The 115,343-nt window shown below is 41.0% G+C and carries 79 protein-coding genes, 1 tRNA gene and 1 riboswitch (1 of these 81 running past the window's edge); of the genes, 37 read left to right on the top strand and 43 right to left on the bottom strand.

All coding sequences use genetic code 11. From position 1 onward, the window contains the following. Nucleotides 1–145: 145 nt before the first annotated feature. Entirely contained in the window at nucleotides 146–2,734 is a 2,589-nt protein-coding gene (gene clpB, locus AC4PG5_RS13420) for an ATP-dependent chaperone ClpB (protein WP_492029364.1), read from the top strand. Nucleotides 2,735–2,804: 70 nt separating this feature from the next. Here clpB and AC4PG5_RS13415 read toward each other — a convergent pair whose 3' ends face one another. From AC4PG5_RS13415 to nusB, 5 genes are read right to left on the bottom strand one after another with little or no spacing between them, the layout of a single operon-like run. After that, nucleotides 2,805–3,224 (bottom strand): DUF5606 family protein, encoded by a 420-nt coding sequence (locus AC4PG5_RS13415; RefSeq protein ID WP_492029363.1) that lies wholly within the window; start codon nucleotides 3,222–3,224, stop codon nucleotides 2,805–2,807. A 23-nt stretch (nucleotides 3,225–3,247) separates the two neighbouring features. Next, nucleotides 3,248–3,868 (bottom strand): dephospho-CoA kinase, encoded by a 621-nt coding sequence (gene coaE / locus AC4PG5_RS13410; protein WP_492029362.1) that lies wholly within the window; start codon nucleotides 3,866–3,868, stop codon nucleotides 3,248–3,250. 2 nt (nucleotides 3,869–3,870) lie between these two features. Then, on the bottom strand, nucleotides 3,871–4,875 hold the full coding sequence (locus AC4PG5_RS13405; protein ID WP_492029361.1) for a CdaR family protein: 1,005 nt from the start codon (nucleotides 4,873–4,875) through the stop codon (nucleotides 3,871–3,873). 20 nt (nucleotides 4,876–4,895) lie between these two features. Beyond that, nucleotides 4,896–5,216, bottom strand: a complete 321-nt coding sequence (yajC, locus tag AC4PG5_RS13400; RefSeq protein ID WP_492029360.1) for a preprotein translocase subunit YajC — start codon at nucleotides 5,214–5,216, stop codon at nucleotides 4,896–4,898. A 46-nt stretch (nucleotides 5,217–5,262) separates the two neighbouring features. Continuing rightward, a complete protein-coding gene (gene nusB / locus AC4PG5_RS13395) occupies nucleotides 5,263–6,189 on the bottom strand; it encodes a transcription antitermination factor NusB (RefSeq protein WP_492029359.1) in 927 nt (308 codons plus the stop codon). 170 nt (nucleotides 6,190–6,359) lie between these two features. Between nusB and AC4PG5_RS13390 the strand changes: the two genes are divergently transcribed. The 4 genes from AC4PG5_RS13390 to AC4PG5_RS13375 all read left to right on the top strand — a co-directional run bounded on the left by AC4PG5_RS13390 (nucleotide 6,360) and on the right by AC4PG5_RS13375 (nucleotide 8,591). Continuing rightward, a complete protein-coding gene (locus AC4PG5_RS13390) occupies nucleotides 6,360–6,731 on the top strand; it encodes a PUR family DNA/RNA-binding protein (protein ID WP_492029358.1) in 372 nt (123 codons plus the stop codon). Nucleotides 6,732–6,873: 142 nt separating this feature from the next. Continuing rightward, complete coding sequence (locus tag AC4PG5_RS13385) at nucleotides 6,874–7,464, top strand: 50S ribosomal protein L25/general stress protein Ctc (protein WP_492029357.1); 591 nt, start codon at nucleotides 6,874–6,876, stop codon at nucleotides 7,462–7,464. A 107-nt stretch (nucleotides 7,465–7,571) separates the two neighbouring features. Beyond that, on the top strand, nucleotides 7,572–8,141 hold the full coding sequence (pth, locus tag AC4PG5_RS13380) for an aminoacyl-tRNA hydrolase (RefSeq protein ID WP_492029356.1): 570 nt from the start codon (nucleotides 7,572–7,574) through the stop codon (nucleotides 8,139–8,141). Nucleotides 8,142–8,168: 27 nt separating this feature from the next. Further along, nucleotides 8,169–8,591, top strand: coding sequence for an RNA-binding S4 domain-containing protein (locus tag AC4PG5_RS13375; RefSeq protein WP_492029355.1), 423 nt, complete (start codon nucleotides 8,169–8,171; stop codon nucleotides 8,589–8,591). A 17-nt stretch (nucleotides 8,592–8,608) separates the two neighbouring features. On the opposite strand, the gene AC4PG5_RS13370 is transcribed toward AC4PG5_RS13375, so the two are convergent. The 8 genes from AC4PG5_RS13370 to AC4PG5_RS13335 form a co-directional block, all read right to left on the bottom strand. Next, nucleotides 8,609–10,885 carry a monovalent cation:proton antiporter family protein gene (locus AC4PG5_RS13370; protein ID WP_492029354.1) on the bottom strand — a complete coding sequence of 759 codons (2,277 nt, stop codon included), beginning with the start codon at nucleotides 10,883–10,885 and terminating at the stop codon, nucleotides 8,609–8,611. 119 nt (nucleotides 10,886–11,004) lie between these two features. Then, the gene (gcvT, locus tag AC4PG5_RS13365; protein ID WP_492029353.1) at nucleotides 11,005–12,090 is read right to left on the bottom strand and encodes a glycine cleavage system aminomethyltransferase GcvT; all 1,086 of its coding nucleotides are present in this window, start codon (nucleotides 12,088–12,090) and stop codon (nucleotides 11,005–11,007) included. 30 nt (nucleotides 12,091–12,120) lie between these two features. Then, a complete protein-coding gene (gene pepT / locus AC4PG5_RS13360; RefSeq protein WP_492029352.1) occupies nucleotides 12,121–13,344 on the bottom strand; it encodes a peptidase T in 1,224 nt (407 codons plus the stop codon). A gap of 220 nt (nucleotides 13,345–13,564) precedes the next feature. Next, entirely contained in the window at nucleotides 13,565–14,965 is a 1,401-nt protein-coding gene (locus tag AC4PG5_RS13355) for an alpha-L-fucosidase (RefSeq protein WP_492029351.1), read from the bottom strand. Between the two features lie 695 nt (nucleotides 14,966–15,660). Continuing rightward, on the bottom strand, nucleotides 15,661–17,235 hold the full coding sequence (locus AC4PG5_RS13350) for a peptide chain release factor 3 (protein WP_492029350.1): 1,575 nt from the start codon (nucleotides 17,233–17,235) through the stop codon (nucleotides 15,661–15,663). 140 nt (nucleotides 17,236–17,375) lie between these two features. Beyond that, a complete protein-coding gene (rfbD, locus tag AC4PG5_RS13345; protein WP_492029349.1) occupies nucleotides 17,376–18,233 on the bottom strand; it encodes a dTDP-4-dehydrorhamnose reductase in 858 nt (285 codons plus the stop codon). Further along, nucleotides 18,233–18,778: a DUF4924 family protein gene (locus AC4PG5_RS13340; protein ID WP_492029348.1), complete on the bottom strand. Its 546-nt coding sequence runs from the start codon at nucleotides 18,776–18,778 to the stop codon at nucleotides 18,233–18,235. The genes rfbD and AC4PG5_RS13340 overlap by 1 nt, the downstream gene beginning before the upstream one ends. 4 nt (nucleotides 18,779–18,782) lie before the next feature. Next, nucleotides 18,783–19,436, bottom strand: coding sequence for a LysE family translocator (locus AC4PG5_RS13335; RefSeq protein ID WP_492029347.1), 654 nt, complete (start codon nucleotides 19,434–19,436; stop codon nucleotides 18,783–18,785). Nucleotides 19,437–19,785: 349 nt separating this feature from the next. Here AC4PG5_RS13335 and purL point away from each other — a divergent pair, with 349 nt between their 5' ends. From purL to AC4PG5_RS13315, 4 genes are all read left to right on the top strand, one after another. Next, nucleotides 19,786–23,490, top strand: coding sequence for a phosphoribosylformylglycinamidine synthase (purL, locus tag AC4PG5_RS13330; protein ID WP_492029346.1), 3,705 nt, complete (start codon nucleotides 19,786–19,788; stop codon nucleotides 23,488–23,490). Between the two features lie 231 nt (nucleotides 23,491–23,721). Continuing rightward, entirely contained in the window at nucleotides 23,722–27,759 is a 4,038-nt protein-coding gene (locus AC4PG5_RS13325) for a hybrid sensor histidine kinase/response regulator transcription factor (RefSeq protein WP_492029345.1), read from the top strand. A gap of 8 nt (nucleotides 27,760–27,767) precedes the next feature. Then, a complete protein-coding gene (locus tag AC4PG5_RS13320) occupies nucleotides 27,768–28,337 on the top strand; it encodes a chromate transporter (RefSeq protein WP_492029344.1) in 570 nt (189 codons plus the stop codon). After that, on the top strand, nucleotides 28,334–28,885 hold the full coding sequence (locus AC4PG5_RS13315) for a chromate transporter (RefSeq protein WP_492029343.1): 552 nt from the start codon (nucleotides 28,334–28,336) through the stop codon (nucleotides 28,883–28,885). The genes AC4PG5_RS13320 and AC4PG5_RS13315 overlap by 4 nt, the downstream gene beginning before the upstream one ends. A gap of 123 nt (nucleotides 28,886–29,008) precedes the next feature. On the opposite strand, the gene AC4PG5_RS13310 is transcribed toward AC4PG5_RS13315, so the two are convergent. Continuing rightward, nucleotides 29,009–30,511: a glycoside hydrolase family 10-like protein gene (locus tag AC4PG5_RS13310; RefSeq protein ID WP_492029342.1), complete on the bottom strand. Its 1,503-nt coding sequence runs from the start codon at nucleotides 30,509–30,511 to the stop codon at nucleotides 29,009–29,011. A 219-nt stretch (nucleotides 30,512–30,730) separates the two neighbouring features. Between AC4PG5_RS13310 and uvrA the strand changes: the two genes are divergently transcribed. Continuing rightward, the gene (gene uvrA / locus AC4PG5_RS13305) at nucleotides 30,731–33,505 is read left to right on the top strand and encodes an excinuclease ABC subunit UvrA (RefSeq protein ID WP_492029341.1); all 2,775 of its coding nucleotides are present in this window, start codon (nucleotides 30,731–30,733) and stop codon (nucleotides 33,503–33,505) included. A gap of 197 nt (nucleotides 33,506–33,702) precedes the next feature. Next, complete coding sequence (locus AC4PG5_RS13300) at nucleotides 33,703–36,783, top strand: DUF6250 domain-containing protein (RefSeq protein WP_492029340.1); 3,081 nt, start codon at nucleotides 33,703–33,705, stop codon at nucleotides 36,781–36,783. 206 nt (nucleotides 36,784–36,989) lie between these two features. On the opposite strand, the gene AC4PG5_RS13295 is transcribed toward AC4PG5_RS13300, so the two are convergent. The 5 genes from AC4PG5_RS13295 to ilvD form a co-directional block, all read right to left on the bottom strand. Further along, nucleotides 36,990–37,919 (bottom strand): DMT family transporter, encoded by a 930-nt coding sequence (locus tag AC4PG5_RS13295; RefSeq protein WP_492029339.1) that lies wholly within the window; start codon nucleotides 37,917–37,919, stop codon nucleotides 36,990–36,992. 719 nt (nucleotides 37,920–38,638) lie between these two features. Continuing rightward, nucleotides 38,639–39,685, bottom strand: a complete 1,047-nt coding sequence (gene ilvC, locus AC4PG5_RS13290) for a ketol-acid reductoisomerase (protein WP_492029338.1) — start codon at nucleotides 39,683–39,685, stop codon at nucleotides 38,639–38,641. 76 nt (nucleotides 39,686–39,761) lie between these two features. Continuing rightward, nucleotides 39,762–40,322, bottom strand: coding sequence for an acetolactate synthase small subunit (gene ilvN, locus AC4PG5_RS13285; protein WP_492029337.1), 561 nt, complete (start codon nucleotides 40,320–40,322; stop codon nucleotides 39,762–39,764). A gap of 33 nt (nucleotides 40,323–40,355) precedes the next feature. Further along, nucleotides 40,356–42,053: a biosynthetic-type acetolactate synthase large subunit gene (gene ilvB, locus AC4PG5_RS13280; protein ID WP_492029336.1), complete on the bottom strand. Its 1,698-nt coding sequence runs from the start codon at nucleotides 42,051–42,053 to the stop codon at nucleotides 40,356–40,358. A gap of 48 nt (nucleotides 42,054–42,101) precedes the next feature. Continuing rightward, nucleotides 42,102–43,904, bottom strand: coding sequence for a dihydroxy-acid dehydratase (gene ilvD / locus AC4PG5_RS13275; RefSeq protein ID WP_492029335.1), 1,803 nt, complete (start codon nucleotides 43,902–43,904; stop codon nucleotides 42,102–42,104). A 457-nt stretch (nucleotides 43,905–44,361) separates the two neighbouring features. Between ilvD and AC4PG5_RS13270 the strand changes: the two genes are divergently transcribed. Next, a complete protein-coding gene (locus tag AC4PG5_RS13270; RefSeq protein WP_492029334.1) occupies nucleotides 44,362–44,964 on the top strand; it encodes an FKBP-type peptidyl-prolyl cis-trans isomerase in 603 nt (200 codons plus the stop codon). A gap of 71 nt (nucleotides 44,965–45,035) precedes the next feature. Here AC4PG5_RS13270 and AC4PG5_RS13265 read toward each other — a convergent pair whose 3' ends face one another. Continuing rightward, a complete protein-coding gene (locus AC4PG5_RS13265) occupies nucleotides 45,036–46,322 on the bottom strand; it encodes an L-cysteine desulfidase family protein (RefSeq protein ID WP_492029333.1) in 1,287 nt (428 codons plus the stop codon). A gap of 227 nt (nucleotides 46,323–46,549) precedes the next feature. Here AC4PG5_RS13265 and AC4PG5_RS13260 point away from each other — a divergent pair, with 227 nt between their 5' ends. Together AC4PG5_RS13260 and AC4PG5_RS13255 are read left to right on the top strand one after the other, a co-directional pair. Further along, nucleotides 46,550–47,668, top strand: a complete 1,119-nt coding sequence (locus AC4PG5_RS13260; protein ID WP_492029332.1) for a PCMD domain-containing protein — start codon at nucleotides 46,550–46,552, stop codon at nucleotides 47,666–47,668. Nucleotides 47,669–47,680: 12 nt separating this feature from the next. Further along, nucleotides 47,681–48,466 carry a porin family protein gene (locus tag AC4PG5_RS13255; protein ID WP_492029331.1) on the top strand — a complete coding sequence of 262 codons (786 nt, stop codon included), beginning with the start codon at nucleotides 47,681–47,683 and terminating at the stop codon, nucleotides 48,464–48,466. 101 nt (nucleotides 48,467–48,567) lie between these two features. On the opposite strand, the gene AC4PG5_RS13250 is transcribed toward AC4PG5_RS13255, so the two are convergent. Further along, nucleotides 48,568–50,061 (bottom strand): PCMD domain-containing protein, encoded by a 1,494-nt coding sequence (locus tag AC4PG5_RS13250; protein WP_492029330.1) that lies wholly within the window; start codon nucleotides 50,059–50,061, stop codon nucleotides 48,568–48,570. A gap of 353 nt (nucleotides 50,062–50,414) precedes the next feature. On the opposite strand from AC4PG5_RS13250, the gene aroC reads away from it, so the two are divergent. Both aroC and AC4PG5_RS13240 read left to right on the top strand, forming a co-directional pair. Next, nucleotides 50,415–51,494, top strand: a complete 1,080-nt coding sequence (gene aroC, locus AC4PG5_RS13245) for a chorismate synthase (protein WP_492029329.1) — start codon at nucleotides 50,415–50,417, stop codon at nucleotides 51,492–51,494. Nucleotides 51,495–51,563: 69 nt separating this feature from the next. Beyond that, nucleotides 51,564–52,925: a dipeptidase gene (locus AC4PG5_RS13240; protein ID WP_492029328.1), complete on the top strand. Its 1,362-nt coding sequence runs from the start codon at nucleotides 51,564–51,566 to the stop codon at nucleotides 52,923–52,925. Between the two features lie 104 nt (nucleotides 52,926–53,029). Here AC4PG5_RS13240 and AC4PG5_RS13235 read toward each other — a convergent pair whose 3' ends face one another. The 11 genes from AC4PG5_RS13235 to AC4PG5_RS13185 form a co-directional block, all read right to left on the bottom strand. Then, nucleotides 53,030–55,291, bottom strand: coding sequence for a DNA topoisomerase 3 (locus AC4PG5_RS13235; RefSeq protein ID WP_492029327.1), 2,262 nt, complete (start codon nucleotides 55,289–55,291; stop codon nucleotides 53,030–53,032). Between the two features lie 250 nt (nucleotides 55,292–55,541). Beyond that, the gene (gene scpA / locus AC4PG5_RS13230) at nucleotides 55,542–57,689 is read right to left on the bottom strand and encodes a methylmalonyl-CoA mutase (protein WP_492029326.1); all 2,148 of its coding nucleotides are present in this window, start codon (nucleotides 57,687–57,689) and stop codon (nucleotides 55,542–55,544) included. Between the two features lie 41 nt (nucleotides 57,690–57,730). Further along, nucleotides 57,731–59,620, bottom strand: a complete 1,890-nt coding sequence (mutA, locus tag AC4PG5_RS13225) for a methylmalonyl-CoA mutase small subunit (RefSeq protein WP_492029325.1) — start codon at nucleotides 59,618–59,620, stop codon at nucleotides 57,731–57,733. A gap of 262 nt (nucleotides 59,621–59,882) precedes the next feature. Continuing rightward, entirely contained in the window at nucleotides 59,883–60,515 is a 633-nt protein-coding gene (locus tag AC4PG5_RS13220) for a cytidylate kinase-like family protein (protein WP_492029324.1), read from the bottom strand. Nucleotides 60,516–60,701: 186 nt separating this feature from the next. Next, nucleotides 60,702–62,051 carry a DUF5074 domain-containing protein gene (locus AC4PG5_RS13215; RefSeq protein WP_492029323.1) on the bottom strand — a complete coding sequence of 450 codons (1,350 nt, stop codon included), beginning with the start codon at nucleotides 62,049–62,051 and terminating at the stop codon, nucleotides 60,702–60,704. 26 nt (nucleotides 62,052–62,077) lie between these two features. Further along, nucleotides 62,078–63,337 (bottom strand): hypothetical protein, encoded by a 1,260-nt coding sequence (locus AC4PG5_RS13210; RefSeq protein ID WP_492029322.1) that lies wholly within the window; start codon nucleotides 63,335–63,337, stop codon nucleotides 62,078–62,080. 8 nt (nucleotides 63,338–63,345) lie between these two features. Further along, nucleotides 63,346–64,500, bottom strand: coding sequence for a YncE family protein (locus AC4PG5_RS13205; protein WP_492029321.1), 1,155 nt, complete (start codon nucleotides 64,498–64,500; stop codon nucleotides 63,346–63,348). Continuing rightward, entirely contained in the window at nucleotides 64,500–66,476 is a 1,977-nt protein-coding gene (locus tag AC4PG5_RS13200; protein WP_492030768.1) for a TonB-dependent receptor, read from the bottom strand. Before AC4PG5_RS13200 ends, AC4PG5_RS13205 begins: the two co-directional genes overlap by 1 nt. Nucleotides 66,477–66,531: 55 nt before the next feature. Continuing rightward, a complete protein-coding gene (locus AC4PG5_RS13195) occupies nucleotides 66,532–66,696 on the bottom strand; it encodes a hypothetical protein (RefSeq protein WP_492029320.1) in 165 nt (54 codons plus the stop codon). A gap of 52 nt (nucleotides 66,697–66,748) precedes the next feature. Next, a riboswitch (cobalamin riboswitch) is annotated at nucleotides 66,749–66,956 on the bottom strand. A gap of 232 nt (nucleotides 66,957–67,188) precedes the next feature. Further along, nucleotides 67,189–67,407 carry a hypothetical protein gene (locus tag AC4PG5_RS13190; protein ID WP_492029319.1) on the bottom strand — a complete coding sequence of 73 codons (219 nt, stop codon included), beginning with the start codon at nucleotides 67,405–67,407 and terminating at the stop codon, nucleotides 67,189–67,191. A 202-nt stretch (nucleotides 67,408–67,609) separates the two neighbouring features. Further along, nucleotides 67,610–68,296, bottom strand: coding sequence for a hypothetical protein (locus AC4PG5_RS13185; protein ID WP_492029318.1), 687 nt, complete (start codon nucleotides 68,294–68,296; stop codon nucleotides 67,610–67,612). Nucleotides 68,297–68,478: 182 nt separating this feature from the next. On the opposite strand from AC4PG5_RS13185, the gene lysS reads away from it, so the two are divergent. The 7 genes from lysS (at nucleotide 68,479) to AC4PG5_RS13150 (ending at nucleotide 80,316) form a co-directional block, all read left to right on the top strand. After that, nucleotides 68,479–70,206, top strand: coding sequence for a lysine--tRNA ligase (lysS, locus tag AC4PG5_RS13180; RefSeq protein ID WP_492029317.1), 1,728 nt, complete (start codon nucleotides 68,479–68,481; stop codon nucleotides 70,204–70,206). A 64-nt stretch (nucleotides 70,207–70,270) separates the two neighbouring features. Then, nucleotides 70,271–71,266, top strand: coding sequence for an NAD(P)H-dependent glycerol-3-phosphate dehydrogenase (locus AC4PG5_RS13175; protein ID WP_492029316.1), 996 nt, complete (start codon nucleotides 70,271–70,273; stop codon nucleotides 71,264–71,266). A 22-nt stretch (nucleotides 71,267–71,288) separates the two neighbouring features. Continuing rightward, nucleotides 71,289–72,626 (top strand): glucose-6-phosphate isomerase, encoded by a 1,338-nt coding sequence (locus tag AC4PG5_RS13170; RefSeq protein WP_492029315.1) that lies wholly within the window; start codon nucleotides 71,289–71,291, stop codon nucleotides 72,624–72,626. Between the two features lie 478 nt (nucleotides 72,627–73,104). Beyond that, complete coding sequence (locus AC4PG5_RS13165) at nucleotides 73,105–76,416, top strand: SusC/RagA family TonB-linked outer membrane protein (RefSeq protein WP_492029314.1); 3,312 nt, start codon at nucleotides 73,105–73,107, stop codon at nucleotides 76,414–76,416. A gap of 13 nt (nucleotides 76,417–76,429) precedes the next feature. Further along, the gene (locus AC4PG5_RS13160) at nucleotides 76,430–78,001 is read left to right on the top strand and encodes a RagB/SusD family nutrient uptake outer membrane protein (RefSeq protein ID WP_492029313.1); all 1,572 of its coding nucleotides are present in this window, start codon (nucleotides 76,430–76,432) and stop codon (nucleotides 77,999–78,001) included. A gap of 8 nt (nucleotides 78,002–78,009) precedes the next feature. Then, nucleotides 78,010–79,002, top strand: a complete 993-nt coding sequence (locus AC4PG5_RS13155; RefSeq protein ID WP_492029312.1) for a zinc-binding metallopeptidase — start codon at nucleotides 78,010–78,012, stop codon at nucleotides 79,000–79,002. 9 nt (nucleotides 79,003–79,011) lie between these two features. Further along, nucleotides 79,012–80,316 (top strand): DUF4302 domain-containing protein, encoded by a 1,305-nt coding sequence (locus tag AC4PG5_RS13150; RefSeq protein WP_492029311.1) that lies wholly within the window; start codon nucleotides 79,012–79,014, stop codon nucleotides 80,314–80,316. Between the two features lie 414 nt (nucleotides 80,317–80,730). Here the strand turns inward: AC4PG5_RS13150 and AC4PG5_RS13145 are convergent. Further along, nucleotides 80,731–80,803: transfer RNA gene (locus tag AC4PG5_RS13145), tRNA-Arg, on the bottom strand. A gap of 256 nt (nucleotides 80,804–81,059) precedes the next feature. Between AC4PG5_RS13145 and asnA the strand changes: the two genes are divergently transcribed. Together asnA and ung are read left to right on the top strand one after the other, a co-directional pair. Beyond that, the gene (gene asnA, locus AC4PG5_RS13140; protein ID WP_492029310.1) at nucleotides 81,060–82,097 is read left to right on the top strand and encodes an aspartate--ammonia ligase; all 1,038 of its coding nucleotides are present in this window, start codon (nucleotides 81,060–81,062) and stop codon (nucleotides 82,095–82,097) included. Nucleotides 82,098–82,102: 5 nt separating this feature from the next. Then, nucleotides 82,103–82,765 carry a uracil-DNA glycosylase gene (ung, locus tag AC4PG5_RS13135; protein ID WP_492029309.1) on the top strand — a complete coding sequence of 221 codons (663 nt, stop codon included), beginning with the start codon at nucleotides 82,103–82,105 and terminating at the stop codon, nucleotides 82,763–82,765. A gap of 181 nt (nucleotides 82,766–82,946) precedes the next feature. On the opposite strand, the gene AC4PG5_RS13130 is transcribed toward ung, so the two are convergent. The 4 genes from AC4PG5_RS13130 to AC4PG5_RS13115 form a co-directional block, all read right to left on the bottom strand. Next, nucleotides 82,947–85,646, bottom strand: a complete 2,700-nt coding sequence (locus tag AC4PG5_RS13130; RefSeq protein WP_492029308.1) for a putative LPS assembly protein LptD — start codon at nucleotides 85,644–85,646, stop codon at nucleotides 82,947–82,949. An 88-nt stretch (nucleotides 85,647–85,734) separates the two neighbouring features. Continuing rightward, nucleotides 85,735–86,271 (bottom strand): HD domain-containing protein, encoded by a 537-nt coding sequence (locus AC4PG5_RS13125; protein WP_492030767.1) that lies wholly within the window; start codon nucleotides 86,269–86,271, stop codon nucleotides 85,735–85,737. Nucleotides 86,272–86,302: 31 nt separating this feature from the next. Then, a complete protein-coding gene (locus AC4PG5_RS13120) occupies nucleotides 86,303–87,658 on the bottom strand; it encodes a purple acid phosphatase family protein (RefSeq protein WP_492029307.1) in 1,356 nt (451 codons plus the stop codon). 81 nt (nucleotides 87,659–87,739) lie between these two features. Next, nucleotides 87,740–88,645: a transporter gene (locus AC4PG5_RS13115; protein WP_492029306.1), complete on the bottom strand. Its 906-nt coding sequence runs from the start codon at nucleotides 88,643–88,645 to the stop codon at nucleotides 87,740–87,742. Nucleotides 88,646–88,858: 213 nt separating this feature from the next. Between AC4PG5_RS13115 and AC4PG5_RS13110 the strand changes: the two genes are divergently transcribed. The 3 genes from AC4PG5_RS13110 (at nucleotide 88,859) to dnaA (ending at nucleotide 92,773) form a co-directional block, all read left to right on the top strand. Further along, nucleotides 88,859–90,106, top strand: a complete 1,248-nt coding sequence (locus tag AC4PG5_RS13110) for an N-acetylmuramoyl-L-alanine amidase family protein (protein ID WP_492029305.1) — start codon at nucleotides 88,859–88,861, stop codon at nucleotides 90,104–90,106. Between the two features lie 8 nt (nucleotides 90,107–90,114). Then, nucleotides 90,115–91,011: an MlaD family protein gene (locus AC4PG5_RS13105; protein ID WP_492029304.1), complete on the top strand. Its 897-nt coding sequence runs from the start codon at nucleotides 90,115–90,117 to the stop codon at nucleotides 91,009–91,011. Nucleotides 91,012–91,360: 349 nt separating this feature from the next. Next, nucleotides 91,361–92,773 (top strand): chromosomal replication initiator protein DnaA, encoded by a 1,413-nt coding sequence (dnaA, locus tag AC4PG5_RS13100; protein ID WP_492029303.1) that lies wholly within the window; start codon nucleotides 91,361–91,363, stop codon nucleotides 92,771–92,773. Nucleotides 92,774–92,850: 77 nt separating this feature from the next. On the opposite strand, the gene AC4PG5_RS13095 is transcribed toward dnaA, so the two are convergent. Continuing rightward, entirely contained in the window at nucleotides 92,851–93,591 is a 741-nt protein-coding gene (locus tag AC4PG5_RS13095; RefSeq protein WP_492029302.1) for an NADPH-dependent oxidoreductase, read from the bottom strand. Nucleotides 93,592–93,874: 283 nt separating this feature from the next. Between AC4PG5_RS13095 and AC4PG5_RS13090 the strand changes: the two genes are divergently transcribed. The 3 genes from AC4PG5_RS13090 (at nucleotide 93,875) to folB (ending at nucleotide 99,813) form a co-directional block, all read left to right on the top strand. Further along, the gene (locus AC4PG5_RS13090; protein WP_492029301.1) at nucleotides 93,875–96,418 is read left to right on the top strand and encodes an adenosylcobalamin-dependent ribonucleoside-diphosphate reductase; all 2,544 of its coding nucleotides are present in this window, start codon (nucleotides 93,875–93,877) and stop codon (nucleotides 96,416–96,418) included. Between the two features lie 188 nt (nucleotides 96,419–96,606). Then, nucleotides 96,607–99,312 (top strand): 4-alpha-glucanotransferase, encoded by a 2,706-nt coding sequence (locus tag AC4PG5_RS13085; protein ID WP_492029300.1) that lies wholly within the window; start codon nucleotides 96,607–96,609, stop codon nucleotides 99,310–99,312. Nucleotides 99,313–99,441: 129 nt separating this feature from the next. Further along, nucleotides 99,442–99,813 (top strand): dihydroneopterin aldolase, encoded by a 372-nt coding sequence (folB, locus tag AC4PG5_RS13080; RefSeq protein ID WP_492029299.1) that lies wholly within the window; start codon nucleotides 99,442–99,444, stop codon nucleotides 99,811–99,813. Nucleotides 99,814–99,932: 119 nt separating this feature from the next. Here folB and AC4PG5_RS13075 read toward each other — a convergent pair whose 3' ends face one another. The 3 genes from AC4PG5_RS13075 to AC4PG5_RS13065 are packed head-to-tail and all read right to left on the bottom strand — an operon-like array spanning nucleotide 99,933 to nucleotide 102,072. After that, complete coding sequence (locus AC4PG5_RS13075) at nucleotides 99,933–100,418, bottom strand: putative outer membrane beta-barrel protein (RefSeq protein WP_492029298.1); 486 nt, start codon at nucleotides 100,416–100,418, stop codon at nucleotides 99,933–99,935. A gap of 12 nt (nucleotides 100,419–100,430) precedes the next feature. After that, a complete protein-coding gene (locus AC4PG5_RS13070; RefSeq protein ID WP_492029297.1) occupies nucleotides 100,431–100,655 on the bottom strand; it encodes an LPXTG cell wall anchor domain-containing protein in 225 nt (74 codons plus the stop codon). Between the two features lies 1 nt (nucleotide 100,656). Beyond that, the gene (locus AC4PG5_RS13065) at nucleotides 100,657–102,072 is read right to left on the bottom strand and encodes a carbon starvation CstA family protein (protein WP_492029296.1); all 1,416 of its coding nucleotides are present in this window, start codon (nucleotides 102,070–102,072) and stop codon (nucleotides 100,657–100,659) included. A gap of 106 nt (nucleotides 102,073–102,178) precedes the next feature. Between AC4PG5_RS13065 and AC4PG5_RS13060 the strand changes: the two genes are divergently transcribed. Beyond that, nucleotides 102,179–103,687: a glycoside hydrolase family 10-like protein gene (locus AC4PG5_RS13060; protein WP_492029295.1), complete on the top strand. Its 1,509-nt coding sequence runs from the start codon at nucleotides 102,179–102,181 to the stop codon at nucleotides 103,685–103,687. On the opposite strand, the gene AC4PG5_RS13055 is transcribed toward AC4PG5_RS13060, so the two are convergent. Beyond that, nucleotides 103,638–104,816, bottom strand: coding sequence for a hypothetical protein (locus AC4PG5_RS13055; protein WP_492029294.1), 1,179 nt, complete (start codon nucleotides 104,814–104,816; stop codon nucleotides 103,638–103,640). The genes AC4PG5_RS13060 and AC4PG5_RS13055 overlap by 50 nt on opposite strands. Before the next feature lie 694 nt (nucleotides 104,817–105,510). Between AC4PG5_RS13055 and AC4PG5_RS13050 the strand changes: the two genes are divergently transcribed. From AC4PG5_RS13050 to AC4PG5_RS13035, 4 genes are all read left to right on the top strand, one after another. Then, nucleotides 105,511–106,689, top strand: a complete 1,179-nt coding sequence (locus tag AC4PG5_RS13050; protein WP_492029293.1) for an ATP-binding protein — start codon at nucleotides 105,511–105,513, stop codon at nucleotides 106,687–106,689. A 59-nt stretch (nucleotides 106,690–106,748) separates the two neighbouring features. Next, the gene (gene nifJ / locus AC4PG5_RS13045; protein WP_492029292.1) at nucleotides 106,749–110,303 is read left to right on the top strand and encodes a pyruvate:ferredoxin (flavodoxin) oxidoreductase; all 3,555 of its coding nucleotides are present in this window, start codon (nucleotides 106,749–106,751) and stop codon (nucleotides 110,301–110,303) included. 66 nt (nucleotides 110,304–110,369) lie between these two features. Further along, a complete protein-coding gene (locus AC4PG5_RS13040; RefSeq protein WP_492029291.1) occupies nucleotides 110,370–110,558 on the top strand; it encodes a hypothetical protein in 189 nt (62 codons plus the stop codon). Nucleotides 110,559–110,714: 156 nt separating this feature from the next. Next, nucleotides 110,715–111,227 (top strand): ferritin-like domain-containing protein, encoded by a 513-nt coding sequence (locus tag AC4PG5_RS13035; RefSeq protein WP_492029290.1) that lies wholly within the window; start codon nucleotides 110,715–110,717, stop codon nucleotides 111,225–111,227. 93 nt (nucleotides 111,228–111,320) lie between these two features. Here AC4PG5_RS13035 and AC4PG5_RS13030 read toward each other — a convergent pair whose 3' ends face one another. After that, the gene (locus tag AC4PG5_RS13030) at nucleotides 111,321–114,290 is read right to left on the bottom strand and encodes a PEP/pyruvate-binding domain-containing protein (protein WP_492029289.1); all 2,970 of its coding nucleotides are present in this window, start codon (nucleotides 114,288–114,290) and stop codon (nucleotides 111,321–111,323) included. A gap of 339 nt (nucleotides 114,291–114,629) precedes the next feature. Here AC4PG5_RS13030 and gdhA point away from each other — a divergent pair, with 339 nt between their 5' ends. Further along, nucleotides 114,630–115,343: the 5' portion of an NADP-specific glutamate dehydrogenase gene (gene gdhA, locus AC4PG5_RS13025; RefSeq protein ID WP_492029288.1), read on the top strand. The gene runs 624 nt beyond the window's last position; the window shows 714 of its 1,338 coding nt (coding positions 1–714); the start codon lies at nucleotides 114,630–114,632; its stop codon lies beyond the right edge, outside the window.

Raw genomic sequence — 115,343 nt, 5'->3', positions numbered from 1 at the left:
CAGTACCAGAAAGATTAGACCGGACAAAATGTCACATAACAATCTGATTAGCAAGACAAAATGTCTAAATTTCAAGATTGGCAAACACTTTGAGCACTCCTTTTTGTTTTATATAAGAAGAAATAAATAAAAAGGAGAATACTATATGAACTTCAACAATCTCACAATTAAATCGCAAGAAGCGATACAGGAAGCTGTAAACTTAGCACAAAACCGAGGGCAGCAGGCCATTGACCCCATACACCTTCTATCGGGTGCCATGAAAGTTGGCGAGAATGTAACCAACTTTATTTTTCAAAAGTTAGGAGTCAATGGACAACAGATTTCATTAATCATCGAAAAGCAGTTGGATTTTCTACCTAAAGTATCTGGTGGCGAGTCCTATTTAAACAGAGAGACCAATGAAATCCTACAGAAAGCCACTCAATATTCAAAAGAGATGACGGATGAATTTGTATCTCTTGAGCACTTGATATTGGCTCTATTAACAGTAAAAAGCACTGCATCTACAATTCTAAAGGATGCAGGAGTCACAGAAAAAGACCTACGAAGTGCTATTCAAGAACTCCGTAAAGGTGAAAAAGTGACTTCACAGTCGAGTGAAGACACTTATCAGTCTCTCGAGAAATACGCCATCAATTTAAATGAAGCCGCCCGAATAGGAAAACTTGATCCGGTGATTGGCCGTGACGAGGAGATCCGACGTGTTCTTCAAATTTTAAGTCGCCGAACAAAGAATAATCCAATCTTAATAGGCGAACCAGGTACTGGGAAAACAGCTATTGTAGAAGGACTTGCTCACCGTATCTTGCGCGGCGACGTTCCCGAGAATCTAAAGAACAGACAAGTCTATTCTCTAGATATGGGAGCATTGGTAGCCGGAGCCAAATATAAAGGCGAATTTGAGGAACGGTTAAAATCGGTCATTAACGAAGTTAAAAAATCTAATGGCGATATCATCTTATTTATCGACGAAATTCATACCCTTGTCGGAGCAGGAAAAGGCGAAGGTGCTATGGATGCAGCAAACATACTAAAACCAGCTTTGGCCCGTGGAGAACTTCGTTCAATCGGTGCAACCACTTTAGATGAGTATCAAAAATATTTTGAAAAAGATAAAGCTTTGGAGCGCCGTTTCCAAACGGTACAGGTCGACGAACCAGATACTTTAAGTACCATATCAATTCTACGTGGCTTAAAGGAACGTTACGAGAATCACCATCATGTACGCATTAAAGACGATGCAATTATTGCAGCAGTTGAACTCAGCAATCGGTATATCACGGATCGCTTTTTACCCGATAAAGCAATCGACCTGATGGATGAAGCAGCAGCTAAATTACGTATGGAGGTCGACTCGGTTCCTGAAGAATTGGACGAGATATCTCGTCGAATCAAACAATTAGAAATTGAGCGCGAAGCAATCAAACGTGAAAATGATGAAATCAAACTACAAGCTATAGCAAAAGATTTGGCCGAACTTAAAGAGCAAGAGAAATCTTACAAAGCCAAATGGCAGAGTGAAAAAACACTCATGGATAAGATTCAGCAAAACAAAGTTGAGATCGAGAGCCTAAAATTTGAGGCTGAAAAAGCAGAGCGAGAAGGAGATTATGGAAAAGTAGCAGAGATTCGATATGGAAAACTTCAGACCCTTAACACAGAAATCGAAGATATCCAAAAAGAACTTCATATGATGCAAGGAGATTCGGCCATGATCAAAGAAGAAGTCGACGCAGAAGACATTGCTGATGTTGTATCTAGATGGACAGGAATTCCTGTCAACAAAATGCTACAAAGCGAAAAAGACAAACTTCTCAATCTAGAAGGCGAACTACACAAACGAGTTATAGGCCAAGAAGAAGCAATCGAAGCTGTATCCGATGCTGTACGCAGAAGCCGTGCCGGTTTACAAGATCCCAAACGTCCAATAGGTTCATTCATCTTCCTTGGTACAACAGGAGTTGGAAAAACCGAACTAGCAAAAGCGTTGGCAGAATTCCTCTTTGATGATGAAACAATGATGACCCGTATCGACATGAGTGAATATCAGGAAAAGCACAGCGTATCTCGTCTGGTCGGAGCGCCTCCGGGATATATTGGTTATGATGAAGGTGGTCAATTAACAGAAGCTATCCGAAGAAAGCCATATTCAGTTGTACTGTTTGATGAAATAGAAAAAGCTCATCCAGACGTCTTTAATATCCTTTTGCAAGTATTAGATGATGGACGTTTGACCGACAATAAAGGACGGGTTGTCAACTTCAAGAACACGATCATTATCATGACCTCCAACATGGGAAGCTCATTCATACAAAGTCAGATGGAAAAGCTAAACACGTCTAATCATGAGCAAATCGTAGAAGAAACGAAAAAAGAGGTAATGAATATGCTAAAGAAAACGATACGTCCCGAATTTCTAAATCGTATCGATGAAACGATCATGTTCTTGCCATTGACAGAGACCGAAATTAAAGAGATTGTTCTCCTACAAGTTAAAGGCATTCAACAGATGCTTGAAGAAAACGGAGTACAGCTTCAGTTAACCGAGCAAGCATTGAGCTTCCTATCAGAAGTTGGCTACGACCCTGAGTTTGGGGCACGACCGGTAAAACGAGCAATACAACGCTATTTATTAAATAACTTGTCAAAGAAACTTCTTTCACAAGAAATTGATAAAAGCAAGCCTATCCTCGTCGATGCGAATACTGACCAATTAGTTTTCAAGAACTAAAGGGTAGAAAAAAAATGTGGTAATCAAACATTCAATGATTACCACATTTTTTTATAAAAAAGAATTAAACTTATTCTTCAGTCACGGCTTCTTCTGCATTCTTAAAGTCAGTGATCCCATTATTAATAAGAATATTATACCAAGATATAAGTTTCTTAATATCAGCAGGATATACTCTTTCGCGATCAAAATCGGGCAATATCTCTGCAAAATACGAACGAAGTTCCTCTGTTGTTGCTTTCTTAGGATTCAAAGAAGCTACGGCTCCGTTTTCTTTAGCCTTCATTGAGCCTAAAACGTCTCCTAATGGAACTTCTGAGTCACTTGTATACATTGCAATATCTGCCAAAGAAATAATTTTTTCATTACCATAAGCAGGTATACGTTTCTTATCAGCATTGATTGATTCAACAATCAGCATATTCTTTCCTTGTGAAATAAGTTTATACAATCCTGGTTTACCGGAGATAGACAAAATAGTCTTTAACATAGTATATTACTTTTGTTTATTAATTATTTTTTTGCGGAGCAAAGGTAATCATATTTTTTAGAAAGAAAAGAGATCAGCTCCAAAACCTGCGGAATCAAAGCTCTTTCATTATCGTTATAAATAACATAATCAGATCGATCTTTCTTCAATTCATCACTCATCTGAGCATTTATCCGATCCATTATTAAATTACGCGAAACACCGTCACGTTCCATTGCTCGCTTCAATCGCAATTCTAACGGAGCATACACCATAACGCAAATATCAACCTCCCCATCAAACCCCGCTTCAAATAAAATAGCCGATTCCAACCCAATTATTGGCTGAGAGAGAACTGATTGTTGACTTGCCCAGAACTGAAAATCTTTTTTCACCTGAGGATGTATGATTGCATTTACTTGATCAGCTTGTTGTGGACTTGCAAACAAATAAGTCGCTAACAACTCCTTATTTAAGGCTCCATTAGGTTCATAAACCTCTTCCCCTAGCAATTTAACCAAATTTCGACGTATAATCGAATCTGAAATAGTCAGCCTTTTAGCTTCAATATCAGAAATATAAACCGGGATATTAAGCATACTTAATAATTTCGAGACCACACTTTTCCCGCTACCAATTCCACCTGTTATACCAATTTTCAGCATGACTAAGGATTTATTTGTTCAATTAGAAAATCAACCTGGTCAGGGACAATTCTAATTATTCGAACCCCCTGAGGTTTTGATTTTATCTTCACCTTATACTTTTCTGCCTGCAGATCCACCAACTCTTCATAAGGTACTTCTATGCTGAAGTCCGATGCATTAATCTTACGAAAGCGACTTACCCCAATTTGAAAAGTGACTTGCACACTTGATGGAAAAGCTCGTAACTCTTTGTTAGCCTGGAAGTTAACTCCTTTCAAAGGAACCCTCACCGTTTTCTCAGCATAAATATCTGTTGGAAAAGTCATCAAAATTTGATTCGGAACATACTTAACTCCCTTCACAGAGCGTAAAGAGATCTTTTGCCGAATCGTATCGGAAATATTATCCAACCTTACATATTCAGTATATGCTACAGTTATCGTATCTAAAATCTTAGAAGGCGCATAAATCAATACTGAATCGGGCGAATAGATTGTATCAGAAATATAATATTGATTCATTGTAGACACCTTTCCGCAAAAAGCAACCGGAACCCGTTTAGATTTTCCTTCAGTAAAGATATAATCTAACGTATCAGGATTTACAGACAAAATTTTAGTTGATAAGTTCAATTGGTTTGAAACCAACTTAAGAATTTCTCCAGGATAAACCATCACATGATTGCTTTTCTTCTTATATTCAGAAAAATCAAGAGCAATAGGATAGAATCCCCTTCCAAGGATATAATTTAGTAGAACCGTACCGCGATCCTTTACCCTTACGCCAACTTCAGAACCAGGCTCATAGGTAAAAACAACATTGTTCGGGACATTCTTTATTTTAATAGGAATATTGATTTCTGTTTCATAATCCTTATTAAGCGTTTGAATCAACCAGAACCCCGAAGCTATGACAAAAAAAAACAAAAAGATTAAAAGTTCTCTATACTTATCGCTAAGTAGAAAACCTTTAATCTTTCTAGAATATTTTAAATAAGTATATTTATTCTTTTTACGAACAAACATCGGCTTTTTATTTTTTGCCCTTATTTAGGTTGATTATTCATTGCAGTTGCGTCAGCAAAAATTGAATTCTTGTCAATCTTGATTTTCACATTAGAAGCAATCTCAAGTACAACATGATCATCGTTTATTTCTTTAATTGTACCATGGATGCCACCAGCAGTTATCACTTGTTGATTGACCTGCAATGACTTACGGAAGTTTGCAATTTCTTTTTGCTTTTTGTTTTGCGGACGAATCATGAAGAAATACATGATCACAAACATTGCTATCAGCATAATCCACATCATACTTCCTCCACCAGCAGGAGCAGGAGCTTGCATAAATACAGTCAATAAGTTCATAAAACAATTAATTTAAGTTTTCAAATATCATTTTCAGACAAAGGTATTAGTTTTTAGTTAACTTACCTTCTTTTTTCAATTGATTAACAATCCCGTCTAATGTACCATTGATAAAGCCACCACTTTTAGCAGTACTATACAATTTTGCAATATCAACATATTCATTTAATGATACACTTACCGGAATATTAGGAAACGACAAAATCTCTGCAAGAGCAGTTTGCATAATGATCACATCCATAAATGCAATTCGGTCCAAATCCCAATTTTTAGTATTGTCACTAACCAGATGACGATAGTAATCGGAATTCAAGATTGTACGACGAAACAAACGGCGTGCAAATTCTTGATCTTCCTCGTCTTTAAATTCAGGCAACAATTCTTGAGTTGCCCCATTCTTTTCTTCAAAACGTTTGATCGTTTTCAAAACGAAAGTATCCACAATTTCCTTGTCGTCATTCCAATAAAGACTTTGATCCTCAAGAACCTCATCCAAATCATCATTATTAAAGATGAATGTTTTATAAATTTTTCTCCATAATTCACGATCAGCATCGTAACTATGATCAGAAGACTCCATATACTCCTTATAAATATCAGATGTGATAATCTTCTCAAAAAGACTTTTAATAAAATCTTGATCGTTATCCCAAGTTCTTTTCTGATTAGCAATAAATTGATTCAATTGCTCATTAACTTCCAACTGAGCTACAAATTTATTCTCAACAAACTTCATATTAGGATATAATTCCTCTTTAGTTGGTGAAAATTTAGCTTTAGCTGTATCAATACGTTTTTGTGCATACTCTGTTAATGCTACCATAAGCATTAGCAAATAATTGTAAAGGTCGTAAGCCTTTGAGAGGCTGAAGAATAACTCTTTCTCCGCTGAGTCTAGATTTTTACTTCCGTTTTGGTAATAGGCAAATACGATTTGTATAATCTTAAGACGAATAAGAACTCTGTTGATCATAATTCAAATTAATACTGTTATTATCGAACTGCAAAAGTAGATATTTTTAATGAGTTTTCGCATACAAATCACATTTTTTAATTCGCAAAATCATTCTGTGGCTTTTTTCTTTTGACAGTTTAAAAAAAATCTCCAATTTTGAGGCCAATATAAAAAACGAATCTATTGATATGGAAGAATTAAAAAAGAGAACAAGCGTAGAAACGAGTGATAAGGAGATTGTTTTCTCAAGAGCAATTAAAGCGGGGAAACGCATTTATTATCTTGACGTAAAAAAGAATCGTAAAGAAGAGATGTTTCTTACTATTACAGAAAGTAAAAAAGTAATTGTAGGAGAAGGTGATGACTCGCAAGTTAACTTCGAAAAACACAAAATCTTCCTGTACAAAGAAGATTTCGAAAAATTCATGCACGGACTCAATCAAACCATTCAATTTATTAATAACAATGAGGAAAATGGTCATACAGTAGAAATCGAACAACCTAACACCTCCTCTTCTAGTGCATTAGATGAAGAAATAAAGATCGACATCGACTTTTAAGACCCTCAAAAATTGCATATTTCAAATAAATAAGCTAATTTTGCACCGCTTTTTTACAGCCTCGAGTGGATTAACCACATCGTGTAATGGTGAATTAAGCATAAGAATCACTTAATTTAGAGTAACACAAAAAAAAATTAAAATGAGATCAATTGACGTAAAAGGTACTGCAAGAACAATTGCAGAACGTTCTTCAGATCAAGCAAGAGCTTTGAAAGAAATTCGTAAGAACAGTGGTGTACCATGTGTACTTTACGGAGGAAGCGAAGTTAAACACTTCACAGTAAGCACAGAAGGTTTGCGTAACCTTGTTTACACTCCACACATCTACGTGGTTAACTTGGATATCGATGGCAAAACAGTAAAAGCAATCATGAAAGATATTCAATTCCACCCAGTAAAGGATTCTATCCTACACGTAGACTTCTTCCAAATTGACGAAGTTAAACCAATCGTAATGGAAGTTCCTGTACAACTTGAAGGTTTGGCAGAAGGTGTTAAAGCCGGTGGTAAATTGGCATTGCAAATGCGTAAATTGAAAGTTAAAGCTCTTTATAACACTATCCCTGAGAAACTTACAGTAAACGTATCTCACTTAGGTTTAGGTAAAACAGTTCAGGTTGGTGAGCTTAGCTACGAAGGTCTTGAAATATTGAGCGCTAAAGAAGCTGTTGTATGTGCAGTTAAATTGACTCGTGCAGCAAGAGGTGCAGCTGCAGCAGCAGGCAAATAATCAGCATTCTTTGCTAAAACATAACAACGCAGATTAATGCAGGTTAAGCGGATTTCAATCTGCAAGATCTGTATTAATCTGCGTTTTTCATTCAAACTCCTAAGAAAATGACAAAGTATCTCATCGTCGGGCTTGGTAATATCGGTCCGGAATATCACGAAACACGCCATAACATTGGCTTTATGACCGTTGATGCCTTAGCTAAATCGAACAACGCCTATCCATTTAAAGATGGCAGATATGGATTTACAACCAGTTTCTCAGTCAAAGGCCGACAACTTATTCTACTCAAGCCCTCTACCTTCATGAATCTTAGTGGTTTGGCTTTGCGTTATTGGATGCAAAAAGAAAATATACCTTTAGAGAATGTACTCGTCATTGTAGATGATCTGGCTCTACCATTCGGCACCCTACGTTTAAAAGGCAAAGGAAGCGATGCCGGGCATAATGGTTTAAAACACATTGCAGCCACCTTAGGAACAGAAAATTATGCCCGCCTCCGTTTTGGTATTGGAAGTGATTTTCCCCGTGGCGGACAAGTCGATTACGTCCTAGGTCACTTCACCGATGAAGATTGGAAAACCATGGACGAACGCCTAGAGACTGCCGGTGAAATCATTAAGAGTTTTTGTTTGGCAGGCATCAACATCACGATGAATCAATTTAATAAAAAGTAAACCGAACCCTTATTCAAAAGAAAAAAAATGCCTGAAGCAAGAATAGACAAATGGATGTGGGCCGTACGTATTTTCAAGACACGTACCATTGCCGCTGAAGCCTGCAAGAAAGGACGAGTAACCATCAATGGATCACAAGTCAAAGCTGCTCGAATGATTAAGCCCGGTGATGTGATTCAAGTCAAAAAGCCCCCCATTACCTACTCCTTCAAAGTCATTCAAACCATTGAAAAAAGAGTTGGTGCCAAACTCGTAGCCGATGTCATGGAAAACGTGACCACTCCAGATCAATATGAATTGCTTGAACTGAGTAAGATCAACGGATTTGTTGACCGGGCAAGAGGCACCGGACGTCCAACCAAAAAAGATCGCCGCAATCTCGAAGAATTCTTTATACCAGAATCGGGCGACAACTTCGATTTTGAATTCGATTTCGATTCAGAAGAATAAAAACAGTCGGTACCGATCTAGCGGCACACTTCGTTGAGTGTCGCTTTCAAGTCAGCCAAACGAAGCACATCGACCGATTCACCAACCACCCATACCACATCCCCCTTCTGAAAGATGGTATTCGCATTATAGACCAATAAGAAATCATCACCACGCTCTATTCCGGCAATGAGGCAACGATATTTATCACGAATGCCGGAATCCTTAAGCGTCTTCCCTAAGAAAATCGAATCCGGATCAATCAAGAATTGCCTCAAGATGATCTCCTTTTTTTCATAAACATCAAAATCAAGCACAACCCCACTCTGCATCTCTTGCGCAAACAAGTTAAGCTGATCATCCGTACCAATCACCTGAATCTTATCCATCGGAAAGAGCCGTGCATTTCCATCCGGAATATTAATTCGCCGTTTCCCCCGAAGAATAGAAACCACATGCACGCCAAATCTTTTTCCCAGATCTAACTCCTTCAACATCTTTCCTCCCCAGAACGACTCCCCCGGAATTTGATAATCCGCCAAATGCAAATCCATAGTCAACAAACAACCGGCATATTTCGGTCGCACCTCTCCCATATATTCCGCATGCATCTCACGAGAACGCAAATTTTGGAAAAACTTACGCTCAATAAGTATCGACTGTTTCTTCAACTTCTTTGAGAAAACCATCAACAGTATGACAAACAATGCAATACCGGCCACTAATCCGCTAGAGAGTTCAAACAACTTAATGATCACAAACATCACAAAGAAAATGGCAATCACAGCGCGCAGCACAATCGTAGAAGCCAATGGCCCCCAGTTCGCTCGACTCTCCTTCCACAGTTCGGTAAACTCAACCGAATGATTCTTCTTCACCATAATTGCTCTTAAGAAAGGAGAAATACAAACAATGATAAATATTGCCGAAATCAAAGAAGCCCAGAAATCAGGCAAAAGATGTTTAAAGAAGGGAACGACCCATCTGAACGAAAGAAGAATGATAGCCAAACTCACCACAGAGTAAACCACCGTTATACGTGTTAGAGCAATCAACAATTTATGCCACAAATTACTATGGTTAACCACCGTTTGTGAATTGGTAGAATAACGCATCAATACATTGTGCCACGACTCCGGCAGGCGACGATCCACATAACGGTAAGCCGGTTCAGACAGTCGAATCATATAAGGAGTCAAGAACGTCGTGATGACAGAAACCGACACTACGATAGGATATAGAAAATCACTCGTCACCCCTAGCGCAATTCCCATAGAAGCAATGATAAAAGCAAACTCCCCAATCTGAGTCAAGCTAAAGCCGCACTGCATTGCTGTTTTCAAAGGTTTCCCCGACAAGAGGACGCCTAAGGTACCAAAAATCGATTGTCCCAGAATAACAGCAAAAGTAATCACTACAATAGGAACAGCATATTGAGCAATCATTACCGGATCGACCATCATGCCGACCGAAACAAAAAAGATGGCCCCAAACAGATCCTTCACCGGACTAACAATCCGAATAATCGATTCCACCTCGATCGTTTCGGCAAGAATTGTTCCCATGATAAAAGCACCAAATGCCGGCGAAAAACCAAAGTGAGCAGCCAACACTACCATTCCTAAACAAAGAGCCAAAGAAACGATCAATAAGGTCTCATCGCTCATCAATTTTCGGACCCGCTTCAAGATACCCGGAATCAAGAAAATGCCAACCGTAAACCATAAAATAATAAAGAAAAACAGTTTGGCAATACTTTCGAACATCTCGGCCCCTTCGAAATTATTCTTCACCGCCACAGTCGACAACATCACCATTAAAACAATAGCCAAGACATCCTCCAGAATCAGAATACTAAGTACCAATCCTGCAAACTGCTTCTTACGAACCCCTAGATCATCAAACGCTTTATAAATAATCGTTGTCGACGACATCGCAATCATTCCACCAAGAAATAGTGCATCCATCCGGTGCCACCCAAACGACACCCCGATGCCTATCCCAAGCAGAATCATACAAACCATAATCGTCGAGGCCGCAATAATAGCCGTTCCTCCTACTTTAAGTATCTTCTTAAAACTAAATTCCAACCCTAAAGCAAAAAGTAAAAAGATCACCCCGATATCGGCCCATGTCTTGATATTTGCGGTATCAATCACAGAGGGTGTACACGATAGATGGGGACTAGCCAAGAATCCTGCAACGATATATCCTAAAACTAAAGGCTGTTTTAATTTCTTAAAGATTAAGGTCATCACTCCGGCGCAGATCAAAATCAGTGCCAGATCGGCTATTAAAGTAGGAAAATGCGACATACAATCTGTTTTATGATAAAAATAAATGAAATATCCTTTATAAACAACAAAGTAAAACAAAAAAATCCTTGCATCTCGATACAAGATGCAAGGATTTATACATTTAGACTCTCAATACTCTATTTTCTAAACGGTGGGCGTACCATGACCGCCTTCAGTTTTCGTCCTCTCATATCAATAAAGATTTCCGAACCCATTTTGACATACTCCGATTGTACATATCCCATTCCGATACCGATCTTCCGGATAGGCGACATCGTACCCGAAGTGACCTCACCAATCGGGTCGCCATTCTCGTTAACCAACGTATAGCCATGACGAGGAATACCGCGATCGATCATCTCAAAGCCAACCAACTTACGAGTCGTGCCTTCTGCCTTTTGTTTTTCCAAAGCCGGACGATTAATAAACGGTTTATTATCGGCAAACTTCGTGATCCAACCCAATCCGGCTTCAATAGGAGAAGTCGCATCATTCAATTCATTACCGTAAAGACAAAAACCAACCTCCAGACGCAACGTATCGCGAGATCCTAATCCGGCAGGCTTGATACCAAATTCCTGACCAGCTTCAAATATCGCCTTCCAAATCCGATCCGATTCATTCGGATAGAAATACAATTCAAAGCCTCCGGCTCCGGTATATCCGGTACAAGAGATGATCACATTCTTTACGCCTGCAATCTCACCCACTTTGAAGGTATAATACGGAATATCCGAAAGATCAAGGTCCGTCAACTTTTGCAACGTATCAATGGCCTTAGGTCCTTGAATAGCCAACTGAGCGATCTGATCAGAAGAATTCTCTAAAATAGCACCTTCTGTATTATTCTTCACGCACCAATCCCAATCTTTCTCAATATTAGCGGCATTAACCACCAACATATATTTTTCTTCGTCATACTGATAAACCAATAAGTCGTCTACGATTCCCCCTTTATCGTTCGGGAAACAGCTATATTGCACCTTTCCGGGCTCCAATGCAGCCACATTGTTAGACGTCATTTTCTGCAAGTATGCCAATGCATTCGGTCCTTTAACCCAGAATTCGCCCATATGCGAAACGTCAAAGACTCCTACAGCATTGCAAACTGTGAGGTGTTCATCAATAATACCCGAATATTCAATCGGCATATTATAACCCGCAAATTCGCACATTTTAGCACCAAGTGCGATGTGCTTGTCGGTAAATGGAGTGGTTTTCATGATTTAAGTATTAAAATTAAGTTTGATTTATTATTTAGCAGCCACCAGCTCGGCAATCTTCACCACCACCTGCATGGCTTTTTCCATATTCTGAATAGGAGCAAACTCATAACGTCCGTGGAAATTCAATCCACCTGCAAAAATATTGGGACAAGGCAATCCCTTATAAGAAAGTTGTGCCCCATCCGTTCCACCACGAATAGGCTTAACATTAGGCTTCACGCCAACAGCTTCCATAGCCTTAAAAGCCGTATCGATGATATGCATGACCGGCTCTATCTTTTCACGCATATTATAATATTGGTCGCGCATCTCTAATACGGCTGTACCTGCACCATATTCGGCGTTGATCCGTTCGACTTGTTGTTGCACAAACACCTTGCGGTTTTCGAACTTTTCACGATCATGATCTCGGATGATATAGCTCACTAGGCTCTGTTCAACCTCGCCTTGAATACCAATCAGGTGATAGAAACCCTCATAACCTTGAGTTTTCTCGGGACTTTCACTCTCAGGGATCATCGTTACAAAACGATTGGCAATGCGAAGAGAGTTAATCATCTTATCTTTGGCATATCCCGGATGAACATTACGTCCTTTGAAGGTCACTTTAGCTGAAGCTGCATTGAAATTTTCGAATTCCAATTCGCCGATCTCACCACCGTCCATGGTATAAGCCCAGTCACAACCAAACTTCTCAACATCGAACTTATGCGCACCGGCTCCAATCTCCTCATCCGGGTTAAATCCGATACGGATCTTTCCATGCTTAATTTCAGGATGCTGTTGCAAATAGACCATCGCTGAAATGATTTCGGCAATACCGGCCTTATCATCAGCTCCCAAAAGCGTCCGACCATCAGTCACGATCAAATCCTCGCCCACATGACTCAACAATTCAGGAAATTGAGCAGGCGAAAGGATCACATTCTCCTCGGCACAAAGCACAATATCTTTCCCATCATAGTTGGCTACAATCCGTGGCGATACATTTTTCCCACTCATATCGGGACTCGTATCCAAATGGGCTATAAATCCGATCACCGGCACCGGTTTATCGGTATTAGCAGGGAGAGTAGCAAAAAGGTAACCATTCTCATCTAATGAGATTTCCTCCAATCCAAGGGTTTCCAACTCTTCTTTCAAGTAACGAGCAAAGATCATTTGTCCGGGAGTACTAGGAGTCAGTCCGGTCAGTTCGTCCGACTGTGTGTCGAAACTGACATACTTTAAAAAGCGATCTACTAAGGTCATCTGATTTATTGTTTATTGATTTATACTTTACATTTTGACACTTTATACTCGGTAAAGTTATAAAAAGCCGTGTGAATTCCCAAGCATTCCACGGCTTTTATTGTTAAAAGAATATAGATTTGTTCGGCAGCAGATTTAAGGAAGATCAACAGATCTTCCTCTGTGCTAACTTCTTCTATTTCATCCTACAATAGTTAAAATAAATAGACCTCAAACTCGCCTAGAGACTGATTTCAAGAGCGACCGGCATTGTGCGATCGACCTCTTTAGGTAGATAGACTTTTATTTTGTCATCTGTAAGCGTCCAACGTAGTGACTTTCCGTTGCTCACCAATCTTACTTTTTGTCCTTTTTGAAGTCTTTTTTCGGTCCACTCTAAGATATTAGGGATTTCTTCCCCCTCTTTAACGGTGCATATGGCGTACATTTTCTGATGATCCTTGCTTACGGTAAACCACATATTACCGTCATTATAATAAGGAGTCGTTCGTGTATGATAAATCGCACGACCGTTTTTATCCATCCATTTTCCGACCTTATTAAGAACTTCAATCACCCCCGGTTCAATTAACCCCTCAGGAGTTGGGCCAACCCCTAAAACCATACTACCACCTTTAGCCACAACCTCAATTAACGACGAAAGCACGTTCTGAGCCGGTTGAAAATGAGCATTCGGAACCCATCCCCACATGCCGGTTAAAGGCAAACAACTCTCCCAAGGATGATTGAGTTGTGTCTCCGGGATAGACCGTTCAGGCGTTTGATAGTTCTCATATTTTCCACCAATGGTTCGATCAACCACCAATAAGCCAGGTTGATGACTTCTTCCCATCTTGGCTATTTTAGGCATATCAATATCCTGATTATTCTGAGGACAAACTTGCCCTCCATCCAACCATAAAATATCCACACTACCGTAACCCGTCATAAGCTCTTCGATCTGATTATAGACGAAACTTTTGAAATGATCCCATCTCTGTGGGTAACGCTTGATATCGTAATTCACATTGCGATCTTTGGTTGCTCTATAATCCCACCAATAATATTGAGAATGCCAGTCCGGTTTTGAGAAATAAGCCCCAATCATAAAGTTCTTGTCGCGGAAGGCTTGAAACACATATTTTGCCACATCCTTCTGGGGATGATTGCGAAAAGGACCATCTTTAGCGATTGAATAGGTGGTTTGTTTCGTATCAAATAAGCAAAAACCATCATGGTGTTTAGTGGTGAAAATCATATATTTCATCCCCGCCTTTGCCATCACATCTGCCCATTGATTAGGATTGAATTTTATCGGATTAAAGACTTTACTTAATCCCCAATACCATTTCTTGTAGTCTTGATAAGTCACCGTTGTATCTCTATTGATCCAATCTTCATTACAAAGGGGCCATGACTCACAAATGCCCGGAACCGCATAAACACCCCAATGAAATAAAACTCCGAATTTCAAATCCTGCCAAGCCTCCAATTTATTTAAGACTTCTTTGTCGGTAGGCCATTCATATCCATCGGCTTGCTCCATGACATCCGATTCTTGCGCCATGACGGGGTGACTCAAAAAAGCTGTAATACCTAACGTTAGTAATGCCGTTCGTTTAAGAAAGTTTGTGATTCTCATAGTTATACCTTGTTTTAAAATATTAATCTCCTCCGGACGCATTTGATTTCTAAAAAGATTGCCTCCCTTTCGAAATCCAATTTACGATGAGTCCATGACTCTTATTCCGAGTTATAGCTCCATTATAGTGAATTAAATAATCCGCCAAACAGAGGCTTGTAAAATCGCCACAATGTTAGTCATTCTTTTTTGTTTAAACAAAAAAAGGAAGAATCCTTTCTCCCTCAAATCATCACCTTTGCAATTGAATAACTGCACTTCATTCGCACAACGCCACACTGTCTTTTATCGGAAGCCCCTATTCAATTAGTTCCCGGATTGGCTCCACTAGTCGTTTATCCAGTTTCATTAGTCGTTTTTGAGACTCCGTTTGTTGAGCCCTCGAAGGTGGGCTCTTCAGCCCTCGTTCGAGGGCTCATGGGTTTTCGTCCGAGGGCCGAAGAGCCTTCGAACGAAGGCTCAACAAATAAAAAGCTCTCAACACTTTAAATCCACTTTAATAAAAATTAAAATCAGTACAAGAGCATTAAATTTCAATAAGCGAAAAAAATACGACGACGTACCACCGCCATCCAAGATCGCATAAAAAAATGATGCCCGCAGATCGTTTGTTTTCTGCGAGCATCATTTATTTCCCTTTCCTTCAATAGCTTTTGAAGCAACAAGAAAGAGATCAGATCAGATTCCTTGGGCGATTAAAACTCACTCGTAAAGTGGAACTTAATATGTTTAAAGTCGATTTGGGCCATTTGAAGAACATAAGAAGAATCGGCTAAGAAGACATCACGACCTTCGCGGTCCTTGGCCATATACTGATACTTCCGTTTCTTAAACGCTTCTAACTCTTCTGCATCATCACTCTCTACCCAGCATGCTTTATATAAGCTAACCGGCTCCCAACGACATGAAGCATTGTACTCATTCAATAGGCGATATTGGATAACCTCAAACTGAAGTTGTCCGACCGTTCCAATAATCTTACGGCCATTGAATTGGTTGACAAACAACTGCGCCACACCTTCGTCCATCAATTGATCGATTCCCTTGGCCAACTGTTTCTGCTTCATCGGATCGGCATTCTCAATGTATTTAAACATTTCCGGTGAGAAACTCGGCAATCCGCGGAAATGCAACAATTCACCTTCAGTCAGCGTATCTCCAATCTTGAACGTTCCATTGTCTGGCAAACCGATGATATCACCGGCATAGGCCTCATCAACAGTCGTTTTACGTTGCGCCATAAATTGGGTGGGCGATGAAAAACGCATCGTTTTGCCGTGACGAACGTGGTAATAGGGAGCATTACGAACAAACTTACCCGAGCAAACCTTGCAGAAGGCCACACACGAGCGGTGATTCGGGTCGATATTTGCCGTAATCTTAAAGATGAATCCCGTAAACTTAGGTTCGTCAGGTTTTACCTCACGCTCTTCCGATTCAATAGGACGGGGACTCGGTGCGATCTCAACAAAGCAGTTCAACAATTCTTGAACACCGAAATTATTCAAAGCCGATCCGAAGAAGACCGGAGCACATTCTCCTTCAAGATAAGTCTCGATATCCAGTTCCGGATAAACGCCTTCGATCAATTCGAGGTCGCCACGTAGCTTATCGGCCAAAGTCTGACCAATCTGCTTGTCCAACTCTTCCGAATGAATATCGACAGCCACCTTTTCAGTTACGACTTGTTTCGAAGGCTGATAAAGGTCGAGTTTTTCTTCATACACATTGTATACGCCTTTAAAACGAGCCCCTTGTTCGATAGGCCATGACAACGGACGGACCTTGATCATCAGTTCTTCTTCTAGCTCATCGAGCAAATCGAACGGATCCTTACCTTCACGGTCCATTTTGTTAACGAAGATGATAACCGGCGTTTTACGCATACGGCACACTTCCATCAACTTACGCGTCTGTGTTTCCACACCCTTTGCACCGTCGACTACAATGATTACACTATCTACGGCAGTCAGCGTACGGTAAGTATCTTCGGCAAAGTCCTGGTGACCGGGAGTATCGAGAATATTGATCTTATAATCACGATAGTCGAACTCCATCACCGAAGTCGTGACCGAGATTCCACGTTGCTTCTCGATTTCCATCCAGTCAGATGTTGCCGTTTTCTTAATCTTATTGCTCTTTACCGCACCGGCAACCTGAATCTGTCCACCAAAAAGCAACAACTTCTCGGTCAATGAGGTCTTACCTGCATCCGGATGCGCAATAATGGCGAATGTACGCCGTCTTTTTATTTCTGATAAATCTGCCATATATAATGTTATTCTTTCACGTTATCCGTCGACTCCATCACACTCTTTTCAGAAGAAAGGTGACCGGAATCGACGCTTCTGCCACCTTAATATATATACATATCTTATTCGTTAGATCTATATGATGCGTTAGATCTATGTTATTCGTTTATCAACCGCTGCACACAACCTTCAAGACTAGCCAACCAATGAGGGATGCTCAAGTTGAACGTTGTTTTTATCTTTGTCTTATCGAGCACCGAATAATAAGGACGAACAGCTTTGGTCGGATACTCTTCGGTATGCAACGGACGAACCCGACACGACGTGATCGCTGCCAACCGGTGAATAGCCAGTGTGAAGTCGTACCATGAACAAACACCTTCGTTGCTATAATGATAAGTTCCACGAATCACCCCCCGATCAATCATCGTCAGAAGCGCTTCCGCCAAATCACCGGCATAGGTCGGCGTACCAATCTGATCGGACACCACACCCAGATCTTCACGCTCGCGCCCCAAACGCAACATGGTTTTCACAAAGTTATTTCCATACTCCGAATACAACCAAGCCGTACGCACGATCATCGCTTGTTGACAATGAGCCGTCACCAACTGTTCACCATCAAGTTTCGTTCGCCCATAAACCGAAATAGGCGAAGTTTCTCTCTCCTCCGTGTAAGGTCTAAAGGTCTTTCCGTCGAAGACATAATCGGTTGATATTTGTATCATAGCGGCTCCATGCTTCTCGGCAATCTTCGCCAGATACCCCGGTGCAGTCGTATTCAACAATCGACAACGTTCCGGCTCATCCTCGGCTCGGTCGACTGCCGTATAAGCGGCACAATTCACCACGCATTCTATATCGTGGCGACCGAAAAAGTCGTCTACCTGTCCTTCATCACAAATATCCAAGTCGTTTACATCTGTGAAAAAATAAGTATGTTGGGGATGGTTGACGGAAACGGCTTGCAACGAACGGCCCAACTGTCCGCAAGAGCCTGTGACCAATATGCGCATTACTCTTCTAGTTTTAGTTCACCTTTGCAGTCTTTATCATAATAGTTGGCCAACATCGAAAGTAGGTTACTGATCTGTTGAAGGGCTTCTTGAGTACCGACACTCACCGATTTCTGTTGTAAACGCAATAACAATACCCCGTAAAGGGCTTCAAAGCAAGTCTCTAATTCCGGTTCATCTTTTTGTCCATTCTTACTTCGCAGTTCAACGATGTAAGGCAAAGCTTTGAAATAAGCTGCACTATAGAACGGAAATTTCGGTGAGGCAAGTAGAGCTTGGTGTAAATCGGTCAGTTTGATAATAATATTCTTATTAATCTGTAAATGACCGCTTTCAACCACACCTTCTTCCGACATCATGGTGATCAAATTACCATACCACTCTCTTAATTCCACGCGTTGTTCTTCCGGATATTTGGTTAAAACACGCTCTTCAATCTGCTCCATGCGACATTCATTGGCACGGATCAGGTCCTCTTCTTGCCACATATATATAAGATATTCGGCAATGTTTCTTTCTTTAAGTTGTTGTGCTATCTGATTCATCTTCCTAATAGAACGATTCTCCCAATAATGTATAAACAAGTCCGATCACCGAAGCAATCATCACAATACTGCCAATGACACGGTTTAAGATCCAAATGCCACGCAAATTAAATTTTGCCCGAACTTTATTGACAAAAAAGGTAATGCCGAACCACCAAGCTAAAGCGCCTAAAGCAATGGCCAGATAACCGGTGATTTGTTCAAACACTAGCACCCCGGGTTCGACGAAAGCAAACCGAGCAAACAAACCGATGAAGAGAAAGATGATCAGCGGATTTGAAAGCGTAACAAAGAAAGCGGTTATAAAATTGTGGAAATAGGACCCTTTGCTAGAAGCTACCGGGCGAATGGATTGCACCGGATTGCTCCGGAATGTATAGATACCAAAAGCCAAAAGCATAATACTTCCCAGCAATTGGAGATAAAACATATTCTTATTGATATAATCGAAAATAAAACTCATACCATATCCGGTGAGTAAAGCGTATGCTATATCACTGATTGAGGCTCCGAGTCCGGTCACAAACCCATACCAACGTCCTTTGTTTAATGTACGCTGAATGCAAAGTACACCTACCGGTCCCAATGGTGCCGAGACGACAACACCTATAATAAAGCCTTTTATTAATATATTAAAAAAAGTTTCTACTTGAATCATGTCGCAAATATCGCATTTTTTTATGAGATCAAAAGACCTTATTAACGTTTTTTCGGTTACTTGGAAGTAAAAAAGTGGCAAAATAGGACAAAAAAAGTACTCTTACCCTTTACAGACTAGAGGTTTCTACCATTCTATATACATGATCTATATTTTACATTTTGTCAGCACACACAGCAGTCCTCAAATAGAGAGTCTACGCTAACCCCATATCCCTAAATATTTTATTCGTTTTCTTTCTCTCCCCCAACGATTTTGATTATCTTTGCACGCACAGATTCAGAAAGGGTTACCCACGAGAGGAGCCTAATCTAAAAACGGAAACTCGTAACACTGTAAATATACACACATGATTCTTTTTTTCAGAACCCCTTCCAAAAGTGTGATTGCCGTAGAGAGCATTCACCAACTTACCTCGGATGAAAGTGAAAAACTGTGCTGGCTCTTCGGAGAAGCGACACTGGAAAGTGAAAAGAACTTAAATGGCTGTTTTGTTGGCCCTCGTCGTGAGATGATCACGCCTTGGAGTACGAATGCGGTGGAAATCACTCAAAACATGGGACTTGAAGGTCTTTCGCGTATTGAGGAGTATTTCCCGGTGAAAGATGAAACGGCTGACTATGACCCCATGCTTCAGCGCATGTATACCGGACTTAACCAAGAAATCTTCACGACTAACAGACAACCGGAACCGATCATTTATATCGAAAACCTTGAGGAATACAATGAAAAAGAGGGTCTAGCACTCTCTACCGATGAGATGGATTACCTCAAACAAGTCGAAAAAGATCTCGGACGAAGATTAACAGACTCGGAAGTTTTCGGATTCGCACAAATCAATTCGGAACATTGCCGACACAAAATCTTTGGTGGAACCTTTATCATTGACGGAGTAGAGCAAGAATCATCGCTCTTCCAAATGATTAAAAAGACCACTCAGGAAAATCCTAACAAAATCATCTCGGCCTATAAAGATAACGTGGCATTCGCCGAAGGTCCTATGATTGAGCAATTCGCTCCGGCCGATCATTCTAAACCCGATTTCTTCCAAGTCAAAGATATTAAAAGTGTGATTTCTATAAAAGCTGAAACACACAACTTCCCAACAACTGTGGAACCATTTAATGGGGCTTCTACAGGTACCGGCGGAGAGATTCGTGACCGTATGGGTGGTGGTAAAGGTTCATGGCCTATCGCAGGAACAGCCGTATACATGACCTCATACCCTCGCACCGAAGAAGGACGTGAATGGGAAGAGGTATTACCCGTTCGCAAATGGTTGTACCAAACTCCTGAACAGATCTTGATCAAGGCTTCTAATGGGGCATCCGATTTCGGAAACAAGTTCGGACAACCTCTAATCTGTGGCTCTGTCTTGACTTTCGAGCACACAGAGAATAACGAAACCTACGGATACGATAAAGTGATCATGCTTGCCGGTGGTGTAGGATATGGCACACAACGCGACTGCCTCAAAGGTAAACCGGAAGCCGGTAACAAAGTCGTGGTTATCGGTGGCGATAACTATCGCATCGGTCTTGGTGGCGGATCGGTTTCTTCTGTCGACACCGGACGTTACAGCAGTGGTATCGAGTTGAATGCCGTTCAACGTGCCAATGCAGAGATGCAAAAACGTGCAAATAACGTGGTACGTGCGCTTTGCGAAGAAGATGAAAATCCAGTGGTATCGATTCATGACCACGGTTCGGCAGGACACGTTAACTGTCTGTCGGAATTGGTTGAAGAATGCGGTGGTGTGATCGACATGAGTAAATTACCGATTGGTGATAAAACACTATCGGCCAAAGAGATCATTGCCAATGAATCACAAGAACGCATGGGCCTATTGATCAAAGAAGAAGCGATCGATCATGTTCGCCAAATCGCCGAACGCGAACGCGCTCCAATGTATGTGGTTGGTGAAACAACCGGCGATCAACGTTTTGCCTTCCAACAAGCCGATGGCGTGCGTCCATTCGACTTGGCAGTCGATCAGATGTTTGGTTCTTCTCCGAAGACTTACATGATAGACAAAACAGTCGAACGTCATTACGAAATGCCTCAATATGAGGAATCAAAACTTCATGAATATTTGGCCAACGTTTTACAACTAGAAGCTGTAGCTTGTAAGGATTGGTTAACCAATAAAGTAGACCGTTCGGTAACCGGCAAAGTAGCGCGCCAACAAACGCAAGGTGAGATCCAATTGCCTTTAAGCGACTGTGGGGTCGTCGCTCTCGATTATCGTGGAGAAAAAGGTATTGCAACCTCTATTGGTCATGCCCCTCAAGCAGCATTGGCTGACCCTGCTGCAGGATCCGTCTTGGCTGTATCGGAAGCTTTAACCAACTTAGTATGGGCACCATTGGCTGAAGGACTCGACAGTGTGTCGCTTTCGGCTAACTGGATGTGGCCTTGTCGTTCACAAGAGGGTGAGGATACCCGTTTGTACACGGCAGTCAAAGCACTAAGCGATTTCTGCTGTGCGCTTCAGATCAACGTGCCAACCGGTAAGGATTCCTTGTCGATGACCCAAAAATATCCTGATGGCGAAAAAGTCGTTTCTCCGGGTACAGTTATTGTCTCTGCCGGTGGAGAAGTATCGGATGTAAAGAAAGTCGTATCACCGGTTCTTGTTAACGATGAAAAAACAACTCTTTATCACATCGACTTAAGTTTTGATGAACTTAAGCTGGGAGGTTCGGCTTTCGCACAAACTTTAGGCAAAGTAGGCGACGATGTGCCTAGCGTACAAGATGCTGAATATTTCCGTGATGCATTCTTGACTCTACAAGAACTCGTTAATAAAGGATTGATCTTAGCCGGACATGATATCTCTGCCGGAGGTTTGATCACCACTTTACTTGAAATGTGCTTCGCTAACGCAGAAGGCGGATTAGAAATCAGTTTAAATAAGATTAAAGAACAAGATTTGGTCAAAATCTTATTTGCAGAAAATCCTGGTGTGGTGATCCAAGTGAGCGACAAACATAAAGAGGAAGTGAAACGTATCCTTGAAGAGGCTGGTGTAGGCTTTATCAAATTAGGTCAACCGGTAGACGAACGCCATATCTTGGTTGATCATAACGACGCAACGTACCAATTTGGTATTGACTATATGCGCGATGTTTGGTATTCAACATCTTATCTGCTCGATCGTAAACAATCGATGAATGGTTGTGCTAAGCAACGTTTTGAAAACTACAAAATGCAACCGATTGAGTTTGCCTTCATGAACCAATTCAAAGGTAAGTTCTCACAATACGGTATTGATCCTAATCGCCGCACACCAACAGGCATTCGCGCCGCCATTATCCGCGAAAAAGGAACAAATGGTGAACGCGAAATGGCTTATTCACTCTATTTGGCAGGATTCGACGTGAAGGACGTCACCATGACCGACTTGATTACCGGACGTGAAACTCTAGAAGAGGTCAACTTGATTGTTTACTGTGGTGGATTCTCCAACTCCGATGTTCTAGGTTCAGCTAAAGGTTGGGCAGGTGGATTCTTGTTCAACGAGAAAGCCAAAGCTGCACTCGACGCCTTCTATGCCCGTGAAGACACTCTGTCATTGGGTATCTGTAACGGTTGCCAGTTAATGATGGAACTTGGACTGATCTATCCGGAACACGAGAAGAAAGGTAAAATGCTACACAATGATTCTCACAAATTTGAGTCTTCATTTGTCGGCGTAACCATTCCAACCAACCGTAGTGTGATGTTTGGCTCATTAAGTGGTAGCAAGCTAGGTATTTGGGTGGCTCACGGTGAAGGTAAGTTCTCTTTGCCATATGCAGAAGACCAATACAACATTGTAGCTAAATATAGTTACGACGAATATCCGGCTAATCCAAACGGATCAGACTATTCGGTTGCAGCTCTAGCTAGTGCCAATGGCCGTCACTTAGCGATGATGCCTCACTTAGAACGTGCTATCTTCCCATGGCAAAATGCTTATTATCCGGAAAACAGAAAAGGTAGTGATCAAATCACTCCGTGGATCGAAGCTTTTGTAAATGCTAAGAAATGGATTGAAGAAAAAAAAGATTAATATAAATGATCTATAACAAATAAGGGCTGCTCAATTGAGCAGCCCTTATTTGTTATAACTAATCCTTACTCACGCCGATTTACCACCGAACCATCAGATTAATTGATATTTACGCCAAACCATAGAGTGTAAAAAAAATGCATATTTCTTTGTTTTTATATTTTTTTTTATAAATTTGTAAATCCCCTTTTGTTTAACCTTTTGATAATCATTCTAAACAGTATCTATCGTATGAATAGGCACGTTTTTATTGGAGATTTTCTCCAACAGCAATTATTATATCAGTTTAAAAGGGGAACTCAAGTTTGGCTAATCTATATCTGCCTCACCTTACTTTCATCCACAGCCCAAGCTCAAACTTATCGTTATATCGGCGTCGAAGACGGATTAAGCAATCGTCGCGTATTTTACATTCAAAAAGATAGAACCGGCTATATGTGGTTTCTAACCCATGAAGGCATAGACCGATTCGACGGCAAAAATTTTCGGTTTTACAAATTGATGGATGGAGAACATCAACAAAACTCACTGCTCAACCTCAATTGGCTATACTTAGACAGCCAAGGAGGGCTCTGGGAAATTGGGAAAAGAGGAAAAATATTCCACTACAACCGAAATCACGATCGATTCGATTTAGTTTATAAGCCCGAGCAAGAAACGAATGATCAACCCGAAATCATCAATCATAGCTATATCGATCGCAGCGACAATATTTGGTTATGTAATGCCAATCACATTTACCTATACCACATCAAAAGCTCAAAAATCACAGAGATCGCGAATCCCCTCCATCTTCCTATTACTTCTATACAACAAGCCGACAATAATCTTTTCTATATTGGTACCACCAACGGATTATATCAGGTGACATTAAAAAACAATCGTCTGGATAAACTTCCATGCAAAGCCTTAGATCATTTAAAATCTGTAGACATAGAAGAACTTTATTATGATCAGAATTATCAAAAAGTATTTATCGGAACTTTTAAACAAGGAATTTTTGTCTTCGATTGTAAAAAAGGAGTGATTATAATCCCGGAGCATGGTCTGACAGACGTTAGTATTTCCAGAATCAAGCCATTAAATTCCGATGAATTATTATTTGCAACCGATGGTGCAGGAATTTTGAAGATGAATATGCAAACCTGTCACATCGAACCTTACATCACAGTCGACTATGAATCCTATCATAAGATGAATGGAAGTAGTATCGCAGATATGTACATTGATGACGAGAAATGCATCTGGATGGCTAATTTTCCCATAGGAATCACTATACAAGATAACAAATACGATAGCTATAATTGGATCAAGCACACCATCGGAAATGAACAATCCTTATCGAATGATCAAATAAACGATATCATCGAGGATAGAGATCAAGATCTTTGGTTTGCAACCAATAACGGGATCAGCCTATATCAAACCAAAACTAAAAAATGGAAAACATTTTTCAAGTATTCCATCAACGAATCGGCCAACTACAATCATATCTTCATGACATTATGTGAAGTCTCACCCGGCATCATCTGGGCAGGCGGATATTCCTCCGGAATTTATCAAATCAATAAAATGACGGGACAAGTAAGCAGCCTTGCTCCATCTAGTTACTCAAAGACTACTATACCACGAGATAAATATATCAGAGATATCCAAAAAGATCAACAAGGGAATATATGGATTGGCGGGTACTATAATCTAAAATGTATAAATCCCAAAAACAGAACGCTAAACCTATATAAGGGAATTAACTCCGTCACCTCTATTTTAGAACGGAACCCCGAACAGATGTGGGTCAGTACAGCTGCCGGACTCTATTTAGTCGAAAAAGGGAGCGTCAACTATACCCACATCGAGTTTCCTATGAAGTCATTCTATATCTATAGCCTCTATCAAAATCCGGAAGGATTATTATATATCGGAACAAGTGGCCTAGGATTAATCATTTATAATCCAGACAATAAAACAATCGTAAACCTTAACACCCAAAACAGTGCATTAATCTCAGACAACATATACAGCATACTATCAGGTAAAAAAGAGGAAATCATTCTGGCCACAGAAAATGGATTAAGTTGCTATTACCCTCACAAAAAGACCTTTCAGAATTGGACAAAGGAGCAAGGATTGATGTCTACCCATTTCAATGCACACTCGGGTATTTTACGTCACAATAAATATTTCATTTTAGGAAGTTCAAATGGAGCGATAGAGTTTCACCAAGATGTAAACAAGAACATACAGTATCGTTCCAAGATGGTATTCAGTGATTTTAAATTATTCTATCAAACGATATACCCCGAAGATTCGGGTTCCCCCTTACAAAAAGAGATCAATGAAACCACAGAGCTTAAACTCAAATATAGCCAGAATATATTCTCCATAAAAGTCAGTTCGATAAACTACGATTGTCCGTCCGATGTTTTATATTCCTGGAAACTTGAAGGTTTCTTTGATCAATGGACCGATCCGAGTCCTGAAAGCGTCATTCAATTTACGAATCTCAATCCCGGGAAATATAAACTTAGGGTTAGAGCCATCTCCAATGAAGATAACCGTGTCATTCTTGAAGAACGAAGTATAGACGTACACATTGCCTATCCTTTCTGGTTATCAATCTGGAGCATGCTTTTTTATATTTCCATTCTATCTCTAATCGGTTACTTCACCATACGAATCATTTATCTTAAAAAGCAACATAAAATTTCGGATGATAAAATTCAGTTTTTTATTAATACGGCTCATGACATTAGAACTCCGTTGACATTGATCAAAGCTCCACTCGAAGCTTTAAATGAGCAAAACAAAGATAAGTTGATTTCTGAAGAAGTCAATAATATAGCCATTGCCTTACGTAATGTAGAGGCCTTATTACACATCACGGACAATCTACTAAACTTTGAGCAGATGAGTAAGTATACTCCAATACTCAATTTATCGGAACATGAACTATATTCTTTTGTTAAAGAAATCTCAGAGACTTATCAGTCCTATGTCAAAGTTCGAAATATAACCCTGACCTTTACAAGTAATGTCGACTATCTGAATGTCTGGTTCGACAAAGACAAAATGGAATCTATTATTAAGAATCTTTTGTCCAATGCTTTAAAATACACTCCAGAGCAGGGACTAGTCACCATCTCGATCCACAATGGGCGTAAACATTGGGGTATCCAAATCAAAGATACAGGTATTGGCATTCCCAAGAAAGAGATGAAAAAGATCTTCAATCTGCATTTTAGAGGGAGCAACGTCATTAATTCTAAAATAACCGGAAGTGGCATTGGGCTAGTACTTGTTCAGAAGTTCGTACACATGCACCATGGGAAGATAAAAGTCGACAGTTTTGAAAATCAAGGCACCGATATTAAAGTCATCTTTCCTAAAAAACTAAGCCACCCCCAATCATCTTCCAAAAAAAGATTACCTTCCATCTTCTTTAAAGAGTTAAGCTCGAAGATAACTCATAATAATCTCCCGATCATCCATTCGCAAGGTAACGGCATTCCTTATATTCTTATAGTGGAAGATCATAACGACCTTAACAACTATTTAAACCAGATTTTATCCGAGAACTACCTCGTCAAAGGATGTAATAACGGTAAAGAAGCTCTAGAAATCATTAAAGAAGGTTCTCCGAACCTTATCATTTCAGATATCATGATGCCAGAAATGGATGGATATGAGCTATGCCGAATTATTAAAAATAATATAGAAACATCACACATCCCAATTATTCTACTAACGGTACTAAACCAAGATCAAGATATTTTAGCGGGATTAGAGACTGGGGCAGATGAATATATCATTAAGCCATTCAAGACTAGCTTACTCAAAGCAAAAATCATAAATATATTAAATAACAGAACTCTTCTTAAAAATAAATATGCTAACTTAGACCTCGAAAACAAGGAACAATCTACAGAAAAGACCAATTTTGCTGAGGAGATGGACTTAAAGTTCATCACTTCAATAAAGGACCTAGTTGAGGAGCATATGGAGAATTCTGATTTTACCATTGACGAATTGTGCAATCAGATCGGAATGAGCCGAACTGCTTTTTACACCAAGTTAAAAGCTCTAACCGGACAATCTCCTAGCGATTATATTCGATTGATCAAATTAAAAAAAGCAGCTGAACTTTTAGCCGAAGGACGATATAATGTAACAGAAGTTGCCGATATGACGGGATTTAGCGATATCAAACATTTCCGTGAAATATTTAAGAAACAATTCAAAGTCACACCAAGTAAGTATAATAAAGAATAATCGAGATCATGAACCTATATTTAAAATCCTTCTTTATTTTTTTCAAGATTGGGGCTTTTACAATAGGCGGTGGTTATGCCATGATTCCATTAATAGAAAACGAGATCGTCATCAAACGAAATTGGATCACACGAGAAGAGTTTATGGATCTGTTAGCCCTTGCTCAATCAGCACCCGGAGTATTGGCAGTCAACATTGCGATCTTTATTGGTTATAAATTACGTAAAGTACGTGGCAGCATAGTCACCACCTTAGGTGCAGTGCTCCCCTCTTTCATCATCATTTTGTGTATCGCCCTTTTTTTCTCCGGATTTAAGGAACACCCCATCGTAGAACGACTCTTTAAAGGAATACGCCCGGCAGTCGTCGCTTTAATAGCCGCACCAACTTTCACCATGGCCCGTTCAGCTCAAATCAGCAAATACAATATTTGGATTCCAGTCCTGTCCGCGTTGCTCATTTGGTTATTAGGGACCTCACCCGTTTGGATCATTCTCGGGGCAGGTATTGGAGGATACCTCTTTTATCTATTTGAACGGAAAAACAAAAAATTTTTCCATAAAAAGAAGTCATCATGATTTATTTACAACTTTTCTATACCTTTTTTAAGATAGGCCTTTTCGGGTTTGGAGGAGGATATGCCATGCTTTCAATGATACAGAATGAAGTTGTCACCCACCACCACTGGATTGGGAAGTCAGAATTCACGGATATCATTGCCATCAGTCAGAGCACACCGGGCCCAATAGGAATTAATGCAGCCACCTATGTCGGGTACACTTCTACGGATAGTATCTGGGGATCAGTCGTTGCAACATTTGCAGTGGTTCTCCCTTCATTTATTTTGATGCTTACCATCAGCCGTTTTTTCCTCAAACACCATAAAAATCCCATAGTAGAAGCTGTATTTAGGGGACTTCGTCCAGCTATCGTGGGACTACTTGCAGCAGCAGCACTTGTTTTGATGACGCCCGATAATTTTAGTTCGCCCACCAACGATCCCTATTCATTTACAATTAGCTGCATTATCTTCATCGGCACTTTTATTGCCACCCGATATTATAAATTAAATCCAATCAAATTGCTGATCATTTCAGGCGTCGCAGGATTCCTACTCTATTCATAGCTCTTTAACATCCCCAAAAACAAAGAAAAGAACCAATAAAAAAGTCACTCCGTTTTGAAATTCAAACAGAATGACTTTAAAAAATAAATCCTTCAGATCTTAAGATCCTATTCGATAGCCAACTTATAGCTTAATTTTCTTACTGACCGACTTCGATTCGTTATGCAAGCGATCGAGTGCAGTCACCACATAACGATATTTCACCTTACCATCATTATAAGGTAACACATAATAGCAATCCCGTGTAATCGCAACAATATGCGAAGGGTCATTCAAATTCACTTTCTCTTTCGATTCAAAGCGATACACAACATATTGAACCGGTCGATCCATCTCTGTTTTAAATTTCGATGCCGTCCAAAACAAGATATATCCATCGGATGTCCATACCCCCTTCATCTTACGCACTTTATCCGGTGCTTTATGATCTATAAAATCGAATACCGGAACCAGAGCCGGATATTTATGATATTCTTGTTCAAGAGCACTTCTGTAATTCCCCATATTGTCAACCAAAGCAGTAGAATACCATTGGCAACTTCCTCCAATCGTCTGATAAGCCCGTTGATAAGCCATCTTACGAGGTAGTTGATTCATCTCCGGATTTATCGGATCAGCATTCTGAACCGAGTTAGGAATAGACTGTCCAACAAATAGCGGACGATTCTCAGTATGTTGAGCCCACCATTTGACTAAAGTTTCATAATCTGCTGCAGGATGTCCGATCTGCCAATAAATCTGAGGAATATTATAATCGATCCATCCTTCACGGGCCCACAACAACACATCGGCATACAAGTCATCATAGTTCTGCAAACCATTCGTAGCACTGCCTAAAGGATCACTCTTCTGATTACGATAAATACCAAATGGACTAATACCAAATTTAACCCAAGGTTTCAGCCCCCGAATCGTTTCATGAAGTTGACGAATCAACACGTTCACATTACTTCTACGCCAATCGGCCTTATTGGTAAATCCACCGCCATAACGAGCAAAGCTTGCTTCATCAGGGAAATCCTTCCCTTTGATCGGATACGGATAAAAGTAATCGTCCATATGAATCGCGTCCACATCATAACGAGAGACAATATCAGTCACCACCTTACGAATATGATCACGACTTTGAGGTAATGCCGGATCAAAATAGAGTTGATCACCATACGTCACAAACCATTCAGGATGTTCATGATACACATGCGTCGAAGCCAACTGATTCTTCAGTGACGTTTTAACTCGATATGGATTAATCCACGCATGAAACTCCATATTTCGCTTATGACACTCCTCAATCATGAACTGCATCGGGTCCCACATTGGAGAAGGTATCCGCCCTTGTTCACCCGTAAGGAAGCGGCTCCATGGCTCATACTGCGAAGCATAAAGTGCATCCGCTTCCGGTCGCACCTGGAAAATAACCGCATTAATCCCAGCACGCTGCATCACGTCCAACTGATGTATTAATGTTTGTTGTAGTTTTTCGGTAGTCAAACCACGGAACTGACTATTGACCGTTTGCATCCATGCCCCACGAAATTCGCGTTTCGGATACCGTTCGGGTGTTTGTGCGCTGACTCTAAAGCAAAAGAGAAGAGCCGCTAAAAGCATGAGGTTCTGTAATTTCATATCAAGATAGGTGTTATTATGGACACAAAGATAATACAAGCCTCCACCAACTCCAACAATCCGCAAATCATTCTGTTAAAATAAGACAGAATTGTCCACCTTCAGTCGCCCACACAACAAGAGGAATTGCACTCTTATCTCAATTTTATCCTTTGAATATCTGTGCACTCGGAAGAAAATCGCTAACTTTGCCCTTTATCGTTTCAAAATGCTATTTCTATGTCAGAAAACAACTATATCTCAATCAAAGGTGCAAGAGTCAACAACCTCAAAAATATAGATGTAGAGATTCCTCGAAACAAATTAGTGGTCATCACCGGTTTGTCGGGATCGGGCAAATCCTCTTTGGCCTTCGATACGCTTTACGCCGAAGGACAACGTCGCTATGTAGAAAGCTTAAGCAGTTATGCGCGACAGTTCCTAGGCCGTATGAGCAAACCCGAATGTGATTTCATCAAAGGTATTCCACCGGCTATCGCCATTGAACAAAAAGTAAATAGTCGTAACCCACGCTCCACTGTAGGTACATCGACCGAAATATATGAGTATCTCCGTCTCCTCTATGCCCGTGTTGGCAAGACTTTCAGCCCAGTCAGCGGTACAGAGGTGAAGAAACACTCCATTGAAGACATAGTCAACTGTATGTTATCCTATCCACTAGGAACGCGCTATACCGTACTTACACCTATCCTTTTACGAGAAGGGCGCACACTAGCCGAACAGTTAGACATCGATCTCAAACAAGGATTCAACCGTATTGAAGTCAACGGAGAAATGACGCGTATCGACGAATACACCATCCAGCCCTCAGACAACGTATACTTGATGGTCGACCGTATGGCCACCGATAAATCGAAAGACTCCATCAGTCGCCTCAACGACTCTGCCGAAACCGCCATGTATGAAGGTGACGGCACCTGCATGTTACGATTCTATCTTCCAGATGGAACCACCAAGCTACATACTTTCAGTACAAAATTTGAAGCTGATGGGATGGTGTTTGAAGAACCCAACGATCAGATGTTCTCTTTCAACTCACCGATTGGTGCTTGTCCCGAATGCGAAGGATTTGGTAAGGTAATTGGCATCGACGAACACCTTGTTGTGCCCGACCGTTCGCTATCGATCTACGATGGTGCAGTGGTCTGTTGGCGTGGCGAAAAGATGGGAGAGTGGAAAGATCAACTGATCAAACATGCCGGAACCTTCAACTTCCCCATCTTTACCCCTTACTATGAGCTAAGTGACGAACAACGGCAACTCTTGTGGGAAGGGAACGACTCTTTTCATGGCATTAACGACTTCTTCAAGATGCTTGAAGAAAACCAATATAAGATTCAATACCGAGTGATGTTAGCGCGCTATCGCGGAAAGACCGTTTGCCCAAAATGTAAAGGTACCCGCCTCAAACCGGAAGCCTCGTATGTAAAAGTTCACGGAAAAAGCATCTCCGAGCTAGTCGATCTCCCGATCATAGAACTTAAAACCTTCTTCGATCATCTGAATCTGAGCGAGCACGACACCAATGTCGCTCGTCGTATCCTTATTGAAATAAACAGTCGCATTCGTTTCTTGATCGACGTCGGATTGGGTTATCTTACCCTCAATCGATTAAGCAACTCCCTTTCCGGAGGAGAAAGCCAACGTATCAACCTAGCCACTTCCCTAGGAAGCAGCTTGGTCGGTAGCTTGTACATCCTCGACGAACCAAGTATCGGACTCCATAGTCGCGATACCGACAAACTCATTCACGTCCTCCGTCAGCTCCAAGAGCTAGGTAACACGGTGGTCGTCGTAGAGCATGATGAAGAAATCATTCGTGCCGCCGATTACATCATTGATATCGGTCCTAATGCCGGTCGTCTAGGTGGTGAAGTCGTCTATTGTGGTGATATGAACGATCTGCAAAAAGGTACCACTAGTCACACCGTACGTTATCTCCTCCATGAAGAGGAAATTCCAGTCCCCAACTATCGACGACAATGGAACAATTATATCGAGATCAAAGGCGCTCGACAAAACAATCTTAAAGGCGTCGACGTTCGTTTTCCGCTCAATGTCATAACCGTCGTGACCGGGGTTTCCGGATCAGGGAAAAGTACATTAGTACGCGACATCTTCTATCGCGCCTTAAAACGGGAGCTGGATGAGTGCACCGAACGTCCGGGAGAATTTTCGTCAATAGGTGGTTGTTTGCGCGACTTACGTAACGTGGAGTTCGTCGACCAAAACCCTATTGGAAAATCCTCACGTTCCAATCCGGTGACCTACCTCAAAGCCTACGATGAGATTAGAAAGCTGTGGGCCGAACAGACCTTGGCCAAACAAATGGGATATACCGCCGGATACTTCAGCTTCAACAATGAAGGCGGACGCTGCGAAGAGTGTAAAGGCGAAGGGCGCATTACCGTCGAGATGCAATTCATGGCCGACCTGGTTCTAGAGTGCGAATCGTGTCACGGCAAACGATTTAAAGCCGACACTCTAGAAGTCAAATATCAAGATAAAAATATCTATGATATTTTAGAAATGACAGTTGACCAAGCCGTTGAGTTTTTCGCTGAACAAGGTCAAAAGAAAATCATTAAGAAGCTTCTTCCATTGCAAGAAGTGGGACTCGGATACATCAAACTTGGCCAGCCCTCTTCTACCCTCTCAGGGGGAGAGAGTCAACGCGTCAAACTCGCCTTCTATCTCAGTCAGGAGAAAGCCGATCCGACCCTTTTCATCTTTGATGAACCGACCACCGGATTACATTTCCACGATATTCGCAAACTACTGGACGCTTTTGAAGCCTTGATCCGTCGCGGACATACCATCTTAATTATCGAGCACAATATGGACGTCATTAAATGCGCCGATTACGTGATCGACCTCGGTCCGGAAGGGGGCGACAAGGGTGGGCACTTAGTTGTGGCCGGTACTCCTGAAGAAGTGGCCGACTGTGCAGCCAGCTACACCGGACAATTTTTGAAAGAGAAGCTAAACGCCTAAAACGTGGGATCTCATTCCACGTTTTATCTTTCATTGAGTGAACCATTCATCACTAAATGGCTCGCTCAATGAACCTTTGCATCATTCTGGAATAAAGGTAATTGATAAGGGATGGACAATTCTATCACTTTTTCTGTATAATAACAACCCTCAATTGCCTGTCCAAAATGTATTTTTGTCCTAAAAACCAAATCAACATGAACCACTTAAGAATTCTACTCATTGGAATACTTCTCGCCTATCTACCTGAAGCGAAAGCCGCTCAAGGTACAAAAGGGCTCAACTCGTGGCGATCGGAAGACTCTTCCGGTAAAGCCAGAATCACCTCAAATGGTCGACTGACAGATATCGTTTCACCAGACGGATTAACATTATGGTACGATACCCTGCTGACCGGCGACTATGAGATTAGCTATCGTATGAAGGTCGTTATGGAAAATGGCAAATACGATCGTCTAAGCGACATGAACTGTTTTTGGGGAGCTAAAGATCCCAAAAATCCCAACAATCTTTTCGCTCGCAGTCAATGGCGTAAAGGCATTTTTGCAAATTACAATCCTCTCAATCTTTTTTATGTCGGCTACGGAGGCAATGAAAATAAAACGACCCGTTTCCGGCAATACCATGGCGAGTACTACGGAATAGACGATAGTAAAATTAAGCCAATACTCAAAGAATATACCGACCCATCACATTTGCTCAAACCGAACAAATGGTATGAGATCGTGATTAATGTCGGTCATGGGATGACCACGTTCCGTTGTGACGGAGAAGTCATGTTCAGCCTACCAATAGAAAAAGGAGAAGCCGACGGCTATTTTGCCATCCGACTTTGGAAGAATCATGTGCAACTCACCGATCTAAAAATTAGAACTAACGAGCCACAATTCGCTTTTCAGAACTATCGTCGTTATGACCAAACCTCTAATATCGGTCAGCCGAACGAAAAGACGGAAGCCATCAAAACATTGCGAACTTATTTCCATGAACACCCTTATCGGGCAACCAGAGACAAAGATCCTCAAGCAGCTTCTACCTTCCTAAATGCACTAACTCCCGACGGACGATTTACCGATCTGAATGAAACCGAAGCACGTTTCGAACGTGAAAATGCTTATCAAAAAGGATTCCAGAATACTGTCAACGATCAAGTCGGCATCTTTATTGGTGATGCTCTCAATCGCATCTACTGTATTGGAGAAGCTTATCGCAAAGGTCAACTGAATAAAGAACAAGCTTTGGACGACAAGGTACTTAAAGCCATCGTACATTATGGACAGTTAGAAATTTCACGTCCCAATGACAAACCACGCTTTCACGCCTCCTGCTTTGCCATTCCAACCATTGCCTCAAACATCTATTTTGCTCTTCTAGATCAGATGGATGAAGCCGAAAAGACAAACAGCCCATCGACACTTAAGGACGCGTGTGAAATGCTCAAAGTATTAGGATTGCAAGCCTATACACAACCTTTACGTAACGATGAGACCGACCAGAATATTGTCTCACTCGAACGTTTCCGCAACCACGTTTGGTGGGTAGGTGGCAATGCCCTAGCTTATCGCTCATTACTTCCAGTAGCCGCCATGTACCACTCCGTACCAATGGTCGATCTCCTTGCCGAGGTTTGTCAACGAGGTATCAGCATGACTTCACAAACCACTTATAACGATTCTTTCTGGACTGAAGGGTTCACCGCCGACGGAGCAGGTTGGGGACACGGCATGCAGTGCTTAATCTGGGGATATCCAATCGATGGGACTTTCAATGCCTTGAACATCCTTGGCATGCTCAAAGGGACTCCATGGGCTAAAAAACTAAACCGCACTAATGTAGAAGCGCTCATGAACTTCTTCCACGGTGGTAATTGGTACTACTACAAAGGCTACCGTCTCATCGGGCTAGACCGTAACTCTTACGTTTACAATCCAGACGAAAAGCCTATTTCTTATCTAAAAATGCTCAATAACGTCTTGAAAGATTGGTCTTCTTCATTCACCTCCGAAGAACTGAAAGAATTAAAACAGTTGAAGAAGGAAGCCGGGAAGAACCGCATCCAAATGGCCAATACTCCAGAAGGGATCTATCACGGCACTCGTTGGTTCTACAACAACGACGACTTGATGAAGAAAACCCCCGACTATCAGTTCTGCATCAACATGGCCTCTTTCCGAGTAGATGGACTAGAGAGCGCTGCTTTTGCCGACAATTACAACTTTTACCCAACCGATGGTATGACGCTCTTTCAACGCGATGGAGATGAATACTTCCGTGTCATGGGCGGCTGGGACGTTACCGCTTCACCGGGGGTCACTGCTCGTGAAGGCATGGACAAGCTCATCCCAGTGACCAACTGGAGAGGCTATTGCAGCCAACATAATTTTGCTGTGGGAACCACAGATGGTGGAGAGAATGCTGTAGGAGGCTACCTCTTTGAAAAAATGCACGGAGCTAGTAAGAAAGGCGTCAATGATCAAGGCGATAGTCAAGTCGACAATTCCCTACTTTACGGATTCAAAGCCTATAAAGGCTATTTCATCCTAGGCGATTATTTCATCGCTTTGGGAGCAGGCATCACTAACAACCGTCCAGAGATGGAAGGCACCATACGAACCACTATCGACCAAACCGCTTGGGTTGGACCAATCTACATCGATGGTCAGAAAAAAGAGTCGTTCAAGGAAGAAGTCAAAGCCATCAAGATCAACCTTAAGAAAACCAATTGGATCACCCAAGAAGGCAAATTCTCATACGCCGTCCTTCCTCAATACACCAAGAACCTTCAAGTTGCTTGTGAAACGCGCCCAGCCTCATGGGAAAAATTCAATCCATCGAATGCCAAGTTGAAAGGGTTACCCACCGAACTACCAACCCTACGTCTTTGGATTGATCACGGTCAGCAAGCTGTCAACGACACTTACGGTTATGTGGTCTATGCCGGTCAAGTACAACCCGCTTCAAAACTTCCTTTCGAAGTACTACGCAACGACACCTTAGTACAAGCCATTCGTTCTAAAGACAAAAAGGTCGTTGAGGCCGTCTTCTATAGCACATCATCACGCTTAGAGGCTAAAAAACTGACGTTGGAAGTTTCTTCTCCTTGCGCAGTCTTGTTGCAAGAGAAGAAAGACGGTTTAACCCTCTCAGTAACCGATGCCACCATGAATGCGAAACTAAAAAGCATTACGGTAACCCTCAACGGAAAACCAATTATCGTATCGCTACCTACAGGTCTCCACTGCGGAAAACCGACGACCGTCGTCATCAAAGAAGATTAATGGAATGAACAAAAAAGCAAATGAGCGAAATGAGTTCATTTCAAAAAGTATAGATCAACCAACCCAATATCACCGCTATAACCATTCTTAAAGCAGAGGTTTGGTTAAGGTTTCTAGAAAAGACTTCGGGCTGTTTCTCTTGTTTTGAGAAACAGCCCGATATTTTTATAAGGAAAGTGAACTTATTGTTAGAGTGCGTTATGGAGTTAGATAAAAAACAAAGAGACTCCCAGCACGCTGATCACAGCACCTATGATCTCTTTAAACGTAATTTGTTGCTTGAAAAAATAGTGTGATGGCCAAAGAATGAAGATGGGAGTCAGTGCCATCAAGGTCGCTGCAATACCGGCTTCAGTATATTGAACAGCCATTAATGAAAAAGAAACCCCGATGAACGGGCCAAAAATGGTTGCGCCTAAAGCAGAGCCCATTCCTTTATAATCTTTGCGGGCAGTCATTAGCGTATGAAATTGTTTTTTATACCCCATAATCAAGATGAAGCTGATTGCTCCCACAGCGGCACGAATAAAAGTCGCAGCAAAAGGGACTAAGTTCGACACAGATTCCATGTGTTCAGGAATGGCCGCTTCATAATAGTTCATACCTATTTTGCTCAGTACTAAACCAACGCCTTGCCCTACCCCGGCACCAATGCCAAAGAGTACACCTTTCAAGGGCAACTTTAATCCGATCTTTTTGGAACTACCACGACTTAACACAGAAAGTCCAATGCCAAACAAAGTAATCATCATACCGGCTAAGGTCTGAAGCGACAACTTTTCACCCAATATGATCCATCCGGAAAAAGCAGCAGCTATGGGAGCTACAGTCATAAATAACTGTCCGAACCGAGAGCCGATGAGTACATACGCATTAAAGAGGCAATAATCTCCTAACACATATCCCACGAATCCCGATAATGAGAGCCAAATTAAAGTTTCTGAATCGGTATAGAGAGGAAAAAATGAACCGGTAAACCACCACAACGTTGCTCCAATCATGACAAAAGAAAGGACTAGTCGAATAACGTTCAATTGTAAGGCACCCAACCTTTTACTGGCTGTTTCAGCAAATAAAGCAGTGACGGTCCACGACATAGCCACGCCCAAAGAAAGTATTTCACCAAAGTATTGCATCTTTCTATCAATTAGGTCGCAAAGGTAGAATAAAAAAGCAAAGAATAAGATCTATTGATAAAGATGCCTATATGAATTGATTAAAAACTCTTTTTTCTTTGGGTCGGTATCGTTCTTTGATAGACTTTAGGCTACACCCATTCTGCCTAGGGCTAAGCCACTCGATCACATACGCTAAACTTTTTTCTTGCGATGATTTAATTGTTTGCCTATAGGTGTCTTTATGTTTGCCTATAGGCAAACTTTTGTTCGCCTACAGTGTTTCTTTCGTCCGCCTATAGGCGAACAAATAAGCAATAGCAAATTAAATGACTAGTTCTTACGAGCAAAAGAATTATTAATAAGAGGGACAACCTCAGGAAAAGAGGTCTATAAAGCTATTACAAGCTGATATTTAAGAAGCATTATCCCCTTTATTGTATATAGGTCTCAACACTCCAGAGTTTAGGGCAAAAAAAAAGGAGTACCGCTGTACTCCAACCTTTGTTAACCTTAAATCTAATACTATGAAAAACACAGTACAAAGGTACGAACTCTGGGAACATCTGCAAACTTTCCAAAGGAAAAACGATGTTCTATAACATGTTTTAAGAGATCTCACAAGGTTGTTAACAAAACCAGAGTAGAAAAACCAGAATAAAGAAAGAGCACCTAAATATAGATGCTCTTTCTTTATTCTTCACTCGTCTAAAAGCAACGAGCACTAAACGCTCGGCTGATTAGTTGTTTTCCGGACGAAGTTTACGAACCACAGCACCCGTCTGCCACATCTCACTCTCACGAAGCTGGCGAAGCTCCTCGTTCAACTTCTCACGGTAATCGGATTTCGAGTTACTGTCGATAGAGATCTGAGCCTCATTGCCAGTCTTCACGCTATCGTACAACTGATGCATCACCGGTTTAATCGCATCGTGAAAAGGCCCCATCCAATCCAGAGCTCCACGCTGAGCAGTAGTCGAACAGTTGGCATACATCCAGTCCATACCGTTCTTTGCAAACAACGGCATCAAGGATTGAGTTAACTCTTCAACAGTCTCGTTGAATGCTTCCGACGGTGTATGTCCATTTTCACGAAGCACTTCATATTGCGCTAACAACAAACCTTGGATCGCTCCCATCAATGAACCGCGTTCACCGGTCAAATCGGAATACACTTCACGTTTAAAAGTTGTTGAGAATAGATAGCCCGAGCCGACTCCAATACCTAGCGCAACGACTCTATCCCAAGCTTTGCCTGTGGCATCTTGATGAATGGCAAATGAAGAGTTCAAGCCACGTCCTTCAAGGAACATCGTACGCAAAGAAGTTCCCGAACCTTTAGGAGCCACTAGAATCACATCAACATCAGCCGGAGGCACAATACCGGTACGATCGTTGTAGGTCACTCCAAAGCCATGTGAAAAATAAAGGGCTTTTCCCGGGGTCAAATGTTTCTTAACTGTCGGCCATACTTCGATCTGAGCAGCATCCGACAATAAATATTGTATGATGGTTCCACGTTCACAAGCCTCTTCAATTTCGAATAAAGTTTCTCCAGGTACCCAACCGTCCGCAATGGCTTTTTCCCAAGTCTGACCACCTTTACGCTGACCAACAATGACATTGAAGCCATTATCGCGCAAGTTTAACGACTGTCCGGGGCCTTGAACGCCATAGCCAATCACCGCAATGGTCTCACCGGTTAATACTTCACGTGCCTTCTCTAATGGAAATTCATCCCGTGTTACCACATTTTCAGTAACACCACCAAAATTCATTTCTGCCATGGTTTCTTTGTTTTTATTTTGATAGCTCCGCTATCCGTTATTAATCTTTTTACTATAATATCCTTATTCATTTCACTCATTCCAATGACGAATCTAAAGCCAGATGACTCGCTTCGCGTGCATCCAGAAATTCATTCACCCGCTCAAAACAACTCGTCGTGATCGCAACTCTGCCCGAACGGACAAACTGAAGTACACACTTCAACACTTGCAGTTCATCGTATAACGAGGTAATATCTTCACTCTTACCATTTTTCTCGATGATAGAGAACACCGGGTTCATCTCCACAATACGCGCATTGTACTTTCTGATGACTGCCGAAGCTTCAGCATGATCTTGAAAAATCGCTGTGGCTACTTTATATAATGCGATTTCATGGAAATAAGTTTCCTCATCGGTGAAATAATGCGCTTGAATCACATCGATACGTTTCTCTATCTGCCTCACCACTTTCTCAATCGTCTCAGCATCACTCCAGGCTGTAATGGTATACTTATGCACTCCTTTTATAGAAGAAGCCGATACATTCAAGCTTTCAATATTAATCTGCCGACGAGTAAAAACGGCGGTCACCTGATTCAACAAACCGGCAAAATGCTCGGAATGAACGATGATGGTATATAATATTTTCTCCACGTTTTGTCTAGTTTAATAGTTTACAATACGAGCTTAACACTCTAACAACATCTGACTCACCGTTCCACCCGGAGGAGTCATCGGCATGACATTACCTTCTTCTTCAACACAAACTTCCAACAAGTAAGGACCGTCGGTACGTAACATTTCGTCGATCGCCCCGTTCAACTCCGTTCGTTCTGAGATGCGTTTTGAAGGAATATCGTAAGCCGAACAGATCTTCATATAATCAGGATTGAGCATCGGGGTAAAGGAGTAACGGCGATTGAAAAACATCGCTTGCCATTGACGAACATTACCTAGATAATTATTATTCAACACAACGACCTTTACCGGCGACCCTTGTTCCATGATGGTGCCTAGCTCTTGAATGTTCATCTGCAAACCTCCGTCACCCATAAAAGCACAAACCGTACGATCGGGAGCACCAAACGTTGCACCAATGGCAGCCGGCAAGCAAAATCCCATGGTTCCTAAACCACCGGAAGTGACAATACTACGTTTCTGAGTATATTTAAAATAACGGGCAGACAACATCTGATTCTGTCCCACATCGGTCACCAAAATTGCTTCATTTTTGGTCGCCTCACTGACTGCTCGAGCCACCTCTCCCATGGTCAAGCCTCCCGAAGCAGCATGCAATTCTTTTCGGATGACCTTCTCATATTCTACTGTTTCATATTCTTTAAAACCATTCACCCAGTCATCATGAGTCTTTTTCTTCAATAAGCGAGTCACGGCCGAAAGGGTCTGTTTGCAATTGCCCAATACAGCGACATCCACTTTAACATTCTTATTAATCTCGGCCGGATCAATATCAAAATGAATAATCTTAGCTTGTTTGGCATAAGTCGCTAAGTTGCCGGTTACCCGATCATCAAAGCGCATCCCTACGGCAATCAACACATCACACTTATTGGTGTTAATATTAGGACCTAAATTACCATGCATTCCCAACATCCCTTTATTCAAAGGATGTTCAGTCGATAGCGCTGATAAGCCAAGCAACGTACATCCTACCGGCATACCACCAGTCTCGATGAAGGTCTTCAACTCTTCTTGCGCATGTCCTAACTCAACCCCTTGTCCCACAAGAACAAAAGGGGTTTTTGCCTCATTGATCAGTTGTGCCGCCTGCTCAATTGCCTGCTCATCCATCTCCGGAGTCGGTACATAGCTACGAACGAAATCGATCGTCTGAGGAGTATAATTCGTCTTGGTCAACTGCGCATCTTTTGTAAAGTCAAGTACCACAGGTCCAGGGCGACCGCTACGAGCAATATAAAAAGCACGTGCTACGGCCCAAGCCACATCTTCGGCACGGCGAATCTGATAACTCCATTTTGAGATGGGTTGAGTAATATCGACTAAGTCGACTTCCTGAAAAGCATCTGTGCCCAAAAAGCCACTAGCCACTTGTCCGGATATAACAACGATCGGCGTACTATCCATCATCGCATCAGCAATACCCGTTACCGTATTAGTCGCACCCGGTCCGCTAGTCACCAGACAAACTCCAACTTCTCCTGAGACCCGTGCAAAACCTTGCGCCGCGTGGGCAGCACCTTGTTCGTGTCGAACCAACACATGATTCAACGTACTTTGATGATCGTACAAGGCATCAAATACCGGCATAATCGATCCACCGGGATAACCAAATATTGTTTTTACGCCATGATGTTCTAACGAACGCATTAATATTTCTGCACCAGTTATTAAATCCTTACTCATATTCTCTACCTTTTAATCCTACATTATTACTCTTTACCTCTCTAGTAATTAATCGATTAGTCTTATCGCTCCTTGATCGGCCGAACTCACCATAGCAGCATAAGCTTTTAAGCTTTTCGAAACCGAGCGTTGTCGGGTGACTGTTCGCATCGGGCGTTTAGCAAGTTCTTCATCGGTCAGCCGCACATTAATGGTACGTTCAGGAATATTTATTTCAATGATATCACCATCTACAATTTTACCTATAGATCCTCCGGCAGCAGCTTCCGGCGAAATATGTCCGATACTCAATCCGGACGTCCCGCCGCTAAATCGTCCGTCGGTAATCAAGGCACACTCTTTACCTAAATGACGAGACTTGATATAGGAGGTGGGATATAACATCTCTTGCATACCGGGACCGCCCTTGGGACCTTCATGGGTGATGACCACCACATCGCCTCGTTCGACTGTTCCTTTCAAGATGCCTTCACAAGCAGCATCCTGCGAATCGAAAACTTTAGCCGGACCTGTAAACGTCCAGATCGATTGATCCACACCCGCCGTTTTTACGACGCAACCATTCAGCGCAATGTTACCTTTTAAGATAGCCAATCCACCGTCTTTGCTATACGCATGGTCGACATCGCGGATACAACCTTCTGCACGATCAGTATCGAGGGTATCGTAATAGGCGTTCTGAGAACCTAGTTCTAAGTTGAATCGGCGACCGGGTGCACTTCGATAGCGTTTGGTCTTTTCGGCATCAATCGTTGTAGAAAGGATGCCGTATCGAGCGATCGCTTCACCTAAAGTCAGTCCGTCAACGCGACGAACAGCCGTATCTATCAAATCAGCCTTAGCCAATTCACCCATGATCGATAAGATTCCACCTGCTCGGTTAACGTCTTGAATGTGATACTTCGGAGAATTCGGAGCCACCTTGCACAGACAAGGGGTGCGACGAGACAGTCCGTCAATATCGTTCATCGTAAAGTCGACCTCTGCTTCATGGGCAATGGCCAACAGATGGAGAATAGTATTGGTCGACCCTCCCATAGCAATATCGAGCGTCATAGCATTCAAAAAAGATTGCCGGGTGGCAATCGATCGAGGAAGGACAGATTCATCTCCGTCTTGATAATATTTATAAGCATTCTCAACAATCAGTTGAGCCGCTTCTTGAAACAACTGTTTTCGGTTCTCATGTGTGGCCACAATGGTACCATTACCCGGTAATGCCATTCCAATGGCTTCATTCAAGCAGTTCATCGAATTGGCCGTAAACATCCCCGAACAAGAGCCACAAGTGGGACACGCATGCTGTTCAATGCCCCGAACTTCTTCGTCACTAACACTATCGTCGGCTGCAGTGACCATTGCATCCACTAAATCTAACGAACGCCCTTTCCACTCACCGGCTTCCATCGGCCCTCCGGAAACAAAAACCGCAGGAATATTCAGTCTCATCGCAGCCATTAACATACCCGGTGTAATTTTATCGCAGTTACTGATACAAATCATCGCATCTGCTTTATGGGCATTCACCATATATTCCACACTATCGGCAATGATATCGCGCGATGGTAAAGAATACAGCATACCGTCATGTCCCATTGCAATCCCGTCGTCAATAGCAATCGTATTAAACTCAGCTGCAAAACAACCTCGTTTTTCAATCTCTGATTTAAGAAACTGACCGATGTGATGCAAATGGACATGCCCGGGAACAAACTGGGTGAAAGAGTTAACAATAGCAATAATAGGCTTGCCGATTTGTTCAGGTTTCATACCATTAGCCATCCACAATGCCCGAGCACCTGCCATCCTTCGACCTTGAGTGCTATGTAAACTACGTAATTGTTTTTTCATTCTAAATTCTTTTATAAAAAAAGCCTTTCTCAACACAGTGAGAAAGGCCTAAATCTATTTTTATGATGCAATGCTATATACAACAACCTCCCTCACACTTTGGTTTGAATAATGACCAGAATGCTAATAATATGCAGGACCACAAGAATAATTGATGTATATGAGTTCATAATGTTTCTATGATGTTATGCCGCAAAGGTAAACGGTTTTTTATTAAAAGCAAACAATTTGAATAAAAAATTAAAAGAAATAATTAAAATCGTAAGAAAACAGAGTAAAAGACATCCATTTTATTACTTCTATATATATTATGGTAAGTCTAAGAGTATAGCGACATAAACAAAAGATCTTAATAATAGGAAAATAACACAGACAGATTAATTTGGAAATTAAATAATTCGTATATTTGTTGCCCGGGGTATAACCGGACACATTTAATTTAGAATAAAAAAATCAAATGGAAACAGCAGAAAACAAATACATCACCGTTGCATACAGATTGTATACAACAGAAGATGGAGTGAAAGAGTTAGTAGAAGAAGCAAAAGCTGAACACCCGTTTCAGTTCATCTCCGGATTAGGAACAACGCTTGATGCGTTTGAAAAGGAAATAGCCCCCCTAGAAAAAGGTGGTTCTTTTGAATTCACCATTGCTTCTAAAGATGCTTATGGCGAATACGATGAAGCACATGTTATCGATTTACCAAAGCAAGTCTTTGAAATTGAAGGTAAGTTTGATCATGAACATATTGTAGAAGGTAATGTTGTGCCTTTAATGACTTCAGACGGACAACGTGTTAATGCTTCGGTTGTTGAGATTAAAGAAGACGTTGTTGTGGTTGACCTTAACCACCCATTGGCAGGTTCTGATTTGACATTTGCCGGTGAAGTTATCGAAAATCGTTTAGCTACCAATGAAGAAATTCAAGAGCTTATCAAGATGATGACAGGTGGTAATGATGGTTGTGGTTGCGGTAGCTGCGGTGGCGGTTGTGAAGACGGCTGTTGCGATGATGGTTGCGATGACCAAGGTTGCGGCGGCGGATGTGGTTGCCACTAATTGACATGAGATAAAAAGAATAAAAAAACAGGGTTAAGTTAAATCTTAATCCTGTTTTTTTATTCTTTTTATCAACAACCTTTTTGAGTCATAATATCCAAAACGACTTTATCAGTCTCGTTCATTCCGGTCGACCCAATACGTGTCAAGTTACGAATGCTTTGATCTACATCTTCATCAATAATCCCTTCGACAGAAGTTACAAAGCGATTTTCCATAGCCATCATAGCCGACAGGACAGCTGTAGAGACTCCGGTCGTTACTTTTAAGGCACAACTAGGCTTTGCTCCATCGCAAATCATCCCGGTTAGATTGGCAATCATATTCTGAACCGCGTAAGCAACTTGTTCATAAGTTCCGCCCATCAACCAAGTGATACCACAGCTCGATCCGGTAGCTGCAACCACACAACCACACAAGGCCGAAAGACGTCCAAGGCTTTGCTTAATATAAATCACAGTCAGATGACTCATCATCAATGCCCGAATAAGTTCTTCCTCCGACTTATTGTTTTCTTCGGCATAAATAACCACCGGCAGTGTCGCTGATATTCCTTGATTACCACTACCGGAATTACTCATGACGGGAATCATAGCACCAGCCATACGAGCATCACAAGCACCAGAGGTGTACGATAAGATGTGAGAGAACGTACTATCTCCCATAATTTTATGTTCGTAACTTCCACGAAGCATTTTGCCTAACGAATGGCCATAATTTCCTTCAAATGATTTCTCGGCTGCTGATTTGTTTACTTTAGCGGTTTCGAGGATGAATTCAATCTCTTCTAAAGGAGCTGTCGTCGCGAAGTCAAAAACCTTCCGCAGAGTCAGTTCCAAAGGTTCTTCTTCAATTTCCTCACTTATCTTGAGCTCTTTATTTAATAAAATCTGGTTATCTTTAGAGAGATAGATAAAATTCGTATGCCCACCGGCAATAATTGCTTTAGATTCTTGACAGTCTGAGAAACAACTCACTTCTATATATAATTTCTCAGTAATATCCTCTTTCAAGGCAATTGATATGCGTTTCTCATCAATATAGTTCTTCCCCTTTTGGACAAAGTCGGGAGTTAAATCTTTAAGGACCTCAAGTTGATACTCCGATTTTCCGACCAATGCCCCCAAAGCAACCGCAATCGGCAAGCCTATCATATCGGTTCCGGGGATTCCCACTCCCATGGCATTTTTCAGAATGTTTGCACTTAAAAAAACAGTTATTCGGTCAGGAATAGTACCTAATAATTCAGTAGCTTTAGCTACGCATAGCGCCACGGCAATAGGCTCAGTGCAACCTATAGCAGGAATGACTTCTTGTCGCACTAAATTTAAAATTTGAGTTCTCTCAGATAAGGTCATAAAGTTATTCGATTATTGGATTTTAAATCGCTACAAAAATAAGAAATTTCGTTAGAAACTATAGGATTTATAGGCCTTTTTTAGATCAATACTCAAGACCATTTTATCATCACATCATAAGAATTTATAAATCCACACAAATTAAATCTATTTTTCAAAAAAGAAAACTAACTTTGTCAGCAAGTCTTAAATTTGATACTTTATTTTTAATCTAAAACTTAATAAATATGAACTTCAAGACAGTGATGGTTTATGCTTGTTCACTCTTCTTATCGAGTGCCTGTATACAAGAAGAAGCTTTAAATTCAGAAGCAGCAATCGATAGATGCGATGGCAAAGACGTCCAATTAGCCAATATCAATGCCGATTCTAAGGAAATTAATATTTACGTCAACAAAGGAGCGAATTTATCAAAACAAGAGTTAAGATTCACCTTAGCAAAAGAATCATCGATAAAGGTTAATGAGAATAAACCGGGCGACACACCGATGAGTTACGATTTCAGTGAAGCTCCTCACACAAGACAATTTACGGTAACGTCTGAAGACGGTCTATTTAAGCCTGTTTATACCGTTCAGATCATTCCGACAGAGTTACCACTCAACTTTCACTTTGAAACCTTGCTCAACACCACTAATACCCCTTACGACATTTTTTATGAACTCGATCGAAACTTAGGCCGGGTATTACAATGGTCGACAGGCAACCCTGGTTACAAGCTCACAGGAATGGCACAAACGCGTGAGGATTATCCAACCGTACAAGTTGCGGACGGCTATCAAGGAAAAGCGCTTAAGTTAGAGACAAGAAGCACCGGTAGCTTTGGCGCCATGGCGAAAATGTACATTGCCGCAGGTAATCTATTTGTTGGATCGTTCGACCTTGGTAATGCATTGACCAATCCTTTAAAATCAACTAAATTCGGTTATCAGTTCTACAACATACCAACCCGTTTGAAAGGTTATTATAAATACAAATCCGGACCAATGTATAGTGTGAACGGACAGGCACAAGCCGGAGTCAAAGACCGTTGTGATATTTATGCGATGATGTACGAAGCTGAAGATAATACCATCATGCTAAACGGAGAAAATGCTTTAACCTCAGAAAGTATCGTCTTATTAGCTCAAATAAAACCGGAGGACATTATCGAAGGGGATCAATGGATAGCCTTTGATCTCCCATTTGAACCTGTAAATAATAAAACCATTGATCAGCAGAAGCTGAAAGATGGAAAATACAAATTAGGAATCGTACTATCCTCAAGTGCAGATGGGGCACATTTTAAAGGAGCCGTCGGCAGTACTTTATATATTGATGAAATGGAATTAGTTTGTGAAAAATAAAAAGAATAACAGATGAAAAGATCTAGACTCATTAGCACTCTATTAATAGCGTTCCTATTTTGTTCGGTCGCACAAGCGCAAGAAGACAGAACAAAAGGCATCGTATGGTCTTACCTCCATGGATGGGAGTATAGCATTAAAGCCGGACTCAGCATTGGTGGAACCTCACCATTGCCTCTTCCTCGAGAAATTAGAGAAATAGACCATTATAGTCCGGGATTGGCAACCTCCATTGAAGGAAACGCCACTAAATGGTTCGACGATAAAAAGCAATGGGGGCTCACCTTAGGACTTCGTTTGGAGAATAAAAACATGACGACTAAAGCCTCCGTAAAAAATTATGGGATGAAAATCATTAATACCAATGGTGGTGAACTGGAAGGTTTATGGACCGGTGGAGTAAAAACAGATGTTAAGAACTCCTATCTGACCATTCCTATTCTAGCTAACTACAAAGTGAGCAAACGTTGGAAAATTGTTGCCGGACCTTATCTCTCCTACTTACTTGACGGAAATTTCTCCGGACATGTGTATAAAGGACATTTACGCACCCCTGACGAAACCGGCTCTCGCGTAGATTTCACAGGAGAAAGTATTGCAACTTACGATTTCTCAGATAATCTAAGAAAACTTCAATGGGGTATGCAACTCGGTGGAGAGTGGCGAGCGTTTAAGCACTTAAATGTCCATGCTGACTTAACTTGGGGATTGAATGATATCTTCAAAAAGGACTTTGATACTGTAAAATTTGCATTATATCCCATATATCTCACTCTCGGATTTGGATACGCATTCTAACACAAAACTCCAATAAAGAAAGATACCAATAAAGAAAACTCCGGTCTCTACACTAAAAGAATAGAGATCGGAGTTATTTATTTTATTCAGACGGTAGCTGATTATTCAGCAACAATACAAAAATCGTCGATTAACAACGTACTCCCGCCTGCACCTTTAAAGGTATCACCATCTTTACTTGAAGAACAAACGATAGCCAATTTATATTTTGCCCCAGCTTCATAACTTTGTCCATTTAAGTAAGTGAAAGGAATATCAAAATAAGTGTATTCAGCCTTAGCCGTTCCGTCAGCCAATTGGGCAACAGCAACTCTTTTAGCCGAATTATTCAAATCGTGACCGGTCAAGACTTCTGCATCATCGGTGATTTTGTATAAAACAGCTTGAATAGCACATTGGTCTATTTGATCGAGCGTCTTAATATTCTGGTAATCAGACCCATCAATATATTTAGTTCCCGGAGTGTATTTATACCAACCTCTAAAAAATAACGGTTTTTGAGTATAGGCTAAACCGAATTTCGTTGAAGACAAACGATCGGTCATCGCTGCTGCTAAATCAAAAACACCGGTATATAAAGAACCGGCTGTAATAGCAGGAACTAAAGCATTAGCATACTCGCTAGTATCCATAGTCACCATTTTAACTGCAAAACTTCCATTCTTTTTATCCTCAGATTTATAAATCGGCGTGCCCTGAATGCCATAAAAACTTAGAAACATTGCCCCTTCAGCACTTGAAGCCCAAATCGTTTTCGGCATCGGATAATCATAATATTTCACGCCATCACTTTCGTAAGTTCCCCACTCTTCAAAATCATAGAAAGCCACTGTATTCGTTCCTTCAATAAAAGCTTTATACTCCTTCACAGTACCATTTTCTGCAATAACGGTATAAGTCACTTTATTATTATTAGAAAAATCTTGTGTCACGCCCGTAGCAGGCATCATGACAGCTTTATCTGAAATGGCAATCGTCGGCGTCAATTTTAACTGTTCTGCTGTAGCATCCGAACTCACTTTAAAAACAATCGTTCCAGCCGTTTCATCAATCGTCGGTTGTTCAGTGACCACATTACTATCAAATGTAAAACTTAGAATCTTAGCTTCAGCACTTTCACTACCAGACAATTTATTTCCGGAATAAACAACTAAAACTTTCTGATTCAGCTTTTTCACCGTAATATTCAAACGGAGAGCAATTGCCTGTCCAACAATTGTACCTTCAGCCTCTACAAGACACTCACCAATCGCTTCAGGTAAAGACGTTAAAGTTTGATTTCCATCAAAAGAATAAGTCTTTCCCGAGAGTTTAACCTCACAGTTCGACAATGTGATCGTCCCCAAAGGGATATTCATAAAAACAAAATCTTTCAGTTCCAAATTCACCTTATTTCCGGCAGATTTTGTAATCGAGATATTCTTAGGAATATTATTTCCCATAGAAATACCATCTACAGTAATATCCAATGAACCTTTATAGGTTCCGGCAACCTCCGACTCAAGAGGAAGAACTTCTTCATCCTTACTACATCCTGTAAAAACGAGTAAAGACATTAAAGTCAAGAAAAAAACATTTAATACCTTCTTTTTCATATTGTATAATTTTAAAAAACAAAGCAAATTAATCAATTTATTTCAAAATATCCAAAATTTATCTTTACATTTTTAAAATTTTAATAAGAGAAGCTTTTTCAGTATTCTGCCAAACGGTGAAATTAAATCTATTTATCAAATAAACACGCTTTTTTCAAAGAATAATATAGAGCAACCAAAAAACAAAATTAACATTAGGACGTTATACTTTATACAAGTAGATAAACCTTTCGACTGATTTTAATGATAAAATTGAAAGTTTTGATATCTTTGTATATAATCCAAACATATCAACATTCTACCAAAAAGTTTATTATATTTGCATTTAAACAAACCTATAAAAAGCTGCAACTATGTTTAATTCATTTGGTCATATTTTCAGATTAACAAGCTTCGGAGAGTCACATGGTAAGGGTATCGGGGGAGTCATCGACGGCTTTCCTTCCGGAATAGCCATTGACGAAGCATTTGTGCAACAAGAGTTAAACCGTCGTCGTCCGGGACAGTCCGTCATCACAACAGCTCGTCGTGAGCCGGATGAAGTTGAGTTTCTTTCAGGCGTTTTCGAAGGGAAATCGACAGGATGTCCCATCGGTTTTATCGTTTGGAACAAGAACCAACATTCCAACGACTATAACAATCTTAAAAATGTCTACCGTCCATCACACGCCGATTACACCTATACGGTAAAATATGGCGTTCGCGATCATCGTGGAGGAGGCCGTTCATCAGCTCGTGAAACAATTGCTCGTGTTGTAGCCGGCGCATTAGCTAAACTTGCTCTAAGACAGCTAGGTATTAGCATCACCGCCTATACCTCACAAGTGGGTCCGATTAAGATCGATGGCCATTACACCGATTACGACTTGTCTACCATAGAAAGCAATCCAGTTCGCTGTCCTGACCAAGAAAAAGCCCAAGAGATGGAGGAACTGATCTATAAGATAAAAGGAGAAGGTGACACCATCGGAGGTGTATTGACTTGCGTTATTAAAGGTTGTCCTATTGGATTGGGAGAACCGGTATTCGGAAAGCTACATGCAGCATTATCCAATGCGATGTTAAGTATCAATGCGGCTAAAGCTTTTGAGTACGGTGATGGATTTAAAGGCTTAAAGATGAAAGGATCGGAACAAAATGATGTCTTTTATAACCACCATGGACGCATCGAAACCCGAACAAATCACTCCGGTGGAATACAAGGGGGAATCAGTAACGGACAAGATATCTATTTCCGTGTAGCATTCAAACCTGTTGCCACTGTTTTGATGGAGCAAGAAACCGTCAACATTGATGGCGTAGACACCACGATGAAGGCTCGAGGCCGTCACGATCCTTGTGTCTTACCACGTGCAGTTCCTATCGTCGAAGCTATGGCTGCCATGACTATTCTCGACTTTTATCTACTCGATAAAACCACACGATTATTCTAACGTAACTATTCTAAAACTTATATTCACATGCTGTAGTCTTTGTCGGGCTACAGCATTAAATCTGTTATCATGAACGACATTAAAAGCTATATTGCAACCAACGAGAAAAAAATGCTAGAGGATCTGTTCAGCCTCATCCGCATTCCAAGTGTTAGTGCTTTGCCCGAACATCACAACGATATGCTAGCTTGCGCGGAGCGTTGGAAAGAACTTCTTCTAGAAGCCGGTGTAGACCATGCCGAAGTAATGCCTTCAGCAGGCAATCCGATTGTCTTTGCTCAAAAGACAATTGATCCCAATGCAAAGACCGTACTCGTGTATGCTCATTACGACGTAATGCCCGCCGCACCATTGGATTTATGGAAAAGTAACCCTTTTGAACCGGAAATTCGCGACGAACATATTTGGGCACGTGGTGCTGATGATGATAAAGGACAAGCTTTCATTCAAGCAAAGGCCTTTGAATATGTCGTTAAGAACGGACTACTCAAACACAACGTTAAGTTTATTTTTGAAGGTGAAGAAGAAATCGGATCTCCGAGTCTGCAAGCTTTCTGCGAAACCCATAAGGAATTACTTAAAGCCGATGTGATTTTAGTTTCGGATACGAGTATGTTAGGAGCCGATCTCCCTTCATTAACGACTGGTCTACGCGGACTGGCCTATTGGGAAATCGAGGTTACCGGTCCAAATCGTGATCTTCATTCAGGACACTTTGGTGGTGCAGTAGCCAATCCTATTAATGTCCTCTGTCAGATGATTAGTCGGGTGACTGATGCCGACGGTCGGATTACAGTTAACGGTTTCTACGATGATGTTGAAGAGGTCTCTCCGACAGAACGTGAAATGATTGCCAACATTCCATTTGATGAAGAAAAATACAAATCAGCCATTGGAGTTAAAGCCTTATTTGGCGAAAAAGGATATAGCACATTAGAGCGCAACAGCTGCCGTCCGTCATTCGACGTTTGTGGCATATGGGGAGGCTACACGGCAGAAGGTTCGAAAACGGTTCTACCGTCAAAAGCCTATGCCAAAGTTTCATGTCGCCTAGTTCCTCATCAAGACCATGAAAAAATATCAAAATTATTTGCCGACTATATCTATAGCATTGCTCCGGATACCGTTCAGGTAAAAGTTAAACCGATGCATGGGGGACAAGGCTATGTCTGTCCAATTACCTTGCCGGCATACCAGGCAGCAGAGAAAGGATTCGAAGCAGCCTTTGGAAAACGCCCGTTAGCCGTACGCCGTGGAGGAAGTATTCCAATCATTGCCACTTTCGAAGAAGTGCTCGGTATTAAAACCGTCTTAATGGGATTTGGATTAGAATCGAATGCCATTCATTCACCCAATGAGAATTTCCCTCTAGACATCTTCCGCAGAGGTATAGAAGCTGTAACAGTCTTCCACCAAGAATACAGCAAATAAAAGGTTGCTATTTAATATAAAATTCCCATTTTCAACATGATCAGATTCGTATCAGTTGAAAATGGGAATTTTTATTTTTAGCTCAAATTCAGAAGAAAAGGTTTTTACTCGAAGGGACGTCTAAAAGCACATCCATTTTTCCATTCAGAACAGCCAAAAGCCGTTTTCCCTTTAATAATATGCCCCTTTCCACATAACGGACAAACCGCTCCTTCAAAAACCTGCTCTTTAGAAAGAGGAGCAAAAAGCGTTCCGGTCGATGCCGAATCCTGAATAATATCTTTTCCCTCTGTTTGATTGACAGATTCAGTCCTATTCGCCGAAGGAGGAGCAACCTCTGTATGAGCGATTGGCACTTGTTCCGCTGGATCGTTCTTCTCAACACCAGCAGGTTCTACCGCCTTTTTATCTTCTTCCTTTTTGGGAGCACGTTTACGCGGTGCCCTAGTTTTTTTTTCTTTTTGGCCCTCTTTAGACTCCTTCTTCTGATCAGAGACAGATTCTTCTTGTATCGTCACCCGTCGATTGGTGTTATCCGAAAATACACTGATCACAATTTCATTGACCATCTGCTTCAATTCCTCTAGGAACTGACGTGCATCGTAGGTTTTCCGTTCAATTTCCCTCAACTTCTTTTCCCAGATCCCGGTGAGTTCGGCCGATTTCAGAAGTTCTTCACGGATCAACTGAATCAACTCCAATCCCGTCGGAGTAGCCACTAGATTCTTTCTCTCTTTACGGATATAATTTCGTTTAAAAAGCGTTTCAATAATAGCAGCACGGGTAGATGGTCGTCCAATGCCATTTTCCTTCAAGGCATCACGCAGTTCATCATTATCGACCAACTTACCTGCCGTCTCCATGGCCCGAAGTAAAGTTGCCTCAGTATAAGGTTTAGGTGGTTGTGTCCATTTCTCATTCAAATCAGGCACATGAGGTCCACTCTCGCCTATCACAAAATCGGGCAACACCCGTTCCTCATCTCCTTCTTTATCCTCTTTCTCCTCGACTTGATCTTTAGCAAACACCACACGCCAACCCGGATAGACAATCTGCTTACCGGTCACCTTAAACTCAATTTTATCCACCTCGCCCAACACAGTCGTTGTTGAGATCTTACATTCCGGATAAAAGACAGCGATAAAACGTCTTGCAATCAAATCGAAGACCCGTCGTTCAAGATCGGTCAGATTCTGTGGATACACTCCTGTGGGAATGATAGCATGGTGATCAGTCACCTTAGAATTATCGAACACCTTTTTCGATTTAGCCAATTTCTTCCCGGCTAAAACAGCAGTCAGCCCTTCATAATCACGAAGTCCTTTTAAGATGTTCGGACATTTAGGATAAATATCATCACTGAGGTAAGTCGTATCAACACGCGGATAAGTTGCCACCTTCTTCTCATAAAGCGATTGTATGATTTTCAAGGTCTCATCGGCCGAATAAGCAAACTTCTTATTACATTCCACCTGCAATGACGTCAAGTCGAACAGACGCGGAGCATATTCCACCCCCTTCTTAGCCGAAACATCGGTGACAAAAAAGTCCGATTGCTTCACCGTTTCCAGAAAAGCAACTCCCTCCTCCTTCGATGTAAACTTTCCTTTAGTAACCGAAAAAGTAGTCTCCCGATAGACCGTTTTCAACTCCCAATACGGTTCCGGTTGAAAATTAACGATCTCCAATTGACGATTCACAATCAAAGCTAAGGTCGGAGTTTGCACCCGACCAATAGACAGCACCTGTCTATTCTGCCCATATTTAATGGTATACAATCGAGTGGCATTCATACCTAGCAACCAGTCACCAATGGCTCTTGACAATCCAGCCTCGTATAGTGATTGGAATTCCGATTGATCTTTCAACTTCTCGAATCCCTCTTTAATAGCCTCCTCAGTCAACGAAGAAATCCAAAGTCGTTTGACCGGACATCGTGCACCGGCCTTCTGCATCACCCATCGCTGAATCAACTCACCTTCTTGCCCGGCATCACCGCAATTAATAATAGCATCTGCCTCTTGCATCAATTTCTCAATCACATGAAATTGTTTCTCATAAGTTGGGTTTTCAATCAACTTAATGCCAAAACGTGGAGGAATCATGGGTAAGCTACTTAAGCTCCACGATTTCCAAGCAGGCGTATACTCATGAGGTTCTTTCAATGTACAGAGATGACCAAATGTCCAAGTCACTTGATACCCATTTCCTTCTATATACCCTTCTTTTCTAGTACGAGCACCCAATACATCGGCGATATCTCGTGCCACAGAAGGTTTCTCGGCAATACAAACTATCATTCGTTTTATTTTTATAACATGCAAAGGTAACAAAAACGGGATAAGCAAGAAAGTAGAGTCGTACATTATTTTCGATCCACTCCAGAGAAGTCTATTGAAGAGTACGAGACTTATAGGCAAAAAAAAAGGAGTACCGCTGTACTCCAACCTTTGTTAACCTTAAATCTAATACTATGAAAAACACAATGCAAAGATACGGAGTTTTGAGTCATCTCCAAATTATCCAAAGAAAAACAGATGTTATATAACACTATTTAATAAAAAGGCGAGATATTTTTCAATACCTCGCCTCTATTTTAACACTTAAAGGATTCTTTTATTCTTCGTCCATCAAGATTTCTAGGATCTGACAAGCTGCCTTAGCCACCGGAGTACCAGGACCAAAGATTGCAGCTACACCAGCCTTATACAAGAAGTCGTAGTCTTGCGCCGGGATTACACCACCGGCAATAACTACGATATCTTCACGGCCAAGTTTCTTCAACTCTTCAATAATTTGAGGAACCAATGTCTTGTGACCGGCAGCCAAAGAAGAAACTCCCACAACGTGAACATCATTCTCTACCGCTTCACGAGCAGCTTCCGCAGGAGTTTGGAACAATGGTCCCATATCCACGTCAAAGCCACAGTCAGCATATCCGGTAGCAACGACTTTAGCACCACGGTCGTGTCCATCCTGTCCCATTTTGGCAATCATGATACGCGGTTGGCGACCCTCTTTCTTAGCAAACTTCTCTGTCAACTGACATGCACGGTTGAAGTCGCTATCATTTTTACTTTCTGATGAATACACGCCTGAAATAGTTCTAATTACTGCTTTATAACGGCCTACGATTTGTTCGCAAGCGAAAGAAATCTCACCTAAAGTTGCACGTACATGAGCAGCCTCAACAGCCAACTCAAGTAAGTTACCCTTACCCGTCTTCACACATTCAGTAATAGCAGCCAATGCTTTATCCACCTCAGCCTGATTACGTCCTTCTTTCAAACGAGTCAAGTTCTCAATCTGTTCTTTACGAACAGCAGTATTATCCACTTCAAGAATATCGATTGGATCTTCTTTCTCCAAGCGGTACTTGTTCACCCCAACAATAGTCTGTGAACCGCTATCGATACGAGCCTGAGTACGAGCTGCAGCCTCTTCGATACGCATTTTTGGAATACCGGTTTCGATAGCCTTAGCCATACCACCCAATTTCTCAACCTCTTCGATAAGTTCCCAAGCCTTATGAGCTAACTCATTCGTCAGTGTTTCTACATAATAAGAACCACCCCATGGGTCAACATTCTTACAAATGTTTGTTTCCTCTTGAATATAGATCTGTGTATTACGAGCAATACGAGCAGAGAAGTCGGTTGGCAATGCAATCGCTTCATCCAACGCATTGGTATGCAAAGACTGAGTATGTCCTAATGCCGCAGCCATCGCTTCAATACAAGTACGACCCACATTGTTAAACGGATCCTGTTCAGTCAACGACCAACCAGAAGTCTGTGAGTGTGTACGCAAAGCCAACGATTTCGGATTCTTAGGATTAAACTGCTTCACGATTTTCGACCACAACATACGAGCGGCACGCATCTTAGCAATTTCCATAAAGTGATTGGTTCCGATCGCCCAGAAGAACGATAGACGTGGAGCAAACGCATCGATATCGATACCTGCAGCCACACCGGCACGAAGATATTCCAAACCATCAGCCAAAGTATAAGCTAGCTCAATATCAGCAGTAGCGCCGGCTTCTTGCATATGATAACCGGAAATAGAGATTGAGTTAAACTTAGGCATCTTTTGAGAAGTATACTCAAAGATGTCAGAGATGATCTTCATAGAGAAAGCAGGTGGATAAATATAAGTATTACGCACCATGAACTCTTTCAAGATATCATTCTGAATGGTTCCGGCCATCTCTTCCAATTTAGCACCTTGTTCCAATCCGGCATTGATATAAAACGCCATAACCGGAAGCACAGCACCATTCATGGTCATAGAAACCGACATCTTATTCAAAGGAATACCATCGAACAAGACCTTCATATTTTCAAGTGAACAGATAGACACACCAGCTTTACCCACATCACCCACTACACGGTCATGATCAGGGTCATATCCACGGTGAGTAGCCAAGTCGAAAGCAACCGACAATCCCTTTTGTCCTGAAGCCAAGTTACGACGATAGAACGCATTCGATTCTTCCGCAGTAGAGAATCCGGCATACTGACGGATCGTCCATGGGCGAAGTGTATACATCACCGAGTATGGGCCACGCAAATAAGGAGGAAGACCAGCGGCATAGTTCAAGTGTTCCATACCCTCCAAGTCCTCTTTAGTATAAATAGGCTTCACATTAATATGTTCCGGAGTTTTCCAGTTAGCCGAAACACCGTTAGCCTTTTGCCATTCAGCACCGTTCACAGGCTGAAAAGCGGCAAATATATCAAGGTTTTTAAAATCTTTTCTCATCTTGCTAATTACAATTTAACGATTGATAAAATTCGATTGAATTACTTCAACAATTGAGCATTAAATGCTTTCATTGTTTCCAATACGCTAACACGTACATGAATGAAGTGCTCAATACCGACAGCTTTCAACTCTTCGGCACATGCAGGATTACCGGCAACGATAAACATTGCACGACCATTTAGAGCCTTGAATGCAGGGATAGCATATTCAGCATATTCATCGTCGCTTGAACAAAGCACTACGATGTCAGCTTGAGCTTTCATTGCAGCTTCTACTCCGGCTTCAACCGTTTCGAATCCAAGATTATCAACCACTTCATAACCGGCACAAGCCAAGAAGTTACAAGAATACTGAGCACGAGCCTGACGCATAGCCAAGTTACCGATTGTCAACATAAAGGCTTTCGGACGATGGCTTGATGCCTCTGTTTGCAAACGCAAAGCTTCGAATTCACTAGCAGCACGATCGAACACCAATGTTTCAACTTCCTTAGCACAGTCAGCTGAGTTAACATTCATATCAATAGGCTTCTTCGCTCCTGCTTTTTCTGTGAAGTTAGGGAATTGATTCGTACCCAACAACACCTCACGACGTTGAGCGACTGCTTTATGACGAGCTTTATTACTTTCGTTTACCGCAGTTTGAACAGTTCCGGCTTTCAATGCAGCATAGAATCCGCCAGCTTCTTCAACTCCCATAAACAACTCCCAAGCTTGTTGTGCAATAGCTACAGTCAAGTTTTCAATATAATAAGAACCGGCAGCAGGGTCGATCACCTTATCAAAGTGAGACTCTTCTTTCAACAGCAACTGTTGATTACGTGCCATACGTTCAGAGAATTCATCAGAATCCTGGTAAGTCTTATCGAATGGCGATACCGTCATTGAATCCACACCACCAAGAGCAGCACTCATCGCTTCAGTCTGTGTACGAAGCAAGTTCACGTGTGCATCGAACAAAGTCAAGTTGAAAGTAGAAGTCTCTGCATGGATTTTCATCTTAGCTGAGCAACGACATTCATTATTCTCGCCCTTATTGCTACAATCACGTAAGCATTCAGGGTTATAAGAAGCCACGATATTAGCCCACAACAAACGTGCAGCGCGGAATTTAGCAATTTCAAGGAAGTAGTTTGAGCTGATACCAAAGTTAAACTTGATACGTTTAGCCACAGTTGCTGCAGGAATACCCGCTTCAACCAATTGACTGATGTATTCATTACCCCAAGCCAAGGCATAACCCAACTCTTGGAAGATATAAGCACCGGCATTGTTTAAGCTCAACGCATTCACGTTCAACACACGGTAATAAGGAAGAGACTGAACAGCATCGATCAAGGCTTTTGCAGTTTGTACCAAATCGCCTTTTTCGCTTCCCTTAGTCAACATGCGATTGAAGAAGTCATAATTGATAGAACCCTTCAATTTCTTCGCATCGTAATCCTTCTTTTGGAAATAAGCCACCAACAAGTTCGCTAAATCCACGACTTGTCCTTGACAAGTTGAGAAGTTCAGTTCCACACACTCAGCTTGAACATCATTCAAGAGTGTTTCAAGTAGTTCAGCAGTCAGATCCTTACCATTAATATGGAAAGAAAGAGAGTCAACCCCTCTGTTTAAGATATCCAAAGCCTTTGCATTAGCTTCTTTTGGACATTTAACCTCAATTTCCTGACGCACTAACCATTCGTTATTGTCTTTCTTTGTACCTCTTAAATAAGGGAATTCACCAGGAAGCGCATCAGTTGTTTTTAACCCTTCCAAATCTTCCATCCGATAGAAAGGTTTCACTTTAAATCCTTCGTTTGTTTTCCAAACGAGCTTCTTCTCGAAATCAGCACCTTTCAAGTCGGCTGTGACCTTGTTCATCCAGTCCTCAGTAGAGGTCGGAGCAAAGCCTGAGAAGAGTTTTTCTTTTTCGTCTGCCATAGTTTATTTAAAATTACATAAGATTAATACTATCTTTATTATCCATTTCTTTCTAAAAGTCCATTATTAGACCTGCAAATATAGATATTTTGTTGAAACGAATCCCAATTTTAGTAAAAATTCGCACTTAAAGATAACATTTTGAACGAAAAAGATGAACAGGGCACTAAGTTCCTATGACAGAACGGATCAAAAGCAAAATGACCCCCGCAAGTATGGCTCTCAAAAGCTCGAAAGAGATTTCAAAGTCCTTTGGAACGGCCTATTTGAGCCGAAACTTTCTAACAATAAAATTTTCAAGCAAAGTCACGGTCTCTTCCACCCCTAAAACAGAAGAATCGATGCACAAATGATAAGTCGATGCCACTCCCCACGCTTTATAAGCATAGCCATTATAATACTCAGCTCGCTTCTTATCAGATTTAACAACGAGGGACTCAGCAGCATCACGCTCCACACGATTCAACCGACATAAGCGATCGATTCGAAAATCAAGCGGCGCCGAGATAAAAAGATTGAGGCATCTGGGATATTCCCGAAGAACATAATCGGCACAACGCCCAACAAACAAACAAGAATGCTGATCCGCCAAGTGACGCATTACATCACTTTGACACTTAAACAAGGCGTCATGGCTCAAGCAATTCTCACAAGGGATCGCCCCGTCGGAAATATAAGGGAAACGCATACCATAAATACTTCCCAGCAATCGGTTCGACGGCTTTTCGTCGGCTTTTTCAAAAAACTCCCGACACAGTCCACTCTCTTTAGAAGCTAGACTAAGCAGTTCCTTATCATAAAAACCAATACCGAGCCGAGCGGCTAGCTTTTCTCCGATCTCTCGTCCGCCACTTCCCAGTTGACGACCGATGGTTACAATATAATTATTGCTCATAGTAATGATAGAGGGTTAAGTTTCTGTCAATAAGCAAACTTAAAACTTTTTTTTCAATCCTTCTCTTAAATGGGGCAATTTCTTTCCAAAATGATCGACGCTAGAAAAGAAAAAGCCCTATGACCAAAGGCAGTAGCCTACCAAAGTCATAGGGCAAAAAGTTAAACTAAGATCGAAACGGCCGAATTACTGAAAGCTATACGTGAAGAATACACCGGCCGGAAAGCTATTCTTATTTTGAATATTGTACTGCAACGCAGGCGTCTTAGCAAAATTAAACATTGCAATATTATTAATCTTATAACTCAACCCATATCCTTTTATCGTCGCAAAAACCACCTCACCCGTCGATGGATTGACTCCCAAACTATTATAGTTCATCAAAGCATCAGGTACTGATTCTGTAATATTAGCCACGAACTCCGTCTTATTCTCTGAAAAGAGATGACGGTAAAGTTTTAATCCGGCATTACTAAAGTAAATCGTGTCTTTATACGCTGAGAAAGCGGGTACTGCTCCCCATCCCGCGCCAATCTTAGCTTCCCCAAGATCGTGTGATTCCATGACGGAAAAGTCGGCCGTATTAATCTTAAGGATCTGAGCAGGCGATGTGCAAGAAGCCCATAACTGACCGTCATACGATTTCACAAGACCCGATAGCGAACTAGGTGCAGCGATGGTATGAACCACTGCTCCATCTTTCAGCACAAGGATCTTCTTCGCGCTGGTCATTACAAAAACACGACCACCGACCACAGCCATACGATTTTTCATCGCTCCTTCCGTTCCGGCAATAAACGACAAAGCCTCTGTGGTTTCATTGAGTAGATACACCCCTTTATTATCACGAATATACAAGTCGTGTCCAACCACAGCCAGATGCGTAGGCCAGTCCAATGTCTTTGACGGATCGTTGTAGACTTTAATCTTCTGCAGATTATCGGCATTTGCAATCGTCAACAATCCTTCCCCGCCATTTCTTGCACCATTCTGAGAAATGATATACATCTTATGATCAGCAATAAACAAGTCTTGACACACATTACCCAACAATGTCCCATTAACCCGATAATAAGCGCTATCTATCGCTTCCCCTTTAGGATCAACATAAATCAATGTACCCGTTTCGTTAGTCATGTTTCCCTCATTCAAGATGAACGTACCCTCACTAAACTTCCCCGTCACATCTATCGTTTTCTGAGACTTAACCGTCACCCCGGCCTTATCCGTCACCGTCAACTCAATCACATAAGATCCGGCTTTAATCTGAGAAAATTTATATAAAGACTCAGAAGAGACCTTCTCTCCGTTCATGGTCCACTGATAAGCCGCCCCTTCAGCCATATTCTGAGTGGCTGCAGTCAGCGACAACGTATCAAACTGAGCAACTTCATTCGTTTTCGACGAACTCTCAATGCTTAATGCCGGAGTGCCCACTTGATTGTCGACACCAGCAGAACCCTTCTCGTCCTCAGAACAAGAAGAGAAACACAAACACAGCCCTAAGGCCATAACCGATAAATACTTCTTTTTCATATGATTTAAATGTAATAATAATCCTTTTATTTCTTAGTCAGATGCAAGTCGATCACTCCGGCGACCTCTGTAGACTCTTCGCCTAACCATCCACAATACTGATTCACGCCCGTATAAATCTTGATAAAATCCACACCCGGTAAATTAACCTTCTGTCCGTTGGCGTCCACTGCCCAACCAATATCAAAATTAGACCCCTCTTCATTATTCGGTCGATTATCAACATACCCCCAATCGAAAGCATAAAGCACCCAGTAAGTCCCTTCTCCACTTTCATCGACTCCATTCTTAGGCAATAACGTCCCCTTAAAGGTCAGCTCATCTTTGTCAATCCATCGAGGAAAATAATCCTGTTGATGAAACATATTCTTATAGACATATCCCTTTCCCTCTTGGTTATCCGTCCAAGCACAATTCTTCGTATCCACATTCCACGAAACCTCCTCATCGGGCACTGCCTGATGATCAGGAGCATTACGTCGATAAGTAATCTCGTATCCCTTAATGGTCGACTCCTTATGATACTCACTACCGGCCAACTCATACCATTCATCTTCATCCGGTTTCCCATTCCGGTTACCATCATAAGCCACCAAGACGATGCCCGGCTCACAACTGCCACCTAGAGGAGCGTCGGGGCGAGGGTTAGAATTAGCATAAAAGGCATTACCAAGCACCTTAAAGTCCTTTGCCCCTTCGACATTCTGAATCGTATGATCGAATCCAACCACCACATATCCTCCATAAGCTCCCAATGAGATCATACCATTATTATTGTGTCCGATAGCCTCCAACACCTTCTTATTCATCGTTTCCTGCGTATCCCCCTCTTCATATTGAGGCATCTCATTGGTAAACTGTCCGGGTGCCGGACAAAAATCGAATACTTGAGTAATGTAAGGCGAGCTTCCTTCAGGTAAATCGGGCATTGGCGTAAACGTCACCGTCAAAGAGAAGTCGTATTCATAACTAACCGTCCCTTGGGTGACCTTCAACTTCAACGTATGACCTCCCCCTCTGGTACACATAAACGATAAATTCTTCTCATGAGAAATACTTTCCCCATTTAAAAACCATTCATAAGCAATGTTCTCGTCAGATAGACTCTGTACATCAATTCTTAAAAGTTGATCCTGAGAGACCACAAAACCACCCTCCGGTTGAGCGACCGAAATATCCGTTTTGCTTAGTACATACGGGCCATCCGAGGTACACCCCGTCATTCCCCATCCCATCAGCACAGTCAATACCACTGCACCAATACTTTTAACACATTTGTTTTTCATAACGATTTTTATTTAAACGTTCGATCTGTAAAGGCAAAATGAGCCGGAATATCACCGGTACGCACACTCCATCGCTTCTTACCTTCGGGCGAGAAACAGAAGAGCATCCCCGGATTGACATACGTCTTCGCATCCGCGACAAAGAATTCTTTCGTTATCGGATTAACCGCCAATCCATAAGGAATACTGATTTGTTGATCCGTTCCATCAGTGATAAAGTTACGCGACACGATTTTTTGTTTTCTCGTATCATAGATCGCATAAGTCACCGTATTCTTCGAAGTGACATAACTCCACTCCACACCAAATAGGTAGAGTGAATCCCCACTCATACAAAACTCACTCGCGCCAACGCCCAGATGTCCCGTCACCCGATCGGTTTTAGAGTCGAGAATAAAAACATCCGAATGAACATTATAATAATCCCCTCGCGAGCTGACATAAATCCGTCCGTAACGATCCAGCGCCATCCGATGTAAATTAATCGCCACATCAATGGTCTTGATCACTTTAAACGTATTCAGGTCGATCACCGAAACCGTCCGATCGTAATTCGGGAAACGATACCCTCCGGAATTCGCCACATAAAGCAAATCCCCCTTAACCACCATTTCTTCAGGCTGATAGCCCACCACCACCTCGCGCTTGATCGACAGATCGATCGTATCAATCTCGACCACCTTTCCCGGACGCGCATTCGGGTCAATCTGTACCGGCCCGGCATACGAACTCACATACGCTTTTCCTTTGTTGAAAACGATATAGCGACCATTCACCACATCCACCTTGCCGACATGCTGAGCATTCTCCACATCCATCACCTCCACATAATGCGAGCAGTTGATCACCGCATAGAGCTTGCTTCCATAGATTTGAAGATCATTACCCACATCTCCCAGTTCTTTGACCACATGCGGGTTACGCTCAGGATAAATATTTCGCCAATATTTTCCCGTGGTATAATCCAGAAAATCGAGGGTACACTTATTACTTCCCATGTTTCCCTCATTCAAAAGATAAAGCCCTTTCACGTTCTTTAATCCTTCAGGATAATCGCCAATGTCGATCTCATCAGACGGAACTAACGGTAAATCGCCCCGACACCCCATCAAGAGCACTAGAACAGATAGGCTACAAACGAGCCATACACTCAATCGTTTCATTATATATTTAGGTTTAAAATCAATTTATAACTGCGACCCGGCATCGGATAACTTTGTACCACCTCATACTGCTGATCGAGCAGATTATTGACCTCCATAGTCACCTTCAGATCCATTTTCTTCCATTTAAAAGCTTTCGCCATCGACAAATCATTGGTATACCAAGGTAATTTATAGTTCGGCGGCGTATTAGCACTGGCCGAATACCGTTTACCGGCATAGATAAAACTATAATTGAGTTCCCACCCTTTGTAACTATTGTTCAAAATCACCGATCCACTATGCCAAGGAATATAGTCGATCTGTCCACCATAAAACTCACTCTCTTTATCCGTAAAGTCTTGTGCCTTCTGATACGTATACGACAATCGCGCATCCAGTCGATAATCGCGACCTACACTCCAAAGCGTTCCTAACGAAAAATCCAATCCCCGGATTTCCACTAATCCGTAGTTTTTCATCATCCATCGAAAAGGATTTGAGCTAGGCGATGCCACAATCTTATTCTGCACCTCATTATAGTAGATATCCGTCTGAAGAGAGAGCCTATTCAACCAAGATCCGGTAAAAGTCTTCTGATAAGTCAGGCCCAGATTATACTGATTCGTATATTCCGGTTTCAACTTCGTATTCCCCACAAACGTGTAATACAAATCGTTCAAGGTCGGCATTCTAAAGATACGCTTATAAAAAGCACGCAGATTGAGATCGGGCGTACGGAACGGTTGTGCCGATACAATCAGCGTCGGCGTCAACTCCTGTTTATTGCCGGCCGCTTCAATATTCTTCTTCACTCTCTCGTGAACGAAAGTACCCAGCAGACTCGCTTGAAATTTTAAACGATTAAAATGCATGGCAGTAGCCGCCGCCACCAATAGAGTATGCCGCTGGGGATAAACAAAATCAACTAAGTTAGCATCAAGCGTATTCATCTGATAATCGACCGAGAGATTCACTTCCCAAAAGGAATTGATCTTGTACCGATTGGCCGTCGTTAAATAGAATTCCGTCTGATAATAACTATTATCGACATACATCAACGCTTCATCCCGATGAGGGTCGGCCAAATAGCGCAAATAGTCGTAAGCCACTTTTCCATTGATCAAGAAGCTATAACGTTCGCTAAAATCTTTTTTAAACGTTCCTTGTCCAAACACACTCGTATCCCACTGCCGATCTTCATGAGTAAATTTATTCTTCACGATAGCCCCCGGATAGCCCCGCTTAGAATGATAGATATAAGCTTTCACTCGCCAATACCCCTCATCTATCTTGCCATAGAGTCCCGTCTCAGCACGCAAAGCCAACACATCCCCATTGTGTCGAATCGCAGTCGTATCGTACGCTTCCTTCACTTTATACGTAAACTTATATCTTCCGCTCGTCGACATTAGCTCAGTGCTCAATGAAGCACTCACCTTCTGATTCAGTTTTTTCTCAAACAGGAAAGAAGGATTCACCACATCGAACGATCCGGTACGAAAGGTGGTTTTTAAGTTATACGTCTTATCGGAGGCAAACACGGGGGTACGCGACTGCAAATAGATGGTACCGGCCGACCCAAAGTCTTTAGCCGATTGAAAGATGGCACTTTTCTGTCCATTGTACACTGAGATCGCTTCCATATTATCGAGCGAGAACCGCCCCAGATCGATTGTTCCGTTTTGTGCATTCCCCAGTTCGATCCCATCATAGAAGACCCCGACATGGTTGGTTCCCAGACTACGGATATTGGCGGTTTTCAAACCACCGACTCCACCATAGTCCTTAATCTGGACTCCCGAGAAATAACGAATGGCATCCGCTACCGAATGGGAACTCAGCTTTTTCAATTGCTGACCGGAAAGAATCTGTACCGGTATAATCTCTTTATTCACCTTGGCCGTTACCACCACCTCTTCCAGATGTTGCAAACTATCGAGTTTGCTCTGAGCAAAACCCTCAATACCAGAAAGAAAGAGACCACACAACGCCATCACAACAGAAAAAACGGATCTAAGCATGACTTTATTCCACCTATCAATTAGTTAATCATCGATCGGAGAATAGAATAAAGAATGCACGAGCCCTCAGTAACCCATAAAACTCTTGGCGAGTGACCTCTTGTTGTTGGCCAACCCATTGTGATCGGATAACCGAGCGACCATCCGCATCGCACACGACTACGAATCCATCTTTCGGATAGAACCCAATCATCAGTTATGATTAAAGGAATAAGTGCACGCTTTAAACTCTACTCCCAGAAAGTTTAAAGAATTCAATCTTGGCAGGTCTTCTGACTTACTCTATTTTCCCAGCGCCCTTCCCATCTCTTGCAGAGACAGTGGATTTGAGTATTGTGGGAAAACTTTGGTAGAGCTTACAGCAGCGGGTCTGTTCAGGATTTTCACCTGATTCCCTTTTCACCACCCGTTCCGTGGATGCGGAAGAGTGACACCAAAATTTCTGGAGGCAAAGATAAAAAAAAATTATAGAATGCACTATCTTTCGGTTTTTTTTTGCAACTCAGACTCTAGGACTCTGTTAGAGAGTGCTAAGCTAAAAGAGTTCAAACGAAAGAGTTGTAAGCAAAAGCATTGAGCACAGGCTATTTATGATAGGCTTTCAATAAAAAGGGGATGCCAAACGTTCAGTAAGCGATTTTCAGGAAGCCGTATTCTAAGAAAGTACCCGATTCTTCGATATGACTTAGACTATACTATGAAGTTTTTTATCTTTTATCTGCAACACTGCCACCAAACGGCATAAGTCGTTCATAATCAAATCGGATACAGATAGCAGATAGAGGTGGCAGATAGGTGACAGATCGTTTATCTGCCACACATCAACATCGCTTTCAGAAATCTCGGGAGCAAGCCAACCGTCAATCATTTCCAGGATAAGACAGTCGGTCATTTTTTCAGACATTCAAGATATCATTTCCATACGGTCGAAACTCCGTTGCCATACGCTCAAACCTAGATTTTCGTACGGTCAAACTTAGATTTTCGTACGGTCGAAACCTCAGTGCCAAACCAAGAGAATAATTTTCCAAAGTAGGAAAATATTTTATCAACAGAGGAAACTAAAAGATCGAAAAGCGACTCTTTTCTCAGAGAAACGAGTGATCTCATTTCTTTCGTGCAGCTACCGCGAGTAACACACCTAGGACAATTCCCAAGAATGCCGCAAACAACACTCGAAGTTCGGAAGACAATAAAAAGGTGATGGTATGAGCCGGAATCCAAAACAAAGGAATGGTTTTCTTAAATACAAAGTTCCATTGCACCTCCCAGTTCAATTCACGAATAATTTTCCCCATGGGTATGGGGGTCAACAAACTTCGCAAAGAACCACGACAAGCAATAATATGCGTATCGGTAATCTTATGAAAAGTCATGAACAAAGGAGCAAAAATCACATTCATGCCCACCGATATTGCAAAAGCGACCCCTATCTTTTGGATAAAAGAACCATGGCTCAACATTGAAGACGCTTCTTGTACACCAAGGTATTCCAAAAAAGAAGGCACTCCACTGGAAAAGATAATCATAGCCATATTAATGCCCATTCCAAGTAAGCCCCAAACCACCATTCGAGGGACAATTCCAAATTGCTTTTTATAATAAGAGCCGGTACTAATCCTCAAGCCGAGAATCTCCCCTAAAGTGGCCAAAACAGCAAACTTAAAGAAACTCATCAATAGACCATGCTCAGAATTAAATGTTCGATACCAAGCATAAAGATCATCACAAAAAATAAACGGGACAAATAAAAATAAAATGAACAAAGCAAACCAAAAATCTTTTTTCATCACAGGTGTTTTTATAGTATAAAACAAATATAGACGTTTTTTCAATCCCCTAAACATGGTATGATTAAAATAAAACAGATTTTGTTTTAAATCCTTTTCTAAAGTAAGAATAAACACCCGTTTTAAGTACAATCTAAGAAAAGTTTCGTATTTTTGTCTCCAAATTCGAGTTAATACGCAACAAAATGAATATATTAGAACTAAGTGAACAGGAAATCATCAGACGCAACAGTCTGAACGAACTTCGCGCGATGGGTGTTGAGCCATATCCCGCAGCCGAGTATGTAACCAATGCTTTCTCTACTGATATAAAAGCTGAATTTAAAGACGAAGACGAACCTAGACAAGTCTCTATCGCCGGTCGTATGATGAGCCGCCGCGTAATGGGTAAAGCCTCATTCGTCGAACTACAAGACTCAAAAGGACGTATTCAGGTTTATATCACACGCGACGATATTTGTCCGGAAGAAGATAAAGAACTATACAACACCGTATTTAAACGCTTGCTCGACTTAGGAGATTTCATTGGCATCGAAGGTTTTGTCTTCCGCACTCAAATGGGCGAAATCAGTATTCATGCTAAAAAATTGACCGTATTAGCTAAATCGATTAAACCACTTCCTATTGTAAAATATAAAGACGGAGTAGCTTACGACTCTTTTGAAGATCCGGAACTTCGCTACCGTCAACGTTATGTAGACTTGGCCGTTAATGAAGGGATCAAAGACATCTTCATGAAACGCACTAAAGTCTATAACTCTATGCGTGAGTATTTCAACTCACAAGATTATATCGAAGTGGAAACTCCGGTATTACAACCGATCCCCGGTGGAGCAGCTGCACGTCCGTTCATCACTCATCACAATACCTTAGATATGCCTTTATATCTTCGTATTGCCAATGAGCTCTATCTAAAACGTCTTATCGTTGGTGGATTTGAGGGCGTATACGAATTCTCTAAGAACTTCCGTAACGAGGGTATGGACCGTACGCACAACCCGGAATTTACAGCCATGGAAATTTATGTGGCTTACAAAGACTATAATTGGATGATGACCTTTACTGAAAACATGATCGATAAGATCTGTATGGATGTAAATGGCACACATGAAGTTAAGGTTGGCGACAACGTGATTAACTTCAAAGCTCCTTATAAACGGGTGACCATGCTCGACTCTATCAAAGAGTTTACCGGACATGACTTAACCGGCAAAAGCGAAGACGAGATTCGTGAAATCTGCAAGAAGATGAACATGGAAATCGATGATACGATGGGTAAAGGTAAGTTGATTGATGAAATCTTCGGTGAATTCTGCGAAGGCAACTATATCCAACCAACCTTCATCACAGACTATCCGGTGGAAATGTCTCCACTAACTAAACGTCACCGTAACAATCCGGAGCTGACAGAACGTTTCGAACTGATGGTCAACGGTAAAGAATTGGCTAATGCTTATTCTGAATTGAACGACCCGATTGATCAGCTTGGACGTTTCCAAGATCAACTTCGCTTAAGTGAAAAGGGAGATGACGAAGCGATGTTTATTGATATGGACTTCGTACGTGCCTTAGAATATGGTATGCCTCCAACTTCAGGCATGGGTATCGGCATGGACCGTTTAGTGATGTTAATGACCGGACAAACCACCATTCAAGAAGTGCTCTTCTTCCCGCAAATGCGTCCGGAGAAGGTGGTTAAGAAAGATCCTGTTACTAAATATATGGCCTTAGGTATTGCTGAAGAGTGGGTACCGGTGATTCAAAAAGCCGGCTACAACTTGGTAGACGATATCAAGGATGTTAATCCACAAAAGTTCCATCAGGACATCTGTGGCATCAATAAGAAATATAAACTAGAATTAACCAACCCGACCGTGAACGAGGTGACCGAATGGGTAAGTAACCTTAATTGAACAATAAATTTAAGACAACGAGAATCTCACAGTTCTCAATGCTGATTTATCAATTATTATTCATATGAAATTACCCGGTAAGATAGCGATAATGGGTGGCGGAAGTTGGGCTACAGCCATTGCAAAAATGTGTTTGGCACAAGCAGACTCCATCAATTGGTATATGCGTCGCGATGATCGCATCAAAGAATTTAAGCGTCTGGGCCACAACCCGGCTTATCTAACAGGAGTGAAGTTCGATACCAAACGGATCAACTTCAGCTCCGATATCAATAGTATCGTCAAAGACTCCGATACACTCATCTTCGTTACTCCTTCTCCTTATCTGAAAATCCACTTGAAAAAGTTGAAGACTAAGATTAAGGATAAATTTGTGATTACAGCAATTAAGGGAATTGTCCCCGACGACAATCTGATTGTCTCAGAATACTTCACCAAAGAATATGGTGTACCACCTGAGAACATCGCAGTATTAGCCGGCCCTTGCCATGCTGAAGAAGTCGCTCTCGAACGACTTTCGTATCTGACCATTGCCTGCCCGGACACCGATAAAGCTCGCGTCTTCGCTCAACGCTTGAGCAACAGCTTTATCAAAACGTCGGTCAGCGACGATGTGGTGGGTATTGAATACAGCTCTGTTTTAAAAAATGTCTATGCCATTGCTGCCGGTATTTGTAGCGGACTTAAATATGGTGATAACTTCCAAGCCGTACTCATCTCGAATGCGGTGCAAGAGATGAATCGATTCTTGAATACGGTTCACCCCATCAATAGAAGTATAGACGACTCGGTTTATCTAGGCGACCTATTAGTGACCGGCTACTCTAACTTTAGCCGTAACCGCACTTTCGGTTCGATGATCGGAAAGGGTTATTCGGTGAAAAGTGCGCAGATCGAAATGGAGATGATAGCAGAAGGTTACTACGGAACAAAATGTATCAAAGAGATCAACAAATATCATCACGTTAATATGCCAATCCTCGATGCTGTTTACAACATCCTTTATGAGCGCATCTCTCCGATGATTGAAATTAAGTTGTTGACCGATTCATTCAGATAAAACCCTATAAGCGTAAAAAGATATGATAACTTTAAACATTGAAAAGACTCTTGGATTCATCTCCAAAGAGGCTGTAGCAAGCTACGAGGCACAGGTAAAGAGTGCTCAGGAAATGCTTGAAAAAGGAACCGGAAAAGGTAACGATTTCCTAGGATGGTTGCACTTACCATCATCCATTAGCAAGGAACATCTGGCAGAGCTTAAAAGCACAGCAGAGATCCTTAGAGAAAACTGTGACGTCATCGTTGTAGCCGGTATTGGCGGAAGCTATCTTGGTGCCCGTGCGGTCATCGAAGCTTTATCGAACAGTTTTACTTGGTTACAAGCTAAAGACGGAAATCCAACCATCATTTATGCCGGTCATAACATCGGAGAAGATTATTTATACGAGCTCACTGAATACTTGAAAGGCAAGAAGTTCGGTGTAATCAATATTTCTAAATCAGGAACAACAACTGAAACTGCTTTAGCTTTCCGTTTATTAAAGAAACAATGCGAAGACCAACGCGGTAAAGAGGTGGCTCAAAAGGTGATTGTTGCGGTAACTGATGCCAAGAAAGGTGCTGCACGTCTAACAGCCGACAAAGAAGGTTATAAGACGTTCATCATCCCCGATAACGTGGGCGGTCGCTTTTCTGTACTGACTCCGGTGGGACTATTACCTATCGCTGTAGCCGGATTTAACATCGAACAATTAGTAGCCGGTGCTGCTGACATGGAAAAGGCTTGTGGCTCGAACGTTGCATTTGCTGAAAACCCAGCCGCACAATATGCAGCTGTACGTAACGAGTTGTACAAGCAAGGTAAGAAGATTGAGATTTTAGTGAACTACAATCCTAAACTTCACTTTGTCAACGAATGGTGGAAACAACTTTACGGAGAATCGGAAGGTAAAGAAAACAAGGGTATATTCCCTGCTGCAGTCGACTTCTCAACCGATCTTCACTCTATGGGTCAATGGATTCAAGAAGGCGAACGTATCATCTTCGAAACCGTTGTTTCAGTAGAAAAACCAAACCACACGTTAACCGTTCCTTCTGACGAGGAAAACCTTGACGGTTTGAACTTCTTAGCCGGAAAACGCGTCGATGAAGTCAATAAGATGGCTGAACTTGGCACACAATTGGCTCACGTTGATGGTGGCGTACCTAATATGCGTATTGCCGTTTCAGAATTGAGCGAATATAGCATCGGACAGCTGCTGTATTTCTTCGAGAAAGCTTGTGGTATCAGTGGATACTTACTTGAGGTGAATCCATTCAATCAACCGGGAGTAGAAGCTTATAAGAAAAATATGTTTGCTTTGCTTAATAAGCCGGGTTACGAAGAAGAATCAAAAGCGATTCAAGCTAGATTGTAAGAGAAAAGCAGAGATCATCTGAAATATAAAAAAATTAATGAGAGGGCATTCTTAAGAGGATGTCCTCTCTTTTTATATACCCATTTCACACATTCTAATTAGACGACAAACCAAATCTATAGAGAAACAGTTCAATCAAAATAAATATTTAACAAAAAAAGAATAATTAACCAAAATAATCAAACAAATAAATAAATTAAAAGGAACAAATTAAAAGATAGATTATTGAATAATAGATAACAAAAACAACAAAATACATCACATAAACAAAAATCTACAAATACAGAAGAAAATAAAATAAATAAATTAAAAACAAAATTTGCATTTGTTATTTATTTGAATAAAATTGCAAAAACATTTAATAACATAACTTCATATAGAAATTACAAAGTTGTTTAAAACGTAATCTCAAGAAATCAGAAAAAAGCGTTATAATATTTTTTTTATTAATTTCATTTATCTAACAAAAATCTATCGTATGAAGAAAAAACTGATCATGTTACTCATGGCTATATGTACAAGTATAGGCTTAGTAACAGCCCAAAACCAGAAAGTTACGGGTGTTATTATTTCAGCAGATGATGGTGAACCCATCATGGGCGCCTCAGTATTAGTTGTTGGAACCAACATTGGTACTACAACCAATATGGATGGACAGTTTACCATCCCGAATGTCCCCAAATCTGCCAAAAGACTTAAGATTTCTTATATCGGCATGAAAACTCAAGAAGTGATGATCAAGAACTCTATGAAAATCACACTTGAGTCAGATGCAGAAGTCTTACAGGAAGTTGTCGTGACCGGAATGCAGAAAATGGATAAACGACTATTTACCGGTGCAGCAACAAAAATTTCCGGTGAAAATGCCAAACTAGATGGTCTTCCGGAAATCAGCCGAGCATTGGAAGGACGTGCAGCAGGTGTTTCGGTACAGAATGTATCAGGAACGTTTGGTACAGCTCCCAAAATTAGAGTCCGCGGAGCAACATCCATTTATGGTAGTTCAAAACCTTTGTGGGTCGTTGACGGTGTTATCATGGAAGATGTAACGAATGTGGGCGCCGACGATTTATCATCTGGAGATGCCATAACACTTGTATCTTCGGCTATTGCGGGATTAAATGCAGACGACATTGAAAGTTTCCAGATTCTAAAAGACGGATCAGCTACCTCCATTTATGGTGCCCGAGCAATGGCCGGTGTCATTGTCATCACGACCAAAAAAGGTAAAGCCGGTACTAATAAGATCACTTACACCGGTGAATATTCATTGCGCTTAAAACCAAGTTACCGCGAGTTTAACATCATGAACTCACAGGAACAGATGGGAATCTACAGAGAAATGGAAAAAGCTGGCTATCTAAACTTAGCAAGCACTTATAGAGCTTCAAACAGCGGTGAATATGGACGCATGTATCACCTTATTAATAGCTATAAAGGTACCGCATTTGAACTAAAAAACGAAGAAGTTTTTAAAAATCAGTTTTTACGTGAAGCGGAGTATCGCAACACTGATTGGTTCGATCTTCTATTTAATAACAGTATGTCAATGAATCACGCTGTTAGTATGTCTTCAGGTACAGAAAAAGCCTCTTATTACACCTCATTAAGCTTCATGAACGACCCGGGATGGAGCAAACAAAGTAAAGTAGAGCGTTACACGGCGAATATTAATGCCCTGTTCAATATCAATAAGAAACTCTCTGTAAACTTAATATCTAATGCTTCCTACCGAAAGCAAAGAGCTCCCGGAACGTTAAGTGGAGATACAGATGCCGTATCGGGTGAAGTGAAACGTGATTTCGACATTAACCCTTATTCGTATGCGTTAAACACATCGCGCACTCTTGATCCTAATGCCACTTATATTCGTTCATTAGCTCCTTTTAATATTATGACCGAGCTTAATAACAATTATATTGATCTAGATGTTACCGATTTAAAATTCCAAGCCGAATTTAAATATAAACCGATTCAAAAGATCGAGTTGTCCTTACTTGGTGCATACAAATACTCCACAACTTCACAAATACACAACATCACAGAGGAGTCCAACCAAGCAATGGCCTATAATATGATGGCTGATGCTACAATGAGAAATGCGAATGCATGGTTATATACCGATCCGGATAAGCCCAATACATTACCGGTTTCTGTACTTCCAAACGGCGGGTTCCACAATCAAACCAGATATCAAATGTCAAGTTACGACATTCGCGCAACGCTGAGTTATAATGATGTATTCAAAAATGATCATATTTTCAATTTCTTTGGAGGTATGGAAGTCAATTCTGTTGATCGATACAATAATGCATACGACGGAGTGGGATTACAATATGGCATGGGTATGCTACCGGCATTCAACTACTTATTCTTCAAACAACTTAATGAAGAAAATGGAAATTATTTTCTGGTAAACGAAACTCGTGGACGCGACGTTGCATTCTTTGCGACATCAACCTATTCGTACAAAGGGAAATATACCGTTAACGGTACCGTGAGATATGAAGGATCGAATAAGCTGGGAAGAAGTCAGGCAGCACGTTGGTTACCAACATGGAATGTTTCAACAGCTTGGAACATGCATGAAGAAAACTGGTTTGAGAAAATTGAAAATATTTGTTCAAACTTAACGCTTAAAGCCTCTTATTCATTGACGGCCGAAAGAGGAATTGTCACTAATTCTAGAGCGGTTATTAAAGCTTTCAATCCTTATCGACCATTCACAGATGTCAAAGAATCCGGCTTACAACTTTCCAGCCTTGAAAATGCGGAATTAACTTATGAAAAAAAGCATGAGTTAAATATCGGTGCTGAGATTGGCTTTTTGAAAAACAGAATTAATCTATCAGTCGATTGGTATAAACGAAACAATTTCGATTTGATTGGACAGACCACAACAACCGGAATCGGTGGAGAAGTTCGCAAGTATGCCAATGTAGCTTCCATGAAATCACACGGTATAGAGTTCACCTTGTCCACACAGAATATTAAATCGAAGGATTTTAGATGGGAAACCAATTTAATTTTCTCAAAAACAAAAAATGAAGTCACCGACTTAGATGCCTCTGTCCGTGTGATCGACATGATTACGGGTTCCGGATTCACCATGCCCGGTTATCCGGTAAGAGCCTTGTTCTCTCTCGACTTCCAAGGTTTAAATAACGAAGGATTACCAACTTTTATTAATGAGAAGGGGAGAACCACAGTTAGTGATATCAACTTCCAGGAACGTAAGACTAAAAGTCATTTAATTTACGAAGGTTCAGTCGATCCTACAATGACCGGTAGTTTGGGTAATATCTTCACCTACAAAAATTTCAAACTAAACGTCTTTATGACTTATGCGTTTGGAAATGTCGTACGTCTGAATCCAGTGTTTAGAAAGGCATATTCCGATCTTGATGCCATGCCTAGAGAATTTATGAATCGCTGGACCATGTATGGAGATGAAAAGCGCACAACGATTCCGGCGCTTGCAACAAGTCGCCAAAACCAACAAGACAGTAAATTAGGTTACGCTTATAATGCTTACAACTATTCAACTGCACGAACAGCAAAAGGCGATTTCATACGCATGAAAGAGATTTCATTAGGTTATGATGTTCCGACTTCATGGCTAAAAGGGAAATGGATTAATACTTTATCGATGAAGGTTCAAGCTACAAATCTATTCTTAATCTATGCCGATAAAAAACTAAACGGTCAAGACCCGGAATTTGTTAACATCGGTGGAGTAGCCGCTCCTGTACCTAGACAGTTTACTTTCACCTTAAGACTTGGTTTATAAAAAAAGAAAACTTATGAAAAAAATATCATTATTATATATAGCAACCACTTTAATCCTGGGATCATCATGCAATGATTTCCTAGACACGACTCCAGATAACCGTGCAGAAGTGGATAGTTACGAAAAAGTGCGTTCATTATTAGTCGATGCGTATCCTTCTAGGTTCGTATCTGTGGGAATGGAATGGGGATCGGACAATGTGTACGACAATGGAAGTAAATATTCCAACAATTATATCGACATTGAGAAAGCGTACCACTGGGAACCTCTAATCACCTCAAACACGAATGATTCACCCAATGATATTTGGAGTGGGTGTTATGGCGCTGTCGCATCTGCAAACCACGCATTAGCAGCAATCGAACAACTTGGTGGTGGAGAGAAGTTTAATGCACTTAAGGCTGAAGCTCTAATATGCCGAGCTTTTGGTCACTTTGCCCTTTCAAATATCTTTTGTTTAGAGTACAATCCGGAAACTGCAGAAACGGACTTGGGTTTACCTTATGCTTTAAAACCCGAAACGGAAGTTGCTCCGAAGTATACTAGAGGTACCATGAAAGAACTCTATGCAAAAATCAATGAGGACATTGAAGCAGCTCTTCCAATGATTAATGATGAAATCTATAAGGTGCCTAAGTATCATTTTAACCAAAAGGCAGCCTATGCTTTCGCGGCTCGTTTTAATTTATACTATGGTAATTACGATAAAGCAATAGAGTATGCCGGTAAAGCATTGACAAGCATGCCTAAAACAATGATGAGAGACTGGGATAAGTGGCTAACGGCTCCAAAAACATTCGACGACATGTGGAATGCTTACATGGACTACAAACTGAACACCAACATGCTGATCTTAGTTCCAACACAGACCATTGCACGTTATTTGAATTCTGGTTCATATAGCCGATACGCTCACTCGCTTATGATTGCTGAAACAGAGACCTTACGTTTGAAAGATGTTTTATTCTGGGGTGATTATCGTAATCTAATCAAAGGTATATATAGCGGATCGTCAGGTGATCAATTAGTTTGCTATGTGAGTATACCCGAAAAATTTGAGTACACCGATAAAGCAGCAGGCATCGGCTATGTACATACAGTATTCATGCCGTTTACCGGCAATAAACTGATCCTTGAACGAGCTGAAGCTTATGCGCTCAAAGGTGAGCTTGATAAAGCAGTCGAAGATATCAATACATGGATCAATTCTTCAACCAAGAACAAGCCTGTCGTTACAAAAGAGCAGATTGTAACTCTTTTCAAAGGGATAGAATACACCTCCTACCCTATGACCAAAACAGGACTAAGAACGATTAAAAAGACTCTTCACCCGCAAGGATTCACCATTGCACCGGATAGTGAGCAAGAGATGATCATTCAATGTATTCTTCATTTGAAGCGCATTGAGTTTATTCATGAAGGTGAGAGATTTATGGATATTAAAAGGTATGGCATCGAGATTTCTCATAACTTAAATGGGAAAGACGATGAATACATTCATTTAAGTACTGATGATCCTCGACGCGCAATTCAACTTCCACAAGAAGTGATCGCTGCGGGGTTAACTCCAAATCCAACAAAATAAAGAAATATATGAAAACACTGAAATATTTAATTTTGTTCCTAATTATTGGATTAGGATCATGCAGCGAAGATGCATTAAATCCGGTTTCAAATTTTCAAGATCCAACAACCCAACCTAACGAATTCGATTCTTGGATACAAAAAATTTATACGGAACCTTATAATATGAGGTTAAATTATCGTTATGTCGATACTGAAAGTGATCTAAAATACAACCTACTTCCTGCAGATCGGTCAAAATCATTAGCACTTGCAAAGCTGATCAAATATTTATGGATAGATTCGTATGATGAGGTCAATAAGGACATCAATCCTAACTTTATGAAAATATATGGACCAAAAATCATCCAACTAATCGGATCTGCAGCGTGGAATGATAATGGATCCCGCATTTTAGGACAAGCTGAAGGTGGTCTTAAAATAACACTGTACGAAGTTAACGCAATTGATGTTGACCACATTGACATTAACCAAATGAATGATCTATTTTTCCACACCATGCATCATGAATTCTGTCATATTCTTCATCAAACAAAAGATTATTCACCCGATTTCAAATTGATTAGCAATGAAGACTACAACTCAAACGGTTGGAGAAATATTAAAGAACCAGAAGCGTTACGTCTAGGCTTTATCACAAACTATGGAAGCTCTGAGCCCAATGAAGATTTTGTTGAAACTGCGTCCCTTTATATGGTACAAGATGATGCTTGGTGGGCCGCTAAGCTCGCTATAGCCAAAGAAGAACAAGTTTCTAAAACAGCTTTCGACAGCTATGTGGGCAAAGGGGTGAAAACCATAAAAACTGTGACCAATCCGGATGGCAGCACCACTCAACAATATTATATTGTATACAACGGTGACCAAAAGCTCCTTCAAAAATTGGGCATTGTAAAAGATTACTTCCAAAGTGTCTGGAATTTCTCGATAGACGACCTTAGAGAGATTGTTCATCGTCGTTCAGGAACTATTAACACACTCGATTTAAAATCTTATAATTAAAGCACTATTATGAAAAAGACATATTATATTCTCATTCTAATGGCTACCTTTTTAATTTCATCTTGTAATCCTGTACAAGATCAAATTTTCGAGGAACCGTCTGCTCAGCGGATAGAAAAAGCCATTAAAGAAGTACATCAACAACTCCAAAGCAATGCAGATGGTTGGTTGTTCAAAATATACACCACCGACTACGAAAATTATGGTGGTTTTAATGCGATTGTTAAATTTACCGATGAGGCAAGTACCACAGTTTACAATCCAAGAGTAGAGAATGGTAAGGCTTTTACTTCGGAGTATACATTAAAACAATACGGAGGAGTTCTCTTGTCATTTGATACCTATAACGAAGCTATGCACTATTTCTCAGATCCAATCAATCCAGATGGCATTGGAGAAAGAAGTAAAGGTTTAGAGGGCGATTTTGAATTTGTGATCATGGATCGAACAGAAGATAAAATTGTTTTGCGCGGTTTAAAAAGTAATGCTTTATGCGAATTAAGTCGTTTGCCTAGTGGAACAAATCCGGCAACATTCTTGTCCAATCTAAACACAATGACAGAGAATATAAAGGCTCCTACTTATGATCTATACATAGGGGGAAATAAAGTGGATGGATTCTTAGGAAATGGTATAAAATTCTCATTTACGACAAAGGTCAATGGGGAAGATGAAAATTTGACTTTCTCTATCATTCCAACGACAGAAGGTATTCAAACTTATCAACCGATATACTGTGACCTAATTGGAAAAGACAAAATGATGCAAAATTTTAAATTTGATGAAAAGAATGATCGTTTTGTCTGTACAGACCCAGGAATTGAGGCCTATATTCAGAAAATTTTCCCACCAATCAATGCCGTTTTTGCAAACACAGCAACGCAATGGTTTTTTAATGGAGATCGTACTGGTTCTGCAACCGATAGACTCTCTCCAATATTCGCCGCTAAACTTAAAACAGCATTAACCAGTTATGGATCTGGACATGAAACAATAAAGAACTTATATATTGGGCAAAGTTTACTTAGCAGCTATCCCGGGTTCTCATTTATTCTATATACGAGCTATGGATCAAGTTCCTACAATTTCATTTGGAAGTTAACTCCTTCAATTGTTGAAGGCACGGCTGATGAATTAATGTTCTCCAACCTTGAGTTAAGTCTAAATGCCTCATACTTAAAAGGTGTCACCGCTTTTGTAACAGAACTTATAAGTAAAAGTCCATATAAACTAACTTCAAATCAAAAAGATCCGCAGACCATAAGATTTACGAGTAAAGCCGACAGTGATTATTGGTTTGAATTGGATAAATAAAGTTCAGATAAAGAATATGTTCAAAGAGTAAGAATTGTTTGTCAAAACTCTCATAAGAGTTAAGACGACCTTTTAATACACTCTTAAAGTTGATCTTAATTATTAATAAAGCCTTGTCTCTTATATTTTAAAAGAGACAAGGCTTTAAATTTATTAGTCCGTATAGTCAAAACAGATTAGATAATGACCTTTTCCTTGTATAAACTGTACTTTAACGTTGTAAGTACCATCATTCTTTAACTCATTTCGTTTAAATTCAGTTCGAATTGTCAGCAATAAATCTATTATTTGGGAGTCGAGAATTAGTCAACAACAAGAAGATTTAAGTAGAATTAACCTCAGATTCCGAATTTGAACAGGGATCTCTAAAAACAAAAATCCTCAACAATCAACTGATTATCAAGGATTATCTAGTGACCCCGGTGCGATTCAAACGCACGACCTTCAGAACCGGAATCTGACGCTCTATTCACTAAGCTACGGGGCCATCAATTCAAGCGCAAAAGTATAAAAAAAATCGACTTTTACCTAACTCTATCCCTTCTTTTTCAATAAAAATCATAAGCCCATACTTTCCATTTACCTAAATAAAGGATCATATTTAGCACGAAAACCAAAAGAAAACTATTATTTTGAAATACAAAAACAAAAAACAATATAACTTTTGACATAATTTTGCATTATTATTTATACAAATGTACATAATTTGAATATATTTGCGATCAAATTTAAAATTAATCCCTATGAGTTATTTAATTAAACCACAAAACTACAAGCCTCTACTCAATTTAAAAGAAACTGAGCTCGGTATTAAAAAAATAAAAGACTTTTTTCAAATGAATCTATCGTCAGAGTTACGTCTAAGAAGAGTAACGGCCCCACTCTTTGTTTTAAAAGGTATGGGAATAAACGACGATTTAAATGGTGTTGAACGACCGGTATCTTTCCCTATAAAGGATTTAGGTGATGCACAAGCTGAAGTCGTACACTCATTGGCTAAATGGAAACGGCTAACCTTGGCCGACTACCATATCGAACCCGGATATGGCGTTTACACCGATATGAATGCCATTCGTTCGGATGAAGAATTAGGTAATTTACATTCACTGTATGTCGATCAATGGGACTGGGAACGAGTCATCACTGCAGAAGAAAGGAACGTTGAGTTCTTGAAAGAAACGGTCTGTCGAATTTATTCGGCAATGGTTCGCACTGAATACATGGTATACGAGATGTATCCACAAATTAAACCTTGCCTACCTAAAGATATTCACTTTATCCATGCCGAAGAATTAAGAGCATTGTATCCTGATATGGAGCCTAAAGAAAGAGAAAACGAAATCTGTAAAACATATGGTGCCGTGTTTATCATTGGCATCGGATGTCCATTGGGTGACGGCGAAAAACACGATGGTCGTGCACCGGACTATGATGACTACACCACTCCGGGATGGAATGGTCTTCCTGGGCTAAATGGAGATTTAATCCTATGGAATGATGTCCTACAACGCGCCATCGAGCTTTCGTCTATGGGTATCCGAGTCGATAAAAAAGCATTAATGCAACAATTAGGGGAGTCGAATCAAGAAAAAAGATTAAATTTGTATTTCCATAAACGATTAATGGAAGGCACTCTGCCTCTATCGATCGGTGGCGGAATAGGTCAGTCACGCTTATGTATGTATTACCTGCGAAAAGCACACATTGGTGAAATACAAGCAAGCATCTGGCCGGACGACATGCGAAAAGCGTGCGACGAGTTGGACATACATCTTATTTAATTCTCATGAACGTAAAAATAGAAGAAAGCTGGAAAGCGCAACTGCAAGACGAATTTGATCAAGCGTACTTTAAAACGCTCACCACATTTGTTCGATCGGAGTATCAACATCACCAAATTTTCCCGCCGGGACAACTCATTTTTAATGCCTTCAACCTCTGCCCATTCGACAAGGTTAAAGTGGTGATCATCGGACAAGATCCGTATCACGGTCCCGGACAAGCACATGGATTGTGCTTTTCGGTAAACGATGGAGTCTCTTTCCCGCCTTCTTTGGTTAATATCTTTAAGGAAATTAAAGCAGATATAGGAGTAGAACCCCCTCAAACCGGTAATCTAACACGCTGGGCAGAGCAAGGGGTGCTATTACTTAATGCAACGCTAACAGTAGAAGCACATAAGGCCGGATCACATCAAAAAAAAGGCTGGGAAACATTTACAGACGCAGTGATTAGGCAACTTGCCGAAAACAGAGAACATCTGGTCTTTATTCTTTGGGGAGCTTATGCACAAAAAAAAGGAGCATTCATTAATCGTGATAGACATCTGGTCTTAACCTCAGCCCACCCATCGCCTCTTTCGGCCTATAATGGCTTCTTTGGGAATAAGCATTTTAGTAGAACCAATGAATATTTGAAAGCACATGGACAAGATGAGGTCAAATGGTAAGGATAAATAAAGCCTCGATATTGCACCGATCATAAGTCTCTACTGTAAAATAATCAAATAGCAAAAAGGAATGTACCCTAAAAGTTGAATTCAACTTTTGGGGTACATTCCTTTTCTTATAAATGGACATTTGGTTTACCCAGAATCTTTATCGTTTATTCCGAACTGATTAGCCACAACATTAATACCACTGAATATTGCTTTGAGTCTGGCTTCGTTGGTCCCATTTCAAGTCTTGCAGAATGCTAGCTTTAGCCCGAATGGTAAAATTGTAATATTTCCAACGCCCAAAGGGTGATAAACTAGCCGACATCTCAAAACAGTGTAGATCGCGAGAAATAGTACAAGCCGTCTGAGTGATCTCTTTCATTTGGAAATCATACCCCGTATTAAAAGAGAAAGACCAATTATTGGAGATCTTTAGGTTACCGTTGGCATTAATATTATGAGTATAAGTGAACGGATAGCGCATCGAATATCGATTAATCGGTTTACTTCTGTCCTCACGAATATTAAATGAATAGTTTACGCTCAACGACCAAGGCATATTAAACTGTTGGTAACCATCGGCATCCACTTTAGCCTTTTCAACTTTCTTCTTGGTCGCCGTTTGAGAGTCATCACCATTTCCTTCTTGATCCTCTCCATCGTCGCCTCCTTTTTTCTTATTCTCTTGATCGTCTTTCGCCCCAAACCACTTTTTCCAAGTATCATTATTAAACGTATAACTGAAAGAAGAGCCATAACCTTGGAAACGACCAAAACGCCCGTACGACCATTCTGTGCGATCTCCTACAACCACATTTCCTTTTTTATCGAAAGCATAAGCATAGGTCGCAAATGAAGCGTTCATATTAAAAGTATAACTTTTGCTCAACTTCAAACGTAACGTCATATTTAAATCGCTCCACGGGCGAACCTTGGCGGCCATATTATACGACATACTTGCTCCCAGTTCGTCAATCAAGCTCACTTTCTTTATCGAATCATTCTTGTCTTTATACTTCATCTCTAAATTGTTCGACAGTGAAAAGCTGACGCTTCCCGATCCTTCACGAGAAGGAACCCCAAACTGCTGGCCAGCATATGGGGAGTAATACTGAAGATTCCCATTATTATCGGTATACTCCTCCCAATATTTGCCATATCCCGGTGAATTACTCAAACTAACCTGAGGAGTAATGACATGACGAATCTGTATCTCCTTTTTCTTCATAAAAAGAGGCTTATACATACCATAAAGTTTGGTACTCATGCTCAAACTCGTAGAGTAGTTCGACACACGATAAAAACCATTGATTGTATCACCGGGAAGAGTCTCTAACCGACCACTTGTTTTATTATAAGTCTGATCGATCTTACGAGTATACCACCGTTCGGTATAGTTAACCGATGGAGAGACTTGAAGATATTTAAATAAAGTAAATGTAGCACTAATCGGAATATTGTGATTCATCGCATTGTCCCAAGCACTAATACCTGCTTTAAACAAGCGGTCGTCTTTCGTCTTCAGACTATTCGTCAAACGACCGGAGTAACTCAATGAGATTTTCTCATACCAACGTTCGGCACCAGCCGCTTTTTTTCGTTTGAAAGGAAACACGCGACTCAATGCAATATTCAAATCAGGCAAAGTTATCGCAACGGATGAGTCTCGCATCGTCTGAGCAATATTCGTTGTTCCCGAAAGGGTTAATCCCAAATCCGGGAAACTACGCGAATAACTGATACTAGATGTTTTCGTATTCTGAGTAAGAGCTTGAGAATTATACAAGTTACCAACATTGGAGCGTTCATAACTGCTCGTTGCAAAGTTCACACTAGCCGAGAACGTACTATTAGGACTTGCTTTAGCATCTTGGCGATGATTCCAGACAATTTTAAAGTCCTTCGACACAGAATAGTCAGCCGCACCTTTTTCACCAAGTTTTGTAACTTGATAATCAGCTTGAAACATCCCTGAGTAGCGATAACGTTTATTATAGTTGGTCACGCCTGACAAAGCCCATGATCCCTTGGTAAAGATTTGCCCGGTTAGTTTTAAGTCCATTCTGTCACTTAAAGCAAAATAGTATCCTCCATCCGTCAACCCAAAACCACGTGTATAGTCGTCCATATAGGTCGGCATGATAAAGCCAGATGCATAGCTACTCGAAAATGGGAAAAAGAAGAACGGAACCGCAATAGGAAGAGCCACATCCTCAACAACCAGATAAGCCGGTCCGGTCACCACATTCTTTTTCGGACGGACTTTAGCCCTTGTCAACTGTAAATAGAAGTGAGGATGATCATGATGATCACACGTTGTATATCGTCCACCATCCATAAAGATCTCGTCGTGTGTCCCTTTTTTGGCTTTTTGTCCGGTGACATATCCTTCGCCTTGCTGAGTCACAATATTGCTAATAGCTGCTTTACGACTTTTAAAGTTATATCTGATTTCCTCAGTATCATAAGAGGTATCGCCATCTTTAAAGACAGGCTTTCCCGTTTGATTACCAATACTATCTTTCACTCCATAAGCATGAACCGTGCTACTATCAAGGTTCATTGTGATCACTTCGGCACCTAACTCGATTTTCTGATAGTTCACCTTACCACTACCATAAAGAGTAGCATTTCCTCCTTGGACAAAAACCGTTGAATCGTTCGACTCATAGACCACAGGTGCTTCCAAGGGTTGCTTTTTCTTGCGGGGAGTTAAAGAGTCAATAGCTAACGTATCCGTTTTTAAGGAGTCTGTTCGCGACAAGGAGTTTCCTACCGCACGGTTAACCGACATTGCTCTTCTTCCGCCTTGGGAAACCGCACTATAAGGTAATACGATAAAAACAGACAGTAATATAAATGGTAATAATGTATTTCTTCTGAATGGCGCCATTAACTAATTATTTACGCTTGAAGCGACAAAAGTACACAATCTTCACTAATATCACGAGATAATCTCTTTTTTTAATTATTTTTTAGCCCTATAAAAAAAGCTCGCACCAATGGTCAAACCGCACAATCCCTTCTTCACCAAACTTAGAAATAGACTTACGGGCTTGCGCCACTGTTTTTTCTTCTTCTAAGTGGGTCTTTGAGAAAAATTTATCTGCAAAGCAAATCACTTGCTCTTCAAGACTAACGGGCAACATTTCACGATGCGGAATAGGCATTTCACGTTCAAGAATAGTCGTAAGTGAAAGTCCCGCTCCAGTATGACGTTCACAGACTAGAGCATGATGAGGGTAACCTTCTTTTCGCATCAATTCAGCGCCAAGGTATCCATGACAGATGTAAGGATGACTCCCCAAACAATGTATTCCCGGAGCATGGGTCATAAAGATCCCAATATCATGAATCATACTCGCTTCATACAAAAACTCTTGGTCAAGATTTAGTTCGAGATGTGTATTAGCAATACGCAAAGCCTTTTGGGCAACCGATCGACTATGGGTTACTAAGATATTTTTGAGTTGATTCTCTTCTGTGTAGTATCTGTCGATAATCTCCGACGGATTCATAACGCTATCCACCATTGCTATTAATCAGTTATTATTGTTTACGGTTTCTCCATTCCTGCACTTTTTCTTGATACTTTCTAGCCTTTTTGCCCGATAACCAAGGCATATCCAACTGTTCAGGAATTGCTTTGGCATAATCCATAATGCGACAATTCGCATCTTTTTTTAAAATGGACAGGTGATCATAAAGCGAATCGTTTTCTAAAAACGTCTTTACGATCAACGAATCTTGAGCAACATCAATAATTTGATAAAAGCGATGATTAGTACCAAAACGATCATACAACGGATTAAAAGATAATCGATAGGTCTTCGGCGAAGCATGACTAACCAAATAAACCGGAGTAGTCGGTTGACCATCATCAGTTTTTGCAGTCATTCGCCCATAATTATGTTCATGCCCTTGAAGGACAAGATCGACTCCATATTCTCTAAATAAATCGTCGAACATCCACCGTATGATAAGATTATTCATCCGCCCCTTAATAGAATACACAGGATGATGCAACATTACAATTTTCCATTTCTTTGTGGATGACTGGAGTGTTTTCTTTAACCATGCTCGTTGAGAGCGTAAGAACCAAGGGTCACGGTTACTATCTAAGGTGATAACAGTTGCATTTTTATAATCCATTGCATAAACATTATTCCCTTTGTATCTGGATTCCAAAAGATAAGAAAAGAAGTAAGCAAAACGTTTTTCCACAATCCGCGTCAATCCTTTGATATATTCGTGATTTCCCGGAGAAGCAACTATAGGTGTGTTTGTTGCAATTGAATCGATACTATGATAAGCTTCTTCCCAATAGCAGTTCATTGGACGTTCAGCAAAATCGCCAACAAACAGATAAAAGGCTGCTTGCGGATAGCGGTGTCGAATATTTTCCATAAAAGGACGAGTCGTACCATGAAGGGTATCTTGGATATCCCCAATAAAGACAAACGAAAATTTCTTAGCGGTATCTGATGGCATAGAAAACGAATACCAATCGGAAACACGAGAATCATTACAAACACGGTAATGATAAGAACGTCCACAAGCTAGTTCTCCAAACTTAGCCCAATTAACATTAGTATAGCCACCAAGAGAACGAAGATATTTTGACGAACCATTTAAACGAATCGTATCTGTCGCACCATCTTCCACATATTCTAACCTAGCCTGTCCGGATGTTCCGCCACAAGCCCAACTCACTCGACGTGATAGTTCTCCGGTATTACCAAAAGTCAGCGAAACCCTTTGTGGTTGATCGGTTAGTACAAATTTTATCTCAGGTTGGTTCCCAAACCAAACCCTCCAACGTATCTTACAAAATATCGCTCCGACCAAGATTAATAAAAAGACAGTTCCCCAAACGATCTTTTTTCTATAATTAGGTTTTCTCATTCATTGATTATTTTTGATGTGATCTCAATCTTAAAAACAAAGATAGTTTTTTATTCCAATCTTATCAAAATGGATCAACACTTATTTAGAGATATGACAAAAATCATTCTTCCTTTTTTTCCACAACTGCCAACTATTAATAATGTTTTGCCACAAGACATACGAACCCGGGCCAACAGCCGTCAACGGATTCAAATACGTATAAGCCATCCAAATAGCAAGTATTGTATTTTTCTGCCCTAAAGCCTGACCGCCACTAATCCGATCGCCGTAGACTCCTCCAATCGTTTTCCCTAAGAAAAATTGCAAACAACAAACGATCAAAGCCACTAAAGCAATCATAAGTTCGACCACTCCGCCTGCCGAATGATTAACCAATGAATAAACGGTTTGAGCCGTAACGATAGAGAGCGAAACTGCCCAAAGATAAAAAGCGAGTTCGTGCCGTTTGAGAAAGAAGTAATGAAGAGTTGGCGCTTTCCTTTCTAAAAGCCAAGCCAACAGAAAGGGACAAATCAACAATAAAAAAACTTTCTTTAAAATAATCAAGAAAGAAGTCCAGAAATTAATATCCGGGTGACTCTCAACCAATGGGAAAATGATAGGAACGGCAATGGCTGCTCCAATGTTAGAAATTAAAGTATAGGTCGTCAGGCTTGCCGCATTTCCCCCCAATTTAGCTGTAACAACAGCCGCAGCGGTTGCTGTCGGACAAATAATGCACACCAATGCACTCTCAGCTACGAGTTTATTGTAAAAGCCGAGTAAGACATAGATCAGCAATGCCCCGAAAATTTGGAAAAGAATTAACCATAGATGTAGTTTCTTAGGTTTCAAATCGGTTGGTGACACTTTACAAAAGGTCAAAAGCAACATTGCAAAAATAAGTATCGGAGTTAAAAAGGATAGTTTTATTAAGAAAGGATACCCTATCCCTCCTATTAACATAGCAATTGGCAATGTCCAATTTTTAAAAAAAGTCAGCATGATTCGATTATATTTATTACATCCTGCAAAATAACACAGAATTCTATTAATAAACACTTATATTTTCTTTTTTATTAACCGAAGCTTAATGAGGGGCGACTCTCATTCTTCTTTAGAAGAAAAATAAGAATTCATTTGAATGATAAAGCTCAAAACTTAAACTAAAACATCAGTTTTCAACAAAATTCTGCTACATTTGCAGATAAATTCATTATGAAGATTATTAAAAGATACATATCATTAAGTGCACTCTGTTTGTACCTACTATTTTCTCCATACTTTCAACTAACCGCATGGGGAAAAGATTTTATAGTCGTTATTGATGCCGGACATGGCGGACACGACCCTGGAGCAGTAGGCAAAAGATCTAAAGAAAAGAATATCAACTTGAATGTCGCACTAAAGTTAGGGGCTCTAATCCAAAACAATTGTGACGATGTAAAGGTTGTTTATACACGGGATAGAGATATCTTTATTCCATTAGATCGAAGAGCAGAGATCGCCAACGATGCTAAAGCTGATTTATTTATATCCATACACACCAATGCCTTAGCTCGGAACAAGACAGCAACCGGAGCTTCGACTTGGACGTTAGGATTAGCCAAGTCGGAAGCCAATCTGGAAGTTGCCAAACGGGAAAACTCCGTAATCCTCTATGAGAGTGATTATAAGACACGGTATGCCGGATTTAATCCGAACTCAGCCGAATCATATATCATTTTTGAGTTTATGCAAGATCGATATATGGAACAAAGCGTTCATCTAGCTTCGTTGATACAAAAACAATTCGGTCGAAACTGTCAACGAGTAGACCGTGGCGTCCATCAAGCTGGTTTTTTAGTTCTAAAAGCGAGCGCCATGCCAAGTATCTTAGTTGAACTCGGCTTTATATCCACTCCTGAAGAAGAACGCTTTTTAAACACAGAAGAAGGAACGCATAGAATGGCACGAGGGATTTTCAATGCATTCATCACGTATAAACGAGAACAAGAGATCCGCTTAACGGGCAAAAGCCGAACAGCTCTGCCTAGCGAAATAAACGTAATAGAAAGTCAATCGGCTGCACCGGAATTTGAGTTAGACGATACACTCGACAATAGTCAAAGTCAGGACTCTACTCCTAAAGAAGCACTCGAGAATCAACCAAAGAGCACAAAAAAAAGCTTTATTGAAAGTAAAAAGAATGAGGAGACAACATTTACCATACAGATATTGACCTCTTCCAGGAAACTAGCCAAAAACGACAAACGTTTCAAAGGACTAAAGGATGTTGACTTTTATTTAGAGAATGGTTTATATAAGTACACCTATTCTACATCCACAGATTACAATACAACCTTGCGTTCAAAACGAAAAATAAGTACTCTATTTAAAGATGCGTTTATTATCGCTTTTCAAAATAAAAAAAAAATAAATATAAATGATGCAATCCGTGCATTCAAGAACAATAATCGAAATTAAACCTAAAAATGAAGAAATATCTAACTAAAGAAGTTAAAATAGGCATTGCAAGTATTGTAGCAATTAGCGTTTTAATTTATGGCATAAATTATCTTAAGGGAATACACATGTTCCAACCATCGAATTATTTCTATGCCCACTTTCAAAATGTTAATGGTTTAACCAAATCAAGTCCGGTCTTTGCTGACGGAGTTAGAGTTGGAATTGTACGCAACATTGGCTATGATTACACTTCGCCTGGAAACATTACCGTTGAAGTCGAACTAGATACTGAACTTAGAATTCCCAAGGGTAGTAGCGCCGAACTAACATCCGAATTAATGGGAGGAGTCCGGATGAATATTCTTTTGGCTAACAATCCGAGAGAAAAATACAATGTAGGAGATACTATACCCGGAGTTTTCAACAATGGAATGATGGAAAGCGCTAGCGAACTCATGCCTCAGATTAAAGAAATGCTTCCCAAAATGGATTCGATATTAACCTCATTAAATACCATTTTAAAAAGCCAAAGTATCCCATCGTCTTTGCAATCTATAGAAACAACAACTGCTAATCTTGCTGTTACAAGCCACCAGCTTAAAAATTTAATGAGCAAAGACATTCCGCAGCTTACTAGTAAGTTAAATAAGATTGGAGATAATTTTGTTGAGATCAGCAACGATCTTAATAAGATCAATTATAGTGCGACTTTTAATAAAATTGACTCTACGATCAACAATGTAAAGATTATCACAGATAAGTTACAACGCAAAGATAACACTGTGGGATTATTGTTAAATTCGCCAGATCTCTATAACAACTTAAACACAACAGCAACTCATGCTTCAGCACTGTTGGAGGATTTAAAGTCGAATCCTAAACGATATGTACACTTCTCTCTATTCGGGAAAAAAGACAAATAGAAAAGATTGACTATATAGAATTCATCTAAATAACAAAGAAAATAAGGGTAAAAGAATTAAGATCTCGTAAACCATTATTAATAAACTCTTACCCGACTTATTAAAAAAAAAACGAAGAGGTTATAATTGTAACCAAACAATAAATAAAACATTGTAAATCAACTACTTAAAAACACAAAAACCACCAAACAGCTTAATCGCACAAACAAAGCATGTAAATACTTGATAATAAAGGAATTATTAAGTACGTCTAAAAAAACATAAAAAAAGCGATTTGTTTTTTTCAAATAAGATTGCGATTTTTGCATGAGTAGAAGTTTGCTTAATTAATAAATGTATCAAAGCCATTATGATTGAAACGAATCATGTTGAGCTTTGGAATCGTTGTCTCCATATCATAAAAGACATCGTTCCTGAGTCGACATATAACACTTGGTTTGCCCCTATAGTTCCCTTGAAGTATGAGGACAAAACATTAATTGTACAAATACCTAGTCAATTCTTTTATGAATACTTAGAGGACAAGTATATTGATCTTCTACGTAAGACTTTATATAAAGTCATTGGCGAAGGCACCAAACTGATGTACAATGTTATGGTAGACAAAACATCGGTTCCTAATCAAACGGTCAATCTAGAGGCTAGCAATCGTTCTACAGCAATCACACCTCAAAAAATAACTGACGGGAATAAGGCTCCGACTTTTTTGAAAGCTCCTGTGGCACAAGATTTAGATCCACATCTAAACCCAAACTACAATTTCGAGAACTTCATCGAAGGATACAGTAATAAACTCTCTAGAAGCGTTGCAGAAACTGTGGCTAAGAACCCTGCCGGAACGGCATTTAATCCACTTTTTCTTTATGGAGCTTCAGGAGTCGGCAAGACACACTTAGCAAATGCTATCGGAACAAAGATCAAAGAGCTTTATTCTGAGAAACGCGTATTGTATGTCTCTGCACATCTATTTCAGGTGCAGTACACCGACTCAGTGCGAAACAATACGACAAACGATTTTATAAAGTTTTACCAATCGATTGATGTCCTTATTATTGATGATATACAGGAATTTGCAGGTGTAACTAAAACCCAGAACACATTCTTTCATATTTTTAACCATTTACATCAAAACGGAAAACAGTTAATCTTAACATCCGACCGTGCTCCGGTATTGCTACAAGGAGTAGAAGAGCGCCTTTTAACCCGCTTTAAATGGGGGATGGTGGCCGAATTAGAGAGACCTTCCGTTGAATTAAGAAAAAATATCTTACGCAATAAAATCCACCGTGACGGACTTCAATTCCCAACAGAGGTTATTGATTATATTGCAGAAAATGTTAACGACAGTGTACGTGACCTAGAAGGCGTTGTGATTGCCATCATGGCTCGATCAACCATCTTCAATAAAGAGATTGATTTAGACCTAGCTCAACACGTCATCCGAGGAGCAGTACGTAATGAAGTCAAAAATATAACGATCGACGATATTATTAAAACAGTATGCAAACATTTCGGATTGGAGCTGAATGCTATTCATACTAAATCGAGAAAAAGAGAAGTTGTACAAGCCAGACAAGTTGCAATGTATTTAGCAAAAAACAAAACTGATTTTTCAACTTCAAAAATTGGTAAGTTTATTGGGAACAAAGATCATGCAACAGTATTACACGCTTGTAAAACAGTTAAAGGACAGTTAGAAGTGGACAAAGCTTTCAATGCCGAACTCAAACAAATAGAAGCTGACTTAAAAGCAAAAAACTAATCTTAACAGGAACTGTATACTTCACATAGATTCACAAAAAGGATAAGCAATCGCTTATCCTTTTTTATTTTCGACTTCTACAAAAATTTCTGTTGTCGCAAGATTTTCAATAAATTCTCTGACATCAATTCATTATCACTCTTCTTATAACGGACATCGGTAAAGACTTGGGCCAAAGTTTCTTTCTTATTATCTTCGATAAACGCAAGATTCTCAGCAAGCGACTCTTTGTAAGCATACCAATGATCAATATCCGCAGGAGTATAATCACAAAACTCTTCTTTATGAACAATTGCCTCTAGAGGCAAACGATCAACCTGTTTAGGATCCTCAGCCGGATAACCAACTGTAATTGTCGTCACGGGGAAAACCAGCTCTGGAAGACAAAGAGCATCAATGATCATTTGGGGATTATAAGTCGTAGTTCCTAAATAACAAATACCCAAACCGGCCTCTTCAGCCAAAGAACAAAAAGTTTGTGCAACGAGTAAAGTATCCATTGATGCATTCAAAAAAGACATCAAATTGTCATAACCGGGGTTCGCTTTCCTTTGTTCGCACCATTTTGAGAAACGCCGAAAGTCGGCACAAAAAGTCAATACAACCGGTGCATTTTTTACCATAGGTTGATTAAAGTGAGCCGGAGCTAATTTTGCTTTACCCTCCTCAGTCCTTGTTTCTATTACACTATAAAGCTGCATCCCTCCCATCGTCGAAGCGCGACAAGAAGATTCAAGCAGATCATTTAACAAATTAGAGTCAATATCTTTCTTTAGATATATCCTAATTGTCTTACGTTTCTTTAATGTCTCAATCATAGTTCTTTTTTAAACAAAGATAGCAAAGATTTATCTTTTTGACACATCGCAGTCATGAATAAATTTTCTTTTTTGGGAACTTTAAGCTTAAACAAAAATAGGATTTATTTGTTTATCAATTACTTATGAGTTATAAACAGAAAACTTTCAATCGGTTAATAATTTATTAAATATTTATTTTGATATAAAAAAAAACATTTATAGATTTGCAATCGCGTTTGTTAATGCATAAGTAAACTTCTACAAACAACTTATTATTAACTTTAATATAAACGCACACATCGTGGAAACAAAAAAATATTCTTACGAAGAAGCCTTTGAAGAATCTTTACGATATTTTCAAGGAGACGAACTAGCAGCAAGAGTTTGGGTAAACAAATACGCCGTCAAAGACTCATTTGGAAATATCTATGAAAAATCACCGAACGACATGCATTGGAGAATCGCCAATGAAGTTGCTCGTATAGAATCTAAACACCCTAACGCCTTAAGTGCTCAAGAGCTATTCGAACTTTTTGATCATTTTAAATATATTGTTCCTCAAGGAAGTCCGATGACCGGAATTGGGAACGATTATCAAGTTGCCTCTCTATCAAACTGCTTTGTTATTGGTGTAGAAGGTGCAGCCGATTCTTATGGAGCCATTATCAAGATTGATGAAGAACAAGTTCAACTGATGAAAAGACGTGGAGGTGTGGGACATGACTTATCTCATATCCGTCCCAAAGGTTCTCCCGTAAAAAACTCTGCATTAACTTCAACAGGATTAGTTCCATTCATGGAACGCTATTCCAACTCAACACGCGAAGTGGCCCAAGATGGTCGACGTGGAGCGTTAATGTTGAGCGTATCCATTAAACACCCGGATTCCGAAGCCTTCATCGATGCAAAAATGACAGAAGGGAAAGTAACCGGAGCTAATGTATCGGTAAAACTAGACGACGCCTTTATGCAAGCGGCCGTTACAGGAAAGCCATACACCCAACAATACCCGATCGATTCAAACAAGCCAACAACCGTTAAAGAGATAGACGCCTCTGCTCTTTGGAAAAAGATTGTACACAATGCCTGGAAATCAGCTGAACCCGGTGTTCTATTCTGGGATACCATTGTTCGTGAATCTGTGCCGGATTGCTATGCCGACCTAGGCTACAAAACCGTATCAACTAATCCTTGCGGTGAGATCCCTTTATGTCCATACGATTCTTGTCGCCTATTAGCGATCAACCTTTATTCATACGTTGTCAATCCATTTAAACCGGATGCTTATTTCGACTTTGAGCTATTCAAGAAGCACGTTATGTTAGCACAACGTATCATGGACGACATTATAGATCTGGAACTCGAAAAGATTGAACGTATTATAGAGAAAATCAAACAAGACCCCGAAAACGGCGAAGTAAAACGCACAGAGCTGGGCCTTTGGGAGAAAATATACCAAAAGAGCGGACAAGGTCGTCGTACCGGAGTAGGTATTACCGCTGAAGGAGATATGCTTGCAGCTTTGGGACTTCGCTATGGCACAGAAGAAGCCACTGATTTTTCGGAAGAAGTACACCGTACTGTTGCATTATATGCCTATCGTTCATCTGTAAAGATGGCAAAAGAACGTGGTGCATTCGAAATCTACGACACTAAACGCGAAGAAAAGAATCCATTTATCCAACGTCTAGCTCAAGTCGATCCGGAATTATATCGTGAGATGAAGCAATACGGCCGCCGAAATATAGCTTGTCTAACAATTGCTCCTACCGGAACGACTAGTTTGATGACACAGACCACCTCCGGGATAGAGCCCGTCTTCTTACCAGTCTATAAACGAAGAAGAAAAGTCAACCCCAATGATTCTAATGTCCGCATTGATTTCGTTGATGAGACAGGTGATGCTTTTGAAGAATACATCGTTTTTCACCACAAGTTCGTCACTTGGATGGAAGCTAATGGATACGATCCTGCTAAACGTTATTCTCAAGAAGAAATTGACGAAATGGTTCAAAAGTCACCTTATTACAAAGCGACTTCCAACGATGTCGATTGGCTAATGAAAGTTAAAATGCAAGGACGCATCCAGAGATGGGTCGATCACTCCATTAGTGTAACCATCAATTTACCAAACGATGTCGATGAAGATCTAGTCAACCGCTTGTACGTAGAGGCATGGAATTCCGGATGTAAAGGCTGTACCGTTTATCGCGACGGCTCTAGATCAGGAGTTTTAATTGCAGCAAAAGCAGAAAAAGAGAAAAAAGACGAATTACCTCCTTGCAAGCCACCTACAGTGGTTGAGACCCGTCCAAAAGTCTTAGAAGCAGACGTTGTACGCTTCCAGAATAATAAAGAAAAATGGGTTGCCTTCATCGGCTTACTTGATGGGCACCCTTATGAGATCTTCACTGGATTACAAGACGATGAAGAAGGTATTTTATTACCTAAAACAGTCACCACAGGCCGCATCATTAAAAACATTGATGAGGAAGGCAACAAACGTTACGACTTCCAATTTGAGAACAAACGCGGATACAAAACTACCATTGAAGGACTATCCGAGAAATTTAATAAAGAATATTGGAACTATGCCAAACTGATCTCAGGAGTGCTTCGTTACCGTATGCCTATAGAACAAGTCCTAAAACTTGTCAGCTCACTACAACTCAACAGTGAGAACATTAATACTTGGAAAAATGGAGTGGAGCGTGCTCTTAAAAAATATGTACAAGATGGGACAGAAGCCAAAGGTAAGCGTTGCCCAAGTTGCGGCAACGAAACTCTCGTTTACCAAGAAGGCTGCCTAATTTGCACAACATGTGGTGCTTCCAGATGCGGATAAAATACTCAATATCATAATATTGCAATACAAAAGAAGGAGCCCACAAAGCTCCTTCTTTCTATTTAGGCCCCACCCACAAACGTTTGCACCGTTTTTTGATAGACTTCTATAAACGTTGGAACATGATGTATTGAAAGAATCTTTATACTTGCATTACTTTATTATCGATAATAAAAAATCTAATATATATGATTATATCATTTAACATAGAGTACCGCACTAATTGGGGAGAAGAGGTCAGAGTTACAGGATCAATACCCGAATTAGGACTGAATGACATGGCTAAAGCCATACCTTTACATACCACAGACGGTATCAATTGGAACGTCGCCATTAAAGTGGCCGATAAAAACATAACCGACCCAATCAGCTACAACTACCAAATTTGGAACAATGGAAAAATGATTCGTCACGAATGGAAAGATGCAGTCAGATGTTTGTATCCATCGAACGATTCGGAACGCATATTCAAAGTGAACGATTGCTGGAAGAACATGCCGGAGCAACAATATTTCTATAGTTCGGCCTTTACAGAATCCCTACTCATTCACTCCCAAAGAACGAAACTAGGGAAATCGCCTCAAAAAGCCTTACTAATTAAAGCTTATGCCCCACGCATTCATCAAGACTTCTGTATAGGAATTTGCGGTAATCAGAAACAGTTGGGAAATTGGGATCCGGAAAAAGCACTATTGATGAGCGATATCAATTTCCCTGAATGGCAGGGTCTGATTGATGCCGAAAAAATCAGCTATCCATTAGAATACAAGTTTGTTCTTTACAATAGAAAAGAGAAAACGTTCGATTCTTGGGAGAACAATCCCAACCGATACGTAGCCAACCCTCAGATCAAGAAAAACGAGACCTTCGTGATCTCCGACCGTTATGTCGACTTCAACCAGTCTCCTTGGAAAGCTGCGGGAGTTGCCATTCCAATTTTCTCATTAAAGACGCAAGCAAGTTTTGGCGTAGGCGATTTTGGTGATTTGAAAAAGCTGATTGACTGGGTCGTTCTGACTAAGCAAAAGGTGGTTCAGATCTTACCGATCAACGACACCACCATTACCCATACTTGGACCGATTCTTATCCTTACAATAGCATATCGATCTATGCCATGCACCCCATGTATGCCAATTTACGTCAAATGGGACAACTAAAGGATAAAGAAAAAGCCCTATTCTTCGAAACCAAACAAAAAGAGCTCAACCAACTAGACGCTATCGATTACGAAGCGGTCAACCAGCTTAAATGGGACTATTTCCACTTATTATTCGAACAAGATGGAAAGAAGACCATTCAATCAAAAGCCTTCTTGCAGTTCTTCAAAGAAAACGAAGAGTGGTTAAAACCTTATGCCGTATTCAGCTATCTTAGAGACATTTATCATACGCCTAACTTCAGAGAATGGCCAAAACACAGCACCTACGATACTAAAAAGATCAGCAAACTCTGCGAACCTAAGGCGCCTGAATACGAAAAAATTGCCATCTATTATTTCATACAGTACCATCTACACCTTCAACTTCTTGAAGCCACTTCCTACGCTCGTCATCACGGCGTCGTTCTAAAAGGAGATATTCCTATCGGCATTAGTCGTAACAGTGTAGAAGCATGGACGGAACCTCACTATTTTAATCTTAACGGACAAGCAGGTGCTCCTCCTGATGATTTCTCGGCTAATGGACAAAACTGGGGATTCCCAACCTATAACTGGGATGTTATGGAATCGGATGGTTATCGCTGGTGGATGAAACGCTTTCAAAAGATGGCGGCCTACTTTGACGCTTACCGAATAGACCATATTTTAGGATTCTTCCGCATTTGGGAAATCCCGACTAATGCTGTACACGGCTTGCTGGGACAATTTGTACCGGCTATGCCAATGAGCAAAGAAGAAATAGCAAACTATGGCTTAAACTTCCGTGAGGAATTTTTAGAACCTTACATCCACGAATACTTCTTGGAACAACTCTTTGGTTCTCACAAGTCGTATGTCAAGCAAACCTTCCTTGAAGAAACCACTGTTTACGAACGCTATCGAATGCGTCCTGAATTCAATACTCAGCAAAAAGTGGAAGCCTTTTTCGATGGCAAGACCGATCCGGATAGCCTCTGGATACGCGACGGGCTATATGCTTTAATCAGCGATGTTCTCTTTGTGCCGGATGTGAAAGATCCGACCCAATACCATCCGCGAATTGCTGTACAACACGATTTTATCTATCATTCATTAAGCGATTCGGAAAAAGACGCTTTCAACCGATTATACAATCATTATTACTACCATCGACACAACGACTTCTGGCAACAGCAAGCCATGAAGAAATTGCCACAGTTAACCCAATCGACACGAATGTTAGTCTGCGGAGAAGATTTAGGAATGATTCCCGATTGCGTCGCTTGGGTCATGAACGAACTGCGCATCCTCAGTCTGGAAATTCAGCGCATGCCTAAAAACCCATCACATGAGTTTGGCCATTTAAACGAATATCCTTATCGTTCGGTTTGTACGATTTCCACACACGATATGTCGACCCTTCGCGGATGGTGGAAAGAAGATACCCACCAGACCCAACGATACTTCAACGACGTACTAGGTCGCCAGGGAGCCGCTCCGACAGAAGCCACCGGTGAGATTTGTGAACAAATCGTCCGCAACCATCTCTATAGTCAATCGATGCTATGCATCTTGTCGATGCAAGATTGGTTATCGATCGATGAAGCCTCAAGACATCCGGAGGCCGAAGCCGAACGCATTAACGTGCCGGCCAATCCTAAACACTATTGGAGATACCGCATGCATCTAAGCATAGAAGAGTTGATCGGTGCAACGGCATTAAATCAGAAAATCATCTCATTAATCGAACAAACCGAGAGAAATCCGATAAAATAGACGAAACGTTTTAGCAGAGAAAGGGTCGCTTCATTCCAAGAGAACAGAGCGACCTTTTTTTATTCTTTCTCGACATTCCGAGAGAATTTATCAATCTTCGGTTATCTTTGCATCCTAAAGCTTTACATTATGAAAATTACAGACCGTTATATCGTCCTCAATCAGGTCCATTTTTATGCCTACCATGGCGTCGGAGAACAAGAGACTAAAGTTGGCAATGACTACGTCATCGACCTTAGGATTAAAACCGATTTTTCGGAAGCAGCATTAACCGATCAGGTCAGCGACACTATTAACTATGCCGAAATCTATGAGGTATTAAAACAGCAGATGGAAATACCCTCAAAGTTACTAGAGCATGTGAGCTACCGCATCATGAACCGGTTGTTTGAAACCTTCCCCACCATCGAAGAAGTCGAACTTAAATTATACAAGCGCAACCCACCAATGGGAGCAGACATCGCTTCGTCGTGTGTCGAGCTTAAAGGAATCAAAGAATAAGGAAAGACTCCCTCTAAGGTAAAGCTCCCTAAATAACCATCAGCCCCATTACAATAAACTGTAATGGGGCTGATGCCATTCAAAAGAATCCTTATTCTTCCCTTCGTATTTGTCCGTACTTAAAAATAGAATCCGAAACCTATTTTCAAGCCAAACTTCGACATATCACTATTGTTAAAACGCCACTTATAATACGCAGCAGGTTCAATAGTCACCGTACGCGATAAGAAAAAAGCATATCCAGCCTCTACTCCTACTCCCCAGTCCGTACGAGAGCCAACTCCACTATATCTGAATCGGTCGCAATCAAATCCGGCCCCAAGATAAATACCTGTAGAATCGAAGTAGTAACGTCCTTTCGTTCCAAATGAATATTCATCAACAGCATTAGACCAGTCCACCCCAACGTTGACCATTAAGGCGATATTATCAGCGACAAAATGTCCCACTTCCCCTGAAAGGCCTAATCTAGCCTTTTCATGCTGGCTATAAGAAAAATTAAAGCCAGTTAAAGACGGAGTCACCAACCATTTTCCTTGTTCAAATTGTGCATACGTTCCCAACGATACTATTAAGAAACTAATAACTAATCCGATTTTCTTCATAAAAGCCTGTTTTTAAAGTTTATTAGAATGATCATTATTTTTTTGCTGAATTTTCTCTTTCTTTCGAAGTACTAGCCAAAGCAATAGGATAATGAGGTAAGTCCCTCCCACAGTTAGATATTTCTCGGTATCACTCACCCCTGTATTGCGAGGCAATAAATAGATAGCAGATGCTGTGACATACAATAATAAAGCAACAGTTATCCCAGTCGATTTCTTAATCTTTCTCTTTTTCATCTTACAATTTGAGTTTATTTTTCCAACGAATAAATAACAGTAAAGCAATGACTACCCCACTAAAACCCACTCCATAGGACCATTCATGCGAACATCCCAACCCTTCCGGAGCAATACAAATATAGGTCAGACAGACCGCCGTCATAAATAAAGCCGGAATCAGCGTAATGATATAAGCTTTATGTAGCCGTACCAAATAGACCGTGATGGCCCATAAAGTAAACACCGCCAAGGTTTGATTCGCCCAAGCGAAATACCGCCAAATCTTATTAAAACCATTCGCATCCCCTAAGCTATATAAAAGTAAGCTAATTGCAATCACAAAAAGTGGAACGCAAATATACAACCGCCGTTTGATGCTCTTTTGATCAACATGTAGGAAGTCGGCCACGATCAGACGAGCCGATCTAAAAGCTGTATCTCCCGAAGTAATCGGAGCGGCAATCACCCCTAAAATAGCCAATACGCCGCCAATACTTCCCAACCAATCAGATGTTATAGCATTCACGATCACAGAAGCGTTGCTTTCGCCCATCCCTTCCTTATGGAAAAAGTAGGTTGCCGCTGCTGCCCAAATCAAAGCCACGATCCCTTCACAGATCATCGCTCCATAAAATATAGGACGTCCATGATGTTCGGAAGTCACACAACGGGCCATCAGCGGACTCTGCGTTGCATGGAACCCGGAGATCGCTCCACAAGCGATACTCACAAACATGATCGGGAATATCGGTAGTTCGCTGGCATTCGGGTTGGTATTTTGCAACCCATCCCACAACTCAGGCAACACCGGATGGTGCACATAAAGCATAATCAGAATGCCGAAAGCCATAAACATTAAGGCAAAAGCAAACAACGGATAGATTTTGCCTATAATCTTGTCTATAGGAAGCAAGGTCGCCAAAATATAATAGCCAAAAACAACGATGATCCAAAACGTAGCATCCAAACTATCCGGAGTCAGTTTAGCCAAAAGTCCCGCAGGGCCGGCAACAAAGACCGATCCGACAAGAATCATCAAGATCACGGTAAACCCACGCATCACTTGTTTGGTCGGTAATCCCAAATAACGTCCGATGATTTCCGGCAAGCTCTCCCCCTGATGACGCATAGAAAGCATCCCGGCAAAATAATCGTGTACCGCTCCGGCAAAAATACTTCCTAACACAATCCAAAGATAAGACGCCGTACCAAACTTAGCTCCCATGATCGCTCCAAAGATCGGCCCGAGACCCGCAATATTTAGAAACTGAATCATAAAAATCTTCCATGCAGGCAACGGCAGATAATCGACCCCATCCTTTTGGGCAATGGCCGGAGTCATTCGGTTATCCGGAGCAAAGATACGCTCCATGAGTCGTCCATAAGTAAAATAGCCTACGATAAGTGCTAATAGACATAATGTAAATGTAATCATCGTTCTCCGTTTGTTATTAGTGGCAAATGTAATATAATATCGGCTAACAGACACAAGAAATTCGACTCTTTTACTAACTTTGTCGACAATTCAAAACATAAAGGTTATGCCCAAGTCACTTTTTATCTTTTTATTCCTATTATTCTTAACACCAGTTACTAAGGCACAACCTAAGTATGAAGTGCGTGCCGCATGGGTCACAGCCGTTTATGGGTTAGACTGGCCTCACACTAAAGCCACGACACCCACTGCCATCAAAAAGCAGAAAGAAGAACTCATCGAGATTTTAGACCAACTCAAGTTGGCCAATTTCAATACCATCCTATTCCAAGCCCGAACACGAGGAGATGTATTATACCGTTCGAAGATAGAACCATTCAATTCCATCCTCACGGGAAAGACCGGAGCAGATCCCGGTTATGATCCTCTAGCTTTTGCCGTTGAAGAATGTCACAAGAGAGGCATGGAATGTCATGCTTGGATTGTTTCCATTCCATTGGGAAACAAGAAACATGTCGCCGCATTAGGTTCTCAATCGGTGACCAAAACGAAACGGGAAATCTGCGTCCCTTATAAACGGGAATATTTCTTAAACCCCGGACATCCCGAGACCAAAGTCTATCTGATGAGCCTAGTGAATGAGATGGTCACCAATTACGACATAGACGGGGTCCATTTCGACTATTTACGCTATCCCGAAAACGCTCCATTCTTCCCGGATAAAGTAGAGTTCCAACGTTACTCGCAAGGACGTAGCAAGGATCAATGGAGAAGAGACAACATTACTGAGATTGTTCGTTATATTTACAAAAAAGTCAAAACCTTAAAGCCATGGGTTAAAGTCAGCACCTGTCCGGTTGGCAAATATCGCGACACGTCACGTTACTCCTCACGCGGATGGAATGCTTTCCACACCGTTTATCAAGATCCGCAAGGATGGTTGGGTGAGGGCATACAAGATCAGATCTATCCCATGATGTATTTTCAAGGCAACAGCTTTTACCCATTTGCACTCGACTGGAAAGAACAGAGCAACGGGCGACAGATCATTCCGGGATTAGGCATCTACTTTCTCGATCCCAGAGAAGGAAATTGGACTCGCCAAGAGATTGACCGCCAAATGAACTTCCTACGCCGACATCAATTAGAGGGACAAGGACACTATCGCGTCAAATATGTTATGGATAATATCCAAGGACTATACACCGAGCTGAAGAACAACTTCTATCGCTATCCGGCCCTGCAACCCCCAATGCCATGGCTCGATCAGACGGCTCCTTCTGCTCCATCGGATCTAAACGTAAAAGCGTCCGACAACCGTCAAGTGACTCTCCGGTGGGAAGCCTCAACTGATAATGACTCGATCAATGCACCGATGTATGTGATTTATGGGTCGGATACCTATCCCGTCGACATCCATCAGCCGGAACTGATTCTAGCACAGAGTGTCCGTTCCACCACCTATACTTACGTCCCCCTCACCCCATGGGAGACCAAACGTTATTATGCCGTGACAGCCATAGATCGTTATGGCAACGAAAGTCCCGCCGTACAAAGCGTTCAACTCAAGAGTGAACCTTTATCCAAGCCCGATAATGCGTCTGTGAATAAATAGGAGTCAAAGCCAAATAGCCGGATTCAATTTTGCCGTCTCGACAAACTAAAGGAGCTTCTTCAAGATCCTGTTGATGGTCGGTTAAGGCCTCTCCCGTCTGTTCGGAATAGGTGATTCGAAACTCCCCTCTCCGATCGGAAGCAACCAGACGATCAAATAAACGTCGGGCTACAATCCCCATATTCATCCTTAGGTTGATCTCGACACAGGGATGAATGCGAAAGTTAGGGGCGTCAGGCCATGAGCAAATCATCATATCGACCCCTAGAAAACCGGTATATCGAGTCGACAAGCGGTCGGTCAGGCGATCGATCAAGATCGTTCTTAGTCGTTTGATTTCCGAGAGAGGGACGAAAGTTCCCAAATAACTTTCTATTTGCTCATCCGACAGCAATTCATTCGACAAATAAGCGCCACTCCGATTCGTCGTAAACATGGAATACCCCACAAAAGAGATCCGGCCACAACCATCGGAATAAAACTCCATGGCAAAATCTTGCTGTTTCTCATAGATCGGTTCCGCCACAACTCCATCCTGCTGACGGATCACTCGTTTGCACCAGCCGGCAATGGAGGGCGTATACACCCCTTTACACCAATTTAGTCCTTTTCCACTTCCGGACAATGGCGATTTAAGGACGCAACACTCATGAGACTCTATAAACCATCGACAAGAAGAATCGTCCGTCAAGAAAAACGACTCTCCACAGAACCAATCGTTGAGTTGCAACGTGGGCAACAACTCCACAGCCGATCGCCGATGAGAGAGTGCTCTCCTGACCTCCACTTCCTCCGGAGAAGGCAATTGGTTTTCTTTCAATCCACACTCGAGGAGATAGCGACGTAACGCCAAATTCCAGCCCCACGGGACAACCTCTAATGAAGTCTTCTCTTTCAGCTCGGATGGAGCCATCAATCGGACCTGTAACCGGAAACGTTCAGCTACCTCGGCCAAATAGTTCTGATTGTAAGTTGGCGAAGCTAAGACGGCACTTCCGTCAGGTGCAAACCAAATGGGCAGCAAAGCTAAATCGAACATCATTCCCTTCACCGCATCAGGAGGCATATAATTGGCTTCATGACAGCTCAAGGCTAAATCATGATCTAAATTTAAAAGATACAAAAACATAATCGAAAGTTTTATAACACGAGTTGCTTAGCTCTCCAATCACGGAGAAGATCTCCATCGAAAGAGAAGATAAAGATAGATAAAAACTCAGAAAGAATCGTCCATTTCCTCCCTATAAAACGGTCTTTTATCCGTTACACCCTTTTATTAATCGTTTTTCAAGTGCAATGAATAAAATCGTCCCACTTCATTAATCGCTTATCAACTGCAATTAAACGATTGTCCGCCTTATTCAATCATTTGTAAAGTTCGATTTGTTGAGCCCCCGAACGTGGGCTCTTCAGCCCTCGTTCGGGGGCTCATGGGTTTTCGTTCGAGGGCCGAAGAGCCTTCGAACGAAGGCTCAACAAATGAAGCCTACATGGCCTATAAAGGAACTTTCAGAAAAACTAAATGCCGTTAAAGAGATCGTTAATGACTTGATGAGAAAATCAACTTAAACTGTGCCCCAATAATCTCCAATAAACGAAGGGCTGAAAAGGTCCTCTACTCGATGCCAACCCTAGGTTTAAATCGGGCCAAACCCTTGTTTCGAAGAATTAAGTCCCCAGCCACCCAACAAGCAGCTAGATATCAACTCCTTTCATCCTCTTAAAATAAGAGAATATGCACCAATAAAATAGACAATTTTGCTATCTCCACTTTGCAATTACTAAAAAAAAGTATATATTTGCCCCACTAAACTGAACCCAAAATGGAATCATTCTATCGTACACACGCTTACCTCGTAGAACACACAAACTCCACCGTCCGTCGCGACCTCATGGACGAAATCGATTGGAGTCACCGATTAATCGGTATTAAAGGCACCCGTGGTGTAGGGAAAACGACTTTTCTACTTCAATATGCCAAAGAAAAATTTGGAACAGATCGCTCCTGCCTCTTCATCAATATGAACAATTTCTACTTTGCCAACCATACGATTGTAGAGTTTGCCGGTGAATTTATTAAGCGGGGAGGTAAAGTGCTCTTGATCGACCAAGTTTTCAAGAAACCCGATTGGAGTGAAGAGCTACGTACTTGCTACGATAAATATCCTAATCTAAAGATTATCTTTACAGGGTCATCAGTGATGCGATTGAAAGAGGAGAACTTGGAGTTGCGCGACATTGTGAAAAGCTACAATCTTCGCGGATTCTCTTTCCGTGAATTCCTCAATCGCCAGACAGGAATGAAGTTTCGCAGCTATAGCCTGGAGGAACTCTTATCCAATCACGAACAAATAGCCAAAGGGATTGTTTCTAAAGTACGTCCATCGGACTATTTTCAGGATTATCTCCATCACGGTTTTTATCCGTTCTTCCTTGAAAAAAGAAATTTCTCGGAGAATCTGTTGAAGACTATGAATATGATGATTGAGGTCGACATCTTGTTATTAAAGCAGATCGAGCTCAAGTATTTATCGAAAATAAAGAAACTACTCTATCTACTTGCAATCAATGGGCAAAAAGCCCCTAATGTGAGTCAACTCGCCAATGACATTCAGACCTCACGAGCCACCGTTATGAATTACATTAAATATCTGGCCGATGCTCGTCTGATCAACTTGGTCTATCCGAAAGGAGAAGACTTCCCCAAAAAGCCGTCGAAGATCATGCTGCACAATTCGAACTTGATGTATTGCATTTATCCGGTCAATGTGGAAGAGCAAAATGTCTTGGAAACCTTCTTTGTCAACACCATGTGGAAAGACCATAAAGTGAATAAAGGAGAAAAGAATTTCTCATTCTTAGTCGACGACATCATGCCGTTTAAGATTGGAAATGCAACAGCAAAGATTAAAAATAACCCGGGCATCACGTATGCCTTAAATAAAATGGATATCGGCAGTGGTAATCAAATCCCACTCTGGATGTTCGGTTTTCTCTATTGAAAGAGACTCCGATAAATGAAAGATAAAAAATTTATTTACTAAATATTTTAAAAAGAATTATGACTAAACAGAAGAAATTCATCACTTGTGATGGTAATCAAGCAGCTGCACATATCTCGTATATGTTCTCTGAAGTTGCTGCGATTTACCCAATCACCCCTTCTTCGACTATGGCAGAGTACGTAGACGAATGGGCAGCCGCAGGACGTAAAAACATCTTCGGCGAGACTGTATTGGTACAAGAAATGCAATCAGAAGCCGGTGCAGCCGGAGCTCTTCACGGTTCATTACAAGCCGGTGCATTAACGACAACTTATACAGCGTCTCAAGGTTTGCTTTTGATGATTCCTAACATGTACAAAATTGCCGGTGAGTTTTTACCTTGTGTATTCCACGTATCGGCTCGTACATTAGCCAGTCATGCTTTATGTATCTTCGGTGACCACCAAGACGTAATGGCAACTCGCCAAACCGGTTTTGCGATGTTAGCAGAAGGTTCTGTACAAGAAGTGATGGACTTGTCGGGTGTAGCTCACTTGGCTACCATCAAATCACGCGTACCATTCGTTAACTTCTTCGATGGTTTCCGTACTTCTCATGAAATCCAAAAGATCGAAACGTTGGAAAACGACGATCTTGCACCGCTTGTTGACCAAGAAGCATTGGCTGAGTTCCGCGAACGCGCATTGAACCCAATGAACCCGGTTGCTCGTGGTATGGCTGAAAACCCTGATCACTTCTTCCAACACCGTGAATCATGCAATAACTTCTATGAAACAGTTCCGGCTATTGTAGAAGAATACATGAACGAAGTCGCTAAGATCACTGGTCGTAAATATGGTTTGTTTGACTATTACGGTGCTCCTGACGCTGACCGCGTCATCATCGCTATGGGTTCGGTTACAGAAGCAATCCGCGAAACAATCGACCACTTAACGGCTAAAGGTGAAAAAGTTGGTTTGGTTGCTGTACACTTGTACCGTCCATTCTCTGCTAAACACTTCTTGGCTGCTGTACCTAAGACTGCAAAAACCATTGCTGTTCTTGATCGTACTAAAGAACCGGGTGCAACTGGCGAACCATTGTATCTTGACGTTAAAGACTGTTTCTATGGTCAAGAAAATGCGCCGGTTATCGTTGGCGGACGTTATGGCTTGGGTTCTAAAGACACGACTCCTGCTCAGATCCTTGCTGTTTACGAAAACTTGGGCTTACCAATGCCAAAGAATCAGTTTACAATTGGTATCGTAGACGACGTAACCTTTACTTCTCTTCCACAAGAAGAAGAAATCGCCTTAGGCGGCGAAAGCGTATTTGAAGCTAAATTCTATGGTTTAGGTGCCGATGGTACAGTAGGTGCTAACAAGAACTCGGTAAAAATTATCGGTGACAACACAGATAAACACTGCCAAGCTTACTTCTCATACGACTCTAAGAAATCGGGTGGTTTCACTTGTTCTCACCTTCGTTTCGGTAACGAGCCTATCCGTTCGACTTATTTGGTAAATACCCCTAACTTCGTGGCTTGTCACGTTCAGGCTTACCTTAACATGTACGATGTGACTCGTGGTTTGCGTAGCAACGGTACTTTCCTTTTGAATACGATCTGGGAAGGTGAAGAGTTGGCGAAAAACTTACCTAATAAGGTAAAACGCTATTTTGCGAAAAAGAATATTTCGGTATACTACATCAATGCCACTAAGATTGCTCAAGAAATTGGTTTGGGTAACCGTACAAATACGATCCTTCAGTCTGCATTCTTCCGTATTACCGGCGTGATCCCTGTAGACTTGGCTGTTGAACAAATGAAGAAATTCATCATGAAATCATACGGCAAGAAGGGTGAAGATATCGTAAACAAGAACTACTCTGCAGTAGACCGTGGGGGTGAATACCAACAGTTGACTGTTGACCCATCATGGGCTAACTTGGCCGATGATGCTAAAGTTGAAAACAACGATCCTGCATTCATCAACGAAGTGGTTCGTCCAATCAATGCTCAAGATGGTGACTTACTTCCGGTATCAGCATTTAAGGGTATTGAAGATGGTACTTGGGAACAAGGTACTTCTCAATACGAAAAACGTGGTGTAGCGGCATTCGTTCCGGAATGGAATGAAGAAAACTGTATCCAATGTAACAAGTGTGCTTACGTTTGTCCTCACGCTTCAGTACGTCCATTCGTGCTTGATGCTGAAGAACAAAAAGGCGCTAACTTCCCAATGTTAAAAACAGTAGGAAAAGCATTCGACGGAACAACCTTCCGCATTCAGGTTAACGTTCTTGACTGTTTAGGTTGTGGCAACTGTGCCGACGTTTGTCCGGGTAATCCGAAGAAGGGTGGCAAAGCATTGACCATGAAACCTTTGGAAACTCAATTGAGTCAAGCAGCTAACTGGGAATATTGTTCTAACAACGTAAAGAGCAAACAACACTTGGTAGACATCAAGGCTAATGTGAAGAACTCTCAGTTTGCTACTCCATTGTTCGAGTTCTCGGGCGCATGTTCAGGTTGTGGTGAAACACCTTACGTTAAATTGATCACTCAGTTGTTCGGTGACCGTGAGATGGTAGCTAACGCAACAGGATGTTCATCGATCTACTCTGGTTCGGTTCCTTCTACTCCTTACACTAAGAACGAAAATGGTCATGGTCCGGCTTGGGCTAACTCATTGTTCGAGGACTTCTGTGAGTTCGGTTTAGGTATGGAATTGGCTAACGAGAAGATGCGTGATCGTTTAGTGAAGATCATGACTGAAGCGATCGCTGCAGATTGTTGCTCAGCAGAAGCTAAAGAAGCATTCAAGGCTTGGATGGAAAACATGTTCGATGCAGACCAAACTAAGGCATTGGCTGAACAGATCATTCCAATGGTTGAAGCAGCTAAAGATAGCTGTACATACTGCAAGCAAATCTTCGACTTGAAACAATATCTTGTAAAACGTAGCCAATGGATCATTGGTGGTGACGGTGCATCATACGATATCGGTTACGGTGGTTTAGATCACGTGATCGCTTCTGGTAAAGATGTCAACATCATGGTATTGGATACTGAGGTTTACTCAAACACAGGCGGTCAGTCGTCTAAAGCAACTCCGGTTGGTGCTATCGCTAAGTTTGCTGCTTCAGGAAAACGTGTTCGCAAGAAAGATCTTGGTTTGATGGCAACAACTTACGGTTATGTTTATGTGGCTCAAATCGCAATGGGTGCCGATCAAGCACAAACATTGAAAGCGATCCGCGAAGCAGAAGCTTATCCTGGACCATCATTGATCATTGCTTATGCTCCATGTATCAACCACGGTTTGAAAGCAGGTATGGGTAAGAGTCAAGAAGAAGAAGCTAAAGCTGTGGCTTGTGGCTACTGGCACTTGTGGCGTTACAATCCTGCCATGGAAGCAGAAGGTAAGAATCCATTCCAATTGGATAGCAAAGAACCAAATTGGGCGGACTTCCAAGGTTTCTTGAAAGGTGAAGTACGTTACGCTTCTGTTATGAAGCAATATCCTGCTGAAGCTGCTGAATTGTTCAGTGCTGCAGAAGAAAATGCTAAATGGCGTTACAATAGCTACAAACGTCTCGCTAGAGAAAATTGGGGCAGTGATGCTGAATAAATAAACAAATGACTGATGGAGATGACCTTTAGGGGTTATCTCCATTGTCTTTTAATCAATATCATTATGGTTGGATTTATAATTTGGATCATCGGTATTGCCTTAACCATTAAGGCTGCCACAGAAATTTGGGCGTTGAATGGCGCTGTTGAGAAAAAGCTCATTGCCATTGTATTAATCATCTTGACCAATTGGATCGGATTGGCGTTATACTATTTTTATGCCAAGGAAAGAATGCCGGAATGGATCAGGTAAAAGCAGGCTTTTGATCACCTTATCTTTTAAAACACATAGAATCTAATTACGATTCAAAATATTGATACAAGACGACCTTAACCCATAAAACAAAACATACTGTTTTATTGTTGTAAGAGGAAGACCTCTAATGCTTAAACACTAAAACATTATATTATGGGAAAAGAAGCGGTAAAGATCTCGTCTGTAGATTCAAAGAAACTCATTGAAATGCTCAACGCCGCACTCTCCGAAGAGTGGTTGGCCTATTACCAATATTGGATTGGTGCACGTTTGATGGAAGGGCCGATGCGAACAGAAGTAGAACAAGAACTTTTGGTGCATGCCGACCAAGAACTCAATCACGCTGTGATGATCGTCAATCGCATTATTCAATTAGGCGGGCAACCGGTGATCAATCCGGCAAATTGGATGAAGCACGCTGAATGTGGCTATGCCGAACCAACCGATCCTTATATTGAAACCATACTTCAACAAAACTTAGAGGGCGAACGCTGTGCCATCGAACGTTATCAGAAAATGGCTGATTTCACCCACGGAAAAGACTATGCGACTTATCAAATGGCTATCACCATCTTAAACGAAGAACTGGAGCATGAACATGATATTGAAGATTTTATAAAAGATCTTAACTTGATGAAGGAAGAATGGAAAAAGATTAGATTATAAAAAGCTTTCCTTCCCTCCTATTTAAAGCCAACTTGTTGCTCTTCACAGTCAACTGCGATGACTATGAAGAGCAACAAGTTTTTTTATATTCAGTTATTCTTGAGGAAGCATGACAACTCCAACCTTCTTCTTACCATCCATCTTGACCATTAATGGCTTTTCGAAATGGACACATTTGAGGAACTCCGTTTCTTCAACAGCCGGTCGGTCATTCAGCACTTCTTGGTTATACCATCCATCTTTTATGTAGGAGTTCACCGTAAAGTATCCCACTCCAAAAGAAGTTAAGTTCTGGAAGAAATGGGTGCCTTGACTCGGATCGACACGATAATTGGTCAACCCGGCTTCAACGATGACCCGTGCTGCGGAAATATGAGGCCATTTCACCGGAATACCCAACCAAGAGTCACTGCTTCCCCAACGTCCGGGTCCTATCAACACGTAGTTTTTCCCTTCATCGAGGAACCGCTGATTCACCTTCTCAATTTCAAGAGCAATCTGCTTGTTATTCGATGCTTGATAACCCTCCGTCTTAACATAGACCACATCGTAGATTTCATCCATGACTCCATGCCCCAAAGAATTAGTCGAACGTAATAGTAGTTCGCTATCAGGTATTCGCATCAAGTCTTCCTCTAAAACCTGAGTACTATCTACAATCGGACGGACCTGCAACAAATAGAAGGTACCGGACTTATCTTGTTCACGACTCAGCGTCGCCGCAAACTCAATTTCCACCGGACGCCTCATCTCTTGGTCACTGTAACTTAAAACGAGTTGTAGAATACGCGCTAACGGAAAGACATCATGCTGCAAGATATTAGCAAAAGTGATGAGTTTACGCCCACCCGGATATAATCCATCACGAATAACTTGATCGTGAATATCATAGGTCGAGGCGATGTAACGTAAAGAGCCTTCTTTCTCAGCCTCTTTTACCGGCAATCGCAACAAGTTAAATCCATCGTCAATCGAAAAGTTCTCACCTATATTTTTCAAATCAAGGGCACAAAATGACGTTTGCGTTTCTTTCAAAGCCAAACGCACCTCGCTTGTTTGTAACACTTTATTGGGATGATAAGGAGAAAATCGCAAACTCATTCCTCCATCTACAATATGTTTTCCTAATCCGAGAGCTAAGTTGACAATACCCTCCTCTGGACGTTCATCACCAATCGGATAATAATTTAATGATCGAGCCACACCGGACATGGATGGGTAGAAATGATCACCGTAAGCCGCTCCAACCACTTCTTGAAGGATGACGGCCATCTTTTCTTGATCGATAACATTAGAGGTCGCTTGCATATACGCCTTACTATCATGAAAATAAACTGAGGCATAAACACCCTTTATGGCGTCGGAAAGCATCCTCAGCATTTCATATTTATCATCTAAATAAGGAATCATATAGGTATTATAGATACCTGCAAATGGCTGGTAATGAGAATCTTCCAATAACGAGGACGAACGAATGGCAATCGGAGACTTAACCACATCAAAAAAAGTAAAGAAATCCTCTACGAGATAATCCGGCAATTTGGCCTTTAAAAAATACTTCAAGATCGTATCATCATCGGCTTCTGACAAAGCAACTTGATAGAGATTATTCGCATCCATAAACTCATCGAACACGTCAGTACACAGAACTACCGTTTTAGGAATGGCCACAGTTGCATTGTCGAAAGCGTTAAATTCAGAATGTCGCTTTACCATGTTATCGATAAATGCCAATCCTCGACCTTTTCCTCCCAACGATCCCTCACCAATACGAGCAAAGTTGGAGTAGCGGTCGAAACGATCGCGCTCAAAAATCGCAACCACCCCTTGATTCTTCATTTTCCGATACTTCACTATCGCCTCAAAAATAATACGACGGTGAGCATCCAAGTCCTGCAAACTATTCCAAGTAATGGGTTTTAAAAACTCGGCCACAGGGAACATGGCTCGGGAATAAAACCAACGCGACACATGGTTACGACTAATATGATAAAGAAAAGATTCTGCCGGAATCGCAAAAATAATGTTTTGAAGTTCCTTTAGATTGCGTACTCGCGCTATCTCTTCACCGGTGTTTGGATTACGAAAAACAAAATCGCCAAATCCAAAATTATCGGAAACGGCCACTCGTAAATCCACATCCATCTTTTTAGAGTTTTTATCAATAAAGCTCGCTCCATACTTCGCGGCGTATTTTACATTCTCACTCTCAGACGATTGGATGATTAAAGGCACAAAAGGATCGTATTTACGAATTTCCGCACAAAGCTTAATGCCGGCCAATTTATCCTTTTCACCTCGTTCTTCTCGAGGAAATCTGACGTCAGTAATTACTCCGAGAATATTATTCTTGTAAGTATTATAAATTTCAAAAGCTTCATTATAGGTACGCGCGAGTACAATTTTAGGTCTGCCGCGCATACGCAACATCCGTTGATGAGCATTTAAAGCCTCTGTGGCAAAGGCCTGACTCTGTTGCAATACAAATTTATAAAGGTTAGGCAAAATAGAAGAATAGAAACGGATACCATCCTCCACTAATAAAATCATTTGTACCCCAACTTCACTAACATCATGCTCCAAATTCATTTTGTCTTCTACTAGTTTTATAATAGAGACCAACAAATCGGTGTTACCTAACCAACAAAAGACATACTCAAACGCACTAAGGTCTTCATTGCTGATTCGTTTGGTAATACCGTAACTAAAAGGAGTCAGTACAACAATTGGAATATGCTCATATTTTTCTTTTATCTGCCGACCAATATCAAATGCATCATTATCGCTCGTACTAGGCATACAAATGACCAAGTCGAAAGGCATGCTTTCTAATTGAGCCAACGCTTCTTCTTCAGTAGAAACCTGAGAAAATCGAGGAGGATAACGTAAAGACAAAGACATGTATTCATTAAAGATTTTCTCATCAATGCGTCCATCATCCTCAAGCATAAAGGCATCATATGGATTGGCAATCAGCAAGACATTAAATACACGCCTTGTCATCAAGTTGGCAAATTGCGTATCCTTAAAATAAAGTTGATCCAATTTAAATTTGCTCAGCATAGTTATATAAAGTTTTAATCAACAGTCATTTCCCTTATTCTATCTTCTAATCTGTCTATACAGACAGAAGGAGTTCTCTCTTTCCGACGACTAAAATACAATTTATTTGTCAAGCGAGCATTATTTCAAAAAAAAACTATTAGATCATCTGCTTTTTTGTTTTTTTTCTCAATTCATCCCCTTCCACAGATACGTCCAGAGGGCTTTTATATCATTTTATCATTATTATAACAAAAAAAACAGTTAAATAGGTTGGCATAATAAAAGTTTTTCTATATTTGCATCGTATTAAACTTACATTTTATCAAAAACAGGAAGAACCTTTAAAAACATAGTATTATGGACATTCAGAAAATTATGGCTTCACTTGAAGCTAAGCACCCCGGAGAATCAGAATATCTTCAAGCCGTAAAAGAAGTATTACTTTCTATTGAAGATATATACAATCAACACCCTGAATTCGAAAAGGCAAAAATCATTGAAAGACTTGTTGAGCCTGATCGTATTTTTACTTTCCGTGTGACTTGGGTTGACGACAAAGGCGAAGTACAAACAAACTTGGGTTACCGTGTACAATTCAATAATGCAATTGGCCCGTACAAAGGTGGCATCCGTTTCCACGCCTCAGTAAATCTTTCAATTCTGAAGTTCTTAGGTTTCGAACAAACATTTAAAAATGCATTAACTACTCTTCCTATGGGTGGTGGTAAAGGAGGATCAGACTTCTCTCCACGTGGTAAGAGCGATGCTGAAATCATGCGTTTCTGCCAAGCATTCATGCTTGAATTATGGCGTCATTTAGGTCCTGATATGGATGTTCCTGCAGGTGACATTGGCGTCGGTGGTCGTGAAGTGGGTTATATGTTCGGGATGTACAAGAAATTAACTCGTGAATTTACCGGAACATTTACAGGCAAAGGCCTCGAATTTGGTGGTTCATTAATTCGTCCTGAAGCTACAGGATTCGGTGGACTTTATTTTGTACATGACATGTTGAAAGCTAAAGGCATTGACATCAAAGATAAGACTGTTGCAATCTCTGGTTTCGGAAAC

It is taken from the genome of Bacteroides sp. QWL-09 (genome assembly GCF_058683585.1).
The sequence above is the reverse complement of the archived record's forward strand: the minus strand, read 5'-3'. Positions and strand labels throughout refer to the sequence as shown.

Coding starts and splice junctions, on each gene's coding strand:
- clpB (WP_492029364.1), top strand. CDS start 146: ATGAACTTCAACAATCTCACAATTAAATCGCAAGAAGCGATACAGGAA.
- AC4PG5_RS13415 (WP_492029363.1), bottom strand. CDS start 3,224: ATGTTAAAGACTATTTTGTCTATCTCCGGTAAACCAGGATTGTATAAA.
- coaE (WP_492029362.1), bottom strand. CDS start 3,868: ATGCTGAAAATTGGTATAACAGGTGGAATTGGTAGCGGGAAAAGTGTG.
- AC4PG5_RS13405 (WP_492029361.1), bottom strand. CDS start 4,875: ATGTTTGTTCGTAAAAAGAATAAATATACTTATTTAAAATATTCTAGA.
- yajC (WP_492029360.1), bottom strand. CDS start 5,216: ATGAACTTATTGACTGTATTTATGCAAGCTCCTGCTCCTGCTGGTGGA.
- nusB (WP_492029359.1), bottom strand. CDS start 6,189: ATGATCAACAGAGTTCTTATTCGTCTTAAGATTATACAAATCGTATTT.
- AC4PG5_RS13390 (WP_492029358.1), top strand. CDS start 6,360: ATGGAAGAATTAAAAAAGAGAACAAGCGTAGAAACGAGTGATAAGGAG.
- AC4PG5_RS13385 (WP_492029357.1), top strand. CDS start 6,874: ATGAGATCAATTGACGTAAAAGGTACTGCAAGAACAATTGCAGAACGT.
- pth (WP_492029356.1), top strand. CDS start 7,572: ATGACAAAGTATCTCATCGTCGGGCTTGGTAATATCGGTCCGGAATAT.
- AC4PG5_RS13375 (WP_492029355.1), top strand. CDS start 8,169: ATGCCTGAAGCAAGAATAGACAAATGGATGTGGGCCGTACGTATTTTC.
- AC4PG5_RS13370 (WP_492029354.1), bottom strand. CDS start 10,885: ATGTCGCATTTTCCTACTTTAATAGCCGATCTGGCACTGATTTTGATC.
- gcvT (WP_492029353.1), bottom strand. CDS start 12,090: ATGAAAACCACTCCATTTACCGACAAGCACATCGCACTTGGTGCTAAA.
- pepT (WP_492029352.1), bottom strand. CDS start 13,344: ATGACCTTAGTAGATCGCTTTTTAAAGTATGTCAGTTTCGACACACAG.
- AC4PG5_RS13355 (WP_492029351.1), bottom strand. CDS start 14,965: ATGAGAATCACAAACTTTCTTAAACGAACGGCATTACTAACGTTAGGT.
- AC4PG5_RS13350 (WP_492029350.1), bottom strand. CDS start 17,235: ATGGCAGATTTATCAGAAATAAAAAGACGGCGTACATTCGCCATTATT.
- rfbD (WP_492029349.1), bottom strand. CDS start 18,233: ATGCGCATATTGGTCACAGGCTCTTGCGGACAGTTGGGCCGTTCGTTG.
- AC4PG5_RS13340 (WP_492029348.1), bottom strand. CDS start 18,778: ATGAATCAGATAGCACAACAACTTAAAGAAAGAAACATTGCCGAATAT.
- AC4PG5_RS13335 (WP_492029347.1), bottom strand. CDS start 19,436: ATGATTCAAGTAGAAACTTTTTTTAATATATTAATAAAAGGCTTTATT.
- purL (WP_492029346.1), top strand. CDS start 19,786: ATGATTCTTTTTTTCAGAACCCCTTCCAAAAGTGTGATTGCCGTAGAG.
- AC4PG5_RS13325 (WP_492029345.1), top strand. CDS start 23,722: ATGAATAGGCACGTTTTTATTGGAGATTTTCTCCAACAGCAATTATTA.
- AC4PG5_RS13320 (WP_492029344.1), top strand. CDS start 27,768: ATGAACCTATATTTAAAATCCTTCTTTATTTTTTTCAAGATTGGGGCT.
- AC4PG5_RS13315 (WP_492029343.1), top strand. CDS start 28,334: ATGATTTATTTACAACTTTTCTATACCTTTTTTAAGATAGGCCTTTTC.
- AC4PG5_RS13310 (WP_492029342.1), bottom strand. CDS start 30,511: ATGAAATTACAGAACCTCATGCTTTTAGCGGCTCTTCTCTTTTGCTTT.
- uvrA (WP_492029341.1), top strand. CDS start 30,731: ATGTCAGAAAACAACTATATCTCAATCAAAGGTGCAAGAGTCAACAAC.
- AC4PG5_RS13300 (WP_492029340.1), top strand. CDS start 33,703: ATGAACCACTTAAGAATTCTACTCATTGGAATACTTCTCGCCTATCTA.
- AC4PG5_RS13295 (WP_492029339.1), bottom strand. CDS start 37,919: ATGCAATACTTTGGTGAAATACTTTCTTTGGGCGTGGCTATGTCGTGG.
- ilvC (WP_492029338.1), bottom strand. CDS start 39,685: ATGGCAGAAATGAATTTTGGTGGTGTTACTGAAAATGTGGTAACACGG.
- ilvB (WP_492029336.1), bottom strand. CDS start 42,053: ATGAGTAAGGATTTAATAACTGGTGCAGAAATATTAATGCGTTCGTTA.
- ilvD (WP_492029335.1), bottom strand. CDS start 43,904: ATGAAAAAACAATTACGTAGTTTACATAGCACTCAAGGTCGAAGGATG.
- AC4PG5_RS13270 (WP_492029334.1), top strand. CDS start 44,362: ATGGAAACAGCAGAAAACAAATACATCACCGTTGCATACAGATTGTAT.
- AC4PG5_RS13265 (WP_492029333.1), bottom strand. CDS start 46,322: ATGACCTTATCTGAGAGAACTCAAATTTTAAATTTAGTGCGACAAGAA.
- AC4PG5_RS13260 (WP_492029332.1), top strand. CDS start 46,550: ATGAACTTCAAGACAGTGATGGTTTATGCTTGTTCACTCTTCTTATCG.
- AC4PG5_RS13255 (WP_492029331.1), top strand. CDS start 47,681: ATGAAAAGATCTAGACTCATTAGCACTCTATTAATAGCGTTCCTATTT.
- AC4PG5_RS13250 (WP_492029330.1), bottom strand. CDS start 50,061: ATGAAAAAGAAGGTATTAAATGTTTTTTTCTTGACTTTAATGTCTTTA.
- aroC (WP_492029329.1), top strand. CDS start 50,415: ATGTTTAATTCATTTGGTCATATTTTCAGATTAACAAGCTTCGGAGAG.
- AC4PG5_RS13240 (WP_492029328.1), top strand. CDS start 51,564: ATGAACGACATTAAAAGCTATATTGCAACCAACGAGAAAAAAATGCTA.
- AC4PG5_RS13235 (WP_492029327.1), bottom strand. CDS start 55,291: ATGTACGACTCTACTTTCTTGCTTATCCCGTTTTTGTTACCTTTGCAT.
- scpA (WP_492029326.1), bottom strand. CDS start 57,689: ATGAGAAAAGATTTTAAAAACCTTGATATATTTGCCGCTTTTCAGCCT.
- mutA (WP_492029325.1), bottom strand. CDS start 59,620: ATGGCAGACGAAAAAGAAAAACTCTTCTCAGGCTTTGCTCCGACCTCT.
- AC4PG5_RS13220 (WP_492029324.1), bottom strand. CDS start 60,515: ATGAGCAATAATTATATTGTAACCATCGGTCGTCAACTGGGAAGTGGC.
- AC4PG5_RS13215 (WP_492029323.1), bottom strand. CDS start 62,051: ATGAAAAAGAAGTATTTATCGGTTATGGCCTTAGGGCTGTGTTTGTGT.
- AC4PG5_RS13210 (WP_492029322.1), bottom strand. CDS start 63,337: ATGAAAAACAAATGTGTTAAAAGTATTGGTGCAGTGGTATTGACTGTG.
- AC4PG5_RS13205 (WP_492029321.1), bottom strand. CDS start 64,500: ATGAAACGATTGAGTGTATGGCTCGTTTGTAGCCTATCTGTTCTAGTG.
- AC4PG5_RS13200 (WP_492030768.1), bottom strand. CDS start 66,476: ATGGCGTTGTGTGGTCTCTTTCTTTCTGGTATTGAGGGTTTTGCTCAG.
- AC4PG5_RS13195 (WP_492029320.1), bottom strand. CDS start 66,696: ATGATTGGGTTCTATCCGAAAGATGGATTCGTAGTCGTGTGCGATGCG.
- AC4PG5_RS13190 (WP_492029319.1), bottom strand. CDS start 67,407: ATGTCTGAAAAAATGACCGACTGTCTTATCCTGGAAATGATTGACGGT.
- lysS (WP_492029317.1), top strand. CDS start 68,479: ATGAATATATTAGAACTAAGTGAACAGGAAATCATCAGACGCAACAGT.
- AC4PG5_RS13175 (WP_492029316.1), top strand. CDS start 70,271: ATGAAATTACCCGGTAAGATAGCGATAATGGGTGGCGGAAGTTGGGCT.
- AC4PG5_RS13170 (WP_492029315.1), top strand. CDS start 71,289: ATGATAACTTTAAACATTGAAAAGACTCTTGGATTCATCTCCAAAGAG.
- AC4PG5_RS13165 (WP_492029314.1), top strand. CDS start 73,105: ATGAAGAAAAAACTGATCATGTTACTCATGGCTATATGTACAAGTATA.
- AC4PG5_RS13160 (WP_492029313.1), top strand. CDS start 76,430: ATGAAAAAAATATCATTATTATATATAGCAACCACTTTAATCCTGGGA.
- AC4PG5_RS13155 (WP_492029312.1), top strand. CDS start 78,010: ATGAAAACACTGAAATATTTAATTTTGTTCCTAATTATTGGATTAGGA.
- AC4PG5_RS13150 (WP_492029311.1), top strand. CDS start 79,012: ATGAAAAAGACATATTATATTCTCATTCTAATGGCTACCTTTTTAATT.
- asnA (WP_492029310.1), top strand. CDS start 81,060: ATGAGTTATTTAATTAAACCACAAAACTACAAGCCTCTACTCAATTTA.
- ung (WP_492029309.1), top strand. CDS start 82,103: ATGAACGTAAAAATAGAAGAAAGCTGGAAAGCGCAACTGCAAGACGAA.
- AC4PG5_RS13130 (WP_492029308.1), bottom strand. CDS start 85,646: ATGGCGCCATTCAGAAGAAATACATTATTACCATTTATATTACTGTCT.
- AC4PG5_RS13125 (WP_492030767.1), bottom strand. CDS start 86,271: ATGAATCCGTCGGAGATTATCGACAGATACTACACAGAAGAGAATCAA.
- AC4PG5_RS13120 (WP_492029307.1), bottom strand. CDS start 87,658: ATGAGAAAACCTAATTATAGAAAAAAGATCGTTTGGGGAACTGTCTTT.
- AC4PG5_RS13115 (WP_492029306.1), bottom strand. CDS start 88,645: ATGCTGACTTTTTTTAAAAATTGGACATTGCCAATTGCTATGTTAATA.
- AC4PG5_RS13110 (WP_492029305.1), top strand. CDS start 88,859: ATGAAGATTATTAAAAGATACATATCATTAAGTGCACTCTGTTTGTAC.
- AC4PG5_RS13105 (WP_492029304.1), top strand. CDS start 90,115: ATGAAGAAATATCTAACTAAAGAAGTTAAAATAGGCATTGCAAGTATT.
- dnaA (WP_492029303.1), top strand. CDS start 91,361: ATGATTGAAACGAATCATGTTGAGCTTTGGAATCGTTGTCTCCATATC.
- AC4PG5_RS13095 (WP_492029302.1), bottom strand. CDS start 93,591: ATGATTGAGACATTAAAGAAACGTAAGACAATTAGGATATATCTAAAG.
- AC4PG5_RS13085 (WP_492029300.1), top strand. CDS start 96,607: ATGATTATATCATTTAACATAGAGTACCGCACTAATTGGGGAGAAGAG.
- folB (WP_492029299.1), top strand. CDS start 99,442: ATGAAAATTACAGACCGTTATATCGTCCTCAATCAGGTCCATTTTTAT.
- AC4PG5_RS13075 (WP_492029298.1), bottom strand. CDS start 100,418: ATGAAGAAAATCGGATTAGTTATTAGTTTCTTAATAGTATCGTTGGGA.
- AC4PG5_RS13070 (WP_492029297.1), bottom strand. CDS start 100,655: ATGAAAAAGAGAAAGATTAAGAAATCGACTGGGATAACTGTTGCTTTA.
- AC4PG5_RS13065 (WP_492029296.1), bottom strand. CDS start 102,072: ATGATTACATTTACATTATGTCTATTAGCACTTATCGTAGGCTATTTT.
- AC4PG5_RS13060 (WP_492029295.1), top strand. CDS start 102,179: ATGCCCAAGTCACTTTTTATCTTTTTATTCCTATTATTCTTAACACCA.
- AC4PG5_RS13055 (WP_492029294.1), bottom strand. CDS start 104,816: ATGTTTTTGTATCTTTTAAATTTAGATCATGATTTAGCCTTGAGCTGT.
- AC4PG5_RS13050 (WP_492029293.1), top strand. CDS start 105,511: ATGGAATCATTCTATCGTACACACGCTTACCTCGTAGAACACACAAAC.
- nifJ (WP_492029292.1), top strand. CDS start 106,749: ATGACTAAACAGAAGAAATTCATCACTTGTGATGGTAATCAAGCAGCT.
- AC4PG5_RS13040 (WP_492029291.1), top strand. CDS start 110,370: ATGGTTGGATTTATAATTTGGATCATCGGTATTGCCTTAACCATTAAG.
- AC4PG5_RS13035 (WP_492029290.1), top strand. CDS start 110,715: ATGGGAAAAGAAGCGGTAAAGATCTCGTCTGTAGATTCAAAGAAACTC.
- AC4PG5_RS13030 (WP_492029289.1), bottom strand. CDS start 114,290: ATGCTGAGCAAATTTAAATTGGATCAACTTTATTTTAAGGATACGCAA.